This window comes from Pseudomonas sp. LS_2, from assembly GCF_042709235.1.
Classification (GTDB): domain Bacteria; phylum Pseudomonadota; class Gammaproteobacteria; order Pseudomonadales; family Pseudomonadaceae; genus Aquipseudomonas.
Map to the genome: position 1 here is coordinate 1 of NZ_JAVAYC010000005.1, position 111,777 is coordinate 111,777.

The 111,777-nt window shown below is 63.7% G+C and carries 110 protein-coding genes (1 of these 110 only partly in view); 55 read left to right on the plus strand and 55 right to left on the minus strand.

Going from position 1 to position 111,777, the window contains the following annotated elements:
- Positions 1-50 precede the first annotated feature (50 nt).
- A complete protein-coding gene (locus RAC97_RS05980) occupies positions 51-1,271 on the minus strand; it encodes a CaiB/BaiF CoA transferase family protein (protein ID WP_375098345.1) in 1,221 nt (406 codons plus the stop codon).
- Between the two features lie 17 nt (positions 1,272-1,288).
- Positions 1,289-2,470 carry an acyl-CoA dehydrogenase gene (locus tag RAC97_RS05985; RefSeq protein ID WP_375098346.1) on the minus strand — a complete coding sequence of 394 codons (1,182 nt, stop codon included), beginning with the start codon at positions 2,468-2,470 and terminating at the stop codon, positions 1,289-1,291.
- Positions 2,471-2,630: 160 nt separating this feature from the next.
- Between RAC97_RS05985 and RAC97_RS05990 the strand changes: the two genes are divergently transcribed.
- The 15 genes from RAC97_RS05990 to RAC97_RS06060 all read left to right on the plus strand — a co-directional run bounded on the left by RAC97_RS05990 (position 2,631) and on the right by RAC97_RS06060 (position 19,591).
- Entirely contained in the window at positions 2,631-3,530 is a 900-nt protein-coding gene (locus RAC97_RS05990) for a LysR family transcriptional regulator (RefSeq protein ID WP_375098347.1), read from the plus strand.
- A 418-nt stretch (positions 3,531-3,948) separates the two neighbouring features.
- Positions 3,949-5,070 (plus strand): Re/Si-specific NAD(P)(+) transhydrogenase subunit alpha, encoded by a 1,122-nt coding sequence (locus tag RAC97_RS05995; protein ID WP_375098348.1) that lies wholly within the window; start codon positions 3,949-3,951, stop codon positions 5,068-5,070.
- Between the two features lie 11 nt (positions 5,071-5,081).
- Complete coding sequence (locus RAC97_RS06000) at positions 5,082-5,396, plus strand: NAD(P) transhydrogenase subunit alpha (RefSeq protein WP_375098349.1); 315 nt, start codon at positions 5,082-5,084, stop codon at positions 5,394-5,396.
- Between the two features lie 2 nt (positions 5,397-5,398).
- On the plus strand, positions 5,399-6,835 hold the full coding sequence (locus RAC97_RS06005) for an NAD(P)(+) transhydrogenase (Re/Si-specific) subunit beta (RefSeq protein WP_375098350.1): 1,437 nt from the start codon (positions 5,399-5,401) through the stop codon (positions 6,833-6,835).
- A 193-nt stretch (positions 6,836-7,028) separates the two neighbouring features.
- Entirely contained in the window at positions 7,029-8,522 is a 1,494-nt protein-coding gene (locus tag RAC97_RS06010; protein ID WP_375098351.1) for an acetyl-CoA hydrolase/transferase family protein, read from the plus strand.
- 407 nt (positions 8,523-8,929) lie between these two features.
- Positions 8,930-9,142 carry a DUF1127 domain-containing protein gene (locus tag RAC97_RS06015; protein WP_375098352.1) on the plus strand — a complete coding sequence of 71 codons (213 nt, stop codon included), beginning with the start codon at positions 8,930-8,932 and terminating at the stop codon, positions 9,140-9,142.
- A 284-nt stretch (positions 9,143-9,426) separates the two neighbouring features.
- Positions 9,427-9,759, plus strand: coding sequence for a DUF2388 domain-containing protein (locus tag RAC97_RS06020; protein WP_375098353.1), 333 nt, complete (start codon positions 9,427-9,429; stop codon positions 9,757-9,759).
- Between the two features lie 78 nt (positions 9,760-9,837).
- A complete protein-coding gene (locus RAC97_RS06025; protein ID WP_375098354.1) occupies positions 9,838-10,134 on the plus strand; it encodes a DUF2388 domain-containing protein in 297 nt (98 codons plus the stop codon).
- A 36-nt stretch (positions 10,135-10,170) separates the two neighbouring features.
- A complete protein-coding gene (locus RAC97_RS06030; protein WP_375098355.1) occupies positions 10,171-10,491 on the plus strand; it encodes a DUF2388 domain-containing protein in 321 nt (106 codons plus the stop codon).
- A complete protein-coding gene (locus tag RAC97_RS06035; RefSeq protein WP_375098356.1) occupies positions 10,488-12,446 on the plus strand; it encodes a DUF4105 domain-containing protein in 1,959 nt (652 codons plus the stop codon). The genes RAC97_RS06030 and RAC97_RS06035 overlap by 4 nt, the downstream gene beginning before the upstream one ends.
- A 439-nt stretch (positions 12,447-12,885) precedes the next feature.
- A complete protein-coding gene (locus RAC97_RS06040) occupies positions 12,886-14,193 on the plus strand; it encodes a CitMHS family transporter (protein ID WP_375098357.1) in 1,308 nt (435 codons plus the stop codon).
- A gap of 69 nt (positions 14,194-14,262) precedes the next feature.
- Positions 14,263-15,033 (plus strand): TerC family protein, encoded by a 771-nt coding sequence (locus tag RAC97_RS06045; RefSeq protein WP_375098358.1) that lies wholly within the window; start codon positions 14,263-14,265, stop codon positions 15,031-15,033.
- A gap of 308 nt (positions 15,034-15,341) precedes the next feature.
- Complete coding sequence (locus RAC97_RS06050) at positions 15,342-17,000, plus strand: Na/Pi cotransporter family protein (RefSeq protein ID WP_375098359.1); 1,659 nt, start codon at positions 15,342-15,344, stop codon at positions 16,998-17,000.
- A gap of 38 nt (positions 17,001-17,038) precedes the next feature.
- Positions 17,039-18,445, plus strand: coding sequence for a M16 family metallopeptidase (locus RAC97_RS06055; RefSeq protein ID WP_375098360.1), 1,407 nt, complete (start codon positions 17,039-17,041; stop codon positions 18,443-18,445).
- Between the two features lie 123 nt (positions 18,446-18,568).
- Positions 18,569-19,591: a DUF5924 family protein gene (locus tag RAC97_RS06060; RefSeq protein WP_375098361.1), complete on the plus strand. Its 1,023-nt coding sequence runs from the start codon at positions 18,569-18,571 to the stop codon at positions 19,589-19,591.
- A 91-nt stretch (positions 19,592-19,682) separates the two neighbouring features.
- Here the strand turns inward: RAC97_RS06060 and RAC97_RS06065 are convergent, their stop codons facing one another.
- The 6 genes from RAC97_RS06065 to RAC97_RS06090 form a co-directional block, all read right to left on the minus strand.
- On the minus strand, positions 19,683-20,912 hold the full coding sequence (locus RAC97_RS06065; protein WP_375098362.1) for a nucleoside recognition domain-containing protein: 1,230 nt from the start codon (positions 20,910-20,912) through the stop codon (positions 19,683-19,685).
- A gap of 249 nt (positions 20,913-21,161) precedes the next feature.
- Positions 21,162-22,496, minus strand: a complete 1,335-nt coding sequence (gene gltP, locus RAC97_RS06070) for a glutamate/aspartate:proton symporter GltP (protein WP_375098363.1) — start codon at positions 22,494-22,496, stop codon at positions 21,162-21,164.
- 757 nt (positions 22,497-23,253) lie between these two features.
- A complete protein-coding gene (locus RAC97_RS06075; RefSeq protein ID WP_375098364.1) occupies positions 23,254-23,724 on the minus strand; it encodes an inhibitor of vertebrate lysozyme family protein in 471 nt (156 codons plus the stop codon).
- 2 nt (positions 23,725-23,726) lie between these two features.
- Positions 23,727-23,888, minus strand: coding sequence for a DUF1328 domain-containing protein (locus RAC97_RS06080; protein ID WP_003252966.1), 162 nt, complete (start codon positions 23,886-23,888; stop codon positions 23,727-23,729).
- 56 nt (positions 23,889-23,944) lie between these two features.
- Positions 23,945-24,235: a hypothetical protein gene (locus RAC97_RS06085; RefSeq protein WP_375098365.1), complete on the minus strand. Its 291-nt coding sequence runs from the start codon at positions 24,233-24,235 to the stop codon at positions 23,945-23,947.
- Positions 24,236-24,410: 175 nt separating this feature from the next.
- Complete coding sequence (locus RAC97_RS06090) at positions 24,411-25,232, minus strand: BON domain-containing protein (RefSeq protein WP_375098366.1); 822 nt, start codon at positions 25,230-25,232, stop codon at positions 24,411-24,413.
- A gap of 211 nt (positions 25,233-25,443) precedes the next feature.
- On the opposite strand from RAC97_RS06090, the gene algB reads away from it, so the two are divergent.
- Together algB and RAC97_RS06100 are read left to right on the plus strand one after the other, a co-directional pair.
- Positions 25,444-26,793: a sigma-54-dependent response regulator transcription factor AlgB gene (algB, locus tag RAC97_RS06095; protein ID WP_375098367.1), complete on the plus strand. Its 1,350-nt coding sequence runs from the start codon at positions 25,444-25,446 to the stop codon at positions 26,791-26,793.
- Between the two features lie 8 nt (positions 26,794-26,801).
- The gene (locus RAC97_RS06100; protein ID WP_375098368.1) at positions 26,802-28,568 is read left to right on the plus strand and encodes a KinB sensor domain-containing domain; all 1,767 of its coding nucleotides are present in this window, start codon (positions 26,802-26,804) and stop codon (positions 28,566-28,568) included.
- A gap of 22 nt (positions 28,569-28,590) precedes the next feature.
- Here RAC97_RS06100 and RAC97_RS06105 read toward each other — a convergent pair whose 3' ends face one another.
- From RAC97_RS06105 to RAC97_RS06140, 8 genes are all read right to left on the minus strand, one after another.
- The gene (locus RAC97_RS06105; protein ID WP_375098369.1) at positions 28,591-30,210 is read right to left on the minus strand and encodes an EAL domain-containing protein; all 1,620 of its coding nucleotides are present in this window, start codon (positions 30,208-30,210) and stop codon (positions 28,591-28,593) included.
- Between the two features lie 93 nt (positions 30,211-30,303).
- Positions 30,304-31,083: an N-acetylmuramoyl-L-alanine amidase gene (locus tag RAC97_RS06110; protein ID WP_375098370.1), complete on the minus strand. Its 780-nt coding sequence runs from the start codon at positions 31,081-31,083 to the stop codon at positions 30,304-30,306.
- Between the two features lie 77 nt (positions 31,084-31,160).
- Positions 31,161-31,556, minus strand: coding sequence for a hypothetical protein (locus RAC97_RS06115; protein ID WP_375098371.1), 396 nt, complete (start codon positions 31,554-31,556; stop codon positions 31,161-31,163).
- 88 nt (positions 31,557-31,644) lie between these two features.
- Positions 31,645-33,654: a diguanylate cyclase gene (locus tag RAC97_RS06120; protein ID WP_375098372.1), complete on the minus strand. Its 2,010-nt coding sequence runs from the start codon at positions 33,652-33,654 to the stop codon at positions 31,645-31,647.
- Positions 33,655-33,732: 78 nt separating this feature from the next.
- Complete coding sequence (locus RAC97_RS06125) at positions 33,733-34,587, minus strand: endonuclease/exonuclease/phosphatase family protein (protein WP_375098373.1); 855 nt, start codon at positions 34,585-34,587, stop codon at positions 33,733-33,735.
- A gap of 12 nt (positions 34,588-34,599) precedes the next feature.
- Complete coding sequence (gene dsbA, locus RAC97_RS06130) at positions 34,600-35,232, minus strand: thiol:disulfide interchange protein DsbA (RefSeq protein WP_375098374.1); 633 nt, start codon at positions 35,230-35,232, stop codon at positions 34,600-34,602.
- 162 nt (positions 35,233-35,394) lie between these two features.
- Positions 35,395-36,012, minus strand: a complete 618-nt coding sequence (locus RAC97_RS06135) for a c-type cytochrome (RefSeq protein ID WP_375098375.1) — start codon at positions 36,010-36,012, stop codon at positions 35,395-35,397.
- Between the two features lie 31 nt (positions 36,013-36,043).
- Complete coding sequence (locus RAC97_RS06140) at positions 36,044-36,319, minus strand: c-type cytochrome (RefSeq protein WP_375098573.1); 276 nt, start codon at positions 36,317-36,319, stop codon at positions 36,044-36,046.
- A 211-nt stretch (positions 36,320-36,530) separates the two neighbouring features.
- Here RAC97_RS06140 and yihA point away from each other — a divergent pair, with 211 nt between their 5' ends.
- Positions 36,531-37,160, plus strand: coding sequence for a ribosome biogenesis GTP-binding protein YihA/YsxC (yihA, locus tag RAC97_RS06145; RefSeq protein WP_375098376.1), 630 nt, complete (start codon positions 36,531-36,533; stop codon positions 37,158-37,160).
- 323 nt (positions 37,161-37,483) lie between these two features.
- On the opposite strand, the gene polA is transcribed toward yihA, so the two are convergent.
- A complete protein-coding gene (polA, locus tag RAC97_RS06150; protein ID WP_375098377.1) occupies positions 37,484-40,237 on the minus strand; it encodes a DNA polymerase I in 2,754 nt (917 codons plus the stop codon).
- 75 nt (positions 40,238-40,312) lie between these two features.
- Here polA and RAC97_RS06155 point away from each other — a divergent pair, with 75 nt between their 5' ends.
- Both RAC97_RS06155 and RAC97_RS06160 read left to right on the plus strand, forming a co-directional pair.
- Positions 40,313-40,600 (plus strand): DUF2782 domain-containing protein, encoded by a 288-nt coding sequence (locus RAC97_RS06155; RefSeq protein ID WP_275639527.1) that lies wholly within the window; start codon positions 40,313-40,315, stop codon positions 40,598-40,600.
- Between the two features lie 71 nt (positions 40,601-40,671).
- The gene (locus RAC97_RS06160) at positions 40,672-41,622 is read left to right on the plus strand and encodes a homoserine kinase (RefSeq protein ID WP_375098378.1); all 951 of its coding nucleotides are present in this window, start codon (positions 40,672-40,674) and stop codon (positions 41,620-41,622) included.
- A gap of 48 nt (positions 41,623-41,670) precedes the next feature.
- Here the strand turns inward: RAC97_RS06160 and znuA are convergent, their stop codons facing one another.
- The gene (gene znuA, locus RAC97_RS06165; RefSeq protein WP_375098379.1) at positions 41,671-42,654 is read right to left on the minus strand and encodes a zinc ABC transporter substrate-binding protein ZnuA; all 984 of its coding nucleotides are present in this window, start codon (positions 42,652-42,654) and stop codon (positions 41,671-41,673) included.
- A gap of 18 nt (positions 42,655-42,672) precedes the next feature.
- Here znuA and zur point away from each other — a divergent pair, with 18 nt between their 5' ends.
- The 4 genes from zur to RAC97_RS06185 all read left to right on the plus strand — a co-directional run bounded on the left by zur (position 42,673) and on the right by RAC97_RS06185 (position 45,543).
- Positions 42,673-43,158 carry a zinc uptake transcriptional repressor Zur gene (gene zur, locus RAC97_RS06170; protein ID WP_375098380.1) on the plus strand — a complete coding sequence of 162 codons (486 nt, stop codon included), beginning with the start codon at positions 42,673-42,675 and terminating at the stop codon, positions 43,156-43,158.
- The gene (znuC, locus tag RAC97_RS06175) at positions 43,155-43,928 is read left to right on the plus strand and encodes a zinc ABC transporter ATP-binding protein ZnuC (RefSeq protein ID WP_375098381.1); all 774 of its coding nucleotides are present in this window, start codon (positions 43,155-43,157) and stop codon (positions 43,926-43,928) included. The genes zur and znuC overlap by 4 nt, the downstream gene beginning before the upstream one ends.
- A complete protein-coding gene (gene znuB / locus RAC97_RS06180) occupies positions 43,921-44,703 on the plus strand; it encodes a zinc ABC transporter permease subunit ZnuB (RefSeq protein ID WP_375098382.1) in 783 nt (260 codons plus the stop codon). The genes znuC and znuB overlap by 8 nt, the downstream gene beginning before the upstream one ends.
- Positions 44,704-44,832: 129 nt before the next feature.
- Positions 44,833-45,543, plus strand: coding sequence for a PA5502 family lipoprotein (locus RAC97_RS06185; protein WP_375098383.1), 711 nt, complete (start codon positions 44,833-44,835; stop codon positions 45,541-45,543).
- A gap of 126 nt (positions 45,544-45,669) precedes the next feature.
- On the opposite strand, the gene katE is transcribed toward RAC97_RS06185, so the two are convergent.
- Positions 45,670-47,814, minus strand: coding sequence for a catalase HPII (gene katE, locus RAC97_RS06190; protein WP_375098384.1), 2,145 nt, complete (start codon positions 47,812-47,814; stop codon positions 45,670-45,672).
- Positions 47,815-48,035: 221 nt separating this feature from the next.
- Here katE and RAC97_RS06195 point away from each other — a divergent pair, with 221 nt between their 5' ends.
- From RAC97_RS06195 to RAC97_RS06205, 3 genes are read left to right on the plus strand one after another with little or no spacing between them, the layout of a single operon-like run.
- Positions 48,036-49,043 (plus strand): methionine ABC transporter ATP-binding protein, encoded by a 1,008-nt coding sequence (locus RAC97_RS06195; RefSeq protein ID WP_375098385.1) that lies wholly within the window; start codon positions 48,036-48,038, stop codon positions 49,041-49,043.
- Positions 49,043-49,714, plus strand: a complete 672-nt coding sequence (locus tag RAC97_RS06200; RefSeq protein WP_375098386.1) for a methionine ABC transporter permease — start codon at positions 49,043-49,045, stop codon at positions 49,712-49,714. The genes RAC97_RS06195 and RAC97_RS06200 overlap by 1 nt, the downstream gene beginning before the upstream one ends.
- A gap of 46 nt (positions 49,715-49,760) precedes the next feature.
- Entirely contained in the window at positions 49,761-50,531 is a 771-nt protein-coding gene (locus RAC97_RS06205; protein WP_375098387.1) for a MetQ/NlpA family ABC transporter substrate-binding protein, read from the plus strand.
- A 120-nt stretch (positions 50,532-50,651) separates the two neighbouring features.
- Here RAC97_RS06205 and RAC97_RS06210 read toward each other — a convergent pair whose 3' ends face one another.
- Genes RAC97_RS06210 through RAC97_RS06230 form a run of 5 tightly spaced genes read right to left on the minus strand, consistent with a single transcriptional unit; the run spans position 50,652 to position 54,538 of the window.
- On the minus strand, positions 50,652-51,284 hold the full coding sequence (locus tag RAC97_RS06210; protein ID WP_375098388.1) for an SCO family protein: 633 nt from the start codon (positions 51,282-51,284) through the stop codon (positions 50,652-50,654).
- Entirely contained in the window at positions 51,281-52,180 is a 900-nt protein-coding gene (gene cyoE, locus RAC97_RS06215; protein ID WP_375098389.1) for a heme o synthase, read from the minus strand. The genes RAC97_RS06210 and cyoE overlap by 4 nt, the downstream gene beginning before the upstream one ends.
- The gene (locus RAC97_RS06220) at positions 52,165-53,238 is read right to left on the minus strand and encodes a heme A synthase (protein ID WP_375098390.1); all 1,074 of its coding nucleotides are present in this window, start codon (positions 53,236-53,238) and stop codon (positions 52,165-52,167) included. The genes cyoE and RAC97_RS06220 overlap by 16 nt, the downstream gene beginning before the upstream one ends.
- Before the next feature lie 9 nt (positions 53,239-53,247).
- Positions 53,248-53,832 (minus strand): hypothetical protein, encoded by a 585-nt coding sequence (locus RAC97_RS06225; protein WP_375098391.1) that lies wholly within the window; start codon positions 53,830-53,832, stop codon positions 53,248-53,250.
- Positions 53,798-54,538: an SURF1 family protein gene (locus RAC97_RS06230; protein WP_375098392.1), complete on the minus strand. Its 741-nt coding sequence runs from the start codon at positions 54,536-54,538 to the stop codon at positions 53,798-53,800. The genes RAC97_RS06225 and RAC97_RS06230 overlap by 35 nt, the downstream gene beginning before the upstream one ends.
- Positions 54,539-54,602: 64 nt before the next feature.
- On the opposite strand from RAC97_RS06230, the gene RAC97_RS06235 reads away from it, so the two are divergent.
- Entirely contained in the window at positions 54,603-54,806 is a 204-nt protein-coding gene (locus RAC97_RS06235) for a twin transmembrane helix small protein (RefSeq protein WP_375098393.1), read from the plus strand.
- A 45-nt stretch (positions 54,807-54,851) separates the two neighbouring features.
- Here the strand turns inward: RAC97_RS06235 and RAC97_RS06240 are convergent, their stop codons facing one another.
- Genes RAC97_RS06240 through coxB form a run of 4 tightly spaced genes read right to left on the minus strand, consistent with a single transcriptional unit; the run spans position 54,852 to position 59,077 of the window.
- Positions 54,852-55,739 (minus strand): cytochrome c oxidase subunit 3, encoded by an 888-nt coding sequence (locus RAC97_RS06240; RefSeq protein ID WP_375098394.1) that lies wholly within the window; start codon positions 55,737-55,739, stop codon positions 54,852-54,854.
- A 16-nt stretch (positions 55,740-55,755) separates the two neighbouring features.
- Positions 55,756-56,322, minus strand: a complete 567-nt coding sequence (locus RAC97_RS06245; protein WP_375098395.1) for a cytochrome c oxidase assembly protein — start codon at positions 56,320-56,322, stop codon at positions 55,756-55,758.
- 12 nt (positions 56,323-56,334) lie between these two features.
- Positions 56,335-57,927 (minus strand): cytochrome c oxidase subunit I, encoded by a 1,593-nt coding sequence (gene ctaD / locus RAC97_RS06250; RefSeq protein WP_375098396.1) that lies wholly within the window; start codon positions 57,925-57,927, stop codon positions 56,335-56,337.
- Between the two features lie 22 nt (positions 57,928-57,949).
- The gene (gene coxB, locus RAC97_RS06255; protein WP_375098397.1) at positions 57,950-59,077 is read right to left on the minus strand and encodes a cytochrome c oxidase subunit II; all 1,128 of its coding nucleotides are present in this window, start codon (positions 59,075-59,077) and stop codon (positions 57,950-57,952) included.
- Positions 59,078-59,610: 533 nt separating this feature from the next.
- Between coxB and RAC97_RS06260 the strand changes: the two genes are divergently transcribed.
- The 4 genes from RAC97_RS06260 to RAC97_RS06275 all read left to right on the plus strand — a co-directional run bounded on the left by RAC97_RS06260 (position 59,611) and on the right by RAC97_RS06275 (position 63,695).
- On the plus strand, positions 59,611-60,252 hold the full coding sequence (locus RAC97_RS06260; RefSeq protein WP_375098398.1) for a hypothetical protein: 642 nt from the start codon (positions 59,611-59,613) through the stop codon (positions 60,250-60,252).
- 116 nt (positions 60,253-60,368) lie between these two features.
- The gene (locus RAC97_RS06265; RefSeq protein ID WP_375098399.1) at positions 60,369-61,703 is read left to right on the plus strand and encodes a CHASE2 domain-containing protein; all 1,335 of its coding nucleotides are present in this window, start codon (positions 60,369-60,371) and stop codon (positions 61,701-61,703) included.
- A 34-nt stretch (positions 61,704-61,737) separates the two neighbouring features.
- Positions 61,738-62,100 carry a hypothetical protein gene (locus RAC97_RS06270; RefSeq protein WP_375098400.1) on the plus strand — a complete coding sequence of 121 codons (363 nt, stop codon included), beginning with the start codon at positions 61,738-61,740 and terminating at the stop codon, positions 62,098-62,100.
- Between the two features lie 11 nt (positions 62,101-62,111).
- Positions 62,112-63,695 carry a M48 family metallopeptidase gene (locus RAC97_RS06275; protein WP_375098574.1) on the plus strand — a complete coding sequence of 528 codons (1,584 nt, stop codon included), beginning with the start codon at positions 62,112-62,114 and terminating at the stop codon, positions 63,693-63,695.
- 22 nt (positions 63,696-63,717) lie between these two features.
- On the opposite strand, the gene RAC97_RS06280 is transcribed toward RAC97_RS06275, so the two are convergent.
- The 5 genes from RAC97_RS06280 to prlC form a co-directional block, all read right to left on the minus strand.
- Positions 63,718-65,238, minus strand: a complete 1,521-nt coding sequence (locus RAC97_RS06280) for a SulP family inorganic anion transporter (protein WP_375098401.1) — start codon at positions 65,236-65,238, stop codon at positions 63,718-63,720.
- Between the two features lie 192 nt (positions 65,239-65,430).
- Entirely contained in the window at positions 65,431-66,150 is a 720-nt protein-coding gene (locus RAC97_RS06285; RefSeq protein WP_375098402.1) for a carbonic anhydrase, read from the minus strand.
- A gap of 372 nt (positions 66,151-66,522) precedes the next feature.
- Complete coding sequence (locus RAC97_RS06290; RefSeq protein ID WP_375098403.1) at positions 66,523-67,578, minus strand: PA0069 family radical SAM protein; 1,056 nt, start codon at positions 67,576-67,578, stop codon at positions 66,523-66,525.
- An 87-nt stretch (positions 67,579-67,665) separates the two neighbouring features.
- Positions 67,666-67,950 carry a YheV family putative zinc ribbon protein gene (locus tag RAC97_RS06295; RefSeq protein WP_375098404.1) on the minus strand — a complete coding sequence of 95 codons (285 nt, stop codon included), beginning with the start codon at positions 67,948-67,950 and terminating at the stop codon, positions 67,666-67,668.
- Complete coding sequence (gene prlC / locus RAC97_RS06300; protein WP_375098405.1) at positions 67,947-69,998, minus strand: oligopeptidase A; 2,052 nt, start codon at positions 69,996-69,998, stop codon at positions 67,947-67,949. The genes RAC97_RS06295 and prlC overlap by 4 nt, the downstream gene beginning before the upstream one ends.
- A gap of 103 nt (positions 69,999-70,101) precedes the next feature.
- Here prlC and RAC97_RS06305 point away from each other — a divergent pair, with 103 nt between their 5' ends.
- Together RAC97_RS06305 and RAC97_RS06310 are read left to right on the plus strand one after the other, a co-directional pair.
- Positions 70,102-70,647 carry a gamma carbonic anhydrase family protein gene (locus RAC97_RS06305; RefSeq protein WP_375098406.1) on the plus strand — a complete coding sequence of 182 codons (546 nt, stop codon included), beginning with the start codon at positions 70,102-70,104 and terminating at the stop codon, positions 70,645-70,647.
- A gap of 106 nt (positions 70,648-70,753) precedes the next feature.
- Positions 70,754-71,404 carry an HAD family hydrolase gene (locus RAC97_RS06310; protein WP_375098407.1) on the plus strand — a complete coding sequence of 217 codons (651 nt, stop codon included), beginning with the start codon at positions 70,754-70,756 and terminating at the stop codon, positions 71,402-71,404.
- Positions 71,405-71,431: 27 nt separating this feature from the next.
- Here the strand turns inward: RAC97_RS06310 and RAC97_RS06315 are convergent, their stop codons facing one another.
- Positions 71,432-72,511, minus strand: a complete 1,080-nt coding sequence (locus RAC97_RS06315) for an aminopeptidase (protein WP_375098408.1) — start codon at positions 72,509-72,511, stop codon at positions 71,432-71,434.
- A 66-nt stretch (positions 72,512-72,577) separates the two neighbouring features.
- On the opposite strand from RAC97_RS06315, the gene RAC97_RS06320 reads away from it, so the two are divergent.
- Positions 72,578-72,991, plus strand: a complete 414-nt coding sequence (locus RAC97_RS06320) for a hypothetical protein (protein ID WP_375098409.1) — start codon at positions 72,578-72,580, stop codon at positions 72,989-72,991.
- A 46-nt stretch (positions 72,992-73,037) separates the two neighbouring features.
- Positions 73,038-73,451: a hypothetical protein gene (locus RAC97_RS06325; RefSeq protein ID WP_375098410.1), complete on the plus strand. Its 414-nt coding sequence runs from the start codon at positions 73,038-73,040 to the stop codon at positions 73,449-73,451.
- 35 nt (positions 73,452-73,486) lie between these two features.
- Here RAC97_RS06325 and RAC97_RS06330 read toward each other — a convergent pair whose 3' ends face one another.
- Both RAC97_RS06330 and RAC97_RS06335 read right to left on the minus strand, forming a co-directional pair.
- Positions 73,487-73,720 carry a DUF1161 domain-containing protein gene (locus RAC97_RS06330; protein ID WP_375098411.1) on the minus strand — a complete coding sequence of 78 codons (234 nt, stop codon included), beginning with the start codon at positions 73,718-73,720 and terminating at the stop codon, positions 73,487-73,489.
- Between the two features lie 72 nt (positions 73,721-73,792).
- Positions 73,793-74,218 (minus strand): OsmC family protein, encoded by a 426-nt coding sequence (locus RAC97_RS06335; RefSeq protein WP_375098412.1) that lies wholly within the window; start codon positions 74,216-74,218, stop codon positions 73,793-73,795.
- Positions 74,219-74,373: 155 nt separating this feature from the next.
- Here RAC97_RS06335 and RAC97_RS06340 point away from each other — a divergent pair, with 155 nt between their 5' ends.
- Positions 74,374-75,378 (plus strand): LLM class flavin-dependent oxidoreductase, encoded by a 1,005-nt coding sequence (locus RAC97_RS06340; RefSeq protein WP_375098413.1) that lies wholly within the window; start codon positions 74,374-74,376, stop codon positions 75,376-75,378.
- Between the two features lie 113 nt (positions 75,379-75,491).
- On the opposite strand, the gene RAC97_RS06345 is transcribed toward RAC97_RS06340, so the two are convergent.
- Positions 75,492-75,713: a DUF1161 domain-containing protein gene (locus RAC97_RS06345; protein WP_375098414.1), complete on the minus strand. Its 222-nt coding sequence runs from the start codon at positions 75,711-75,713 to the stop codon at positions 75,492-75,494.
- 107 nt (positions 75,714-75,820) lie between these two features.
- The gene (locus RAC97_RS06350; protein WP_375098415.1) at positions 75,821-76,036 is read right to left on the minus strand and encodes a dodecin; all 216 of its coding nucleotides are present in this window, start codon (positions 76,034-76,036) and stop codon (positions 75,821-75,823) included.
- Positions 76,037-76,186: 150 nt separating this feature from the next.
- Between RAC97_RS06350 and RAC97_RS06355 the strand changes: the two genes are divergently transcribed.
- Complete coding sequence (locus RAC97_RS06355) at positions 76,187-76,510, plus strand: YqjD family protein (protein WP_375098416.1); 324 nt, start codon at positions 76,187-76,189, stop codon at positions 76,508-76,510.
- Here RAC97_RS06355 and RAC97_RS06360 read toward each other — a convergent pair.
- On the minus strand, positions 76,507-77,403 hold the full coding sequence (locus tag RAC97_RS06360; protein ID WP_375098417.1) for a LysR family transcriptional regulator: 897 nt from the start codon (positions 77,401-77,403) through the stop codon (positions 76,507-76,509). The genes RAC97_RS06355 and RAC97_RS06360 overlap by 4 nt on opposite strands.
- Before the next feature lie 173 nt (positions 77,404-77,576).
- Here RAC97_RS06360 and trpB point away from each other — a divergent pair, with 173 nt between their 5' ends.
- The 3 genes from trpB (at position 77,577) to RAC97_RS06375 (ending at position 80,005) form a co-directional block, all read left to right on the plus strand.
- Positions 77,577-78,794: a tryptophan synthase subunit beta gene (trpB, locus tag RAC97_RS06365; RefSeq protein WP_375098418.1), complete on the plus strand. Its 1,218-nt coding sequence runs from the start codon at positions 77,577-77,579 to the stop codon at positions 78,792-78,794.
- The gene (trpA, locus tag RAC97_RS06370; protein WP_375098419.1) at positions 78,791-79,600 is read left to right on the plus strand and encodes a tryptophan synthase subunit alpha; all 810 of its coding nucleotides are present in this window, start codon (positions 78,791-78,793) and stop codon (positions 79,598-79,600) included. Before trpB ends, trpA begins: the two co-directional genes overlap by 4 nt.
- Positions 79,601-79,696: 96 nt before the next feature.
- Positions 79,697-80,005: a hypothetical protein gene (locus RAC97_RS06375; RefSeq protein ID WP_375098420.1), complete on the plus strand. Its 309-nt coding sequence runs from the start codon at positions 79,697-79,699 to the stop codon at positions 80,003-80,005.
- 48 nt (positions 80,006-80,053) lie between these two features.
- On the opposite strand, the gene RAC97_RS06380 is transcribed toward RAC97_RS06375, so the two are convergent.
- On the minus strand, positions 80,054-80,389 hold the full coding sequence (locus RAC97_RS06380) for a DOPA 4,5-dioxygenase family protein (RefSeq protein ID WP_375098421.1): 336 nt from the start codon (positions 80,387-80,389) through the stop codon (positions 80,054-80,056).
- A gap of 209 nt (positions 80,390-80,598) precedes the next feature.
- The gene (locus RAC97_RS06385; RefSeq protein ID WP_375098422.1) at positions 80,599-81,498 is read right to left on the minus strand and encodes a choline sulfate utilization transcriptional regulator; all 900 of its coding nucleotides are present in this window, start codon (positions 81,496-81,498) and stop codon (positions 80,599-80,601) included.
- Positions 81,499-81,608: 110 nt separating this feature from the next.
- Between RAC97_RS06385 and betC the strand changes: the two genes are divergently transcribed.
- The 3 genes from betC (at position 81,609) to RAC97_RS06400 (ending at position 85,776) form a co-directional block, all read left to right on the plus strand.
- Positions 81,609-83,126, plus strand: a complete 1,518-nt coding sequence (gene betC / locus RAC97_RS06390; protein WP_375098423.1) for a choline-sulfatase — start codon at positions 81,609-81,611, stop codon at positions 83,124-83,126.
- 14 nt (positions 83,127-83,140) lie between these two features.
- Positions 83,141-84,070: a choline ABC transporter substrate-binding protein gene (gene choX, locus RAC97_RS06395; protein WP_375098424.1), complete on the plus strand. Its 930-nt coding sequence runs from the start codon at positions 83,141-83,143 to the stop codon at positions 84,068-84,070.
- 149 nt (positions 84,071-84,219) lie between these two features.
- A complete protein-coding gene (locus tag RAC97_RS06400) occupies positions 84,220-85,776 on the plus strand; it encodes a SulP family inorganic anion transporter (RefSeq protein ID WP_375098425.1) in 1,557 nt (518 codons plus the stop codon).
- 36 nt (positions 85,777-85,812) lie between these two features.
- Here the strand turns inward: RAC97_RS06400 and aroE are convergent, their stop codons facing one another.
- Together aroE and hemF are read right to left on the minus strand one after the other, a co-directional pair.
- Positions 85,813-86,637: a shikimate dehydrogenase gene (aroE, locus tag RAC97_RS06405; protein WP_375098426.1), complete on the minus strand. Its 825-nt coding sequence runs from the start codon at positions 86,635-86,637 to the stop codon at positions 85,813-85,815.
- 27 nt (positions 86,638-86,664) lie between these two features.
- Positions 86,665-87,576: an oxygen-dependent coproporphyrinogen oxidase gene (gene hemF, locus RAC97_RS06410; protein WP_375098427.1), complete on the minus strand. Its 912-nt coding sequence runs from the start codon at positions 87,574-87,576 to the stop codon at positions 86,665-86,667.
- 133 nt (positions 87,577-87,709) lie between these two features.
- Here hemF and RAC97_RS06415 point away from each other — a divergent pair, with 133 nt between their 5' ends.
- Positions 87,710-88,687: an NADPH:quinone reductase gene (locus RAC97_RS06415; protein ID WP_375098428.1), complete on the plus strand. Its 978-nt coding sequence runs from the start codon at positions 87,710-87,712 to the stop codon at positions 88,685-88,687.
- 130 nt (positions 88,688-88,817) lie between these two features.
- Here the strand turns inward: RAC97_RS06415 and RAC97_RS06420 are convergent, their stop codons facing one another.
- Together RAC97_RS06420 and dprA are read right to left on the minus strand one after the other, a co-directional pair.
- The gene (locus tag RAC97_RS06420; RefSeq protein ID WP_375098429.1) at positions 88,818-89,375 is read right to left on the minus strand and encodes an L-threonylcarbamoyladenylate synthase; all 558 of its coding nucleotides are present in this window, start codon (positions 89,373-89,375) and stop codon (positions 88,818-88,820) included.
- A 37-nt stretch (positions 89,376-89,412) separates the two neighbouring features.
- Positions 89,413-90,510 carry a DNA-processing protein DprA gene (dprA, locus tag RAC97_RS06425; protein WP_375098430.1) on the minus strand — a complete coding sequence of 366 codons (1,098 nt, stop codon included), beginning with the start codon at positions 90,508-90,510 and terminating at the stop codon, positions 89,413-89,415.
- Between the two features lie 208 nt (positions 90,511-90,718).
- On the opposite strand from dprA, the gene def reads away from it, so the two are divergent.
- Genes def through RAC97_RS06450 form a run of 5 tightly spaced genes read left to right on the plus strand, consistent with a single transcriptional unit; the run spans position 90,719 to position 95,248 of the window.
- Positions 90,719-91,225 (plus strand): peptide deformylase, encoded by a 507-nt coding sequence (def, locus tag RAC97_RS06430; RefSeq protein WP_375098431.1) that lies wholly within the window; start codon positions 90,719-90,721, stop codon positions 91,223-91,225.
- Between the two features lie 59 nt (positions 91,226-91,284).
- On the plus strand, positions 91,285-92,217 hold the full coding sequence (fmt, locus tag RAC97_RS06435) for a methionyl-tRNA formyltransferase (RefSeq protein WP_375098432.1): 933 nt from the start codon (positions 91,285-91,287) through the stop codon (positions 92,215-92,217).
- Positions 92,214-93,524, plus strand: a complete 1,311-nt coding sequence (gene rsmB, locus RAC97_RS06440; protein WP_375098433.1) for a 16S rRNA (cytosine(967)-C(5))-methyltransferase RsmB — start codon at positions 92,214-92,216, stop codon at positions 93,522-93,524. Before fmt ends, rsmB begins: the two co-directional genes overlap by 4 nt.
- 24 nt (positions 93,525-93,548) lie before the next feature.
- Complete coding sequence (gene trkA / locus RAC97_RS06445) at positions 93,549-94,922, plus strand: Trk system potassium transporter TrkA (RefSeq protein ID WP_375098434.1); 1,374 nt, start codon at positions 93,549-93,551, stop codon at positions 94,920-94,922.
- Between the two features lie 11 nt (positions 94,923-94,933).
- Positions 94,934-95,248: a tetratricopeptide repeat protein gene (locus RAC97_RS06450; RefSeq protein WP_375098435.1), complete on the plus strand. Its 315-nt coding sequence runs from the start codon at positions 94,934-94,936 to the stop codon at positions 95,246-95,248.
- A gap of 149 nt (positions 95,249-95,397) precedes the next feature.
- On the opposite strand, the gene RAC97_RS06455 is transcribed toward RAC97_RS06450, so the two are convergent.
- Both RAC97_RS06455 and RAC97_RS06460 read right to left on the minus strand, forming a co-directional pair.
- The gene (locus tag RAC97_RS06455) at positions 95,398-96,285 is read right to left on the minus strand and encodes a lysophospholipid acyltransferase (RefSeq protein WP_375098436.1); all 888 of its coding nucleotides are present in this window, start codon (positions 96,283-96,285) and stop codon (positions 95,398-95,400) included.
- A 40-nt stretch (positions 96,286-96,325) separates the two neighbouring features.
- A complete protein-coding gene (locus RAC97_RS06460) occupies positions 96,326-96,877 on the minus strand; it encodes a DNA-3-methyladenine glycosylase I (protein WP_375098437.1) in 552 nt (183 codons plus the stop codon).
- 83 nt (positions 96,878-96,960) lie between these two features.
- On the opposite strand from RAC97_RS06460, the gene glyQ reads away from it, so the two are divergent.
- Genes glyQ through RAC97_RS06480 form a run of 4 tightly spaced genes read left to right on the plus strand, consistent with a single transcriptional unit; the run spans position 96,961 to position 101,322 of the window.
- Entirely contained in the window at positions 96,961-97,908 is a 948-nt protein-coding gene (gene glyQ / locus RAC97_RS06465) for a glycine--tRNA ligase subunit alpha (RefSeq protein WP_003253126.1), read from the plus strand.
- Positions 97,905-99,959 (plus strand): glycine--tRNA ligase subunit beta, encoded by a 2,055-nt coding sequence (glyS, locus tag RAC97_RS06470; protein WP_375098438.1) that lies wholly within the window; start codon positions 97,905-97,907, stop codon positions 99,957-99,959. The genes glyQ and glyS overlap by 4 nt, the downstream gene beginning before the upstream one ends.
- 3 nt (positions 99,960-99,962) lie before the next feature.
- The gene (gene gmhB / locus RAC97_RS06475; protein ID WP_375098439.1) at positions 99,963-100,493 is read left to right on the plus strand and encodes a D-glycero-beta-D-manno-heptose 1,7-bisphosphate 7-phosphatase; all 531 of its coding nucleotides are present in this window, start codon (positions 99,963-99,965) and stop codon (positions 100,491-100,493) included.
- A 58-nt stretch (positions 100,494-100,551) separates the two neighbouring features.
- Positions 100,552-101,322: a lysophospholipid acyltransferase family protein gene (locus tag RAC97_RS06480; RefSeq protein ID WP_375098440.1), complete on the plus strand. Its 771-nt coding sequence runs from the start codon at positions 100,552-100,554 to the stop codon at positions 101,320-101,322.
- 292 nt (positions 101,323-101,614) lie between these two features.
- Here the strand turns inward: RAC97_RS06480 and RAC97_RS06485 are convergent, their stop codons facing one another.
- Positions 101,615-103,234 carry an MFS transporter gene (locus RAC97_RS06485; protein ID WP_375098441.1) on the minus strand — a complete coding sequence of 540 codons (1,620 nt, stop codon included), beginning with the start codon at positions 103,232-103,234 and terminating at the stop codon, positions 101,615-101,617.
- Between the two features lie 97 nt (positions 103,235-103,331).
- Positions 103,332-104,981 (minus strand): GMC family oxidoreductase, encoded by a 1,650-nt coding sequence (locus RAC97_RS06490; RefSeq protein WP_375098442.1) that lies wholly within the window; start codon positions 104,979-104,981, stop codon positions 103,332-103,334.
- A gap of 196 nt (positions 104,982-105,177) precedes the next feature.
- On the opposite strand from RAC97_RS06490, the gene RAC97_RS06495 reads away from it, so the two are divergent.
- Positions 105,178-106,065: a LysR family transcriptional regulator gene (locus tag RAC97_RS06495; RefSeq protein WP_375098443.1), complete on the plus strand. Its 888-nt coding sequence runs from the start codon at positions 105,178-105,180 to the stop codon at positions 106,063-106,065.
- On the opposite strand, the gene RAC97_RS06500 is transcribed toward RAC97_RS06495, so the two are convergent.
- From RAC97_RS06500 to gyrB, 6 genes are all read right to left on the minus strand, one after another.
- Positions 106,054-106,872 (minus strand): sulfite exporter TauE/SafE family protein, encoded by an 819-nt coding sequence (locus RAC97_RS06500; protein ID WP_375098444.1) that lies wholly within the window; start codon positions 106,870-106,872, stop codon positions 106,054-106,056. The genes RAC97_RS06495 and RAC97_RS06500 overlap by 12 nt on opposite strands.
- Positions 106,873-106,893: 21 nt before the next feature.
- Positions 106,894-107,778: an MBL fold metallo-hydrolase gene (locus RAC97_RS06505; protein WP_375098445.1), complete on the minus strand. Its 885-nt coding sequence runs from the start codon at positions 107,776-107,778 to the stop codon at positions 106,894-106,896.
- A 233-nt stretch (positions 107,779-108,011) separates the two neighbouring features.
- On the minus strand, positions 108,012-108,827 hold the full coding sequence (locus RAC97_RS06510; protein WP_375098446.1) for a hypothetical protein: 816 nt from the start codon (positions 108,825-108,827) through the stop codon (positions 108,012-108,014).
- A 30-nt stretch (positions 108,828-108,857) separates the two neighbouring features.
- Entirely contained in the window at positions 108,858-110,453 is a 1,596-nt protein-coding gene (locus tag RAC97_RS06515; protein ID WP_375098447.1) for an asparaginase domain-containing protein, read from the minus strand.
- 37 nt (positions 110,454-110,490) lie between these two features.
- Positions 110,491-111,375, minus strand: coding sequence for a hypothetical protein (locus RAC97_RS06520; protein WP_375098448.1), 885 nt, complete (start codon positions 111,373-111,375; stop codon positions 110,491-110,493).
- 373 nt (positions 111,376-111,748) lie between these two features.
- A protein-coding gene (gene gyrB, locus RAC97_RS06525; protein ID WP_375098449.1) for a DNA topoisomerase (ATP-hydrolyzing) subunit B crosses the window boundary here: on the minus strand, positions 111,749-111,777 show its 3' portion. It continues 2,392 nt past the right edge of the window; only the last 29 of its 2,421 coding nucleotides appear in the window; its start codon lies off the right edge, out of view; the stop codon is at positions 111,749-111,751.

Here is a 111,777-nt window from a genome sequence, read left to right on the forward strand (position 1 = left end):
AAAACAAAAGGGAGGCCTGCCGGCCTCCCGCTGCTCTATGAATAAAGAGCTCAGACCACCCCATCGGCCCGCAAGCGCCCGAGAGCCTCGGCACACAGGCCCAGCACATCGCCCAGCACAGCGTCCGTATGCTCACCCAGCAACGGTGGCGCACGGCGGTACTCCACCGGCGTTTGCGAAAGCCGGATCGGGCTGGCCACCTGCGGCACGCTGCCCGCCAATGGGTGCGCAATATTCACCGCCAGCCCTCGAGCCAGCACCTGCGGGTCCTGGAACATCTGCGCCAGGTCATTGATCGGCCCACAGGGCACGCCCGCCTGCTCAAGCTGGCTGACCCACTCGGCCGTGGTCTTGAACACCGTGGCCTGGCGAATCAACGGAATCAGCTCGCCCCGATTGGCCACCCGCTGCTTGTTGGTAGCGAAACGCGGGTCGTCCGCCCACTGTGGGTGCCCGGCCACCTCGGCGAATTTGCGGAATTGGCCATCGTTACCCACGGTAAGAATGAAATCGCCATCTGCCGTCGGGAAGTCCTGGTAAGGCACGATATTCGGGTGCGCGTTCCCCAGCCGCCGGGGCGCCACACCCGTGGTCAGGTAATTCATCGCCTGGTTGGCCAGGCAAGCCACCTGGACATCCAGCAACGCCATGTCTACATGCTGGCCGACACCGGACTGGTCACGATGGGCGAGGGCGGCCAGGATCGCCACGGTGGAGTACAGCCCGGTGAGGATATCGGTCAGCGCCACCCCAACCTTCATCGGCCCGGCACCCGCATCACCCTCCGGACGCCCGGTCAGGCTCATCAAGCCACCCAGCCCCTGGATCATGAAGTCGTAGCCCGCACGCTTGGCATAAGGTCCGGTCTGGCCGAAGCCGGTGATCGAGCAATAGATGAGCTTGGGGTTCACGGCCTTCAGGCTGGGATAGTCCAGGCCATAGGCCGCCAACCCACCCACCTTGAAATTCTCGATGACGATATCCGACTTCGCCGCCAGTTCACGCACCAGCCGCTGGCCCTCCGGCCGGGTGAAGTCGATGGTCACCGAACGCTTGTTGCGGTTGGCCGACAGATAGTAGGCCGCCTCGCTGGTGTTCTCGCCTTGTGCATCCTTGAGGAAGGGCGGCCCCCAGGCGCGAGTGTCATCCCCCGAGCCTGGCCGCTCGACCTTGATAACGTCGGCGCCAAGGTCGGCGAGGATCTGCCCGCTCCAAGGCCCGGCCAGCACGCGCGAAAGGTCCAGCACCCGCAAATGGGATAACGCCCCCATGGCCTGACTCCCTCTTATTAGAAGAACGCCTGAATACCGGTCTGGGCACGACCGAGGATCAGCGCGTGGATGTCGTGGGTCCCTTCATAGGTGTTGACCACCTCCAGGTTGACCAAGTGACGCGCCACGCCGAATTCGTCGGAGATGCCATTGCCGCCCAACATGTCACGGGCCAGGCGCGCGATCTCCAGGGCCTTGCCGCAGGAGTTGCGCTTCATGATCGAGGTGATTTCCACCGCCGCCGTGCCTTCGTCCTTCATCCGCCCAAGGCGCAGGCAGCCTTGCAGGCCCAGGGTGATCTCGGTCTGCATGTCGGCCAGCTTCTTCTGGATCAGCTGGTTGGCCGCCAACGGACGACCGAACTGCTTGCGGTCCAGGGTGTACTGGCGAGCGGTATGCCAGCAGGACTCCGCTGCCCCCAAGGCGCCCCAGGAGATGCCATAACGGGCTGAGTTCAGGCAGGTGAACGGGCCTTTCAGGCCGCGCACTTCAGGGAAGATGTTCTCCTCCGGCACGAACACGCTGTCCATGACGATTTCACCGGTGATGGAGGCGCGCAGACCAACCTTGCCGTGGATCGCCGGGGCGCTGAGGCCCTCCCAGCCTTTTTCCAGAATGAAACCGCGAATGTCGCCGGCATCGTCTTTGGCCCAGACCACGAAAACATCGGCGATCGGGCTGTTGGTGATCCACATCTTGCTGCCGCTCAGGCGATAGCCACCTTCGACCTTGCGTGCACGGGTAATCATCGCGCCCGGGTCGGAGCCGTGGTTTGGTTCGGTCAGGCCGAAGCAACCGATCCATTCGCCAGTGGCGAGCTTGGGCAGGTACTTCTGCTTCTGCGCCTCGCTGCCGAACTCGTTGATCGGCACCATCACCAGCGACGACTGCACGCTCATCATCGAGCGGTAGCCCGAATCGATGCGCTCCACTTCACGCGCGATCAGCCCGTAGCACACGTAGTTCAGGCCGCTGCCGCCGTACTCCACCGGAATGGTCGCGCCCAGCAGGCCGACTTCGCCCATTTCACGGAATATTGCCGTGTCGGTCTGCTCGTGGCGGAATGCCTCGATCACGCGCGGGGCCAACTTGTCCTGGGCGAACTGATAAGCGCTGTCACGCACCATGCGCTCTTCTTCAGTGAGCTGCTGGTCGAGCAGCAGCGGGTCGATCCAGTTGAAGCTTGCTTTACCGGCCATGAACGAAATCCTCGAAGTGGGTGGTCGTTGCTCGTGCATTGATCCTAGGCCTGATCGGGCGAAGGGACAAACGAGGATTGCGCACCGATTAGTGTTATTTTCTCACTCCGAAAAGCACCAAGATGCCTTTTAAAGCCACTCACGAGTGAGGTTGACGTACATGCGCCGCAAGATCCCCAGCACCACCGCCCTGGTCTGCTTCGAGGCCGCTGCGCGGCACGAGAGCTTTACCAAGGCTGCACAGGAACTTGCGCTTACCCAAGGCGCCGTCTGCCGGCAGATCGGCGGCCTGGAGGACTTTCTCAATGTCGAACTGTTCCGCCGCTCCCGCCGAGGCGTGAAACTGACCGAAGCCGGGCTTTCCTACAGCCGTCAGGTAGCCGCTCAACTGGACGCGGTGGAGCGCGACACCTTGTCGGTGATGCGCCAGCAGGGCGCCAACGTGATCGAGCTGGCAGTGGTTCCGACATTCGGCACCCAGTGGCTGCTGCCGCGGCTGAAGGATTTCCAGCAGCGCCACCCCGAGGTCACCGTCAACCTCACCAACCGCACGCGGCCATTCCTGTTCGCCGACACCGCCTTCGACGCCGCCATCTACTTTGGCGATGCCGATTGGTCCGGCACCCAGTCGCACAGGCTGATGGGCGAAAACCCGGTGCCGGTGTGCAGCCCGGCATTGCTGGACGGGCGGGACGACTTGCCGGCCCCGCGTATCGCCGAGCTGCCTCTGCTGCAGCAGACCACCCGGCCCTATGCCTGGCGGCAGTGGTTCGACAGCCTGGACATGAGTGTCGAGCACGACATGGCCGGACCACGCTACGAGCTGTTCTCCATGCTCGCCCAGGCAGCCATGCACGACATGGGCATCGCGCTGATTCCTCCGTTCCTGATCCAGCGCGAGTTGCAAGAGGGCAGGTTGGTGGTCGCCAACAGGCATGCGCTGGCCAGTGACAAGGCCTACTATCTGATGATTCCGGAGCGCAAGGTCGAGTCCGCCTCGCTGCGGGCGTTCCGCGACTGGCTGTTAGCTCAGGCCACGGACTACTTGTCGAAAAACTAGCGTAGGACAGCAAAAGCTGACTCCGTAGTTAATTATTCTAAACACCTACAGATGAATGTATTTGTCGCAAATAGGCAAACTGTTACGTCGCCCGCGAAAACCCTATCAACCCTAGTAAATACGCGGGTTTGCGGCTTGTTTTGCGACATCCAACACGCCACGCGCGAAATCAGTCAAAAAATTTTGATTTTTTCTCCTAAGCTGCCAATAGCCCGTGTTTGACGGCTCGAAAGCAGTTGCTTGCGACAAGTGGTCACAGGGTGACTTGTAGTTTTAAGTTCGTTTCGCTTCAGAACTGGTTGAAGCCCTCTGGGTTCGTCTGCAAAATGCCTCGCCCGTGCTGAACGGCCGCTCCAGTCGCACCATCCGAAGTGCGCTGGCTTAAACAAAGACAAAAGGTCACCGCAGGAGAAAAGTCGTGCACATTGGTGTTCCTCTCGAGACGCAGGCGGGTGAGACAAGGGTTGCCGCGACCCCGGAAACCATCAAGAAGTGGGTGGGCCAGGGCCATCAGGTCACGGTCGAGCGCGGGGCGGGCCTGGGGGCCAGCATTCCAGACAGTGCCTACGAGGCCGCCGGAGCCGCCTTGGGCGATGCAGGCGACGCCTTTGGCGCGCAACTGGTGCTCAAGGTGGTCGCACCCAACGACCAGGAGCTGACCCGCCTAAATGCCGGCAGCGTGCTGGCAGGCATGCTCAACCCCTTCAACAACGAACTGATCGCCAAGATGGCCGAGCGCGGCATCACCGCCTTCGCCCTCGAGGCCGCGCCCCGCACCTCGCGCGCCCAGAGCCTGGACGTGCTGTCGTCCCAGGCCAACATCGCCGGTTACAAGGCGGTGCTGCTGGCCGCTCACCACTACCCACGCTTCATGCCCATGCTGATGACTGCCGCAGGCACCGTGAAAGCCGCCCGCGTGCTCATTCTCGGGGCGGGCGTTGCCGGCCTTCAGGCCATTGCCACGGCCAAGCGCCTGGGTGCGGTGATCGAGGCGTCGGACGTACGCCCGGCGGTGAAGGAGCAGATCGAGTCGCTGGGTGCCAAGTTCCTCGACGTGCCCTACGAGACCGACGAAGAGCGCGAATGCGCCGAAGGCGTCGGCGGTTATGCCCGTCCCATGCCGGCCAGCTGGATGCAACGCCAGGCCCAGGCTGTGCATGAGCGCGCCAAGCAGGCCGATATCGTCATCACCACTGCGCTGATTCCCGGGCGCAAGGCGCCGACGCTGCTCAGCGCCGAAACCGTCGCGCAGATGAAACCCGGCTCGGTGGTCATCGACTTGGCGGCGGCACAAGGCGGCAACTGCCCACTGACCGTCGCCGACCAGGTGGTAGTCGCCCACGGCGTAACCCTGGTCGGGCCGACCAACCTGCCGGCCCAGGTCGCAGCAGATGCCTCGGCGCTGTACGCCCGCAACCTGCTGGACTTCACGAAGCTGCTGTTCGACAAGGACGGTGCACTGGTGATCAACCTCGAAGACGACATCGTCGCCGCGTGCCTGATGTGCCGCGACGGCCAGGTCGTGCGCAAGAACGGCTGAGGAGCACGACAATGGAAGACATGCTGATTTCCGATGGCATCTACAACCTGATCATCTTCGTGCTGGCCATCTATGTCGGCTACCACGTGGTGTGGAACGTCACTCCGGCACTGCACACGCCGCTGATGGCGGTCACCAACGCCATCTCGGCGATCGTCATCGTCGGCGCCATGCTGGCGGCGGCGTTGACTGTGACCCCGGCCGGCAAGCTGATGGGCACCCTGGCCGTGGCCCTGGCGGCGGTGAATGTGTTCGGTGGCTTCCTGGTCACCCGGCGCATGCTTGAAATGTTCAAGAAGAAAAACAAGAACGAGGCGCAGAAGTAAGCATGAGCATGAATCTGGTAACCCTTCTTTACCTGGTCGCCTCGGTCTGCTTCATCCAGGCGCTCAAGGGGCTGTCGCACCCGACCACCTCGCGGCGAGGCAACGTGTTCGGCATGCTTGGCATGGCCGTCGCCATGCTCACTACCCTCGGCCTCATCTATAAGCTAGGGGCGGAACTTGCCACCGCGGGCATTGGCTACGTGATCCTCGGCCTGTTGATTGGCGGCACCGCAGGTTCGATCATGGCCAAGCGTGTGGAAATGACCAAGATGCCTGAACTGGTCGCGTTCATGCACAGCATGATCGGCCTGGCCGCCGTGTTCATTGCCATCGCAGCTGTGCTGGAGCCGCAGTCGCTGGGCATCGTCGCCAGCATCAGCGACCCGATCCCCACCGGCAACCGCCTGGAGCTGTTCCTCGGCGCAGCGATTGGCGCCATTACCTTCTCCGGCTCGGTGATCGCCTTCGGCAAGTTGTCGGGCAAGTACAAGTTCCGCCTGTTCCAAGGTGCACCCGTACAGTTCGCCGGCCAGCACAAGCTGAACCTGATCCTGGGAATCACAACAATCGCCCTGGGCCTGCTGTTCACCTTTACCGGCCACTACAGCGCCTTCACTCTGATGCTGGCCCTGGCGTTCATCATGGGCGTGCTGATCATCATCCCGATTGGCGGCGCCGACATGCCCGTGGTGGTGTCGATGCTCAACAGCTACTCGGGCTGGGCAGCGGCGGGCATTGGTTTCTCGCTGAACAACTCGATGCTGATCATCGCCGGCTCCCTGGTGGGCTCCAGCGGCGCGATCCTCTCGTACATCATGTGCAAGGCGATGAACCGCTCGTTCTTCAACGTGATCCTCGGCGGCTTCGGCGGTGATACCGACGCAGGCGCCGCCACCGGCAGCAAGGAGCAGCGCCCGGTGAAATCCGGTTCGGCCGATGACGCGACCTTCCTGCTGAGCAACGCCGACAGTGTGATCATCGTCCCGGGCTACGGCCTGGCGGTAGCCCGCGCCCAGCATGCGCTCAAGGAGCTTACGGAAAAGCTGACCCACAATGGCGTGACCGTGAAGTATGCGATCCACCCGGTGGCCGGGCGCATGCCGGGGCATATGAACGTGCTCCTGGCTGAAGCCGAGGTGCCCTACGACCAGGTGTTCGAGATGGAGGACATCAACGCCGAGTTCGGCCAGGCCGACGTGGTGCTGGTGCTGGGTGCCAACGACGTGGTCAACCCGGCGGCAAAGAACGACCCCAAGTCGCCGATCGCCGGCATGCCGATTCTCGAGGCGTTCAAGGCCAAGACGATCATCGTCAACAAGCGCTCCATGGCCAGTGGTTATGCAGGGCTGGATAACGAACTGTTCTACCTGGACAAGACGATGATGGTGTTCGGGGATGCCAAGAAGGTGATCGAGGACATGGTGAAGGCGGTGGAGTGACCCCCGCTCTGGACACGTTCCTCTCTATATATAGAAGGCCCCGGGAAGATCTTTCCTGGGGCCTTCTCGCTTTCATGATCCAGATCAACGGCTCTACTTCCGGCCTTCCCCTACGACCATGGTCGCGGGACGGGGCGCCAGCGAAAACACTAGACTGCGCACCAGTCGCTTTTGTAGCCCGAGATAACACCCCATGTACCGTGATCGTATCCGCTTGTCCTCCCTGCACAGCAAGGTAATGAGTGCGGCTGATGCCGCTGGCCTGATCGAGGACGGCATGACCGTCGGCATGAGCGGCTTCACCCGCGCCGGCGAAGCCAAGGCCGTCCCGCATGCGCTGGCCGAGCGCGCCAAGCAGTCACCGCTGAAGATCAGCCTGATGACCGGCGCCAGCCTCGGAAACGACCTGGACAAGCAGCTCACCGAAGCGGGTGTGCTGGCCCGGCGCATGCCGTTCCAGGTGGACAGCACCCTGCGCAAGGCGATCAACGATGGCCAGGTGATGTTCATCGACCAGCACCTGTCGGAAACCGTCGAGCAGCTGCGGAACAAACAGCTGACCCTGCCGGACATCGCGGTCATCGAGGCGGTGGCGATCACCGAGCAAGGCCATATCGTGCCGACCACCTCGGTGGGCAACTCGGCCAGCTTCGCGATCTTCGCCAAGCAGGTCATCGTCGAGATCAACCTGTCGCACAATGCCAACCTCGAAGGCCTGCACGACATCTATATCCCTACCTACCGCCCAACGCGCACGCCGATCCCACTGGTAAAGGCGGATGACCGCATCGGTAGCAACGCGATCCCGATCGACCCGGCGAAAATCGTCGGCATCGTCATCAGCGACCAGCCGGACTCGCCGTCCACTGTGCTGCCCGCCGATGACGAAACCCAGGCCATCGCCGACCACCTCATCGACTTCTTCAGGAGCGAAGTGGCGGCCGGGCGCATGACCAATCAGCTCGGCCCGCTGCAGGCTGGCGTCGGCACCATCGCCAACGCCGTGCTCAGCGGCCTGATCGACTCGCCTTTCGAGAACCTGACCATGTACTCGGAAGTGCTGCAGGACTCGGCCTTCGATCTCATGGATGCCGGCAAGCTGAGCTTCGCCTCGGGCAGTTCGATCACCCTGTCGACCCGCCGCAACGCCGAGGTGTTCGGCAACCTGGAACGCTACAAGGACAAGCTGGTACTGCGCCCGCAGGAAATCTCCAACCACCCGGAGGTGGTGCGTCGCCTGGGCATCATCGGCATCAACACGGCGCTGGAGTTCGATCTGTACGGCAACGTCAACTCCACCCACGTATGCGGCACGCGAATGATGAACGGCATCGGCGGTTCCGGTGACTTTGCCCGCAACGCGCACTTGGCGGTATTCGTCACCAAGTCGATCGCCAAGGGTGGCGCCATTTCCAGCGTGGTGCCCATGGTCAGCCACGTGGACCACACCGAGCATGACGTGGACATCCTGGTGACCGAGCAAGGCCTGGCAGATTTGCGCGGCCTGGCGCCACGCGAGCGTGCCCGGGCGATCATCGACAACTGTGTGCACCCGGATTACCGCGCGGCACTGAACGACTACTTCGAGCGTGCCTGCCAGCGTGGGGGGCATACGCCGCATATTCTGCGTGAAGCCCTGAGCTGGCACGAGAACCTGGAAGAGAGTGGCCGCATGTTGGCGGGTTGATCTGGGTTTTGCAGCGACTGTACCGGCCTATTCGCGGGTAAACCCGCTCCCACAGGATTTTCACCGTGCTTGAGAGCGGCGGATTATTTGTGGGAGCGGGCGAATGCGTCAACACTGCATTGCGATCACCCCGAACACTTAACACGAGATTTATTAAAAAACTGTTCTACTGTACCGCTAAAAATCCAATCTCCCGCTTGTAAATCCCGCCACCCAGCCGGAAACGCACCAATTTAGTGCTGACCAGTACAGTTATGCCAATAACAGGTGCAACAGTGCCCTTAAACAGTTAACTGGCCTATCTCATTACTGCTGAACTGTATCTACTGTTATGGACAGCCGAGGAGGATCATGGGCACCAGTTAAACAACTCTCTAATCCCGCCATAAGCGGAAGGATGACACATCATGGAACGTACCCTCAGTTCCGGTCTGGTTTTCGAAAACAACGTTCAAACTAACGCCTCGCTGCCGCTGCGCGCGCTGTCGACCCTGCTGCTGTGGCAGCGTCGCCTCGCAAGCCGCCGCCAACTGGCTCGCCTGGATGGTCGCCTGCTGGCTGACGCCGGTATCAGCGAAGCCCAGCGTTACCAAGAGCTGAGCAAGCCTTTCTGGCGCTAAGCTCCGGCTTGCCGGCTACGGCCGGCACCGCGAATTCTCAAAACCCGCCGCAGGGAACTGCGGCGGGTTTTTTATTTCCAAAGCCGCGCGCTTGAGGGTTTCATCGCTATGACTGTACAGTTTTTGGTTTATAATTTTCGACCATAACAGTTTTTCGGGGCACTTACTTCACATGCGGAAACAAACCCACGTGATACGCTTGCCTCAATGACCTGTTAAAAACACAACGTGATGCACCGCGTAAGCGTGCGAGCCAACAGAGCCACCAGCAGGAGCCCTCCGACATGTCCCCCAAGTCCCGTAAACAACTGCCTCTGCTTGGCGCCGCCATGCTGCTGGCCCTGGCCGGCACCGCCCATGCCACCAGCTTCGTCGTGACCACCGATGCAGTCGTCGGCGCAGTCGCCGCCTCCACCGACGCCACCTCCGACGTGACGTCCTCGCTGCGCGACGACAAGATCGTCCAGGCCGCGCGCGACGACGCTGCCAGCTTCGTGGGCAGCCAAGGCGTGATTCGCGGGGCGAAGCTGGAAAGCGCGTTCCTGCATATCCGCCAGCAGCTGCCGACGCTGCAAGCCAGCGACACCCAACTGGCCCAGGCCATCCTGGCACTCTGAGCCAACCTACGTTGCCCGGGTGATCCCCTTTGAGCCCGCCCGGGCGAGCCTCAGCTGTCTGGAAAAAGCCTCGAACCCATGCGTTACCTGTTGCCATCGCTGTTCGCCGTCATCGTTGCCAGCGGCACTGCCCATGCCATGGATGTCACTACCCAGAGCCTCGTGGTCAGCGGCTATGTCACCAGCAAGGTGACCACCGCGCCGTTCGACCGCAAGGTGGTCTTGCGCGCGCGCAGCGACGCCGCTGCATTCGTCGCAAGCAAAGGGCAGATTCGCGGCGCGCGCCTGGAAGCCGCGCTGGAATCGCTGCGCCAGGCCAACCCTGCTCTGTCCGTCGGCGACCTTGAACTGGCAGAAGCAATTCTCGTCCAATGAACACACCTGACTCCCTGTATTCTTCGGAGATGCTCCATGCGTAAACCGCTGATCGCCGCTACCCTCGGCATGTTGCTGCTGGCCGACCTGGCCCAGGCACAAACCCTGGTGGCCACCAGCAATATCATCGTGCGTGCCTTTGGCCGCTCGATCGACTTCACGTCCGACACCACCACCTCCATCCGCGACTCCAAGGTCGTGCAGGAAGCCCGTGACGACGCCGCCAGTTTCGTCGCCAGCCGCGGCGACATCCGTGGTGCACAGCTGGAAGCTGCGTTCGACACCCTGCGCCAGCGTGTCCCAGAGGCTCGCGACGCCAGCGACCAGGTATTGGCCGAAGCCATCCTCGCCCTGTGAAGCGCGCGCGTGCCTGGCTGCTCGGCTGCGCCCTGACGCTGCTCGGCACGCCCGCCCTTGCCGACCTGCAGCTTGAGCTGCAGGCAGCTGGCCTCGACCCGCAACAACAGCAAGCCACCCAGGCATTGCTCGACGAGGCGATGGCCAAGCTCCCTCCTGCGTTCAAAACCCAGCTGGACCGCCGCGTGCGGGTCGCTTGGACCGACAACATGCCCGCCGATGCCTACGGCCAGGCCTCGCTGGTCTCGACCCTGGACCTCAACCGCCGCCTGTTGCCAGGCCTGGTCGATGGCAGCGCCGCCCGCGAACGCACCCAGCGTGCCCATGGCACGGTGCGCAACGAACTACTGGCCACCGTGCTGCATGAACTGACCCACATCTACGACCGCGCCCGCCTGTGGCCCGCGCCCGAGCGCAGCCTGATCGCCCGCTGCAAGCGCCACGAAGCCAGCCTGGGCGCCATCGGCCTGCCCGCGCAGTGCCGCGGCCAGGCCGAACGCCGCTTCACCCTCAGCGACGACCCACGCCTGCTCGACCTGGCCGGCTGGCCGCAATACGTCGGCCGCCGTGGCGAGCGCGAGCAACACAACGGCCAGCTGGTACGCAGCCCGGACAGCTACGAACTGAGCAGCCCCAAGGAATTCATCGCGGTCAACATGGAGTATTTCCTCCTCGACCCGAGCTACGCCTGTCGCCGCCCCGCACTGAACCAGTACCTGCGCGAGCACTTCGCCTGGGCGCCACCCCAGGACCCTTGCGCCAAAGGCCTGCCGTTCCTCAACGCCGGCAACGATTTCGCCCGCCAGCCGCTGGGCGAGATCGACCCGGAGCGGGTGTACCAGGTCGATTACCTGCTGGCCGAAGCCAACCAGAACTGGGTCAGCCGCTGGGGCCACAGCATGCTGCGCCTGGTGATCTGCGCACCCGGCCGTCCGCGCGGTCCGGATTGCCGCCTGGACCTTGACCAGCACCTGGTGCTGTCGTACCGCGCCTTCGTCAACGACGTGCAGCTGTCCAGCTGGGACGGCCTGACCGGCGCCTACCCGTCGCGGCTGTTCGTACTGCCACTGGGCCAGGTGATCGACGAATACACCAAGACCGAACTGCGCAGCCTGGCGTCGGTTCCGCTCAAGCTCGACCGCACGCAAATCGAGGACCTGGTCCGCCAGGCCGCCGAGATGCACTGGAGCTATGACGGCAACTACTACTTCCTGTCCAACAACTGCGCGGTGGAAACCCTCAAGCTGATGCGCAGCGGCACCGCCGACCGGCGCCTGGCCGACCTCGACGCGATCATGCCCAACGGCCTGCTGGAAGTGCTCAAGGGCCGTGGCCTTGCCGATACCAGCGTGCTCGACGACCGCCGTGAAGCACTGCGCCTGGGCTATCAGTTCGACTCCTACCGTGATCGCTACCAGGCGATGTTCGACGTGCTGAAGAAGCAGTTGCCGATCAAGGAAATCGCCGTGGAGGACTGGCTGGCACTGGATGCCGAGCAGCGCCGCCCGTGGTTCCCCAAGGCTGACCTGCGCACCAGCGCTGCCTTGCTGCTGCTCGAGCAGGCCAGCCTGCGCCGCCAGCTGTTGCTGGCCCAGGACGAAGTCAAGCAGCGCTACCTCAATGCCACAGCGCTGAAGGACGGAACGGTAGACAAGGCCAACGCGACCTTGCAGCAGATGCTGGCCAACAGCGGCTTCCTCAGCCGCCCGGCGGAACTGCTCGAAAGCACCGGCTACGGCCTGCCACAACCCCAGGAGCGAGTGCACCTGGAGCAGGTGAGCAAGGAGCGCCAGGCACAGTTGCTGCGCCTGAGCACTGACCTGGACAAGGAAGTGCGGGCCTTGCTGGAGCCCAAGCGGGCGCAGGAGATCACGGCGGTCGAGGGCAATGTGAAGCAGATCGGCGAGCACCTGCGGGCCTTGCACAAGGCGGCTGGGGGGTTGCAGCTGCCCTGATGCGGTTGTGGCGGCTCTGCGCGCCAAGGCCGCTCGAACAAGAGCCTGCAGGAGCGGGCTTGGCCGCGAAGAAGGCGCAGCGGTGGAGGGTACCGGCTACGCCGGTGTTCGCGGTCAAGCCCCCCTCATCCAGATCCAACCACGGCAGCCGCCCTCGTGCAGCTTCGTCATCGCCCCTACCTCCTGTCGCCCACGCTGGGTCGAAAGCTGGCTGAAAGCTTCTGCGCCTAGGATATCCCCACCACCGGCAACAGACCGGCCAGCCAGGGCACCCGGAAATTTCCGCGCCCGGCCCAATCAACAACAACAATGGTGATACCGATGTTTTCCTGTTCCCGCCTTCCTGCAGTGCCCCTCCGGCTACCCCACGCACAGCGCCTGACGCGCTGACACGCCCGAATCGCCCGCCCTTTCGTCGCGCCTCGCCTGGAGTACCGCCATGCTGACTTTCCTTGGCTTTGCCATGGTCATTTCCTTCATGTACCTGATCATGACCAAGCGCCTCTCGGCGTTGATCGCGTTGATCCTGGTACCGATCCTGTTCGCCCTGTTCGGCGGCTTCTACAGCGACATCGGCCCGATGATGCTGCAAGGCATCAGCAAGCTCGCGCCCACCGGCGTGATGTTGATGTTCGCTATTCTCTATTTCGCCCTGATGATCGACTCCGGCCTGTTCGACCCGGCCGTGCGCCAGATCCTCAAGCTGGTCAAGGGCGACCCGCTGAAGGTCTCGGTCGGCACCGCGGTGCTGGCCTTGGTGGTATCGCTCGACGGTGACGGCGCCACCACCTACATGATCTGCTGCGCCGCCATGCTGCCGCTGTACAGCCGCCTGGGCATGAGCCCAAGGATCATGGCAGGCCTGATCATCCTGGCCGGCGGAGTGATGAACATGACCCCCTGGGGCGGCCCGACCGCCCGCGCGGCCAGCGCGCTGCACGTCGACCCGTCGGACATCTTCGTGCCGATGATCCCGGCCATGGCCTTCGGCGTGCTGGCGATCCTCGCCATCGCCTACATGTACGGCAAGCGCGAGCGGGCCCGCCTGGGCGAGCTGCACCTGCCCACCGACGACATCGACCACAGCGAAATCAGCGTGTCGCAGTTCCCTGAAGCACGCCGCCCGAAGCTGATCTGGTTCAACGGCGCCCTCACCGCCGTGCTGATGGTGGCGCTGATCGCTGGCGTACTGCCGCTGCCGGTGCTGTTCATGATCGCTTTCAGCATCGCGATGATCGTCAACTACCCGTGCCTGCAACAGCAGAAGGACCGCGTCGCGGCCCACGCCGGTAGCGTATTGGCCGTCACCGGCCTGATCTTCGCTGCGGGCATCTTCACCGGCATCCTGTCGGGCACCGGCATGGTCGAGGCCATGTCCAAGAGCCTGCTGGCGGTGATTCCGGACGCGCTCGGCCCGTACCTGGCGGTCATTACCGCGATCGTCAGCATGCCGTTCACCTTCTTCATGTCCAACGACGCCTTCTACTACGGCGTGCTGCCGGTGCTGTCGGAAGCGGCCGCCCATTACGGCATCACCCCGGTGGAAATGGCCCGTGCGTCGATCGTCGGGCAGCCGGTACACCTGCTGAGCCCGCTGGTACCCTCCACCTATCTGTTGGTGGCGCTGGCAGGCATCGAGTTCGGCGACCACCAGCGCTTCACCCTCAAGTGGGCAGTGCTGGTGTGCCTGTGCATAATGTTCGCCGCGCTGCTGATGGGGATTTTCCCGCTGTTCAGCAGTCTGTAACAAAACAGCATCCCACCGCGATGCGCCCGCCGCCCGGGCGCGTCGCCATTATCGTTCGAAGGAATACACATGGAATGGCTGACCAGCCCGGAAATCTGGGTTGCCTTTTTCACCCTCACCGCACTTGAGATCGTGCTGGGGATCGACAACATCATCATGATCTCGATCCTGGTCAGCCGCATGCCCAAGCACCTGCAACCGCGCACGCGGATCTTCGGCCTGGCGCTGGCGATGGTTACACGCATCATGCTGCTGCTGTCGATCACCTGGGTGATGCGCCTGACCGCCGATTTGTTCGTGATCTTCGGCCAGGGTATTTCCGGCCGCGACCTGATCCTGTTCTTCGGTGGCCTGTTCCTGCTGTGGAAAAGCTCGCAGGAGATCTACCACGGCCTGGAAGGTGAGGAGGAGAACCCCGACCAGCCCAAGGGCGCGGGCGGCAAGTTCTTCTACACCATCATCCAGATCGCCATTATCGACATCGTGTTCTCGCTGGACTCGGTGATCACTGCAGTGGGAATGGTGTCCCACGTGCCGGTAATGGTCGCGGCGATCATCGTCGCGGTGCTGGTGATGATGCTGTGCGCCGGCACTATCAGCGACTTCATCGACAAGCACCCGTCGCTGAAGATGCTCGCCCTGTCGTTCCTGATCGTGGTCGGCACCGTGCTGATCGCCGAGGCTTTCGACGTGCATGTGCCGAAAGGTTATGTGTACTTCGCCATGGCCTTCTCGCTGGCGGTGGAGGCGATCAACATCCGCATGCGCACCGCCCGGGCGCGCAAGGAAAGCAAGGATCACGATCCGGTGAAACTGCGCAAGGACATCCCGGGTCAGTAACACAAGGCTCGTTGTAATTGGGGCTGCGATGCAGCCCTTCGCGGGTAAACCCGCTCCCACAGGTTTTGCGCTGTTTTAAGAGGCGGCGCGGTCCTTGTGGGAGCGGGTTTACCCGCGAAGGGTCGCACCGCGGCCCCATTTGTTCATGACAGAAATGTTTCAAATAAATGTCCGCCATGCCAAGCTGGCGGCAACTGCGCAAAGCAACTAAAGCTTCAGTGAGCACTGAAAATACCGCCCACCCCCGGGCCAGGCTCACCGCGATACCCATTGGCCCCGCCTGGGCCAGGCAAAAGGGGGCCTCGAACATGCTGACCTTGCTCAACCTGCTCTCCGCCGTGGCCCTGCTGGTATGGGGCACGCACATCGTGCGCACCGGCATCCTGCGGGTGTATGGCTCGAACCTGCGCCGGGTGCTCGGCCAGAACATGAACCGCCGACCACTGGCGTTCATCGCAGGCATCGTGGTCACCGCCATGGTGCAAAGCAGCAACGCCACCGCCATGCTGGTCACCTCGTTCGTCGGCCAGGGCCTGATGGCCATGACCCCGGCCCTGGCGATCATGCTCGGTGCCGATGTCGGTACCGCATTGATGGCGCGGGTGCTGACCTTCGACCTGTCGTGGCTGTCGCCGCTGCTGCTGTTCATCGGCGTGATCTTCTTCCTCTCGCGCAAGCAGACCCGCCTCGGCCAGCTGGGCCGGGTGGCCATCGGCCTGGGCCTGATCATTCTGGCCCTGGAGCTGATCGTGCAGGCTGCCGCGCCCATCACCCACGCCCAGGGCGTGAAGGTGCTGTTCGCCTCGCTCACCGGCGACATCCTACTCGACGCCCTGGTCGGCGCGCTGTTCGCCATGATCTCCTACTCGAGCCTGGCTGCCGTGCTGCTCACCGCCACCCTGGCCGGTGCCGAACTCATCAGCCTGCCGGTGGCGATCGGCCTGGTGGTCGGCGCCAACATCGGCAGCGGGCTGCTGGCGTTCATCAGCACCAGCATGCAGAACAGCGCTGGCCGCCGCGTGGCCTTGGGCAGCCTGCTGTACAAGTTGATCGGCCTGGTGCTGATCATCCCGGTGCTGCACCCGCTGGTGGACTGGATGGACTCGTTGAGCTTCAGCCCGCAGGAGCTGGTGATCGGCTTCCACCTGCTCTACAACACGCTGCGCTGCCTGGTGATGCTGCCGACGGTCAAACCCATGGGTCGTCTGTGCAGCACGTTGCTGCCGGAGCGGGACAACGGCAACGGCCAGGTCCGCCCGCGCCACCTCGACCCCTCCGCCCTCGGCACGCCCAGCCTGGCCCTGGCCAATGCCGCGCGCGAAACCCTGCGCCTGGGCGATATCGTTGATAGCCTGCTGGAGGCCATGCTCGGGGCCCTGCGCGGCACCCAGACCGCGTTGCCGCAACAGGTGCGGGCGCTGGGCGAGGATGCCGAGGCGCTGTACAGCGCCATCAAGCTGTACCTGGCGCAGATGACCCGCGAAGACCTCAGCGGCCCGGAAAACCGGCGCTGGGCCGAGATCATCGAGCTGGCGGTCAACCTCAAGCTGGCCAGCGACCTGATCGAGCGCATGCTGCGCAAGGTACAGCAGCAGAAAACCTCGCAGCGCCGCGAGTTCTCCCAGGTAGGCCTGGAAGAGCTGACCGGCCTGCAAGAACAACTGCTGGCCAACCTGCGCCTGGGCCTGTCGGTGTTTCTCAGCGCCGACCCGCAGAGCGCCCACCTGCTGCTGCGCGAGAAACGTCGCTTCCGCGCCCAGGAACGCCGCCTGGCGCACGCCCATGTAAGCCGCCTGCAACGTAAAGTGGTGCAGAGTATCGAAACCAGTTCACTACACTTGGAGCTGATCGCCGACATGAAGCGGTTGAACTCTTTGTTCTGCAGCAGTGCCTATGTGGTACTGGGCGGCTCCGACACCGGTGGCCTGCTGCTCGACAGCGTGCCGGACGAAGTCCGCCAGCCCTGACCAAGCCCTTTTCACACAAGCCTGAAGACACTGCGCCCATGCGTTGCCTGACGTTCATTTGCCTTGTGCTTTGCAGCCTCCCTTCCCTGGCCCTCGACCGGTCGCGGGTCGAGGGGTACCTGCTGCCCAATGGGTTGCAGGTCATCATGAAGTCCGGCTACGAGCGCGACCATGTATCGATCCGCCTGGTCGTGGGCGTGGGCCTGGACGACTTCGACTGCAACCAGCGCGAGTTGCCGCACCTGCTGGAACACCTGCTGTTCAGCGGTATCGACGAAACTGGCGAGGGCGGCCTGGAAGAACGCATGCAGGCCCTGGGCGGGGAGTGGAACGCCTTTACCAGCAGCGCCGACACCACCTTCGTGATCGAGGCCCCGGCGCGCAACCAGCGCAAGGTGCTCGACCTGCTGCTGGCAGCCATCCGCGACACCCGCATCGACGCCAAGGCCCTGGCCACCGCCAAGACCATCATCGAACGCGAGGACGGCGGCCATTATGGCCACCTGCAGCGCTGGCTCGACCGTCAGGACATCGGCAACCGCGCCAGCGACCAGCTGGCCGTGGAACTGGGCCTGAAATGCCCGGAACGCTCCGACCTCGACGACATGACCCTGGCCCAGGTCAAGGCCCTGCGCGAAAACTTCTACGCCGCCAACAACATGAGCCTGATCGTGGTCGGCGGCCTCGACCGCCTGCTGCCGGCCTACCTGGAGCGCACCTACGGCGAGCTGCCGGCCACCGAGCCGGGCGAGCGCCGCGACCTGGAAACCATCACCCAGCAGGCCGAACAGCGCCGCGACCTGACCCGTGGCTGGCTGGGCGACAACGTCAAGCTGCACTGGCTGTTCATCGAGCCGATGCTGGAGGAGGGCCACGACCAGACCATGGAGCTGCTCTCGCGCTACCTCGACTGGGCGCTGTACGACCAGCTGCGCCTGCGTAACGGCCTGTCCTATGGCCCATCGGCAGCACGCGAGAGCTTTGGCGACAGCGGCATGCTCAGCCTCAATGCCGACCTGGAGCGCCAGGACGTCGACGAAGCGGTGAACGTGCTGCAGCAGCTTTTCGAGCAGCTGAAGAAAAACGGGCTGGACCCGGACACCTTCGCTCGGCTGAAGGAAGCCGCCATCGCCCGCGAAAGCTGGACCACCCAAGGCAACAGCGCGCTGGCCGACTATTACTGGGGTGCGCTCAACGACTACCGGGATGGGGTGTTCAACGACCCGATCCGCAAGCTGCGCCAGGTCAGCCTCAAGCAGGCCAACGATGCGTTGCGCCAGTTGCTCAAGAGCCCTGGCTACCTGCGTATCGAGAAGCCGCTGCTGGGTTATGACGAACTTTATGGACTGGTGGCCGTGGTACTCGGGCTGGTGCTCGCTGCAGGGTTGATCCGGCGGCGGCGCAAACATGCCGATCGCCCCAGTGGCGCTACACGCGAGAGCTGATTCGGCGGTATCCTGTACCGGCCTCTTCGCGGGTAAACCCGCTCCCACAGCGCAATACCTGTGGGAGCGGGTTTACCCGCGAAGAGTCCGGTACAGTCACCCCACCTCTCGCTGTCGTATCCCATGCCCCCGATCCCCATCATCGTCCAACGCGTCATCGAGCTGCTCAAGCGCTACCCCGGCGTCATTGCCCTCTTCGGTTTCCTCTCCGGTATCGGCAGTTTCATCCTGGTCGACCGCCAAGCCGGCCTGGCCAGCTGGATCGCCATCCTGATGCTGGTGAGCTGGGTGTGGCTGATGTTCGAGAACGCCCTCACCGGCCTGTTCACCCGCACCTTCAAGCGCGAGATTCCCCAGCCGCTGCTGCGCTACGCGACGCAGATGATCCATCAGGAAAGCCTGTTCTTCGTCCTGCCGTTCTTCTTCATCACCACCACTTGGAACAGCGGCCAGCTGGTGTTCACCGGCCTGCTCGCGGCCGCCGGACTGGTCTCCATCGTCGATCCGCTGTACTACAAATGGCTGGCCCCGCGGCGCTGGCTGTTCCTGGCGATGCACACCCTGACGCTGTTCGCTGCGCTGCTCACGGCGTTGCCGGTCATTCTCCACCTGACCACCGCGCAGAGCTTCAAGCTGGCACTGATCGCAGCCATGGTGCTGTCGTTCCCCAGCCTTGCCAGCAGCTTCCCGGTCACTACCTGGCGTCGGGGCGTGGCCCTGGTACTGATGACCCTGGCGGTAGGCGGTGGTGGCTGGCTGCTGCGTTCCTGGGTGCCGCCGGCCACGCTTTGGATGACCGAAGTGGCGGTGAGCACCGAGGTGATCAACCGCCAGCCCGGCGAGTCGCTGGACGAAATCGCTGCCAGCCGCATCCGCAGCAGCGGCCTGTATGCCTACACCGCGATCAATGCCCCACGCGGCCTGAACGAGCGCATCTACCATGTGTGGCAACACAACGGCAAAGAGGTCGACCGCATTGCCCTGGACATCCACGGCGGACGCAAGGAAGGCTACCGGGCCTGGACCCACAAGCAGAACTTCCCGGCCAACCCGGTAGGCAAGTGGCAGGTGCGGGTGCTGACAGAAGATGGCCAAGTGATTGGCGTGTTGCGCTTCGAAGTGGTGGACGATGTGCCTGCCGGTTGAGTGAAAAGGGGCTGCCTTGCAGCCCCGAAAGCCTACAGGCAGCTCATTTTCAACCAACCGCCCAACCCCTCTGCCCCGGCTGGCGCGTGGCTCAGGCAAAGAACCAGTAGCTGACGCCGATCGCTGCGACCACCCCGGCCAGCTCCGCCAGCAAGGCACAGCCGACGGCGTGGCGCACACGCTGGATACCGACCGCGCCGAAATACACTGCCAGCACGTAGAAGGTGGTTTCGGTACTGCCCTGGATGGTCGCCGCCACCAGGGCCGCGAAGCTGTCCACGCCATGGGTCTGCATGGTTTCGATGAGCATGGCCCGCGCTGCGCTGCCGGAGAATGGCTTGACCAGCGCCGTGGGCAGGCCGTCGACGAAACGGGTGTCCATGCCTAGCCATTCGACACCGTGGCGAATGCCATCCAGCGCCAGCTCCAGCGCCCCCGAGGCACGCAGCACACCCACTGCACAGAGCATCGCCACCAGGTAGGGCAAAAGACCCTTGGCCACGTCGAAGCCCTCCTTGGCACCTTCGACGAAGGCTTCGTACACCTTTACCTTGCGCAGCGCACCAATCACCAGGAACAGGATGATCACGCCGAACAGGGAGAGGTTGCCAAGGATCGACGACAGGCTCGCCAGCGCTGCCGCCGACAAGGTGCCGAGAAAGGCCATGAAGCCGCCCAGCAGCAACGCGCCGGGAATCAGATAGGCGAGCACCACCGGGTCCCACAGGCGCAGGCGCTGCATCACCGCCACCGACAGCAGGCCGACCAGGGTCGAGGCGCTGGTGGCCAGCAGGATCGGCAGGAACACCAGCGTCGGGTCGGGGGCGCCTTGCTGGGCGCGGTACATGAACACAGTGACCGGCAGCAGGGTCAGCGACGAGGCGTTGAGCACCAGGAAGAGGATCTGCGCATTGCTCGCAGTGGTGCTGCTGGGGTTGAGCGTCTGCAAGGCACGCATGGCCTTCAGGCCGATGGGCGTGGCGGCGTTGTCCAACCCCAGGCCATTGGCGGCGAAGTTCATGGTGATCAGGCCCAGCGCTGGGTGACCCCGCGGCACTTCCGGCATCAGCCGGGCGAACAGCGGGCCCAGCACCTTGGCCAGCCATTCGACGATGCCCGCCTGCTCGGCGATCTTCAGGAAGCCCAACCACAGGGTGAGGGTGCCGAACAGCAACACCATGACCTCCACCGACAACTTGGCCATGGCGAAGATGCTTTCGACCATTGCGGCGAAGATGCCAGCGTTTCCGCCCACCAGCCATTGGCCGAAGGCGGAGATGGCTGCTATCAGGAAAAAGCCAAGCCACAGGCCGTTCAGCATCCGTGTAATCCCCGTGAAAAATGCCCCGGATGATAGCGCATCCCAAGACCGCGCACAGGAACCTGTAGCCGCGGGCTGGCCGGCGGGAAAGGCCCTGCGGTGTATGGCACCGGCTCTGCCGGTGCGCGCGGGCGAGCCCGCTCCTGCAGGTACAGCGCTGCCCGCGGAAACTGCACACCCCGCGACAGCATCCGCTCAGACAACAAAAAGCCCCGACGCGTCGGGGCTTTTCGGTTCAGCACAACAACCTTACTGCTTGGCAGCCTCGCCAACCACAACGGCCTGTGGCTTGCCCTTGGCCAGCACCAGCTCGTTGTAGTACGCCTCGCCCTTGGCGCTGTCGTACATGCCCTGCCACTTGGCGATGACCACGGCGGCCAGGGCGTTGCCCACCACGTTCAGTGCGGTACGGGCCATGTCCATGATGCGGTCGACACCGGCGATGAAGGCCAGGCCCTCCAGTGGAATGCCTACGCTGCCCAGGGTCGCCAGCAGCACCACGAACGAGACGCCCGGCACACCGGCAATACCTTTGGAGGTGACCATCAGGGTCAGCACCAGCAGCAGCTGCTGGCTCAGCGACAGGTCGATGCCGTACAGCTGGGCGATGAAGATCGCCGCGATGCTCTGGTACAGGGTCGAGCCGTCGAGGTTGAACGAGTAGCCGGTCGGCACCACGAACGAGCAGATGGACTTCGGCGCGCCGTACTTCTCCATCTTCTCGATCACGCGCGGCAGCACGGTTTCGGAGCTGGAGGTGGAATAGGCGAGGATCAACTCGTCTTTCATGATGCGCATGATCTTGATGATCGAGAAGCCAAACACGCGCGCTACCAGGCCCAGCACCATGAAGGCGAAGAAGGCGATGGCGAAGTACACCACCAGCACCAGCTTGGCCAGCGGCAGCAGGGATGCGAAGCCGAAGTTGGCGACGGTGGCGGCGATCAGAGCGAATACGCCGATCGGGGCGTAGGCCATGATCATGTGGGTGACCTTGAACATGGTCTCCGACACGCCCTGGAAGGTGCGCACCAGCGGGTCGCGCAGCTCGGCGTTGAGGCTCGACAGGCCCAGGCCGAACATTACCGAGAAGAAGATGATCGGCAGCATCTCGCCGCGCATCAGCGCCGCGAAGATGTTCGACGGAATCAGGTTGAGCAGGGTTTCGATGAACGCATGCTCATGCTGCACTTCGGCCGCGGTGGCCTGGTACTTGGAGATGTCGACGGTGCCCAAGGTGCTCATGTCGATGCCGGCGCCCGGGTGGAAGACGTTGGCGAACACCAGGCCGACGATGATGGCGATGGTGGTCACCACCTCGAAGTAGACGATCGTCTTCACACCGATGCTGCCGAGCTTCTTCGCATCGCCAACCCCGGCGATACCCACGATCAGCGAGGAAATCACGATCGGGACGACGATCATCTTGATCAGGCGAATGAAGATGTCGCCGGCGGGCTGGAGGACGTTGCTGATCCACCATGCCTTTTCTGCACTGAAATGATTCAGCAGCGCGCCGACTGCAACGCCCAGTACCAGACCGATGACGATCTGCCAGGCGAGGCTCAGTTTTGCCTTCTTCATGTCGTTACCTTTGTTTTAGTGGTCTTGGGTGGATCAGCCTGAAAGCCGCTTGCCAGAGCCGTTGGTAACGTCACTGTGAGCATGTTGGCTTGCGTTTGGCGACCCTGGCGACGGTCACCGCAGGCGAGCGAAAGAGCGCTCAGCCAGCGAAAAAAGGCCGCAACTATTGCGATGGGGAGGGGGGGAGTCTAATGCCGTAAACGACTAGCCCATGCACAATCGGCATAGCTAAAGCGCCTGTTTGTCACCGGAAAGCGGGCCTTGTTTTTCCATGTTCGGATTCCCGAACATGACCAAACCGCCAGTTTTCGGCAGAAAAGACTGTATTCGTTCGCGGGTTGGTTGGCGCGTTCGACAATCCGAATGGCAGAAATGACGTCTTCAGCTGACGCTGCAGAAGGGGAAAAAATTTCGATGTACGGTTGCGTCAAAATGTGTCTTACGACGCCGCGGGGGAAACGAGACGGGTGCTTTCATATATATAGCTGCTTTGCCTAGACGCTTCGGAAGCCAGGCCAGCCTCCTGCGGCTGTCATGCCGCGACTGGCCTGAAACTTCCGATGCCATCTTTCCTGACCCAGCCCTTGCGGAGGCACTCCCTGTACCCCTAGGCCGCTCCGGTCCTGTAACAACCAGAACAGCCCGGCTCCCTGGTCATGCGCCGCCCTTTCTCGGGGTTACGCAGCATAGAAGCGTGAACGATGGAAAGGTTCAGCTTCCAAAGCGTTACAACGTGATACCGACGGTATAAACCGGTTCAGTACCAATTCGGGTCACGCTTGAGTTGCTCTTGCAACAAGGCCTTCATGCCGTCGTCCGGCTTGCCCAGCCATCGGTAATCGGCATGGCGGGTGGGCGACTTGTCGGCGGGCAGGCCTTCGGGCACTTCCACGAGCATCCCGTAGGCTTCGTCCTTGTCCCAGCTGAAGGCAACCACCAAGCGCTTGTAGGTGCACTTGTCTTCCGCTTCGCAAAGCGGGCCGACCAGGTACTTGTCGCCATCCTCGGTCACCGCAGACATCTGCTGCGGCGCACTGCCGCTGAGGTTGAGCACCCACTCGGGCAGACGCTCCTCGCCCTTGACCGTGGACTGCCAGGTTTCCCGGTACTCGGGGTCGGTACCCAACAGCTGGTTGACGCGCACCTGGCCGTCATTGGCCGCCATCGCCGCCACGCCACTGCCCAGCATCAGGGCAGCGGCCAAGGCTTTGTGTAGCATCCGGGTCATCTTCAACCCCTACCGCGTCCGAAGAAGAAAGAAGCCACGAACAGCACCAGGAAGACAATGAAGAGGATCTTCGCGATACCGGTAGCGGCGCCGGCGATACCACCGAAGCCCAGAACGGCGGCGACAATGGCGATAATCAGGAAGGTAATAGCCCAACTCAGCATGGTGATTCTCCTTTCTCTTTTGTGACCGTTCAGCGAGGTAGGTGCCAACGCAGGGCCTAGAACACCCAGCGCTCCTGGACCACGACGTTCTCGACCGTGGCTGGCGAGGTCCGGGCCACCGGCAGCGTCTGCGGCTGCGCGGCCTTGACCAGGGTGGTGGCACGCTCCGCCTGGATCTGCGCCAACAGTGCAGTCTGCGCCGCGACCTGGTCGGCCAGGCGAGCGGTCTGCCAGCTGTAGTACGCCTGGCCAGCGGCCAGGGTCAGCAGCAGCGCCATGCCCAGGAAAAGAAACTGGCGAATGGGCAGTGCGGCGATCTGCGAGCGGTTGACGGATGGGCGGTTCATGCCGACTCCTCCTGCTGTATTTGTTTTCCAAACTTGAGGAGTTCATTGCAGCCTGCATGCCAGCCTTTGAAAATTAAAATAACCCTTATAAATCAATAGTTTATAAACATAGGAAATAAGTGGCCGGGACGTATCCTGCACGATGCCCGCTGACACCTCGTGCGTTTTGCACGACTCAGCCCTCGACTTTGGTGGCCACCCGCAGCAAGTCGGCGTCCACCCCACGTACCCCGACGATCTGCCGGGCGATGTCTTGGGCGATGGTTTTCTGCTCCTGGCTAACTACCTCGCCAGATAGACGTACCAGGCCTTCTTCGCTGGCGACCTTGATGTTCAGGCCATCCAGGTGGCGGCTATAGCGGTAGCTGGCCTGGATCTTGTCGATGACCCAGGCGTCGCTGGGCTGCTTGCCGCTGGGCGCGTCCAGTGGGGTTTCGCGGGCCTTGGCCAAGGCTGCGGAATCCAGGCCGATCAGGTTGTTGACCAAGTGAACGCCTTCGGTGCCAGCGGCCAGCACGCCGGCCAGTTCCTTGGCCTCGATACGGTCGACGCGGCCACGCAAGGTCACCACACCCTCGCGGCTTTCCACCTCGATGGGCGAGGCCTCGGTAACGCGGCTCCACAACAGCCGCGCCCGCACGATGGCCGTCAGGGTCGCGTCCTCCAGGCGCTGGGCGTAGGCGCGCAGTTCCAGAGGGCGGTCCACCAGATCGGCATTCACCTGCAACCGGTTGTCGACCTGCTCGATGCCCCGCGTGGCCAGCGCCACCCGTTCGGCCAGCTGGCGCTCGACCTCATTCTCCACCTCGCCACTGAGGCGAGCCTGGGCGCCATCGACCTCGACCTTGATACGGAACGGGTTGAGCACCTTGTTCAGCGACAGGGCCGTTTGCAAGGCGCCTTCCAGGCGGGCGTCCTGCACCGGCTCGGCAAAGGCAGGGCTCATCACGGCGAGCAGGCCGGCGGCCAGCATGGCGGCCTTGGGGATGGAAGGCATGGCACTTCTCCTTTCATGTCAGAACCAGGAATCGTCGCAACCCCCGTGCCAGTCGCCGGGGAACCTCAACAATTCGTTCAAATTCAACTTGTTAGCAAAGGACTGGCGCAGCGACTAGCATGCACAGGACGGAATCCTTCAGAATCGACCATGCAACTTGCCCGATTTTTCCGACACTAACTGAGATCAATCCCAACGGAGCGCAGGAAACATGGATTCAGCCCAGGACAAGCAAGGCCGCATTTTGCTGGTGGACGACGAGTCCGCCATCCTGCGCACCTTCCGTTACTGCCTCGAAGACGAGGGCTATAGCGTCGCCACTGCCAACAGCGCCAGCCAGGCTGAGACACTGTTGCAGCGCCAAGTGTTCGACCTGTGTTTCCTCGACCTGCGCCTGGGCGAGGACAACGGCCTGGACGTACTGGCGCAGATGCGCATCCAGGCGCCGTGGATGCGCGTGGTGATCGTCACCGCCCACTCGGCCATCGACACCGCCGTCGACGCCATCCAGGCCGGGGCCGCAGACTACCTGGTGAAGCCGTGCAGCCCCGACCAACTGCGCCTGGCCACCGCCAAGCAACTGGAAGTGCGCCAGTTGTCGGCACGCCTGGAAGCGCTGGAAGGTGAAGTGCGCAAGCCAAAGGACGGCCTGGATTCCCACAGCCCGGCCATGATGGCGGTACTGGAAACCGCCCGGCAGGTGGCTACCACCGATGCCAACATCCTCATCCTCGGCGAGTCGGGTACGGGTAAAGGCGAACTGGCCCGCGCCATCCATGGCTGGAGCAAGCGCGCGCGCAAGGCCTGTGTGACCATCAACTGCCCTTCGCTGAACGCCGAACTGATGGAAAGCGAGCTGTTCGGCCACACCCGCGGCGCCTTTACCGGGGCCAGCGAAAGTACCTTGGGGCGGGTCAGCCAAGCCGACGGCGGCACGCTTTTTCTCGACGAGATCGGCGATTTTCCTTTGACGTTGCAACCTAAGTTGCTGCGCTTCATCCAGGACAAGGAATACGAGCGGGTGGGCGACCCGGTTACCCGGCGCGCCGATGTGCGCATCCTTGCGGCCACCAACCTCAACCTCGAGGAAATGGTGCGCGAGGGCCGCTTCCGAGAGGACCTGCTGTACCGCCTCAACGTCATCACCCTGCACCTGCCGCCCCTGCGCGAGCGCAGCGAGGACGTGCTGACCCTGGCCGACCGCTTCCTGGCCCGCTTCGTCAAGGAATACTCCCGCCCGGCCCGAGCGTTCAGTGACGAAGCCCGCGCAGCCTTGCTCAACTACCGCTGGCCGGGAAACATCCGCGAACTGCGCAACGTGGTCGAGCGGGCCAGCATCATCTGTCCGCAGGAGCGCGTGGAAATCAGCCACCTGGGCATGGGCGAGCAACCTGCCGCCGGCAACGCTCCACGGGTGGGTGCCGCCTTGAGCCTGGATGAACTGGAACGCGCTCACATCGGCGCGGTGCTGGCCGCCAGCGACACCCTCGACCAGGCCGCCAAGACCCTCGGGATCGACGCCTCCACCCTGTATCGCAAGCGCAAGCAATACAACCTGTGAGGTGGCCGATGAAGCTGCGCACACGGTTGTTCTTCAGCATTTCGGCGCTGGTCACCGTGGCGCTGCTGGGGCTGCTGCTGGGGCTGTCCAGCGTCCTGCAGATGGCCTCGATGCAGCAACGGCTGGTGCGCGACACCACTCACAGCCTGGAGGTGGGCCTCAAGCTCAGGCAAAACCTGGGCGAGCAACTGAAACTGCTGCTCGACGAGGAAGCCGATGCGCGGCAGACCGCGTCGCTGCAGGACACTTTCCAGACCCTGCTTCAGCAAGGCCTTGAGCAAGATGACGAACGCGGTGGCTTCAGCAAGGCCAACGCGAACTACCAGAATTTCCTCAAGGCCTATCGGGAAAGCCCGGTGCCCGCCCGCGACATGGGGCCGGAAGACCCTCTGGGCATGGCCTTCAACCAAGTGCGCAATGACTTGATCGACTCGCACAGGGTGGCCCTGCAACACATCCTGCAAAGCGAGGAAGACTCCCGTGACCGTGCCCTGCTGGTCAGTGGCGCGCTGGGCGTCATGGGCCTGGCGGTGCTGGTGCTGGGCTTCATCAGCGCGCACAACATTTCCCGGCGCCTTGGCCAGCCCATCGAGGCCCTGGCCAAGGCCGCCGACGAGCTAGGCAAGGGCAATTTCGACGTCACCTTGCCAGTGACCCAGGCCAACGAGCTGAACCAGCTGACCCGGCGCTTTGGCTTGATGGCCGACGCCCTCCGCAAGCACCAGGCCACCAACGTCGACGAGCTGCTGGCTGGCCAGCAACGCTTGCAGGCGGTGCTCGACAGCATTGACGACGGCCTGCTGATCATCGACCGCCAGGGCCACCTGGAGCACCTCAACCCCGTGGCCCAGCGCCAGTTGGGTTGGGACTCCAGCCGCATCGGCAGAGGCCTTGCCGAAGCGCTGCAACGTCCGGAGCTGGACCACCAGCTGCGCCAGGTGTTGCGTGGCGGCAGCCTGGAGCGTCAGCCCGACGACCTGCACATCGACATCGACGACGAGACCCGCCTGCTGACCTACAGCCTCACCCCGGTCAGCCACCCGCAAGGGCCGATCCTGGGGGCGGTGATGGTGCTGCATGACGTTACCGAGCAACGCGCCTTCGAGCGCGTGCGCAGTGAGTTCGTGCTGCGCGCCTCTCACGAGCTGCGCACTCCCATCACCGGCATGCACATGGCCTTCGGCCTGCTGCGCGAGCGGGTCAAGTTCCCGCCCGAGGCGCGCGAGAACGACTTGGTCGAGACCATCGGCGAAGAGATGCAGCGCCTTACCCAACTGATCAACGACCTGCTCAATTTCTCGCGCTACCAGAGTGGCCAGCAAAAGCTCGAGCTGGCGCCATGCGCCATCGATGAGCTGCTGGAACGTGCACAGGCGCGCTTTGCCGAGCAGGCCGGGCAGAAGCAGATCGAACTGGTGAAGACACTGGAACTGCCATTGCCGCACATCCAGGCAGACCTGCCGCAGCTCGACCGCGTGCTGGACAACCTGTTGCACAACGCCATTCGCCATACCGCCAACGGCGGGCGTATCCGCCTGTCCGCCCGGCGGCATGCCGAGCGGGTGATCGTCAGCGTAGAGGATAATGGCGAGGGCATCGCCTATGGCCAGCAGGGGCGGATCTTCGAGCCGTTCGTGCAGGTGGGGCGCAAGAAAGGTGGGGCGGGGCTAGGGTTGGCGCTGTGCAAGGAGATCGTGCAGTTGCATGGCGGGCGCATGGGCGTGTTTTCCCGGCCGGGGCAGGGCACCCAGTTCTACATGGCCTTGCCGGTGTAGGCGACTGGGCTGGCACAGGCACTCATGGCTCATCATCGATACGCCGCGACGCGACCCGCCGTCCGCGGGTAATCAACTCGGCGAACTGCCGGGCATTCAACGGGTGAGCGAACAACCAGCCCTGGCCGTAGTTGACCCCTTCGCTGTTGAGCAGCACCGCCTGGTCTTCACATTCGATGCCCTCGGCGATCACTCGCAGGTGCAGGTCGTGGGCCATGCGGATGATGTGCGGGGCGACGCCGCTGCTGGCGGCGTCGTGGCCCAGGGCATCGATGAATGCCTTGTCGATCTTCAGGCAATCCACCGGCAGGGTTTGCAGGTAGGCCAGGCTGCAGTAGCCGGTGCCGAAATCATCGATCAGCACCTGGTGCCCGACATTGCGCAGGGCCTGGAGGTTGTCGCGGGCGACCACCACATCGACCAGCCCGCGTTCGGTCACCTCAAAGGCGATCTGGCTGGCCGCCACCCGGTGGTGAGCGAGCAGGCGCGCCGCTACCCGGCCGATACGCGGCACCATCACGTCGCAGGCTGCCAGGTTCACCGAGATGTACAAGTGGCGATTGGCTCGCAGCAGTTGGCCCAGTTGCTCGAGCACCCGTTGCAGGACGAAGTCGGTGATCTGGCGGATCTGCCCGGTGTTCTCGGCCAGCGGGATGAACAGCTCCGGGCTGGTCAGGGTGCCATCGGGCCGGCGCCAGCGCACCAGGGCCTCGGCCCCCACGCAGCGGCGGCTGTCCAGCTCGAAAATTGGCTGGTAGAGCACCTGCAATTCGCCGCGGCGCAGGGCATTCTGCAATTCCGAGCTCATCGAACGACGTTGCAGGATCAGCTGCAACACCAGCCAGCCGATGCAGCACGCAAGCACCACACTGCCGGGGAACAGCAGCCAGAGCATGCTGTTCATGCGCAGCGGCAGGCTTGCACGCGGCGCGATCAGCACCAGTTGGTAGTCCGGCGATTTGGTCGGCATGCGATAGACCAAGCGGTCGCTGAGTTCCAGCAAGGCCTTGTGCGAAGGCGGCGGCCAGCCTTCCGCGGGTGGCCAGGGTTGCGCTGGGCCAAGCACCGGTATCGCCCGCGCGCCGTGGTCGAGCACCACCAGCAGGCTGCCGCCGACGGGCAGGTCGACCACGTCGGTCAAGTGGCCGCGCGAAGTGGAAACCAAAAACTGGCCACGCCCGAGCATCAGCGCCGCCAGGTTTTCGTTCGGCTCGGTCGTGGTGTTGAGCCAGTAGCTGTAGGTCGGGCCCTGGATGTCCGGCGCCCGCAGGGGCTCCATGAGCCGAGCCCCCCCACGGGTGGAACAGGCCATCGGACCCTCCACGTAGATGGCCTCGTAGACGAAGCGGTAGCTCAGGCTGACCTGTTGCAAGGCCGCCAGCATCGCCGGGTCGCAGCCTCGCAGCGGCTGCGCCTGCAACTGGTCGACGCCCTCGCGCAACTGGCCGAACACCTGCTCCAGACGCTCCAGAAAACGCTCGCCACGGGCGTTCATCTGCGCACTTTCGCTTTGCTTCATCTGCTGCAGGGTCACGCCGAAGCTGCCGGCCAGCAACAAGGCCGCGCTGGCCAGGGCCACTAACGAGGCCAGCATCCAGGGGCGATAGAATATTTGGCGCACTGTGGCGATGAAGGGAGGCATGCGCGGCATCCAGTTGAATACCAAAGGTATAGCAACTGGATGCAGTCTCAGCCTGGCCGTTGGGCGGCGGCTGGCAAGCCCTGCGCAAACGTATCAGCGCTGGGTGTTGAGTACCTGCAGCATGGCGGCGGTCTGGCTGTCGGGCTGGCCGTCGAAACGTTGTGGGCGAAAGCGCATCTGGAAGGCGGCGATCACATGCCGCGTGGCCACGTCCAGCTCGCCGGTCTGCTCGATGCCATAGCCAAAACGCGCCAGTTGCTGCTGGTACCACAGGGCGCTGGGCGGGTTGGCCTCGAAGAACACCTGCTGGCGCACCACCGCATTGGCGTTCGGCCATACGCCCAGGCCGGCGTCGGCCAGGCGTTTCCAGGGAAACATCGGCCCGGGGTCGAGCTTGCGCAGCGGGGCGATGTCGCTATGGCCGATGATGTGCTGCGGGGAAATATTGTTGCGCTGCACGATGCCCTTGAGCAGGGCGATCAGCGCCTGTACCTGCGCTTCGCTGTAGGGATGCCAGACCCTGCCACCGGGCGTGTCGGTGTAGCCTGGGTTGACGATCTCGATACCGATGGAACTGGAGTTCAGCCACGTGCGCCCTTGCCATTGGCTTTCACCTGCATGCCAGGAGCGGCGGCTCTCGTCCACCAGCTGGTAGACCGTGGCGTCGCGATCATCGCCAATCAGGTAATGGCTGCTGACTTCGCCATGGGTGAGCAGCGCCAGCGAGCGTTCCAACGAGGCGTTGGTGTAGTGCAGGATGACGAACTGGATGCGGCTGTCCTGGTTGGCCGAGGTGTGGCTGCGGTCGATGCGCAGGCCACTGGAGCATCCGGCAAGGGTCAGCAGGAGCAGCGCTGTGAGGAGTTTTTTCATTGCGGGGAACACGTCAAGGGTAGGCGTCAAGACGCTACAGTATAACGTGCTCACCGCGTGATGTTAGCGTCCGATGATCAGCGAGTGCACAGGATCAGGAACTCCAGCGAGTTGTCACCGCTAGGTTTGTTCATGTCCACCAGTTGGGTGATGACCGTGGCCGTCTCAGCCGACGGCTTGCCGATAACCTTGGCCTGGCCATGCAAGGTGGCGGCTTCGGTGCTCTTGTCGATGGGGGACACCGTGCAGAAACCTGGGTCCATGTGCACGATGCGCTTGTTTAACGTCAGTTTGTATTCAGTCAGGTAGTTAGCCTGAGCCATGCGATCGACCTTTTCGATCCATGCGGGCGATTGCCGCAGCACCTCACCCTTGGCGGAAATGTGCGCCGTCAGTAGCGAATCCTGGGCCATGGCTCCGAACGAGAAAGCCAGGCCCAACAACACCGCCGCAAACCCTGCTGGCTTGTCCATCTACAACCTCCTGCAATCGCTGATCGCGCTGCGGCATGCAGCGCCAGGCTCGCAGTGTGGGTCGTCGAAGAGGTTGCCTGTGCGGTAACTATCTAGAGGGTTCCACTCGGTTGCGCCCTTGGTCCTTGGCCCGGTAAAGCGCTTCGTCGGCGCGCTTGAGCACCTGGTCGGCACGCTCACCGCTACGAAAGGTGCTGACGCCGATGGACGTGGTAATGACCACCCGCTCGCCCTTGAAGTGGAAGGGGCAGGCTTCGACTGCCGCACGCAAGGCCTCGGCAACCTGCAGGGCAGCGGCGGGAGAGGTCTGTGGCAACAGCAGGACGAACTCCTCGCCACCGAAGCGGGCCATGAAATCGCGCCCGCGCAGGCGCTTGCGCAGCTGGTCGGCAACGATCTTCAACACCTTGTCGCCCGCCAGATGACCGTAGCCATCGTTGATGCGCTTGAAGTGGTCGAGGTCGAGAATCGCCATCGCCAGGTGACCGCCGTTTTCCTGCCAGTCGAGTATTTCCTGATCCACTCGCTCCGCCCATGCCGCGCGATTGGGCAAGCCCGTCAAGGGGTCGATCATCGCCTTCTGCCGCTGCTCTTCGAGGTGCTCACGGTAGCCGAGCGCTTCCTGCTCCATGCTCGCCACCCGCGCGGCCAGCCCTTGCAGGCGCCCGGCCAGCTCTTGCTCGCGGCGGTTGCGCTCGTGCTGGTGCTCGTCCATGGTGCCCAGCAGGCCCTCGAGACGGTTCTCCAGGAGATGCTTGAGGCCGTCGAGGTCGTCAGCGCCTTGCACGCTGCTTTGCAGGCCATCGACCTGTTCGCGCAGTTGGCTGTCCAGGTCGCGTGCGGCACAGGTGTTGTCGGCGTGGCCGGCGCTGGCTTCCTGGAGGTGGCTCTGGAAGGTTTCGAGGCGCTCGTTGAGCTGCTGCAGGTACACCTCGAACTCGTGCTGACCGCTGTCGGTGATCGCCAGCATGAGCACGGCCAGGTCATCCAGCACCGGAATCAGCTCATACCAGTTCAAGCCGCGTGCCACCCGCTCGCGCATTTCCAGGGCCTGCGCCTTGTGGCGCTCGGGCAGGCTTAGGTCGTCGAGCAGGCTGATCAGGGTCTTCTCGATGTGCAAGGCCACTGCGCTGTAGGGCGGCTCGGTGGCGTCGGGCAGGGCATAGGGGCCGTCTTCGCCCTCCAAGTCAGGTAGAGGCTCGGCAAGGGCTTCTTCGACGGTGGGGGCTACGACTGTCGGCTTGTCGACTTCGGCCGGCTCACCCTCGGTTTCAGCGGGCGCCTCGTCGGCGCTGGGCTCGGCGACCGGTTCAGGCTGCTCGAAGACCACCACCAGCTCAGGTTCAGGCGCGCCAACGAGTGCTGGCTGTTCGAGCACGACAGGCTGCGGAGCGGGCAAGGGCTGCAACTCATCCACATCGGCACGTGCAGGGTTGGGCAGAACCTGTGCGACGGGCTCCGCGGGTGGTGGCGGCTCTACCGGCGCAGGCGCCTGGCGGGGCGGGGCCTGTGGCTCGGCAAGCGCCACCTCGGGCTCAGGTTGCAACGCCGGGCCGGCTTGGGGTGGCTCGGCCTCGCGCCCACCGAACAGGCGTTGCAGCAGGTTAGGTCGGGCTTCGTCCTCGGGCTGGCGAAGGGCAGACAGCGCACGCCCCTGCAGGCCACTGAGCTCACCCAGCAGTGGAGGCAGCTCGCGCGACTGGCTGACGCCGCCGTCGAGCTTCTTCGCCAGTTTCTTCAGCGGCCGCGACACATCACCTGGCAACGGCAGCCCCTGTAGCTGGCTGACCAGTGCGGTCAACGCCTCGCGGACCTGGTTCATGCGGGTTTCACGACGGTGCTCGGACTCCAGCACGGCCTTTTCCAGGCGCGGGATCAACCCGGCAAGGCCTGCGTCCATGCTGTCGCTGCGAATGACCTCGCGCATTTCCTTCATGCACTGGTCGACGGCCTTGTCGCTACCCTCGGCCGCCAGGCTGCTGCGCACCAGACCACGGCGCAGCAGGTCGAGCCGGGCCTCCCAGCGGCGCTCGAGCTTTTCCTGCTGTTCGATGCTTTTTAAGTATTTTTCTTTCCAGCGCTCGGCTTCGTCGGTCATGCCTGGATCCGCAGGTGAGGGCATCTGATGGGCTGTGATTACCGGGTTTCGGCGAGAAGCGCGAACTCTTGAGCAGGCTTATCGCAAGACCGGCAGCGTAGCCACAGTCAGGGCATCCGGCAATCGGATCTCGACGGCAACGGGAAGATGATCGGAGATGGGCTTGGCCAGCACCTCGACCCGCTCCAGGGTCAGGCTCGGGCTGAGCAGGATATGGTCCAGGCAGCGCTGCGGGCGCCAGCTGGGGAAGGTCGCTTCGACCTGAGGCGCGATCAGGCCGAGGTCGCGCAGGGGGGAGTTTTCCAACAGGTCGGTGGCATGGGTATTCATGTCACCCATGAGTATCTGGTGGCGATAGCCGCCGATCAGCTCGCGGATGTAGGCCAGTTGCAGGGCGCGGGTCTTGGCGCCGAGCGCCAGGTGCATCATCACCACGATCAGCGCGTCATCGCCTTCGCCGAACCGCACCAGGATCGCCCCGCGACCAGCCGGGCCGGGCAGGGGGTGGTCTTCGAGGTGCTGGGGCTTGAGACGGCTGAGCACGCCGTTGCTGTGCTGGGCGAAGCGCCCGAGGTTGCGGTTGAGCTGCTGGTACCAGTAGGGGAAGGCACCGAGCTGAGCCAGGAGCTCGACCTGGTTGATGTAGCCCGAGCGCAGGCTGCCGCCATCGGCCTCTTGCAGGGCCACCAGGTCGAAGTCGCCAAGCAGCTGACCGATCTTCTTCAGGTTGCTGGCCCGGCCATCGTGCGGCAGCAGGTGCTGCCAACTACGCGTCAGGTAATGGTGGTAACGCTCGGTGCTGATGCCGACCTGAATATTGAAGCTGAGCAGCCGCAGGCGACCATCCTCCGGCAGGCCAGGAGCCTGCAGATGATGCTCGTTGACCTGCGGCTGGTGCAGGCCAACGCCACGTGCGGGTCGCATGCGGCGCATGGTATTCGCCGCTTACTTAGCGGCACGCTCCTTGGCGATCAGCTGGTCGGCAACGTTCAGCACGCCTTCCGGCCCACCGGCGCTGCCCAGGTCGAAGCGGTACTTGCCGTTCACGACCATGCTAGGCACGCCGGTGATCTCGTACTTCTTCGCCAGTTCCTTGGCCTGGTTGACCTGGCCCTTGATGGCGAAGGAGTTGAAGGTGGCCAGGAACTTGTCCTTGTCCACGCCTTGGGTGGCAAGGAAGTCAGCCATGTCTTGCGGGTCGGTCAGGCGCTTGCGCTGGTTCTGGATGGCGTCGAAGACGGCGGCATGGACCTTGTGCTCGACGCCCATGGCTTCGAGGGTCAGGAACATCTGGCCGTGGGCATCCCAGGGGCCGCCGAACATCGCGGGCACTCGCTTGAAGTTGACATCGCCCGGCAGCTTGTCGACCCACGGGTTCAGAGTGGGCTCGAAGTGGTAGCAGTGCGGGCAGCCGTACCAGAACAGCTCGACGACTTCGACCTTGCCGGGCACGGACACCGGTACCGGGTTGCTCAGCTCGATATATTCCTTGCCGGCGACAGGCTCCGCGGCCTGTACGGTGGCCACACCGAATACGCTGGCGGCGACCAGCGCAGCGCTGAGAATCAGTTTACGCATGCTTTACTCCTGGGCATTCATGGGTCGCCACGACGCGACCTGAATTGGGACAGGACGGGAAGGGCTTGAGTTCTGTAGTGTAACGACTATGGACAAAAAAAAGGGCAGCGCGGGCTGCCCGTTTTTTCATCAATACCCCAATTGCATTAACCGAGTGTTAACTCAGTGCAAGCCTTGGATATAACTGGCCAACGCTTCGATATCCTTGTTGCTCAGCTTGCCAGCAATGGTGCGCATGGTCATGGCATCGCCGTCGTTGGTGCGGTTGCCTTCGCGGAAGTCGGTGAGCTGCTTGCTCACGTACTGGGCGTGCTGGCCACTCAGGTGGGGGAAACCGGCCAGGGCCAGGCCCGCGCCGTTCGGTGAATGGCAACCCGTGCAGGCCGGCATGCCTTTTTCCAGATCACCGCCGTTGAACAGCGCCTTGCCACGCTCGACCAGTTTCGGGTCGGCGGCACCCACGCTGCCTTTCTGGCTGGCGAAATAGGCAGCGATGTCCGCCATGTCCTGGTCATTGAAGTTGGCCAGCATGCCCGTCATTTCGAGCACCGTGCGCTTGCCGGACTTGATGTCGTGCAATTGCTTCTCGAGGTAACGCTGGCCCTGGCCGGCCAGCTTGGGGAAGTTCGGCGCCAGGCTGTTACCGTCAGGGTTGTGGCAGGCCCCACAGACTGCGGTCTTGGCCTGGCCGGCAGCAGCATCGCCTTTGATAGGGTCCGCAGCACTGGCCGCACCTGCAACCCCCATGGTCAACAGCAGACTCACGAATAGTTTGTTCATCAGCTAATCCAACACGGCTAAGGGTGAAATGTTATGTATCGGGACTGCCGCTCATCCAGAGGATGACCGACCGGTAGTCCTCGGTACTGCAGTCCATGCACAATCCACGCGGCGGCATAGCCTTGAAACCCCGGGTAACATGCGCCACCAATACATCCACACCTTGCGCCAGCCGTGGCTCCCACGCCGCCGTGTCGCCCTTTCTGGGGGCCTGCGGCAGTTGCCCGGCGTGACAGGCCGCACAGCTGCGGTTGTACAACGCCTCGGGATCCTGTGTAGCCTGAGCGCTGAAAAACGGTAGGAACATACCGACAGCAAGCAGCCATTTCGCCTTGCGGAACGACCTTTCAGGGTTGGGTGCCGCGCTGCGTTCTAATGCGCGAGCTAGTGTTCGACACCCCATGCGTCTTCCCCTTCGCTGGGAGAATTCGCACACAAAAACTGGGGCATTATATACTTCCGCCCTCCAAACGGAAACGCTGGTGCCTGGACTAGGCAACACCCACATCGGATATCCCATGCAAGTCAAGAACCCCATCCTCGGCCTCTGCCAGAAAGCCAAATTCGCCCTCAGCGCCGCCAAGGTCGAACAATGCCCGGAAGACCAGGGCTACGAGGTGGCTTTCGCCGGCCGTTCCAACGCCGGCAAGTCCAGTGCCCTCAACACCCTGACCCACGCCAGCCTGGCACGTACCTCCAAGACCCCCGGTCGCACCCAGCTGTTGAATTTCTTCAGTCTGGACGATGAACGGCGTTTGGTCGACCTGCCCGGCTACGGATATGCAAAAGTCCCGATTCCGCTCAAGCAGCACTGGCAACGCCACCTGGAAGCCTACTTGGGCAGCCGCGAATGCCTGCGAGGGGTGATTCTGATGATGGACGTGCGCCACCCCATGACCGATTTCGACAAGATGATGCTCGACTGGGCGAACGCCGCCAGCATGCCGATGCACATCCTGCTGACCAAGGCCGACAAACTGACCCACGGCGCGGGCAAGAACACCTTGCTCAAGGTGCAATCGGAAATTCGCAAGGGTTGGGGCGAGGGCGTGACCATCCAGCTGTTCTCGGCGCCCAAGCGCCTTGGGCTGGAGGAGGCCTATCGGGTGCTGGCCGATTGGATGGAGCTGGAAGACAAAGTCATCTGACGGCTCGCGCGCTCCTGCCGGGGGCGCGACACCCTGAATTGCGGGCAAAAAAAACCCCGGACTTCATATGGGGAGGGGGAAGTTCGGGGTCCAAGTCCGGGCCGCTAGGGCGGGGCCCAGGTATCTGCCAACACTTAACACAACATAGGAGCATCGAAAGGCTTCACCAGCCATTCAGTTACTCTGAGTTCCGCTTCACCGTTTTAGTTCCGAAGCGCTGAAAACTATTTGCGATAGTTTCATGAAACTTCGGAACTAATGGCATAAAGCCGTTACCGACCCGCGTCACTCAAACCCGATCCTACGCGACTTTCTCGGCGCGTTTAGTGAGCTTCGTCCCAATTCGAACCGACGCCTGCCTCGACCAGCAGCGGTACATCCAGTTGCGCGGCGTTGCTCATGTGCAGGCGAATTTCATCTTTTACCTGCTCGACCAAGTCCTCCCGCACCTCCAGCACCAGTTCGTCGTGCACCTGCAGGATCACTCGCGCATCGAGGCCGCTATCGGTGAGCCAGTTGTCCACCGCCACCATGGCGCGCTTGATGATGTCGGCAGCGGTGCCTTGCATCGGTGCGTTGATTGCAGTGCGCTCGGCACCTTTGCGCAGGGCCGGGTTCTTGGCGTTGATATCCGGCAGGTACAGGCGTCGGCCGAACAAGGTTTCGACGAAGCCCTGCTCCGCAGCCTGGGCGCGGGTGCGCTCCATGTAGGCCAGCACGCCCGGGTAGCGGGCGAAATAGCGATCGATATAGTCCTGCGATTGCTTGCGGTCGACGCCGATCTGCTTGGCCAGGCCAAAGGCGCTCATGCCGTAGATCAGCCCGAAGTTGATGGCCTTGGCGCTGCGGCGCTGGTCGCCGGTGACCGCTGCCAGGTCAACGTTGAACACCTCGGCAGCGGTGGCGCGGTGCACGTCGAGATCGTTACGGAAGGCATGCAGCAGGCCTTCGTCCTTGGCCAGGTGCGCCATGATGCGCAGCTCGATCTGCGAGTAGTCCGCCGCCAGCAACTTGTAGCCGGGGCTGGCGACGAAGGCCTGGCGGATGCGTCGGCCTTCGGCGGTGCGGATCGGGATGTTCTGCAGGTTCGGGTCGCTGGACGACAGTCGGCCAGTGGCCGCCACGGCCTGCTGGTAGGACGTGTGGATGCGCCCGGTGCGCGGGTTGATCTGGTCGGGCAGCTTGTCGGTGTAGGTGCTCTTGAGCTTGCTCAAGCTGCGGTATTCCATCAGCACCGTGGGCAGTGGGTAGCCTTCGGCGGCCAGGTCGGCGAGCACCGCCTCGGCGGTCGAGGCCTGGCCCTTGGCGGTCTTGCTCAGTACCGGCATGCCCAGCTTGTCGTACAGGATCACTCCCAGCTGCTTCGGCGAGCCAAGGTTGAATTCCTCGCCGGCCAGCTCGAAGGCCTTGCGCTCCAGCTCGGCCATCTTTACCCCCAGCTCGCCGCTCTGCACGCGCAGCAGGTCGGCATCGACCAGCGCGCCCTGGCGCTCGATCTTCGCCAGTACCGGCACCAGCGGCATCTCGATGTCCATGAGCACTGGCTGAACGCTTGGGGTCTTGGCCAGGCGTTCCTGGAGCGCATGGTGCAGGCGCAGGGTGATATCGGCGTCCTCGGCGGCGTAGGGGCCGGCCTTGTCCAGGTGGATCTGGTTGAAGGTCAGTTGCTTGGCGCCCTTGCCGGCGATGTCTTCGAAGACGATTGTGCTGTGGTCAAGGTATTTCTGCGCCAGGCTGTCCATGTCATGGCGGGTGGCGGTGGAATCCAGCACGTAGGATTCGAGCATCGTGTCATAGGCCACGCCGCGCATCAGTATGGGTTGTGGGCAGTTGGCGAGGATATTGATGTCGTACTTGGCGTTCTGCCCGACCTTGGCCTTGGCCGGGTCTTCGAGCAGCGGCTTGAGCGCCAGCAGCACGGCGTCGCGGTCCAGTTGCTGCGGGGCGCCTTCGTAGTCATGAGCCAGCGGAACGTAGGCCGCTTCGAATGGCTCGACGGCGAACGACAAACCGACCAACTGCGCCCGCTGCGCATCGAGGCCGGTGGTTTCGGTGTCGAAGGCGAACAGTGGGGCCTTGCGCAGTTTCTCCACCCAGGCGTCGAAGCTTGCCTGGTCGAGAATGGTTTCGTACCTGGCTTCCTCCTGGGCTTTCTGCTGCGCCTCGGTAGCAGGTGCGACGTCCTCGCCAGCCTGGGCGGCATCGCGCTGCACCTCGGCGATCCAGCTCTTGAACTCCATCTCGGTGTACAGCGCCAGCAACGCTTCGCGGTCCGGCTCGCCGCATACCAGGGCATCGACGGTGATATCCAGTTCGACATCGACCTTGATGGTCGCCAGCTCATAGGACATGAACGCGGCGTCGCGATGTTCCTCGAGCTTGGCCGGCAGGGTCTTGGCGCCACGGATGGCCAGGCCCGGAACCTTGTCCAGGTTCTCGTAAAGGTCGCGCAGGCCGCCGCCGATACCGGTCAGCAGGCCCACCGCAGTCTTCTCGCCGACCCCCGGAACACCCGGAATGTTGTCGACCTTGTCGCCCATCAGGGCAAGGAAATCGATGATGTGCTCGGGGCCTACACCGAACTTTTCATGCACGCCAGCTACGTCCAGCACGCTGCCGGTCATGGTGTTGACCAGCGTGACGTGGCCATCCACCAGTTGGGCCATGTCCTTGTCGCCCGTCGAGATGATTACGGGGCGGCCAGCGGTAGCGCTGCTGCGCGCCAAGGTGCCGATCACATCGTCCGCCTCCACCCCCTCCACGCACAGCAGCGGGTAGCCCAGGGCCTTGACGCTGGCATGCAGCGGCTCGACCTGCACGCGCAGGTCGTCGGGCATGCTTGGGCGGTTGGCCTTGTACTCGGCGAACATCGCATCGCGGAACGTACCGCCCTTGGCGTCGAAGACCACCGCGAAGAGGCTGTCCGGGTATTGCTTGCGCAGGCTCTTGAGCATGCTCAACACGCCCTTGACCGCGCCGGTGGGCATGCCTTTGGATGTGGTAAGCGGCGGCAGCGCATGGAAGGCGCGGTAGAGATAGGACGAACCGTCCACCAGGACGAGGGGCGCTTGGCTCATGAGCAGAATCAACCTTTTCGGCGGGTCCGGCGCTAGAATAGCCAGACTCATTGACGACAAAGGGACAAGGTTATCATGCGTACACCCATTCGCCTGTTACTGCTGGGCCTGTTGGCAACCATGCCGGTCGTCACTCTGGCGGCGGACGACGCGCCCTCGGCCGATCCCGAGGTAACCATTCGCACGGAAGGCGACAGAACCATCCAGGAGTACCGTCAAAACGGTTTCCTGTATGCGATCAAGATAACGCCGAAAAACGGCAAGCCTTATTTCCTGGTACGCGCCGATGGCTCCGATGGCAATTTCATTCGTTCCGACCAGCCGGACATGCTGATTCCGTCCTGGAAGATCTTCGAATGGTAAGCTTGTAACGCGTATCGTTCTTATCAACTGGCACTTCCCGGCGGAAGTGCCCGCATGGGCAACTTTTCAACATGTCAGTTTTCACCCCTGTGTCCCGCCCTGAACTGGAAGCCTTCCTGGCGCCCTACGAGCTGGGCCGTCTGCTCGACTTCCAAGGCATCGCCGCCGGTACCGAGAACAGCAATTTCTTCGTCAGCCTCGAGAAAGGTGAGTTCGTGCTGACCCTGATCGAGCGCGGCCCCGCCGAAGACATGCCGTTCTTCATCGAGCTTCTCGATGTGCTGCACGAGGCCGACATGCCCGTGCCTTATGCGGTGCGCGACCGCGAAGGCCGTGGCCTGCGCGAGCTGTGCGGCAAGCCGGCGCTGTTGCAGCCGCGCCTGTCGGGCAAGCACATCAAGGCGCCGAACAACCAGCACTGCGCCCAGGTGGGCGAGCTGCTGGCGCACATTCACCTGGCCACCCGCGAGCGCATCATCGAGCGCCGCACCGACCGGGGCCTGGATTGGATGCTGGAATCGGGTGCCGAATTGCTGCCAGCGCTGGATGCCGCGCAGGTGCAGCTGCTGCAACCGGCGCTGGATGAAATCGCCGCGCACAAGGCGCAGATCCTCGCGTTGCCACGGGCCAACCTGCATGCCGACCTGTTCCGCGACAACGTGATGTTCGAAGGCACCCACCTGGCCGGCCTGATCGACTTCTACAACGCCTGTTCCGGGCCGATGCTCTATGACATCGCCATCACCGTGAACGACTGGTGCCTGAACGAGGCGGGAGGTATCGACCTGCCGCGCGCTCAGGCGCTGCTGGGCGCCTATGCGGCGCTGCGGCCGTTCACTGCGGCGGAAGCCGAGCTGTGGCAGGTGATGCTACGGGTCGGTTGCGTGCGGTTCTGGCTGTCGCGGCTGATCGCCGCGCGGGCGTTCGCCGGGATGGATGTCATGATCCATGACCCGAGCGAGTTCGAAGTGAGGTTGGCGCAGCGCCAGCAGGTGGCGCTGAAGTTGCCGTTCGCGCTGTAACGCGGCGGCCCTCTCGCGGGCTTCCCCGCGAGAGGGCCGGTGCAGGCGCTAGATCTGCTCCAGACACCCCGCCAGGTCATTGCCCAGCTTCTCCAGCAGGCGCTCGTAACCCTTGCCGTCCACGGGGTCGCTACCGCCCAGGCCATCCAGTTCCGCCAGCTTCACCGGCAGGCCTGCGGTCAATGTCTCGGCCAGGCGTGGGCGCAGTGGCGGCTCGCTGAACACACAGGTCGGCCCGGCCTCTTGCAAGCGCTTGCGCATCGCCGCCACATGCTGCGCCCCCGGCTGCACTTCTGCCGCCACGCTGAACACACCCGCATGCCGCAGCCCGTATTCGGCCTCGAAGTAGTCGAACGCCTCGTGGAACACGAAGTATGGCTTGCTGGCAATGCCCGCCACGCGCGCCTTGATCCGCGCATCCAGGCTGTCCAGGCGCTCGACGAAGCCTTTCAGGTTGCCCTGGTAGCGCGCAGCGTTGGCCGGGTCGACCGAAGCCAGGTCCGCCGCCATCTTCGCCGCGATCACCCGCGCGTTCACCGACGACAGCCACAGGTGTGCATCCAGCGAGCCGGGACGATGGTCGTGGTCGTGGTCGTCATGGCCGTGGTCGTCATGGCCATGGTCGTCATGCCCGTCTTCGTGGCCATGGCTGTCCTCGCCGAAATGCCGCAGCTTCATACCTGCCAGCGACTGCACCGCCACCGTCGGCTTGCTGCGGCTGCCGAGCACGCGCGGCAGGAAGCTCTCCATGTCCGGACCGATCCAGTACAGCAGGTCGGCACCCGCCACCCGCCGTACGTCGGAAGGACGCAACGCATAGTTATGCGGCGAAGCGCCTGGCGGCAGCAGCACGTCAGGGCTACCGACGCCGTCCTGCACGGCGGCGGCGATCTGCTGCAACGGCTTGATGCTGGTAAGCACCCGTACCTCGGCCTGGGCCGAGAAAGCGATAAAAGCGACAAAAACCACAAGGAAACGGGACACGGTGGATACTCGACTAGCCATAACCGGGTAACATAATAACGTCTCCATTCAAAACCGTCGCCGCCCATGTCCATCACGCCGCTGGCTCACCGTCCCCACGATCATTCCCATTGTGTCCACAGCGCCCTGGCCGAAGCCGACGCCCTGTGCGCGCGCCAAGGCCTGCGCCTGACCGCCCTGCGCCGCCGGGTGCTGGAGCTGGTGTGGCAAAGCCACAAGCCACTGGGCGCCTACGACATCCTCGCGGTGCTCAGCGAGCAGGACGGCCGCCGCGCCGCGCCGCCGACCGTGTACCGCGCCCTGGACTTCCTCCTCGAGAACGGCCTGGTGCACCGCATCGCCTCGCTCAACGCCTTCATCGGTTGCAGCCACCCCGAGCACAAGCATCAGGGCCAGTTCCTGATCTGCCGCCATTGCCACGTGGCCATCGAGCTGGAACAGGACAGCATCAGCAGCGCCATCGTCAGCAGCGCCAAGGCGGTGGGCTTCACCGTCGAGACCCAGACCGTCGAAGTGGTCGGTCTGTGCGCCAATTGCCGGAGCGCTGCATGAGCGATGCGCTGATCCGCCTGGAGCAGGTCGGCGTCACCTTTGCCGGCGAAGCGGTGCTGGACAACATCGCCCTGTCGGTGGCACCTCGCCAGATCGTCACCCTGATCGGCCCCAACGGCGCCGGCAAGACCACCCTGGTACGCGCCGTTCTCGGTCTGCTCAAGCCGCACCGCGGCACGGTTTGGCGCAAGCCGCGCCTGCGCATTGGCTACATGCCGCAGAAAATCCAGGTCGACGCGACCCTGCCGCTGTCGGTGCTGCGCTTTCTGCGCCTGGTGCCAGGGGTCGACCGCGCCGCCGCGTTGTCGGCGTTGCAGGAGGTGGGCGCCGAGCAGGTGATCGACAGCCCCATCCAGACCATCTCCGGGGGCGAGATGCAGCGCGTACTGCTGGCCCGGGCGCTGCTGCGCGAACCTGAGCTGCTGGTGCTGGACGAGCCGGTGCAGGGCGTCGACGTGGCCGGCCAGGCCGAACTGTACGGGCTGATTACCCGTCTTCGCGACCGCCACGGCTGCGGCGTGCTGATGGTCTCCCACGACTTGCACCTGGTGATGAGCACCACCGACCAAGTGGTCTGCCTGAACCGCCATGTGTGCTGTTCGGGCCACCCGGAGCAGGTCAGCGGCGACCCGGCGTTCGTCGAGCTGTTCGGCCAGAATGCGCCGAGCCTGGCCATCTACCACCATCACCACGATCACAGCCACGACCTGCACGGCTCTGTGGTCGCACCCGGCACGCATGTCCATGGAGAGCACTGCAAGCATGGCTGATTTTCTTCTCTATGCCCTGCTCGCGGGTCTCTCCTTGGCCATTGTGGCTGGCCCCCTCGGCTCTTTCGTGGTGTGGCGGCGCATGGCCTATTTCGGCGATACGCTGTCCCACGCCGCGTTGCTCGGTGTCGCCTTGGGCTTCGTGCTGGATATCAGCCCCACGATCGCCGTGACGGTGGGCTGCCTGCTGCTGGCGATCCTGCTGGTGACGCTGCAACAGCGCCAGCCGCTGGCCTCCGACACCCTGCTCGGCATCCTTGCACCCAGCACGCTGTCCCTGGGCCTGGTGGCCCTGAGCTTCATGCACGATGTGCGCATCGACCTGATGGCCTACCTGTTCGGCGACCTGCTGGCCATCAGCCCCAGCGACCTTGCCTGGATTCTCGGCGGCAGCGTGCTGGTACTGCTGTTGCTCGCCGTGTTGTGGCGCCCGCTGCTGGCGGTGACCGTGCACGAGGAGCTGGCCACTGTCGAAGGCCTGCCCGTAGCGGGCCTGCGCCTGGCGTTGATGCTGTTGATCGCGGTGGTCATTGCCGTGGCCATGAAGATCGTCGGGGTACTGCTGATCACCTCGTTGCTGATCATTCCGGCGGCCACCGCGCAACGCCACGCCCGCTCACCCGAGCAGATGGCCCTGGGCGCCAGCGTGCTGGGCGTGCTCGCGGTATGTGGTGGCCTGGCCATGTCTTGGTTCAAGGACACGCCCGCCGGGCCATCGATCGTGGTCTGCGCGGCGGTGCTATTCTTGCTGAGCCTGGCGTTGCCCAAGCGCTGATATAGCGGGGTGCATGCCTAGGCACCCTGCAACCTTTTCGCCCGTAAAGGGTCTGTAAGACTTGTTTTCGAGCCTGTGCACCTGGGTGTAGACTTGCTCGCTTTTTTGCGCAAATAGAGAGTCGCAGGAATGAAGCCGTTCGCCTCCCGTTATCTGCTTGTTGCCGTGTTTTCCCTGTTCCTGGCCGCGTGCTCCAGTGCCCCGGTCGAGCAGCCGGTCGCGCCTGCCCAGCCCGATGCCTGGCAGCAGTTGCAGCAGAGCATCGCCAGCAACGAACTGGCCACCGCCGAAGACCAGCTGGCCAGCCTGCAAGCGCAGTCGCCCAGCGATGCACGCCTGGAGCAGTACCAGCGGCAACTGGCCGAGGCCTACTTGCAACGTAGCCAGGTCACTTTGCAGAAAGGTGATGTCAACGCTGCCGCCACGGCCCTGGCGCGGGCTCGCGCGCTGATGCCCCAGGCGCCGGCGCTGGTCGGCGGCGATGCGGTGGCCCAGGCACGCCGCCGTGCAGAACTGGAAAAAGCCGAAGCCGCGCTCAAGGCAGCCGAAGCCAAGCCGGTTGCCCGGGTGATCGACCCGACCGCCCCGAGCACCGTGGTGGCCTTGAAGACTACCGACAGTCGCGCGCTGCGCCGCCAACTGGATGACATCGCCGCCGATGTGGTGGCGTACCAGTGCGAGGTGGTGTTCCAGGTGCCGCGCACGGACGATGCGCCATGGCTCAAGACGCTGCTGCAAAAGCGCGTGCACAAGCTCGATAGCGGCTTCGAGTTGAAACAAAAGCACGAGATCCAGCGCAAGCTGCCGGCACAGGTGGTGCTGGTGCCGCATCAGCACTGACAACTCTCCGGGTTCACGATGCCCCTGTAGGAGCGGGCTTGCCCGCGAAGCAAGCACCGCGGTGATGGCACCCGCTCCGCCGGTGTTCGCGGGCAAGCCCGCGCCTACAGAGGTTTGCGCGGCCCGTTATGCCGGAATCGCTTCGGCCGCCGCCTCCCGCTCCCACACCCGATGCTGTTCCAGCACCTTCACGAAGGCATCGACGGCTTTCTGGTCATCCCCCAGCAACACCCCCTTGTCCTCCTTGATACCCAGCGCATCCAGCAGCGCCTTGCCGTCCTTGGCCAAGCCCATGGGCTTGAGGTGCTTATAGGCCTCGAGCAGGTAATGCTTGGCCACGCCGCTGGCGCCCAGAGCATCCAGCGCCTGCTTGCCGGCCGGCAGCCACAACCCATCGATCATCACCGACGGCATGCCCTCCATCGAAGCGTCCACCGCCAGCGAAGCACCCTCGGCAGTCTTCACCGGCGCACTGCTCGGCCCCAGCAGCAACACCCGCGCCGCTTGCGCCTCGAAAGCCTTCACCAGGCGGTCGACACTGGCGCCCTCCACACCATCGGCCACCAGCAGCGCGACCTTGCGCCCCTTGATGCCGACACTGCCAGGCAGGTTCATCTGGCTCAGTGCCGCAGACTTCGCAGGCTTGGAGTCCTTGACCTTCACCGTTCCGGCCTTCGGCGCCGGCAGCCCGAGGTTCTGCGCCACCGCGGCTGCCAGCTTCAGGTCGATGTTGGCGAGGATTTCGTTCACTTCGCGGGCGCGGATATGCTCGCGGTCCACCTTGCCCAGCTCGAAGCTGTAGGCCTTGATGATGTGCTGCTGCTCATTCGGGCTCATGCTCTGGAAGAACAGCCGCGCCTGGGAGAAGTGGTCGCCGAACGACTCGCTGCGTTCACGGATCTTGTGCGCATCGATACGCTCCTGGTAACTCTCGAAGCCACCCTCCTCAGGCGCTGCCGGGGCTTCCTTGGGCCAGCCACCGTCGATGGAGTTGGGCTCGTAGGACGCCCGTCCCTTGTGAATGGTGTGGCGGTGCAGGGCATCGCGCTGGTTGTTGTGGTTTGGGGCTATCGGGCGGTTGATCGGGATCTCGTGGAAGTTCGGGCCGCCCAGGCGGCTGATCTGGGTGTCGGTGTAGGAGAACAGCCGCCCTTGTAGCAATGGGTCGTTGCTGAAATCGATGCCCGGCACGATGTGCCCTGGGCAGAAGGCGATCTGCTCGACCTCGGCGAAGAAGTTGTCCGGGTTGCGGTTCAGCACCATCTTGCCCAGCGGCGTCACCGGCACCAGCTCTTCGGGGATGATCTTGGTAGGGTCGAGCAGGTCGAAATCGAATTTGTGCTCATCGGCCTCGGGCACGATCTGCACACCGAGCTCCCATTCCGGGTAGTCACCGGTCTCGATGGCTTCCCACAGGTCGCGGCGGTGGTAGTCGGTATCCTTGCCCGCAAGCTTCTGCGCTTCGTCCCACAACACCGAATGCACCCCCTGGCGCGGCTTCCAGTGAAACTTGACGAAGCTGGCCACGCCCTGGGCATTGATCAGGCGGAAGGTGTGCACGCCGAAGCCTTCCATCATGCGCAGGCTGCGTGGAATGGCGCGGTCGGACATGGCCCACATGACCATGTGCGCCGATTCCGGCACCAGCGAAACGAAGTCCCAGAAGGTGTCATGGGCCGAGCCGCCGGTGGGGATCTCGTTATGCGGCTCGGGCTTCACCGCATGGACGAAGTCGGGAAACTTGATCGCATCCTGGATGAAGAACACCGGCATGTTGTTGCCCACCAGGTCGAAGTTGCCTTCATCGGTGTAGAACTTCACCGCGAAGCCGCGCACGTCACGCACGGTGTCACCCGAGCCACGGGGGCCTTGCACGGTGGAAAAGCGCACGAATACCGGGGTGATCTTTTCCGGGTCGCGCAGAAAGCCCGCCTTGGTCAGCTCGGCATGGTCGCCGTAGCTCTGGAAGTAGCCGTGGGCACCGGTGCCCCGGGCATGCACGATACGCTCAGGGATGCGCTCATGGTCGAAGTGGGTGATCTTCTCGCGCATGATGAAGTCTTCGAGCAGCGAAGGCCCGCGCGCCCCGGCCTTCAGGGTGTTCTGGTTGTCGGCGATCTTCACACCCTGGTTGGTACGCAAGGCCTGGCCGGTGGCATCGCTGCGCACATCCTCCAGGCTCTGCACCTTGGCGTTGGTGTTCGCCCGGTCGGGCGTATCGGTGCCGGCGAGTTGGCTCTGTCTGGGCGAATCCGGTGTCTTGCTGGGCATTTCGGCTCTCCTCATCAGTCTTCAGGCTGCCCTCGTGGGCTTGTCCCATTAGTGACTGGAGAGCGGTTGGCCGCGTTCAATCGGGTTTACCGGTTGTCGTGTTATGCCTGAAGCTGCGGTTCATCGCGAAATAAATGCTAAGAACAACTATGGGAAAAGGCTAAAATGCGCGCCCGGCTAACCGCTGACCCAAATTCCATGCGCCCCACAAGGTTCGCTCAGTGATCGAGTTCCAAGATGTCCACAAGACCTACCGCGTCGCCGGTAGGGATATTCCGGCCCTCAACCCGACCCGCCTGACCATCGAAAATGGCCAGGTGTTCGGCCTGATCGGCCATTCCGGTGCAGGCAAGAGCACCTTGCTGCGCCTGATCAACCGCCTGGAGGCTCCAAGCGGCGGCAAGATCATCGTCGACGGCGAAGACGTCACCGCCTTCGATGCCAACCAGCTACGGCGCTTCCGCCAGCAGGTCGGGATGATCTTCCAGCACTTCAACCTGCTGGCCTCCAAGACCGTCGCCGACAACGTGGCCCTGCCGCTGACCCTGGCCGGCGAGCTGTCGCGCAGCGAAATCGACAAGCGCGTGGCCGAGTTGCTGGCGCGTGTCGGCCTGTCGGACCACGCGAAAAAATACCCGGCGCAGCTCTCCGGCGGGCAGAAGCAGCGCGTGGGCATCGCCCGGGCGTTGTCTACCCGGCCAAAGATCCTGCTGTGCGACGAGGCCACCAGCGCCCTCGACCCGCAAACCACTGCCTCGGTGCTGCAACTGCTGGCCGAGATCAACCGCGAGCTGAAGCTCACCATCGTGCTGATCACCCACGAGATGGACGTGATCCGCCGGGTCTGCGACCGCGTGGCGGTGATGGACGCCGGGTCGATCGTCGAGCAAGGCCCTGTGGCGGATGTGTTCCTGCACCCGCAACACCCCACCACCAAGCGCTTCGTCCAGGAAGACGAGCAGGTCGACGAGAACGAGCAGCGCGACGACTTCGCCCACGTGCCGGGCCGCATCGTGCGCCTGACCTTCCAGGGCGATGCCACCTACGCGCCGCTGCTGGGCACCGTCGCCCGCGAAACCGGCGTGGACTACAGCATCCTTGCCGGACGCATCGACCGCATCAAGGACGTGCCCTATGGGCAACTGACCCTGGCCGTCACCGGCGGTAACATCGAGGCGGCATTCGACCGCTTCAACGCAGCGGATGTGCATATGGAGGTATTGCGTTGATGGACGCCCTGAACTACTTCGCCAACGTCGACTGGGCGGAAATCTGGCTGGCCACCGGCGACACCCTGATCATGCTGTTCGGCTCGCTGTTCTTCACCGTATTGCTGGGCCTGCCGCTGGGCGTGCTGCTGTTCCTCTGCGGACCGCGGCAGATGTTCGAACAGAAAGGCGTGTACGCGCTGCTGTCGCTGGTGGTGAACGTACTGCGCTCGCTGCCGTTCATCATCCTGCTGATCGTGATGATCCCCATCACGGTATTGATCACCGGCACCTCGCTGGGCGTCGCCGGGGCCATCCCGCCGCTGGTGGTGGGCGCTACGCCATTCTTCGCGCGGCTGGTGGAAACCGCCCTGCGCGAAGTGGACCGCGGCATCATCGAGGCTACCCAGTCGATGGGCGCCAGCACTCGCCAGATCATCGTCAATGCCTTGCTGCCGGAAGCCCGGCCAGGCATCTTCGCTGCCATCACGGTCACCGCCATCACCATGGTGTCGTACACCGCCATGGCCGGGGTAGTCGGCGCGGGCGGCCTGGGCGACCTGGCCATCCGCTTCGGCTACCAGCGTTTCCAGACCGACGTGATGATCGTCACGGTGATCCTGCTGTTGGTGCTGGTGCAGATTCTGCAAAGTGTCGGCGACCGGCTGGTCGTGCATTTTTCCCGTAAATAAGCCCACCTGGGCACGGGGGCTGCCTGGCCCTCACAAGGAGTGATCGATGAAGAAACTGCTCGCTGTCGCCGCCGCAATCGCGGCCTTTTCGGCCAACGCCGAGACCCTGACCGTCGCCGCCACCCCGGTGCCGCACGCCGAGATCCTCGAGTTCGTGAAGCCGCAGCTGGCCAAGCAGGGCGTGGAACTGAAGGTCAAGGTGTTTACCGACTACATCCAGCCGAACGTGCAAGTCGCCGAGAAGCGCCTGGACGCCAACTTCTTCCAGCACCAGCCATACCTGGACGAGTTCAACAAGTCCAAGGGCACCCAACTGGTCAGCGTGGCCGGTGTGCATGTGGAGCCGCTGGGCATCTACTCGAGCAAGTTCAAGAAGCTCGACGAGCTGAGCTCCGGCGCCACCGTGGTGATTCCCAACGACGCCACCAATGGCGGCCGCGCCCTGCTGCTGCTGGACAAGGCCGGTGTGATCAAGCTCAAGGACAACAAGAACATCCTGGCCACGGTCAAGGACGTTGCCGAGAACCCGAAGGGCGTGAAGTTCCGTGAGCTGGAAGCGGCCACCATCCCGCGTGTGCTGACCCAGGTCGATGCCGCCCTGATCAACACCAACTACGCCCTGGAAGCCAAGCTGAACCCCGAGAAGGACGCCCTGGCCATCGAAGGCAGCGACTCGCCTTATGTGAACATCCTGGTGGCGCGTCCGGACAACAAGGACTCGGAAGATATGAAGAAGCTGGCAGCAGCGCTGCACTCGCCCGAGGTGAAGCAGTTCATTACCGAGAAATACAAAGGTGCGGTGGTGCCGGCGTTCTAAGCCTTCATATCGCGTTGGATTCTTCGCGGGTAAACCCGCTCCCACAGGTACCCCACCGCCATTGAATACGGTGGGGTACCTGTGGGAGCGGGTTTACCCGCGAAGCTTTTTAGGAACCACTCAATCTCGCTGAACCAACCCCGGCAACTGCGCCAGCAGCTTCTGGTTGTTGAACGGTGCCCGAATGAACCCGCGCTGACGCCCATCCGGCCCGAGCAGGGCCAGGTTGCCGCTGTGGTCCACGGTGTAGCCTGGCTTGCTGGTATCGGCCGGAATGAACGGAATGCTCAGGGCATTGGCCAGCTTCTGGGTGTCCTCGATCGACCCCGCCACCCCTACGAAGTCCTTGTCGAAGTAGCCCAGGTACTGCTTGAGCTGGGCCGGCGTGTCGCGGTTCGGGTCCACGCTCACCAGCACGACCTGAAGATGCGCCAGCGCTTCCTTGGGCAACTCACTCTTGACCTGGCGCAGTTGGGCGAGGGTGGTCGGGCAGATGTCCGGGCAGTAGGTATAACCGAAGAACAGCAGCGACCACTTGCCCTTGAGCTGGTCCAGCGCTACCGGCTGGCCGTCCTGGTTGGTCATGGTCAACTCCGGCACCGTGCGACTCTGCGGCAACAGGATGATGCCCGCATCGATCAGCTCCGCCGGGTTGGCCTGGCCACGGTTGTTGAGCACTTTGTTGACGGTAAGGCCCAGGATCAACGCGACCAGGGCGACAAGGATGAAGACGGTTTTCTGGGTTCGGGTCATAGGTTCAGCAACAAGTAGTGGTCAACGAGCAGCGCGATGAACAGCAGGAACAAGTAGGCGATAGAGTACTTGAAGGTGCCGATCGCAGCGTGCGGCCGAGTGCCACGGTACAACACCGAGGACCAATGCAGGAAGCGCAGCCCCAGGCCCAAGGCGCAGGCCAGGTACAGCGGGCCGCTCATGTGGATGACGAACGGCAGTAGGCTCACCGCCAGCAGCACCAGGGTGTACAGCAGGATATGCAGCTTGGTGTAGCGCTCGCCGTGGGTCACCGGCAGCATCGGGATATCGGCCTTGGCGTATTCCTCCTTGCGGTGGATGGCCAGGGCCCAGAAGTGCGGTGGGGTCCAGGCGAAGATGATCAGCACCAGCAGCAAGGGCTCGGCGCTCACATGCCCGGTCACCGCCACCCAACCCAGCAGCGGCGGCGCGGCGCCGGCCAGGCCGCCGATCACGATGTTCTGCGGCGTGGCGCGCTTGAGAAAGCCGGTGTAGAGCACCGCGTAGCCGAGCAGGGACGCCAGCGTCAGCCAGGCGGTAAGGGCATTGGTGAACACCAGCAGCAGGGCCATGCCCGCCAGCGACAGGGCCAGGGCGAACAGCAGTGCCGGTACAGGCCCGACCCGCCCTTCGGCGAGCGGGCGCTTGTGGGTGCGGGCCATCAGCGCGTCGATGCGCCGGTCGAGCACATGGTTGACGGCCGCCGCGCCTCCGGCACACAGCGCGATGCCAAGGTTGCCGAACAGCAGCACGCTCCAGGCCACCCCCGCGCGGGTGGCGAGGAACATGCCCACCAGCGAGGTGATCAGCATCAGCACCACCACCTTGGGCTTGGTCAGCTCCAGGTAGTCCCGCCAGCCGGCCCGTTGCCGGCGTGTGCTCAGAAGCGCCGCCACGAGTCATTCCTCATGGGATGGGAAATACCCACGCCGACCACCGGTCGCAGGCGCTGGCCGGCGCGAACGCGCACCTCGTCCACCACACGGATGCGATAGTTCACCAGCACCATGGTCAGCAGCAGCATCGCGCCACCTGCGTTGTGTGCCACGGCCACGCCTAGCGGCAGGTGGAACAGCACATTGCTGATCCCCAGGCACAGCTGCACGCCCAGCACCAGCAGCACCAGTCGGGCCAGGCCGGAAAGGCCATGGCGGCGCAGCTTCCAGCTGAGCATCAGCAGCACGGCGGTGACCATCAGCGCGCCCAGTCGATGGCTCATGTGGATGGCCGTGCGCGCATCGCTGTCCAACTGCCCGCCCAGGTAATTGGGGCCGACGTGCTGGGTGAGATGGAAGCCGTTGCTGAAATCGGCTGCGGGCCACCACTGGCCATGACAGGTGGGCAAGTCGACGCAGGCCACCGCTGCGTAGTTGGCACTGACCCAACCGCCCAGGGCGATCTGCCCGACCACCACCAGCAAGGCCAGCGCAGCCACCCGACGCAGGCTCAAAGGTACTTTCGGCAACGGCGCAAAGGCCCGGGATAGACGCAGGGATAACAGGAAAAGCAGGCTCAACGTCGTGAACCCGCCCAGCAGGTGGGCGGTGACCACCTGCGGCCACAGCTTGAGCGTGACGGTCCACATGCCGAACGCCGCCTGGGCCAGCACCACGCACAGCACGAACACGGGCAGCCGGTAGGGCGAGCCGTCGCGAGCATGTCGGCGCACGGCCTGGATCGCCAGCCAGGCGATCAGCAACGCCAAGGCACCGGCAAAGTAACGGTGGACCATTTCTGCCCAGCCCTTGGCCGCTTCCACCGGATGTTCGGGGAAATGCAGCTCGGCATGGGCCAACTGCGCATCGCTCTTGGGCACGCTGATAAAGCCATAGCAACCCGGCCAGTCGGGGCACCCGAGGCCAGCGTGGGTCAAGCGGGTATAGGCGCCCAGCAGCACGACCAACAGTGCCAGCAGGGTGGCGAACACGGCGAGGCGGTATCCGGGTCTGGCCATGATGGGCTCCTAGCCGATGTTGGACAGCTTGAGCAGGTGGCGCAGGTCGTCGAGCACCTGCTTGCCCTTGGCCTTGGCGTCGTAGCGCAGCACCAGGTTGCCGTGGGGGTCGACCAGCCACAGCTGCGGGCCGGGCTCGGCCACCTTGCTGGCATAGCGCTTGGCATCAAGCGGGTAGCGCTGCAACTGCGGGTATTCACGTTCGAGGGTGGCCTGGTAATCGCCAGGCAACGGATGCGCGGCGGCCAGGGCGTGGCTGGCGCGGCTGGCGTCACGGCCAAGGCCGACCTGGATCTGCCGCGCCAGATACACCAGTTGCTGGCACTCGGCGGTGCAGGCCTGCGGCGCGCTGACCAGCAATTGCCAGCCGTCCGACTGGGCATCGACGCCAATGTCGGCGCGGGTTTCGCCGTTACCGATCATCGCTCCGTGATAGCTGCGGCCTTCCGGCACCCAGAACCGGTACTTGTACATGCTGGTGGCAAGGACCATCGGCCCCAGCGCCACCAGCAGGATCAGGATCAGCTGCAAGCGCCCGCGCGCGCGGGACTTGCCGCGCTCAGGCACGCCCAGTGGACTCGTGACGGCGCCCATGGTGGTTCTCCTTGTTGTTGTGCCAACCGAAATAAAGGAAGAGCAGCACCAGCGCCGTGGCCAATGCGAACCACTGCACCGCGTAGCCCAGGTGTTTTTCCGGCCCCATGGCGACCACCGGCCAGTCCAGCCGGTAGCTTGCCGGCCCAGGCTCCAGGCGCAGTTCGTGGGCCAGGCCATCACGGCCCAGCTGTTGCCACAGGTGCGTGGGTTCGACAGCGGTAAGCAGGTGCGGCCACTGGCCGCCGACAGGGTCGGGGTGCAGTTGGAAGGTGCTGCCCGGTGCCACGTAAACCGAGGCGTCGACGCTCAGGGGCTGCTGCGGGGTATCGAAGCGCACCGGCACGCGCCGGTCGGGCCACGGCAACCAGCCGCGGTTGACCAGCAGCCACTGGCCGCTGGCCTGGTCGTGGAAGGGTTGCAGCAGCTCGACACCGACCTGGCCGTCGCGCAAGCGGTTGTCCAGCAGCAGGCTGTGCTCGGCGTCGAAGCGCCCGCGCAGCTGTACGCGCTGAAAGGCGGGGTCGGGCAGTTGCTGGAGTTGCGCGACCGATACCGGCGCCTGGATACGGCGTTCGGTGTAGGTGTCCAGCAACTGGCGTTTCTCATCGGCGCGGCGCAATTGCCAGCAGCCGAGCGCGATCAGACCCGGCAGCAGTGCTAGCACCACCAGGGTTGGCGCAACGCCGGGGCGAAACGGCTTCACCGGGGCCTCGCAAGGTCGAGCGCTATACTCAAAGGCATCACTGCATCCCCCCTGGAGTCTCGCCATGCTCAAGGCCGCGATCGTCCTGATGCTGCTGGCTACCATCGCTAGCCTGTTCAGCGGGCTGGTGTTCCTGGTCAAGGACGACGATCAGTCGACCCGGCTGCTCAAGGCCCTTACCGTGCGTGTCACCCTGGCGGCCCTGACAGTCGGGCTGGTGGCCTGGGGCTTTCTCAGTGGGCAGTTGGTTTCGCACGCACCGTTTTGAAAGTTGCCACCGAACCCTGTGGGAGCGGGTTCGGTGTTGTTGCTCCTAAAGCACGTACACGAAAATGAACAACCCCACCCACACCACGTCCACGAAGTGCCAGTACCAACTGGCGGCCTCGAAACCGAAGTGCTTGTCGGGCTCGAAATGCCCGCGCAAAACCCGCACGAACATCACGATCAGAATCAACGTACCCAGCGTCACATGCGCACCATGGAAGCCGGTGAGCATGAAGAAGGTCGCGCCGTAGATCCCCGAGCCCAGAGTCAGACCCAGGTGCACGTAGGCCTCGTAGTACTCGTAGGCCTGCAACGCCAGGAACGCCAGGCCTAGCAGGATGGTCAGCCCCAGCCACAGCTTCAACTGGCCGCGGTGGCCCTTGCGCAGCCCATGGTGGGCAATGGTGATGGTCACGCTGGAACTCACCAGCAGGATGGTGTTGATCAGCGGCAGGTGCCACGGGTTGATGATGTCCTTCGGCGGCGGGAACAGTTTCGGGTCGGGGGTGTGCAGCAGCGGCCAGACATACTCGAAGTTCGGCCACAGCATGTTGCTCACGCCCTTGTCGCCCTCCCCGCCCAGCCACGGCCCGGCCAGCACCCGCACATAGAACAGCGCCCCGAAGAAGGCCATGAAGAACATCACCTCGGAAAAGATGAACCAGCTCATGCCCCAGCGGAACGAGCGGTCCATCTGCGCGCTGTACAGCCCCGCGTGGCTTTCCTTGACCACCGCCCCGAACCAGCCGAACAGCATGTAGGCCAGGAACAGCCCGCCGACGAAGAAGATCAGCGGCCCGTGCGATTCCGGGTGGCCAGCCTTGAGGTCGTTGAACCAGGTGCCCAGGCCATACACCGTGACGAACAGGCCGATGGTGGCGATGATCGGCCACTTGCTTTGCGCCGGTACGTAGTAGTGCTCGTGACTTGCCATTGCTGTTCTCCTTCCCTTAGCGGGCGCCCTGGACGTCCTGGCCCGCGAGGTGCGCGACCGGTGGATGGCGAGCGGTGATGTCGAACAAGGTGTAGGCCAGTGTCAGGTGCTTCACGCCCGCCGGCAGGTCGCGGTCGACGATGAAGCGCACCGGCATTTCGATGCGCTCGCCCGGTTGCAGCACCTGCTGGGTAAAGCAGAAACACTCGGTCTTGTGAAAGTACGCCGCAGCCTCCGCCGGGGTGATACTGGGCACCGCCTGGGCGCTCATGGGCCGGTTGGTCGGGTTGTGGGCGATGAACACCATCTGGTTCACCGCGCCAGGGTTCACTTCCAACTGATCGGCGGTGGAGTAGAAGTCCCAGACCATGTCGCTGGCATTGGTCGACATGAACTGCACCCGCACCGAGCGCGAGGGGTCCATCACCTGGCTACCCTCGTACTGCCCGCCGGTCTTGCCGTTGATGCCGAAGGCCCGGCACATCACGTCGTAGATTGGCACCAGGGCGAAGCCAAAGGCGAACATCACCACCGTGAGCATCAGCAGGCGCAACACCAGGCGCTTGAGCGGCAGGCTTTGCATGGCACCGGCCTCCTACTTCACTTCCGGCGGCGTCTGGAAGGTGTGGTAAGGCGCCGGCGAAGGCACCGACCACTCCAGCCCGTCGGCGCCATCCCAAGGCTTGGCCGGGGCAGGCGCGCCACCACGGATGCACTTGATGACGATGAACAGGAACAGGATCTGCGTCGCACCGAAGGTGAACGCGCCGATCGACGAGACCATGTTGAAGTCGGCGAACTGCAGGTTGTAGTCCGGAATCCGCCGCGGCATGCCCGCCAGCCCTACGAAGTGCATGGGGAAGAAGGCCAGGTTCATGCCCACGAACGACAGCCAGAAATGCAGCTTGCCCAGGGTTTCGTCGTACATGTGCCCCGTCCATTTCGGCAGCCAGTAGTAGGCCGAGGCAAAGATGCCGAAGATCGCCCCCGGCACCAGCACGTAGTGGAAATGGGCAACCACGAAATAGGTGTCGTGGTACTGGAAGTCCGCCGGGGCGATGGCCAGCATCAACCCGGAGAAGCCGCCGATGGTAAACAGGATGACGAAGGCGATGGCGAACAGCATCGGCGCCTCGAACGTCATCGCGCCCTGCCACATGGTGCTGACCCAGTTGAACACCTTCACCCCCGTGGGCACGGCGATCAGCATGGTGGCGTACATGAAGAACAACTCGCCCACCACCGGGATGCCGACCACGAACATGTGGTGGGCCCAGACGATGAACGACAGGAAGGCGATGGCGCCGGTGGCGTACACCATCGAGGTGTAGCCGAACAATGGCTTGCGCGAGAACGCCGGAATGATCGAGCTGACCGCGCCGAAGGCCGGCAGGATCATGATGTACACCTCGGGGTGGCCGAAGAACCAGAACACATGCTGGAACAGCACCGGGTCGCCACCGCCGGCGGCGCTGAAGAAGCTGGTGCCGAAGTGGATGTCCATCAGCATCATGGTCACCACGCCCGCCAGCACCGGCATCACGGCAATCAGCAGGAAGGCGGTGATCAGCCAGGTCCAGACGAACAACGGCATCTTCATCAGGGTCATGCCGGGGGCGCGCAAATTGAGGATGGTGGCGATCACGTTGATCGCGCCCATGATCGAGCTGATACCCATCAGGTGGATGGCGAAGATGAAGAAGGTCACGCTGGCCGGGGCGTAGGTGGTCGAGAGCGGGGCATAGAAGGTCCAGCCGAAGTTCGGCCCGCCGCCGGGGCTGAAGAGCGTCGAGACCAGCAGCAGGAAGGCGGCCGGCAACAGCCAGAAGCTGAAGTTGTTCATGCGCGGCAGGGCCATGTCTGGGGCGCCGATCATCAGCGGGATCATCCAGTTGGCCAGGCCGACGAAGGCCGGCATCACTGCGCCGAACACCATGATCAGGCCGTGCATGGTGGTCATCTGGTTGAAGAATTCCGGCTCGACGATCTGCAGGCCGGGCTGGAACAGCTCGGCGCGGATCACCATGGCGAACGAGCCGCCAAGCAGGAACATCGCGAAGCTGAACCACAGGTACATCGTGCCGATGTCCTTGTGGTTGGTGGTCAGCACCCAGCGCATCAGGCCTTTGGCCGGGCCGTGGGCGTGGTCATGGCCGGCATGACCGTGGTCGTCGATCACTGCACTCATGTCCTGTCTCCTGATGTCCGGGTCATTGGCCTTCGGCCTGCTTGAGCGCCAGTACGTCCTTCGGCGTGACCATGTCGCCCTTGTTGTTGCCCCAGGCGTTGCGCTCGTAGGTCACCACCGCGGCGATATCGACTTCCGAAAGTTGCTTGCCGAACGCCGCCATCGAGGTGCCTGGCTTGCCATGGAAGACGATGCCCAGGTGCGCCTCTATCGGCCCGGTGGCGATCTTCGAGCCTTTGAGCGCAGGGAACATCGGCGGCAGGCCCTGGCCTTCGGCCTGGTGACAGGCCACGCAGGTGGTGTGGTAGACCTTGTCGCCACGCTCGACCAGCTCTTCGAGGGTCCACTCCTTGCTGGTCAGCTCCTTGAGCTTGGCGGCCTCGGCCTTGCGCTCGGCGAGCCAGGTGTCGTAGTCGGCCTTGGACTTTACCTCCACCACCACGGGCATGAAGCCGTGGTCCTTGCCGCATAGCTCGGTGCACTGGCCACGGTAGATGCCGGGCTTCTCGACCCGCGTCCAGGCCTCGTTGACGAAGCCTGGGATGGCATCACGCTTGACCGCGAAGGCCGGCACCCACCAGGAGTGAATGACGTCGGCAGCCGTGACCAGGAATCGCACCTTGGCGCCGACCGGCAGCACCAGCGGCTGGTCGACCTCGAGCAGGTAGTGTTCGTCTTTGGGCGCCTGGTTGCGCACCTGCGCGGCGGGCGTGGCCAGGTTGCTGAAGAACTCCACGTCCTGGCCCAGGTACTTGTAGTGCCACTTCCACTGGTAGCCGGTGACCTGGATGTCGATGTCCGACTCGCTGGCATCGTAGATGTCGATCAGCGTCTTGGTCGCGGGGATAGCCATGACCACGAGGATCAGGAAAGGGACCACCGTCCAGAGGATTTCCACCCAGGTGTGCTCGTGGAAATGCGCAGGCTCCTGGCCTGCGGCGCGCCGATGGATGACCATCGACCAGAACATCGCGCCGAACACCACGACGCCGATGACCACGCAGATCCAGAAGATGGTCATGTGCAGGTCGAACACGGCATGGGAGACTTCCGTCGCCCCTGGTGACATGTTGACGGTCCAAGCAGCGTTTGCCTGTCCAACCATCGACCACAGCAGGAGGCCCATCCAGACATGTGGATGTCGCATCATTGCGGGTTCCCCTTATCGTTCTTGTTGTCCCGGAGGCGTGGACGACCTTACGACATGTGGCCTGTACGGCGGATTCGCGTACTCAAATTCGAGTGCCAGGGCTTGTCAGGCAAGGCGCCATGACGAGTCGTAGCCAGCTACGGCGAGGAGTGGCAACGCAGCCTGCCAAGTCCTGGCGCCGAAGTTGAGTGCGCGAGCCACACAGGCCACCCAGGGAGGGAACGGCGGCCAAGACTGCCTGGCTTCGACGACCGAGCCCCCTGCACAGGCAGTCGGGCCTCATCAACGAATCACGTTTCAACCGGAGTATAGACACCGACTAATGGCGCGCAACGACGTCCATGAAATGAACTTCACCAAATTCCGCAAGCGGCTGAAAGGTTTGAGCTTGAGCGGTCGGGGCACAACGATGGCACATTGATATAACTCTTCGAAGTAAGTGCCTTCGGGTTATAACAAATGCGTCTTAGGCACTTCGGGAAGCGAGCTAACTTAGTGTCTTCCGTTTGTAACGCCTTGTCCCTGGAGTTGTCATGAACATCGCTGCTGTACGCGAGCAGATTGCCCAAGCCCACCAACACGAAAAAACGACCGGTCAACTAAAGACCCGCCTCGAACAACAATTGCCTCACCTGCACCCAACGATCCAACTCCCCCAGCAGGACGCCCAGGGAACCTTGACGCGCTTCGTCAGCGCCTACATCGATGAAGTGCCGGAGCTGCTCGAGGCCGCCCACGCGGTCGCCCGCGAAGCTGGCATCGAGTCGCAGATCAAACCGGTGCTGAAGATCGCCGAGGCCTACTTCCTGCAGCCGCCCGAGCTCATGCAAGGTCATGTCGGCCTGGACTGCCTGCTGGATGAAGCCTATCTCGCGCATCGCCTGGTAGAGGAGGTCAACGACCTGTACATCCGGCATTTCCAGCAACCGTTGATCCCCGTGGACACCACCGTGGCCAACCTGATCGCCCACCAGTTGATCGGCGAAACCTTCGCCAACCAGTTGGATGAAGTGGTGCACCACTCGGTGGATGAGATGCTCGACGACGAGAGCTTTGCCGTGGAGTCGGTGGAAGCCTACCGCGAGACCCTGAGCAGCCCTGCGACCGGCGAAGCCTGGAAGCGTTGGCCGTGCCTGTCGCGTCAATTGGGCGTTGAGCTGGGCCGCTCGGCCTGATGCACATGCGTGAAGCAGGGGCTGCCACAGCGCCCCTGCCGATTTCGCACGCTCGGTGCTTTCTTATCTCCGGAAGATGATGTCAAAATGCCTCTAGTCATACGCCTGAGGCAAGGATGCTCAAGTTCTCGCGTTTTTCACCACGCCAACTGCTGTTCACAATCGTCGTCGCAGGCATTGCGCTGCTGGACCCGTTCGGCATTTCCAGCTCCACCGACGAAGCCTCGGCCACCTGGCTCAACCGCCTGCTTGCCGGCAACTATTCCGATGCTGGCCAGCAGCAAGTGGTGGTGATCCTCCTCGACGACGCCTACCTGCTGCGCAACCAGACCTACTGGCCAATGCCCTACAACGAGCAGGCAAAACTGTTCAAGCGCCTGCTGGCCTACAAGCCGCAAGCCGTGTTCGCCGACCTCCTGTATACCCACGACCATTCCCGCAACCTTCCAGGGCAGACGCCGGGCACGCAAAGCCAGCTGCTGGCCAACGTCTTCGAACGCTACCAGCGCCAAGGCATCCCGCTGTTCCTGGCCAACAACGGCCATGCCGCCGGCGATGGTTCGGTCAACACCCTGGCGCGCTTCGCGCAGGTCAGTACACCAGCGCTGGTGAGTTGGAGCGGCCACGGCAGCCAGTACCCCTTGGCCACGCAGACCGGCCTGGGGCTGATGGAGACTCCGGCCTTGAGGCTGTACCGCGAATATTGCCGCACGCGGGCGTGTACGCCATTGCCGCCTGACGCCGCCGCAGCAGCGCAGGAGCCAGACATTGCCGTGCAATGGGGCCTGCACCCCCACCCCTTGCAGCCCCAAGCCTCGGACATCGTCTGCAAGCTGCCGGGCCTGGGCAGGCAATTGATGCAGGCGGTGTTCTGGAAGTTCGACAAGGACGATGGCCCATCGAACTGCACCTACACCCTGACCATTCCCGCCAGCGCCCTGGAAGTCACCGAAAGCGAAGACCGGCAGCTGCTACGCCAGATGCTGGAGGGCAAGCTGGTGCTGGTCGGCGCGAAGATCACCGGGACCGGCGATATCACCTTGTCGCCCCTGTACGGCAATGTGCCCGGCGTCTATCTGCATGCCATGGCGCTGGATAACCTGGTCACCTGGGGCATGGACTACTACCGCTCCATGCCGACCCTGGGCGAGGTCGGCTTCGTCGGCAAGATCGACCTGCTGGACTGCTTCGAGCTGGCCCTGCTGGCGCTTATCGCCCACCTCAAAGGCACGCTCGACGCCCCCCTGTTCACCCGTTCGCTGATGAAACAGCAGCGCCGGCCGCGCAGCGCACCGCTGGCGTCCTGGGTGCTGGTGACAGGCCTGCTGGCTTTACTCAGTGCCGGGCTATGGCTGTTCAACTACACGCCGGCCAACGTGTTCGGCCTGCTGCTGCTTTCCCTCACCCTGTTCAGCACCCGCTTGCAGGCCCTATTCACCCCCAGGGCCTGAACCTCTCGGAATTTTCGACTCAAGGAGCTTAGAGATGCGCACGATTTCCCTTTTCCTGCTGTCGGCACTGTTCAGCCACAGCCTGCTGGCGGCCCCCATGGTCGAAGCCTTCCTCGCCGACCCGCTGGAAGTGCTGGATGAACACGGCAAGCTGCAACGCGATGTGGCCCGCGCCAGCCTGCCCCAGCAACCAATACCGGTGCTGGACTACAACAAAGAGCAAGACCTGGTGCAGCTCGAGCTGGCCGGTCAGAAAGTCTGGGTCGACACCCTGCAGGTACGGGTGAACCCGCCGCTCAACGTGGTGAAGCTGCCTTGCCAGAAACTGCCGAACAACCTGTCGGACGATCACAAGAACAACGCCACCATCGGCTTCGGCTCCGGGTGCAAGAAGTGAGCGGCGGCACCGTGAAAGGCCTGGTCGTGGCCCTGGCGATCGCTTCAGCGGCCCTGCTCAGCGGCTGCCAGACCGTCAGCGGCGCCAATGACGCCCTGATGAACCTGGTCGGTCCTTCCACTCAGTCGCGCCTGGATGGCCGCTACTTCGAGCATGCCGATGTGCGCCAGTACTACCGTCTCGACGCGCAGCGCATCGGCCAGCAACGTCTGAGCTTCGATGGCCGCACGCTGCCGGCCAACGAGATCCGCCAGGAGAACCTGGTGCGCATTCCCCAGCTGGAAAGCTACCTGCAAGGCATCGTCACGCGCCTGGCCAAAGGTTGGCCCGGCGAGCTGCCGACGTTGCAGGTCCGTATCGTCGACACCTACGCCTTCGGCCCGTCGGCCGACCCCTACGGCAACCTGTTCGTGCCGCTGGGGATGATCGACAACGTCGAAAGCGAAGACGAGATCGCCGCCATGCTCGGCCACGAGATGAGCCACGTGCTGCTGAGGCACCACGACCGCCTCGCGGCATTCCAGCAACAGAAGGCTTTGATGGGCAACGTGGCTACCACGCTGGTGGTGGCGGCGGTGGTTCGCGGCACGCAGGTGGAGCGCAGCGCAGATACCCTGAAATTCATCAGCAAGGACCCGCTCGGCACCCAGAAAACCATTGGCGACACGCTGCTCTACACCTCGCTGGCCAACAGTTTTTCGGACAACATCTGGAGCACCGCCTGGGGGCGCTCGCAGGAAGACCAGGCCGACCTGCTCGGCACTGACCTGATGATCCGCGCAGGCTATGCCCCACGGGCCTCCAGCGTCAGCCTGCAGCGCCTGAACGACTTCCAGGGGCAACAAAAGCCGTTGCTGGCGAGTTTCCTCAAGGAACGCCAGAGCGCCATGCAGGCCTCGCTGCAACAGTTCAACGTCAAGCAGTTCAACCAGGAGCTGAACACCCTGCTCAACCAAGGGGTGAACACCGCAATCGCTTCCACCAGCGAGTACTTCAAGCGCTCGCACATGTCGCCGCTGCAACGCGACGAAGACCTGCGCCAGTACCTGCAACGCGAATACCGCGAACAGAGCCGTGCGCGGGTAGACCGCCGGAGCTGGCCGCAGGTACGCGACGCGGTAGCCGTGCGCCAGGCGCTGCAAGGCTACAAGGACGCCTACGCAGCCTTGGCGGCACTGGAACAGAAGCAGCACCGCGAAGCCGCCGAGTTCATCAAACGCGCGCTGGCCTCACCGGTGGCCAACCAGCCCGGCGTGCGCCGCGCCGCCATCAACCTCCACCTCGCCCGGGGTGACGGCCGCGCCGCAGCGGCGGAGCTTGCAGCCATCCAGGACTGGTCGCTGGCAGGGCCATCGGTCTACGACCTGATGATCGGCTACCACCTCAAGCAGCGCGATCCGAAAGCGGCGCTGGCGATGATCGAGCAGGCCGAGCGCAACCTGGGCTCAGAGGAGCTGTTCATCGCCGAGAAGCTGCTGGCCAACCAACAGCTCGAAGCCGACGCCCAGGTGGAGCAGGTCATGCGCAAGTGCCAGCAGTACCCCAACCGCAAGGAACAATGCCGCAAGCTGGCACCCAAGCTGGCCAAGGCCTGAGTACCCAGCCCGGGCGCTGCGCTCAGACCTGCACCGCTCGGCGCAACCGGCCCTCGATCCGGCGTTTGAGACCGCGCTGCTCGACCAACAGGCGCGAGCCATTGGCCCGGCTTGCGCGGCCCCAGTCTTCGAGCAACTCCAGCACCGAGTGATCGATATAGCTCAGGTTGCTCAACGGCACATGCAAGGTGGTGCCGGTCGGCACGCTGTCCAACGCCTGGGTCAGAGCCGGCACCTTGAGAAAGGTGGCCGCGCCGCTCAGGCGCAGTTCCATGTGTCCGGGCTTGTCCAGGTCCACCAGGTTGATCTTCAGCCGTGCGGCCTTGAACGCCAGTTTCAGCAAAGTCAGGGCGAAGCCCAGCAGCACACCGGTAAGCAGGTCGGTGAAGATGATCGCCAGCGCGGTGGCTGCGTAGGTGAACACCGGCATGCGCCCATAACGGCCGAGGCTGCGCAGGGCCTTGAAGTCGACCAGCTTCACCCCGGTGAACACCAGCACGCCAGCCAGGCTCGCCACCGGGATCTGCTGCAACACACTGCTCAGCGCAACCACGAACGCCAGCAGCCACAGGCCATGGAGAATCGCCGAGCAGCGGGTTTGTGCCCCGGCCTGGACGTTGGCCGAGCTGCGCACGATCACCCCGGTCATCGGCAGCGCGCCGAGTATGCCGCAGAGCATGTTGCCGACACCCTGGGCGGACAATTCACGGTCGAAGTCCGAACGCTGGCCATTGTGCATGCGGTCTACCGCCGCAGCTGAAAGCAGCGTCTCGGCGCTGGCGATGAAGGCCAGGGCGAGGGCGGCGACCAGCAGGGTGGGGTCGGCGAGCGCAAGCAAGTCGTCCGGGCGCAGCCAGTCGATGGCCTCGGAAAGGTCAGCCGGCACCTGCACGCGGTTCACCGGCAACGCCAACCAGATGCTCAAGGCCGTCATCGCCGCGACACCCAGTAACGCACCCGGCACGAAGCGCAGCCGCTGCGGCTTGAAGCGCTCCCAGCCCCACATCAACGCGATGGTGCCAAGGCCCAGGGCGCCGGCCTGCCAGGCCTGGCTTTGCTGGGGCAGTGCCGAGGCCAGGGTGGCCGGGAAGGCCAGTAGGTTATCCATACCCGATGGCTGGGGCGCCGTGTCGAACATCACGTGCACTTGCGACAGCACGATCAACACGCCGATACCGGCCAGCATGCCGTACACCACCGCAGGCGCGGTGACGCGGAACCAGCAGCCCAGGCGAAAACGCCCCGCCAAAAGTTGCAACAGGCCCGCCAGCAGCAGAATCGGCCCGAGCATGGCCATGCCGTGCTGGCGCACCAGCTCGAACACCAGCACCGCCAGGCCCGCCGCAGGTCCGCTGACTTGTAGCGGCGAGCCCGCCAGAAAGCCCACCACGATACCGCCGATGATCCCAGTGATAAGCCCCTTGGCCGGGGGCATGCCGGAGGCGATCGCAATGCCCATGCACAACGGCAAGGCCACCAGGAAGACCACCACCGATGCCAGTAACTCTCGCGGCAAAGCCGCTCTGATCTGTGTCGTATTCACCGTAACACTCCTTTTCTATCGCTCGGCCATTCCTCTGGCCGAGGGCACGGGGGTTCCCTGAATCGCGCGCAGGCGCGGGCCGCCAGCGGGTTTGCCGGCAGGGCAGACAGGGAAATTCAAGGCAGCCGAAGACCGCGCCGCGCCTCTAGGGGCGCAGCCGGCTATTCAAGTTCTTTCGGGTGCTAGGGTCGCTTAGTAGCGGCCTCTCGGAGTAGCGCTGGGCACCGGCTCACCGGCAGTCAGCGGCAGGAAGCGGTCGGTGGCGGCATCGTAGGCTTCGATGCGGCTGGTCTCGATGTCGTACAGCCAGCCGTGGATGTACAGCTGGCCAGCTGCCAGGCGCGAGGCCACCGAAGGGTGGGTGCGCAGGTGATGCAGCTGGGCGATGACGTTTTCCTTGGTCAGCACCTGCATGCTCTCGTGCTCGGTGTCGCAGGAGCAGTTGTTCTCGACCACGGTACGCGCCACTTCGGCGTGGCGCAGCCAGGCAGAAACGGTCGGCATCTTGGTCAGGGACTGTGGGTTGAGCACCGCACGCATCGCACCACAATCGGAGTGGCCGCACACGATGATGTGGTGCACGCCCAAGGCCAGCACGGCGTACTCGATGGCACTGGAAACACCGCCGTTCATCTGGCCGTAGGGCGGTACCACGTTGCCGACGTTACGGGTCACGAACAGATCGCCCGGCGAACTTTGGGTAATCAGCTCGGGGACGATGCGCGAGTCGGCGCAAGTGATGAACATGGCGCGCGGCTTCTGCGCGGTAGCGAGCTTCTTGAACAGCTCTTGCTGCTCGGGGAAGACGTCATGGTGAAACTTCAGGAAGCCGTCGACGATGTGCTTCAGGGCGACATCGGCGCTCTCGGCAGGAACGTCCGGAGCGGGCTTGGATGGGTCCTTGACGGGCATGATTCATCCTCTTGACGGTTTGTAGGTAGGGTCCATATTACCGGGGAAAGATTCTGGCTATGCGGAGAATTAGATGACACGCACAGGCCATTAATCACAGTCGCTGCTGACTGATTTCCTACGCTACGGGAGAAAACTTAACTGAAACTGAATTCGAAGGCTCTAGAACGGGCGTTCCAGGAAATTCAGGTGGGTGCTCGATAATAGCAAAAAAGCATCAATCGCCAATACCCCAGAATGAAATTATTGGCTTGTATGAGCGACGTTTGGGGTATGGCATCGCTTTCAGGGACGACGCAATTTCGTGTAGGAGCGGGCTGGCCCGCTCCTACAGCGGCCGATCGACCAGCCTGCAAGGCGCAACCGCTTCTGTCAGAACAACCCCATCTGCCGCCCCGGCGGGCAAAACGCCGTACAGTCCAGCGCCAGCGACTCGCGCCCCTCGAAGCCCAAACGTCGCATGGCCTTGGCGAAACGCTGGGCCAGCAGTTCGGCGAACACGCCTTCGCCGCGCATGCGGGCGCCGAAGCGACTGTCGTACAGCTCGCCACTGCGGCTCTGGCGGATCAGGCTCAGCACATGGGTGGCGCGCTGCGGGTGGTGGTCGTGCAGCCATTGCTCGAACAATGGCGCCACTTCCAGCGGCAGGCGCAGCAGCATGTACGCCGCGCTCTGCGCGCCGGCCGCTTTCGCCGCTTCCAGCAGGCGCTCAAGTTCGTTGTCGTTGACCATCGGGATCATCGGCGAACACAGCACCCCCACGGGTACACCGGCCTCGCGCAACACACGGATGGCGCGCAAACGCGCCTTGGGCGCCGCTGCGCGGGGTTCGAGGGTGCGCTTGAGCTCGTCGTCCAAGGTGGTGAGGCTGATCATCACCCGCACCAAGCGCTGGCTCGCCAGCTCCGCCAGCAGGTCGAGGTCGCGCAGCACCAGCGAACCCTTGGTGACGATGGTGACCGGGTGACGGTAGCGCAGCAGCACTTCGAGCAGGCGCCGGGTCAGGCGCTGCTCGCGTTCGATGGGCTGGTAGGGGTCGGTGTTGGAGCCCAGGTTGATCGGCGCGCACGTGTAGCCCGGTTTGCTCAACTGCTGCTCGAGCACTTCGGCGGCGTTGGTCTTGGCGATCAGCTTGGTTTCGAAGTCCAGGCCGGGGGAGAGGTCCCAGTAGGCGTGGCTGGGGCGCGCGTAGCAGTAAATGCAGCCGTGCTCGCAGCCGCGGTAGGGGTTGATGGCGCGGTCGAAGGGCAGGTCAGGGGAGGTGTTGCGGCTGATGATGGTCTTGGCCAGCTCTACCCGCACTTCGGTGCCTTGGGTGGGCGGGACTTCCTGGTACCAGCCGTCGTCCTCCACCACCGAGCGGCTTGGGGCGAAGCGGTTGTGCGGGTTGGTGGCGGTGCCACGGCCGCGCAGGGAGGTTGGCGTCATGATGAGAAAACCCGAATTACTGTATGCGCATACAGTAATTCGGGTTTCTCGTTTCGACCAGTGCCGGTGGGCGGAATTACCCCGCCGTCACTCAGGCTTTTTCAGCTTGGGGTTGGGGAAGAACTGCACCGCCTGCACCTTGACCGGCGTCGCCGCCGCCTTCGGCGCCAGCTGGTTGACCCGCGTGCCCAGTTCCTTGGGCACCGACAGCCCCTGCTCGTTGAGCGTGTCGGTGAAACCGCAGGCCACGCACTCACGGTGCGGCACGTCGTCTTCGCTCCACATCATCAGTTTGTCGGGCTCGCTGCATGCCGGGCATACCGCCCCGGCGATGAAGCGCTTCTTGGTCTTGTTCACAACCACCTCGCTCATGCTGCCGCGTCCTCGCTCAACCCACTATGGCGCAGCAACGCGTCGATGGACGGCTCGCGGCCACGGAAGTCGACGAACAGCACCATCGGCTCGCGGGAACCGCCCCGGGCCAGGACCGCTTCACGGAACGCGCGACCGGTCTCGGGGTTGAGCACGCCTTCTTCCTCGAAGCGCGAAAAGGCATCGGCCGACAGCACTTCCGCCCATTTGTAGCTGTAGTAACCGGCCGCATAACCGCCAGCGAAGATGTGCGCGAAGCTGTTGGGGAAGCGGTTGTACGCGGGCGGACGCATCACCGACACCTCGTCGCGTACCCCTTCGAGCACCTGCAGCACGCTGCGGCCATCGCCATGGGTGGCGTGCAGCTCGAAGTCGAACAGCGAGAACTCCAGCTGACGCACCATCATCATGCCGGACTGGAAGTTCTTCGCCGCCAGCATCTTGTCGAGCAGGTCCTGGGGCAGTGGCTCGCCGGTCTCGTAGTGGCCGGAGATCAGCGCCAGGCCTTCGGGCTCCCAGCACCAGTTCTCCATGAACTGGCTCGGCAGCTCCACCGCGTCCCAGGCCACGCCGTTGATGCCGGAAACGCCGGCATGGTCGATGCGGGTCAGCAGGTGGTGCAGGCCGTGGCCGAACTCGTGGAACAGGGTGGTCACTTCGTCATGGGTCAGCAGCGCAGGCTTGCCGGGGGCTGCCGGAGTGAAGTTGCACACCAGGTTGGCCACCGGGCTTTGCAGGCTGCCAGAGGCAGTGCGGCGACGATCGCGGGCGCCGTCCATCCAGGCGCCGCCACGTTTGTTGGCGCGGGCGTAGAGGTCGAAGAAGAAGCGCCCCACATGCTGGCCGTTTTCCTTGATCTCGAACAGGCGCACGTCAGGGTGCCAGGCGTCGAAGCCCTTGAGCTCGGCGATTTCGATGCCGTACAGGCGCTGCACGATGGTGAACAGGCCGGACAGCACCTTGTCGACCGGGAAGTACGCGCGCAGGGTTTCCTGAGACACACTGTAGCGCTGCTCGCGCAGCTTCTCGCCGAAGTAGCCGGCGTCCCAGCTGGCCAGCTCAGGGGTGCCCTGCTCGGCAGCATAGGCCTTGAGCTGCTCCAGGTCCTGAGCGGCGAACGGCTTGGAACGCTTGGCCAGGTCACGCAGGAAGCTCAGTACCTGGTCGCTGGACTCGGCCATCTTGGTGGCCAGGCTCAGCTCGGCGAAGTTCGCGTAGCCCAGCAGTTTGGCCAGCTCCTGGCGCAGGTCGAGGATTTCCGCCATGACCGGGCCGTTGTCGAACTGGCCGGCGTGGGCACCCTGGTCGGAGGCGCGAGTGCAGTAGGCGGCGTAGAGCTCTTCACGCAGGGCGCGGTCGGTGGCGTAGGTCATCACCGCGTAGTAGCTGGGGAATTCCAGGGTAATCAGCCAGCCCTCGAGGCCCTTGGCCTGCGCGGCGGCGGCCATTTGCGCCTTGGCCGAGTCGGTCAGGCCGGCCAGAGCCGCTTCGTCGGTGATGTGCTTGGTCCAGGCCTGGGTGGCGTCGAGCAATTGGTTGGAGAAGCGGCTGCCCAGCTCGCTCAGGCGGCTCTGCACTTCGGCATAGCGCTGCTGCTGGTCGGCTGGCAGGTCGATACCCGACAAACGGAAGTCTCGCAGGGCGTGGTCGAGAATGGTTTTCTGCGCCACGTCGAAACTGGCGGCTTCCGGGCCGTTGGCCAGGGCCTGGTAGGCCTCGAACAGCGCACGGTTCTGCCCCAGCTCGGTGGAATAGGCGCTCAGCGCCGGCAGGCACGACTCGTAGGCCTCGCGCAGCTCCTTGCTGTTGCACACCGCATTGAGGTGGCTGACCGGGCTCCAGGCGGCGCCCAGGCGGTCGTTGAGTTCGTCCATGGCCAGCACCAGGCCAGCCCAGGTGGGGTTCCTGCCCTGCTGCTCGAGGATATCGGCGATGGCCTTGCGGTTGTCGGCCAGGATCTGCTCGATGGCCGGCAGTACGTGTTCGGCACGGATCGCCGAGAAGGGCGGCAGATCGTAAGACTGCAGAAGTGGATTGTTCGCACTCACGGTTTGGATACCTTGGCAGGAGGAAACACTCGCCCATCTTAATTACAATCGACGCCGACCGCAGCAGGCAGCCTGCCTATCGGCATTCAAGAGGGGCGCTATCATGGCCATCCGAACCTTCCAGCAACACACGCCAAGCCTTGGGCCGCGGGCCTTCGTCGACCGTTCGGCGGTGGTCCTGGGCGACGTGCAGATCGGCGAGGACAGCTCGGTCTGGCCGTTGACCGTGATCCGCGGCGACATGCACCGCATCCGCATCGGCGCACGCACCAGCGTGCAGGACGCCTGCGTGCTGCACATCACCCACGCCGGGCCTTTCAACCCGGACGGCTTCCCGCTGATCATCGGCGACGAGGTGACCATCGGCCACAAAGTGATGCTGCACGGCTGCACCCTGGGCAACCGCATCCTGGTCGGCATGGGCAGCACCATCATGGACGGCGCCATCGTCGAGGACGAGGTGATCATCGGCGCCGGCAGCCTGGTGCCGCCGGGCAAACGCCTGGAGAGCGGCTACCTGTACGTCGGCAGCCCGGTGAAGCAGGCCCGGCAGCTGACCGACAAGGAGCGCGCGTTCTTCCCCTACAGCGCGGCGAACTACGTGAAGCTCAAGGACCAGCACCTGGCCGAAGGCTACGACCAACCTTGATGGCCCATTCGCGGGCAAGCCCGTTCCTGCAGCGTCCGCACTGATCTCTGTAGGAGCGGGCTCGCCCGCGAAGAGGTCCCCGAAATACTCGAGTGGGCTCCATACCATGCACCATCAGAACATCCTCTTCGACCTCGACGGCACCCTGACCGACCCGCGTCTGGGCATCACCCGTTCGATCCAGTACGCCCTGGCCAAGCTGGGCATCGACGAGCCGGACCTTGCGCGCCTGGAGCACTTCATCGGCCCGCCGCTGTTGCAGCAGTTCATGCACGCCTATGGGTTCGACGAGGCCAGGGCCTGGGAGGCGGTGAACTTCTATCGCGAGCGCTTCCGGGTCACCGGCCTATACGAGAACCTGGTATTCGAAGGCGTGCCGCAACTGTTGGAAACCCTCAGCGGCCAGGGCCGCACACTGTACGTAGCCACCTCCAAGCCCTGGGAATTCGCCCGCGAGATCGCCCGGCATTTCGCTTTCGACCACCACTTCAAGGTGATCTATGGCAGCGAGCTGGATGGCACCCGTACCAACAAGGTCGAGTTGATTCGCCACCTGCTGGACGAAGAAGGGCTGGACCCGGCGCAGACGCTGATGATCGGCGACCGCAAGCACGACCTGATCGGCGCGCGCAGCAATGGCTTGCAGGCGGTGGCGGTGGGGTATGGATTCGGCAGCCGCGAAGAGCTCGCGGCCGAGGCGCCGGCGTTTCATTTCGAAACCGTCGCCGAGTTGCAAGCGGCGTTCGCCAGGGGCTAGCGATGGGCAAGGGGCTGCGTTGCAGCCCTATAGGTGCGTTGCCCACTTCAGCATCTGGGCCTTGCGCTGCTGCGCAGGCAATCGTCCCAGCGCCTCGACTCGCTCATAGAACCGCGCCCAATCCCCATCGACCGCTCGGAACAACCCCACGAACGCCGGCACCCACTGGTCATAAAGCCCGAACGGCAGCAGCTTGGCATTGCTCATCGGCCCATATACCCAGGCATCGAAACGCCGGTCACCAGCCCAGGCGCCATCGCGCAGCACCCGGTACTCCTGGCGCATGCGCTCGAACTGCGCCTGCTTGGCCGCCCGCTTGCCTGCGTCATCCAACGGCCCGGCATAGATCGCCTGCAACCGCTGGCGGGTATCCAGCACCAGCTGGGTGAACTGCTCGCGCTGCTGCGTACGTTCCTGTGCAAGCGGGGGCAGCCCGCGCGCCATGCGCCATTGGCGTGTGCCCTCCTGCTCGACGAAGGTGGCAAAGGACTCGTTGAATTCGGTGTCGTCCTGTACATAGAACCGCTGGTGGGCCAGCTCGTGGAAGATCAGCGAGGCCAGGCGCTCGTCCCCCCAGCCGACCATCGAAGACAGGATCGGGTCGTCGAACCAGCCCAGGGTCGAGTAGGCCTCGACGCCGCCCACGTACACCTCCAGCCCTTGCTCACGCAGCAAGGCTGCCGCCCCACGCGCGGCGCCCTGGCGGTAATAGCCGCGGTAGGCGACACATCCGGCGACGGGAAAACAATGGGTCACAGGGTCCAGCGAAAGCTCGGGCGTGGCGAACACGTTCCACACCACGTACGGACGACCCAGGTCGGCGTAGACCCGGTAGCTGCCGTTATCCGGCAGTTTCAGCTGCTCGCTGGCGAAAGTCCGGGCCTGTTCGGCATGGGCAAGACGCTCACGCAGCCTGGGCTCGGTGGTGGGGTCTTGCAGCAAATGCGCGACCGGCTGACGCGCCCGCAACAGCTGCCATTGCCCTTCAGCCAACTGGCCGTAGTAGCCAATGCCGGAGCAACCGCTCAGCAGAAGCGCGGCCAACACGGGAACCAAGCGCCCCCGAACGTGGTCGAGAGCCCCACGGAAAAGAAAAAGTCGAAGCATCGCAGGCTGTCTGTCTCGCTCATGGCCGGTGCGTTCCAAGACTACTTGCCAAGGGGAAGTTTCGCCATGCGTACACTGTTTGCCATCGCCATGCTTGGACTGCTGTCCGGTTGCGCAAGCCTGCCGGACCCCGACCCCAACCAGGCCTGGGTCGACCTGGCGCCCCACGGCGACACCTCGCTGCACGCCATGCAGGTGGACGAGCGCGACTGGATCGACAACCGCTATTTCGAAGTGCAGCCCGGCAGCCACGAGCTGACCGTGCGCTACCAGTTCGCCGTGGCGCCAGGCAACATCGGCCCTGGCCAGGAACCGCTGTGGCGCGACTGCCAGCTGAACCTGACCTTCAAGGGCTTCAACGCCGGCCAGCGCTATCGGCTGCAAGCCGGCAGCATCGGCTTCCACCCTTGGCTGAAACTGTATGACGACCAGCAAAAACTGGTAGGTCGCGGTGAGCCAGCAGGCTGCCATCACAGCTGATCAGCGCTATGCTTATCCCTTAGTGAACCGCAAGCGGAGCTCCACCATGCGCCAGCCCATGATGCTGATCGCCCTCAGTGCGTTAGGGGCCTGCGCCAGCCCCTTGCCGCCCAAAGACCCGGAAAAGGCCTGGGTCGACCTGTACACCACCACCCCCGGCCGTACGATCATGGCCGACCGCCTTGACGGCAAGCGCCTGGAAGATGGCCGCTATTTCCAGATCACGCCAGGGCAACATGAACTGGTGGCGCGCTTCGACTACGAAGTCCAGGCCGGCGGCTTCAATGCCGACCCCACCGAACGAATCTGCTACCTGACCGTGCGCTACGACCACTTCAAGGCCGGCGAGCGCTATCGCCTGGAAGCGCGGGCACCGGCCATGCAACCGCAAGTATTGCTCTACGACGGCAACCGCAAGGTGGTGGTGAACGAGCCGAGCAGGGTGTTCTGCGTTCCTTGAAACGCTGACGGCCCCACGCGGGGGCCGTCATGCCTCTAACGGTCGTTCTTCTGGTAGATGATTTTCCGGGTGCCGGCATCGCAGCTGCCGACCACCATGTTGGGGTCCTTCACCTCGGCGTTCGGCACAATCTCCAGGGTATAGGACGGCACACCCGCGGCCTGGATTTTCGCCTCGATCTCGGCCTTGAGTTCCTCGCACGGCTTGACTGCGGCCCACGAAGAAGAAGCCAGCAGGCAAGCCACCACAGCAGTCGCTACACGGATCATGGGAAGGCTCCTGGTAAGGCAGACGCGCTGCCGATGCCCGTTAGACTACAGCAAACCCGCCCCGTTACCGCTTCAGCCCAGCAATGTCGCATCCAGGCTGATCTGCGCGTTCAGCACCTTGGACACCGGGCAACCGGCCTTGGCCTTGTTGGCGATCTCCAGGAACTGCGCCTCGCTGGCACCGGGCACCTTGGCCTTGAGGGTCAAGTGTACTGCCGTGATGGCAAAGCCATCGGCCTGCTTGTCGAGGGTGACCTCGGCGATGGTGTCGATACGCTCCGGGGTCAGCCCCTCCTCTCCCAGCATCATCGACAGTGCCATGGAAAAGCACCCTGCGTGGGCGGCGCCGATCAGCTCCTCGGGGTTGGTGCCGGGCGAGCCTTCGAAGCGGGTGTTGAAGCCATAGGGGTTCTGCTTGAGCGCGCCACTTTCGGTGGACAGCAGGCCCTTGCCGTCCTTCAGGCCACCTTGCCAGATCGCCGATGCTGTCTTTTTCATGATTGCCTCCTGGTCGTTGAGTTTGCGTACCTAAGGGTCAGAGGGCCGCTTCGTACAGCAAGTTCAGAACAATCTGGACCAAGCCATTGAATCTGCCGAATGCGCCCATACAGAGATCAAGAGGCCTATGGCCAACCCATTTTGCGGAGGCTCCCATGACGCTGCTGCGTGACCTGAAGATTTCCACCCTCGACCTGGTGCCAGTGCGCGCCGACAGCGGCCCTGCGCAAGCGCTGCGCAACTCGCTGGACCTCGCGCAGCATGTCGAGCGCTTGGGCTACCACCGCTTCTGGGTCGCCGAGCACCACAACATGGATGGTATCGCCAGCTCTGCCACTGCCGTGTTGATCGGCCATCTGGCCGGTGGCACCTCGACGATTCGCGTGGGCTCCGGCGGCGTAATGCTGCCCAACCACGCGCCGCTGGTAATTGCCGAGCAGTTCGGCACCCTGGCCAGCCTCTACCCTGGCCGCATCGACCTGGGCCTGGGGCGCGCGCCGGGCTCCGACCAGATGACCGCTCGCGCTCTGCGCCGGGAACGCTCCGGCAGCGCCGACGACTTTCCCGACGATGTGGAGGAGCTGTCGCGCTACCTCGGCCCGCGTACACCCGACCAGCAGGTCATTGCCGTGCCTGGCCACGACACCGAGGTGCCGCTGTGGCTGCTCGGCTCCAGCCTGTTCAGCGCCCAACTGGCCGGCATGCGCGGCCTACCGTACGCGTTCGCCTCGCACTTCGCGCCGCGCTACATGCACGAGGCGATCCGCATCTACCGAGACCACTTCAAGCCATCCACCGTGCTGGACAAACCTTATGTGATGCTGGGTGTGCCGATGGTGGTGGCGGAGACCGACGACAAGGCCGAGTTCCTGGCCACGTCGGTATACCAGCGCATCCTCGCGTTGATTCGCGGCCAGAGCCTGATGCAGCGCAAGCCGGTGCCAAGCATGGACGGCCTGTGGCTGCCCCACGAGCGTGATGCGGTGGGCAGCTTCCTGGGCCTGGCGATGATAGGCAGCCCGCAAAAGGTGCGGGGCAAGGTGGAGGTATTGCTGGAGCAGACAGGGGCGGACGAGCTGATCTTTACCTGCGACCTGTACGAGCATGCGGACCGGTTGCGCGCTTATGAGCTGTTGGCGCAGGCGCTGAAGGCCGAGTAAGGCTTCGGTCTTTCAGCGGATTCCTCGCGGGCAAGCCCGCTCCTGCAGGTACCGTGCAGCCTGGAGAACGCCCTGCACCTGTAGGAGCGGGCTGCCCGCGAAGAACACACCGCTCAGCCACGCCGGTAGACGATTTCCTTGGTCCCGGCTTCGCAACTGCCAACGACCTTTCCGGCAGGCTCACCCTTGGCGACGATTTCCAGGCTGTAACCGGAAACCCCTTTGGCATCGAGCTTCTCGGTAATCTCGGCCTTCAGCTCCTCGCATGGCTTACCCGCCGCCATGGCGCTACCTGCCAGCACCATCAAGCCCACTGCTACAAACACTGTTTTCATCGATCGCTTTCCTTGTTCAGAGAAAAAACAGCAAAAAGGTGCCAATTCCCATTGGCACCTCGGATCTATTACCCCATCAAGCGACCACAGGCTATCCCAGCACTGTTTCAGCTATTTGCGATGCGGAAACCGACTTTCAGGGTCACCTGGAAATGCGCGGCCTTGTTGTCGCGAATGTGCCCTCGGGTCTCGATAACCTCGAACCACTCGAGGTGCTTGATGCTCTTGCCGGCCTCGGCCAGGGCGTTGTTGATCGCTTCCTCGATGCTGGTGGGCGACGACCCGACCAGTTCGATCTTCTTGTAGGTGTGGTGATCGGACATGAGAGCTCTCCTTGGATGTAGGGCTGGTTTGAGCCTAGCAGTGCAGGCCAGGTTTACCTGCGAGCCATCGCCGCCCCCGAAAGTTCGATCGCACTTTCAGCGCAGCGGGCAGTCGCAATTCGTACACCTACTCAGCGAAGGAGAGTCCACATGGCCCGCAATGCGTTGCGCAAAACCTCACTGGAAAGCATGGAAGCCGAGATCGAGAGCCTGCTCAAGACCTTGGAAGACCTCAAGCACGATGCTTCGGAAGAGTCGCACAAAACCATGAAGGCGCTGCGCGGCAACGCCCAGAATGCCCTGAAACATTCGCGCAGCCTGCTGGCAGATACCTACGAGGAAGTGAAGACCCGCACCCGCGAAACCGGCATCGCCACCCGCGACTACGCCCAGGAACACCCCTGGACTACCGCGGGCGTAGCCGTTGGCGCCGTCGGCCTGCTGGCCGCCTGGCTGCTGTACCGACGCAACTAATCGGCTTGGCTGTCCAATTCCTGGCGCAACCACTGCGCCAGCTGCTCGGCGCGCCCATCGGCGGCGCGCCGCGGCACCCACAGCGCCAGCGCCGCCGGGGTGGGCGAAAAGCCCCATGGCGCAGCGAGGCGACCCGCTCGCAGGTCGTCCGCTACCAGCGGCTGCGGGGCGATGGCCACGCCCAACCCTGCCACCGCTGCTTCCAGCAGGTAATACAGATGCTCGAACGCCTGGCCGAACGTCAGTTCGCCAGGTGTCAGCGCATGTTGCTCGGCCCAGGTCGGCCAGGCCTGCGGGCGTGAGGTGGTATGCAGCAGCGCCTCGCCCGCCAACGCATTGGCCGGTGCGTCTCGCAACCGCGCGAAACCTGGGCAATGCGGGCTTAACACCGGCCCGATACGCTCCTCGGCCAGCACATGCACCTGCATGTCAGCAGGCCATGGCGGCTCGGCGTACACCAATAGCGCGTCGAGCCCCGGGCGGCGTGGGTCCAGGTCGCCTTCCCCGGCAGAAAGGTGCAGGCGCAATTGCGGAAGGTCGGCATTCAAGCGCCCAAGGCGCGGAATGAACCAGCGCGCCAGCAGGCTGCCGGAGCAGCCCAGGACGAAGGGCGCCTCTTGGACATCACGGCTGAGTTCGGCGCACACCCCACGCAGACGGTCGAACGCCTCGAAGCTGGCGTCGCGCAGACGGATGCCGGCATCTGTGAGTTTGATGCCACGGCCATCCTTGACGAACAGCGCCACGCCCAGGTGCTCTTCCAGCACCTTTATTTGCCGGCTAACCGCGCCATGGGTCACGTGCAGCTGTCCCGCAGCCTGGCTGACACTGTTCAGCCGGGCGGTGGCCTCGAAAGCTCGCAGGGCGTTGAGGGGAGGGAGATCCTGGCGCATTGTATTGGTGAGTTTTCCTGACAGGTTCGCGCAATCTTATCGGTTTTCAGCAGGCGATGCGCTGGGTAGAGTAGGCCCATCGATCAACGGTGTTCTCTTCGCGGGCTTGCCCGCGAAAGAACCGCCCCGGACTCAAGCCCAACCACCCAATTTCAACGCCCCTGGAGCGCCCCATGACCCAGTCCCAATACCGCCCCGGCCCCGATGCCAACGGCCTGTTCGGCTCGTTCGGCGGCCGCTACGTGGCCGAGACCCTTATGCCCCTGGTCCTGGACCTGGCACGCGAATACGAAGCGGCCAAGGCCGACCCCAAGTTCCTCGAAGAACTGGCCTACTTCCAGCGCGACTACATCGGCCGCCCCAACCCGCTGTATTTCGCCGAGCGCCTCACCGAGCATTGCGGCGGCGCGAAGATCTTCTTCAAGCGCGAAGAACTCAACCACACCGGCGCGCACAAGGTGAACAACTGCATCGGCCAGGTGCTGCTGGCCAAGCGCATGGGCAAGAAACGCCTGATCGCTGAAACCGGCGCCGGCATGCACGGCGTGGCCACCGCCACCGTCGCTGCGCGCTTCGGCCTGCCCTGCGTGATCTACATGGGCGCCACCGACATCGAGCGTCAGCAGGCCAACGTGTTCCGCATGAAGCTGCTGGGCGCCGAGATCGTTCCGGTCACTGCCGGCACCGGCACCTTGAAGGACGCCATGAACGAGGCCCTGCGCGACTGGGTCACCAACGTCGAAGACACCTTCTACCTGATCGGCACCGTGGCCGGCCCGCACCCTTACCCAGCCATGGTCCGCGACTTCCAGTCGATCATCGGCAAGGAAACCCGCGCCCAGCTGCACGAGAAGGAAGGCCGCCTGCCGGACAGCCTGATCGCCTGCGTCGGCGGCGGCTCCAATGCCATGGGCCTGTTCCATAACTTCCTCGAGGACGAAAGCGTGCAGATCGTCGGCGTCGAAGCCGGCGGCCATGGCGTGCACACCGACAAGCATGCCGCCAGCCTGAACGGTGGAGTACCGGGTGTGCTGCACGGCAACCGTACCTACCTGCTGCAGGACAACGACGGCCAGATCACCGACGCCCATTCGATTTCCGCCGGCCTGGACTACCCCGGCATCGGCCCGGAGCACGCCTACCTGCACGAAGTGAAGCGCGTTGAATACGTCAGCATCACCGACGACGAAGCGCTCGACGCCTTCCACGCCACCTGCCGCCTCGAGGGCATCATCCCGGCGCTGGAAAGCTCCCACGCCTTGGCCGAGGCCATCAAGCGCGCACCGACCCTGCCCAAGGACCATCTGATGGTGGTGTGCTTGTCTGGCCGTGGCGACAAGGACATGCAAACCGTGATGAACCACATGGCTGCCCAGGAGAACCAGGCATGAGCCGTCTTGAACAACGTTTCGCCGAGCTGAAGGCCGAAGGCCGCTCGGCGCTGGTCACCTTTGTCACTGCGGGCGACCCTGGCTACGACGCCTCCCTGGCGATCCTCAAGGGCCTGCCTGCTGCGGGCGCCGACGTGATCGAACTGGGCATGCCGTTCACCGACCCGATGGCCGACGGCGTAGCGATCCAGCTCGCCACCCTGCGCGCCCTGGAAGCCGGCCAGACCCTGGCGAAAACCCTGCAGATGGTCCGCGAGTTCCGCGTTGGCGACCAGACCACGCCGATCGTACTGATGGGCTACTACAACCCGATTCACCGCTTTGGCGTAGAGCAGTTCGTCGCCGAGACCAAGGAGGCGGGGGTCGATGGCCTGATCATCGTCGACCTGCCACCCGAACACGATGCCGAACTCGCCACCCCGGCCCAGGCCGCAGGCATCGACTTCATCCGCCTGACCACGCCGACCACCGACGACGCCCGCCTGCCGCGCGTGCTCGAGCGCAGCTCGGGGTTCGTCTACTACGTGTCGGTAGCGGGTGTGACCGGTGCAGGTTCGGCCACCACCGAGCATGTGACCGAAGCCATCGCCCGCCTGCGCCGCCATACCGATTTGCCGATCAGCGTCGGTTTCGGGATCCGCACGCCAGAGCAGGCGGCGGCCATCGCCAAGTTGGCGGATGGCGTGGTGGTGGGTTCGGCACTGGTCGACAAGGTCGCCCAGGCCAAGGATGCCGACCAGGCCGTGGGCGACGTGCTGAGCCTGTGCTCGGCGCTGGCTGAAGGTGTACGCGGCGCTCGTCGCTGAAAGCTTGCGCCCGTCACCTGGCATTTTTGCCAGTAGCGCAGGAAAAACCTGAAATCGCATGATGAGCTTTCCAACTTTGCTGAAGGAATAGCTGTCATGCGATTGATCGGAACTGCTCTAGTGGCGCTGTTGATGATGGGTAATGCCGTTGCGGCAACTTGCCCAGCTTCAAAAGATATCAAAGAGGCCAGCGCACCTAGCTCTGAGGACGGTTTTGAGGGTTACGCGTATACCGCCGAGAACGGAAAGTGGCGTGGCTTTGCACCTAACCCCGACGATGATGGGACCAAGGAAGTCGAGCTGGAAACCCTGAAGCTCGATAGCGCCAATAACCCCGATAACCCGACTGTTTGTCGGTATACGGACGGGAAAGGCGGCGGTTTGAGCCTGTCCATCAAGAAGTGATCGGTATGTGGGCAACGGGCTTAATGCTCGTTGCCCATGGCTCAAGGTTCAGGCCTTAGAGAAGATCGACAAGTCCAGCGGCCTGATCGCCCCCATCCAGATGGCATGGTCGCGGTGGTCTGCCAGTTCATCGCCAGTCAGCGGGTGCAGGAACACCACCAACCCCTTGCGGTTCAACGCCAGCCACGGCAACACCATCCCCATCACCTCCGGCCCGAAGGCCAATTGGCAACTCCAGTCTGGGTGCGGGCCGACCGGTTTCTGGTGCATACGGCCCATGGTCACGGGGAATAGCTTGGCGGCCGCCTCGCACAGTTCGCGGGCCTGATCCAGGGTCGATGCATCGTAGTAGACGTGGGCGTGGTAGCCCTTGATTCCGTGCACGCTGGCTCCGGGGTCGCTGGGAAACAGGGTAAGACTATACGCCGCTGGCCCTGCAGGCTCCCGTTTTAAAGAACAAAACAATCCCTGTGGGAGCGGGTTCACCCGCGAATACCGGCGAAGCCGGTGCCCCCTGCACTGCGGTGTCCTTTTCGTGGGTAAACCCGCTCCCACACGAACAGTGCGAACCTTGTGCTTCTGGGTTAAGGCCCTCAAACCCCCCGCTCGTGCTCCAGCCAGTCAACGAACCGCTGGATCAACGCCCCACGTCGCTTGCGCGGCGGCAGCACCACGTAATATCCCCGCTGCGACCGCAAACTCCCCTCCAACGGCCGGCACAGCAAGCCTTGCTCCACCAACCCATCGACCAAATGCCCCCAGCCGATCGCCACGCCCTGGCCCGCAATCGCCGCCTGGATCAACAACGTGTAGTTGTCGAAGCGCAACTGGCCCGCTGGCGGCGGGCTGCTAACGCCAAGCCCCTTGAACACCCCCGCCCAGTCGAACCAGCGGCTCGCCTGTTCACCTCGCAGATGCAGCAACGGCAAACGCTGCAACGCTTCGGCCGATAACGCCTGGGCGGCTGCCAAGCGCGGGCTGCACACCGGGAACACTTCCTCATCGAACAGCCAGCGGCTCTCGCCCTGGGGAAAACGCCCGTCGCCAAAGAACACCGCCACGTCGATGTCTGGGCGCAACATGCCCTGGCTGCGTTCGCCGGTCACCAGGCTCACATCGACCTGTGGATAAGCCTGGTGAAAGCGCTGCAACCGGGGCATCAGCCAGAACGAGGCGAAGGCGAAGTCGGTGGCCACCTGCAATACCTCGCGCTGGCCACGCCCGCAGGCCTGGGCGATGCCATCGTCCATGGCCTGCAAGCCTTGGTGCACCTGCTCGAACAGCAACTGGCCGGCCTCGGTCAGCTCGATACCCCGGTAGATGCGGTCGAACAACCGTGTGCCCAACTGCGCCTCCAACCGCTTCACCTGCTGGCTCACCGCCGGTTGGGTAGTGCCCAGCTCCAGCGCCGCCGCCGTGAACCCACGCAGGCGCGCGGCGGCCTCGAACACGCGCAGGGTATCCAAAGACAACTCGGCAATGTGCTCAAACATAAGCGCGGCTAATCCCAGTCATTGCCCGGCATGGGCTTTACCCATGTTATCCGCAGCAGCATCCTCGTTCGCAAGCGGTTACCCATAATCTTCGACGATGGAAGGCAGACATGAAGCGCCCCAACATCCTGTTCATCATGGCCGACCAGATGGCCGCACCCTTGCTGCCGATCTACGGCCCATCGCCGATCAAGATGCCGCACCTGGCCAAGCTCGCCGAGCAGGCCGTGGTGTTCGACGCCGCCTACTGCAACAGTCCCTTGTGCGCGCCGTCGCGCTTCACCCTGGTCAGCGGCCAGCTGCCCAGCCGCATCGGCGCCTACGACAACGCCGCCGACTTTCCCGCCGACGTGCCCACCTACGCCCACTACCTGCGCCGCCTCGGCTACCGCACCGCGCTTTCGGGCAAGATGCACTTCTGCGGCCCCGACCAGTTGCACGGCTACGAGGAACGCCTGACCAGCGACATCTACCCCGCCGACTACGGCTGGGCCGTGAACTGGGACGCCCCCGACGAGCGCCCTAGCTGGTACCACAACATGTCGTCAGTGCTACAGGCAGGGCCCTGCGTACGCACCAACCAGCTGGACTTCGACGAGGAAGTGGTGTTCAAGGCGCGCCAGTACCTCTACGACCACGTGCGCGAGAACGATGGCAGGCCGTTCTGCCTGACCGTGTCCATGACCCACCCCCACGACCCCTACACCATTCCCAAGCGCTACTGGGATCGCTACGAGGGTGTGGATATCCCTTTGCCGCGCGACACCTTCGCCCAGCACGAGCAAGACCCCCATTCCCAGCGTCTGCTCAAGGTCTACGACTTGTGGGACAAGCCGCTGCCTGTGGACAAGATCCGCGACGCCCGCCGCGCCTACTTCGGCGCCTGCAGCTACATCGACGACAACATCGGCCAGCTGCTGCAAACCCTGGAGGAATGCGACCTGGCCGACGACACGCTGATCGTGTTCTCGGGCGACCATGGCGACATGCTTGGCGAGCGCGGGCTCTGGTACAAGATGCACTGGTTCGAGATGTCGGCGAGGGTACCGCTGCTGGTGCACGCGCCCAAGCGCTTCGCCCCGGCGCGGGTGGCGGCCAGCGTCTCGACCTGCGACCTGCTGCCAACGCTGGTGGAAGTGGCCGGTGGCAGCGTAGAACCCAGCCTGCACCTGGACGGCCGCTCGCTGCTCGGGCATCTGCAAGGGCAGGGCGGCCATGACGAGGTGATCGGCGAATACATGGCCGAAGGCACCGTCGGCCCGCTGATGATGATTCGCCGTGGCCCCTACAAGTTCGTGTACAGCGAAGAGGACCCATGCCTACTCTATGACCTGAGCCGCGACCCGCACGAGCGGGAGAACCTCACCAGCAGCCCGGACCACCAGGCGCTGCTGCAGGCATTCGTCGATGAAGCCCGGCAACGCTGGGATATCCCCACCCTGCGCAAGCAGGTGCTGGCCAGCCAGCGGCGCCGCCGCCTGGTGGCCCAGGCGCTGTCCATCGGCAAGCTGAAAAGCTGGGACCACCAACCCCTGGTGGACGCCAGCCAACAGTACATGCGCAACCATATCGATCTCGACGACCTCGAGCGCAAGGCACGTTACCCACAGCCCGCATCCATGGATTGAGTAGAGAGGCCGCAATGAAGAAGTTCTCCACAGCCCTGATCGCCCTGGCCCTGAGCCTGGGCGGCACGGCGGCCCGCGCCGCCGACAGCGACGCGCAATGCAGCACCGTGAAGATGGCCGACCCCGGCTGGAGCGATATCGCTTCCACCAACGCCATCGCCAAGCTTTTGCTGGAAAGCCTGGGGTACCAGGTGAAGATCGACAGCCTGGCCGTCCCGATCATCTATGGCGGCCTCAAGGATGGGCGCATCGACGCGTTCCTCGGCAACTGGATGCCCGCCCAGCAGGGCTTCCACGACAAGTTCATCGCCAATGGTGACGTCAAGCAGCTGGCCCGCAACCTCGAGGGCACCGAGTTCACCCTGGCAGTACCCGACTATGTGTGGAATGCCGGCGTGAAGGATTTCGCCGACCTGCAGAAGCACGCCGACAAGTTCGACAAGAAGCTCTATGGCATTGGCTCGGGCGCACCGGCCAACCTGTCGCTCAAGGAAATCATCGAAAAGAACGAGTTCGACCTGGGCCAGTGGAAGCTGGTGGAATCCAGCGAGCAGGCGATGCTTGCCCAGGTGCAGCGCGCGGTGCAGAAGCAGCAGTTCATCACCTTCCTCGGCTGGACCCCGCACCCAATGAACGTGAAGCTGAAGATGCACTACCTCACCGGCGGCGAGAAGTGGTTCGGCAGCAAGGGCGACGTCTACACCCTGGTGCGCAATGGTTATCCACAGGCTTGCCCGAATGCTGCGAAATTGCTCGGTAATCTGAAATTCTCGCTGGAGATGGAGAATGCGATCATGGCCGAGGTCGTGGATAAGAAGGTGAGCTTCGATGACGCGGCGAAGGGCTGGGTCAAAGCCAACCCCCAGTTGCTGGAAGGCTGGCTGGCGGGGGTGACCACCAAAACCGGCGGCGACGCCCAAGAGGCCGTCAAAGCTAGACTCTGATTTTCCAAACGACACATCACCCTGTGGGAGCGGGTTTATCGGGGCGCCGAACCGCCGCGAACACCGGCGAAGCCGGTGTCATACACCGCGCTGCTTTCTTCGCGGGTAAACCCGCTCCTACAGGGGGCCAGTAACCTCAAGGAAATTCCATGACCCACCTGCTCCCGTTCCTGGCCTGGCTCCCCCGGCAATCGCGCCGCAGCCTGGGCCAGGACCTGTTGGTGGGCCTGAGCGGCGCGGTTCTCGCGCTGCCCCAATCCATCGCCTACGCCCTGATCGCCGGCCTGCCCGCCGAATACGGCCTGTACGCGGCCATCGTGCCGGTGCTGGTGGCCTGCCTGTGGGGTTCGTCCTGGCACTTGATCTGCGGCCCGACGGCAGCCATTTCCATCGTCCTCTATGCCAGCGTCAGCCCGCTGGCCATGACCGGCAGCCAGGACTACATCACCCTGGTGCTGCTGCTGACCTTCCTCGCCGGGGCCTTCCAACTGCTGTTGGGGCTGCTGCGCTTCGGCGCACTGGTCAACTTCGTCTCCCATTCGGTGGTGCTGGGCTTCACCCTCGGTGCAGCGGTGGTGATCGCCCTGGGCCAGCTACCCAACCTGCTGGGCATGGACCTGCCCAGCCAGGCCACCGCCTTGAAAACCGCCCAGGAGCTATTCAACCACGCGGGTGAAGTGGACCTGCCGTCGCTGGTCCTGGGCACAGCGACTCTGGCCATCGGTATCGCCATCAAGCTGCTGCGCCCGCGTTGGCCCGCCCTGTTGATAAGTCTGCTGCTGGTATCGCTGACCGCGTGGCTGCTGCCCAGCTATTTTGCCCACGTTGCGCGCGTACCTGGGTTCACAGGCCAGTTGCCGCCGCTAAGCCCGCTGCCGTTGTTCGACCTGGAGCTGATCCTGCGCCTGTTGCCCAGTGCTGTGGCGGTGGGCATGCTCGGGCTGGTCACCAGCCTGTCGATCGCTCGTTCGCTGTCGGCGCGCTCCGAGCAACTGATCGACGCCGACCAGGAAATTCGCGGCCAGGGCCTGTCCAACCTGATCGGCGCGTGGTTCTCCGGTTACCTGTCGGCGGGCTCGTTCACCCGCTCTGGCCTGAGCCTGGATGCTGGGGCTCGCTCGCCCATGGCCGGGGTGTTCTCGGCGCTGTGGGTGGCGGCGTTCGCGGTGGCGAGTGCGGGGTTGATCGCGCATCTGCCGATTCCGGCGATGGCCGGCAGCATCCTGTTGATCTGCTGGGGGCTGGTGGACCATCGTGGCATCCGCGCGTTATTCCGGGTGAGCCGCTCAGAATTCCTGGTCATGGCCCTCACTGCCGCCGCCACGCTGCTGCTGGAGTTGCAGACGGCAATCTACGCCGGAGTGCTGGCATCGCTGTTCTTCTACCTCAAGCGCACCTCACGGCCCCGGGTGCAGCACAGCCGGGAAGGGCAGGTGGATGTGCTGCGAGTCGGCGGTTCGATCTTTTTCGGCGCAGCGCATTACCTGCAAGTGCGCTTGCAGCGCTGCCAGGGGCCGGATGTGGTGATCGACGCAAGGCAGGTGAATTTCATCGATTATTCTGGCGTGGACATGCTGCACCGCGAGGCGCGGCGGTTGTTACGGGCAGGGGGGAGCTTGACCTTGCAGCGGGCGCGGCCGCAGGTGGTGGAGGAATTGCAGAAGCTGGAGGGCGCCGAGTTGTGCCCTATTCGTTTCGAGGAATAGTCATTGGGGCCGCCTTGCGGCCCCAGAATCTCTAGTTCAACCGCGCGCCAACTGCCTACGCAGCTCATCCAGCACCGGCCCGGTGTCTGGCCGAACCCCACGCCACACGAAGAACGCCTCGGCCGCCTGCTCGGCCAACATGCCCAGCCCATCCAGCACCTTCGCCGCACCCAGCTTGCTGGCCCACTGGCAGAACGGCGTGGGCTCCTTGCCGTACATCATGTCGTAGCACACCGTGCGCCCGGCCTCGACCAGGCTTTCGGCAATCGGCGGCAACTCACCGGAAAGGCTCGCCGAGGTGGCATTGATGATGACGTCCACCGGCTCGCGCAACCAGGCGAAACCGCTGGCCACCACCGGGCCCAGCTCGTCGAATTCATGGGCCAGTTGCTCGGCCTTTTCCACCGTGCGGTTGGCCACCACCAGCGACTGTGGGCGGTGCGCGAGGATCGGCTCCAGCACGCCGCGCACCGCCCCCCCGGCGCCCAGAATGAGAATACGCTTGCCCGCCAGCTCCACCCCGGCATTCACCGTGAGGTCGCGTACCAGGCCAGCGCCATCGGTGTTATCGCCCAGCAGCGTGCCGTCGGCCTGCTTCACCAGGGTATTCACCGCGCCCGCGCGCTGGGCGCGTGGGGTGAGGTGGTCGCACAGGCGGAACGCTTCCTCCTTGAACGGCACGGTCACGTTGGCGCCGCTGCCTTGCTTGAAGAAGCCACGGGCGCAATCGCTGAACTCGTCCAACGGCGCCAGCAGCGTGTTGTAGTCCAGGGCCTGGCCGGTCTGGTCGGCAAACAGGCGGTGGATCAACGGCGACTTGCTGTGGCCAATGGGGTTACCGAAAACGACGTATTGGTCCATGGGGTGTGCTCGGTTATCCACTGGGGTTTACTGGGCAAGCCAGTCGCGGTCGGTGAGGAAATATTCGGTCAGGCGCGCTTCTTCGCTGCCGGGCGCTGCCTTCCAGTCGTAGCCCCAGCGTACCTGGGGTGGCAGCGACATGAGGATCGACTCGGTACGCCCGCCCGATTGCAGGCCGAACAGCGTGCCCCGGTCGTACACCAGGTTGAACTCCACGTAGCGGCCGCGACGGTATTCCTGGAACTCGCGCTGCTGCGCGGTGTAAGGGGTGTTCTTGCGGCGCTGGATGATCGGCAGATAAGCCTCGACATAGGCATCGCCAATCGCGCGGATGAAAGCGAAGCAGGTATCGAAATCCCACTCGTTGAGGTCGTCGAAGAACAACCCGCCGATGCCACGTGGCTCGCCGCGGTGCTTGAGGTGGAAATAGCGGTCGCACCAAGCCTTGTAGCGCGGATAGACGTCCGCACCGAACGGCGCGCAGGCCCGCTCGGCGACGCGGTGCCAATGGATGCAGTCTTCTTCATTGCCGTAGTACGGGGTCAGGTCGAAGCCGCCGCCGAACCACCACACAGCCTCTTCACCTTCTTTCTCGGCGATAAAGAAGCGCACGTTGGCATGGGATGTGGGCACATGCGGGTTGTGTGGGTGAATCACCAACGAAACCCCCAATGCCTCGAAGCCACGGCCCGCGAGCTCAGGGCGGTGGGCACTGGCCGAAGGCGGCAGGCCGGCACCGAACACGTGGGAGAAATTGACCCCGCCTTTTTCCACTACCTGGCCTTCGCTGATGACCCGCGTACGGCCCCCGCCACCGGCTTCGCGCACCCAGGCGTCCTCGACGAAGCGCGCGCCGCCGTCTTCGTTCTCGATGGCAGTGCAGATGCGGTCTTGCAGGTCGAGCAGGTAGGCCTTCACGGCCTCGGTACGGCTGGTCATCGGGTCACCTGGCAGGGCAGTGAAGAATTTCGCCGCGTAGCATACCACCGGCAAGTGGCCCCCCGCAGTTGACGCCGATCAGGCAAAGGCGTCCGATAGAGGGCCTTTGAGATCGCGACGACAGGAGTGTGTGATGGCCAAACGAATTCAGTTCAGCCAGCATGGCGGCCCGGAAGTCCTGCAACTGGTCGAGTTCGACCCGGCACCGCCCGGCCCACAGCAGGTGCGCGTACGTAACCACGCCATCGGCCTGAACTTCATCGACACTTATTTCCGCAACGGGCTCTACGCACCGCCTGCGCTGCCCTCAGGCCTTGGCACTGAAGGCGCCGGGGTGGTCGAGGCCGTGGGCGAGGGTGTCAGCCGGTTCAAGGTCGGCGAGCGCGTGGCCTACGCGGGTGGGCCGCTGGGGGCATACAGCGAGGTGCATACACTGCCGGCGGCCAACCTGGTGAAGCTGCCCGAGAGCGTCAGTTTCGAACAGGCCGCGGCAGTGATGCTCAAGGGCCTGACCGTGCAGTACCTGTTCAAGCAAACCTATGCCGTGCAGCCTGGTGAGGTGATTCTGTTCCATGCCGCCGCCGGTGGCGTCGGCTCGCTGGCCTGCCAATGGGCCAAGGCCTTGGACGCCAAGCTGATCGGTACCGTCGGCAGCGCCGAGAAGGCCGAACGGGCCAAGGCGCTGGGTGCATGGGCGACTATCGACTATAGCCACGAAGACGTGGCCCAACGTGTGCTGGAGCTGACCGACGGGCAGAAGTGCGCGGTGGTGTACGACGGCGTGGGCGCCGAAACCTGGCTGACCTCGCTGGACTGCCTGAAGCTGCGGGGGCTGATGGTGAGCTTCGGCAACGCCTCGGGCGCGGTGAGCGGGGTTAACCTTGGGATTCTGGCGCAGAAGGGCTCGCTGTATGTCACCCGGCCTACCTTGGCCAGCTATGCCAACAATGCCGAGAACACCCAGGCGATGGCCGATGACCTGTTCGCCATGATTGCCAGTGGCAAGTTGGTTGTGGATATCCAGCAGCGTTATCCGCTAACTGAGGCGGCGAAGGCGCAGACCGAGTTGTCGGCGCGACGCACCGTAGGCTCGACTGTGCTGTTGCCCTGATTCGCACGCTCCCTGTAGGAGCGGGCTTGCCCGCGAACACGGGCTACGCCCGTGCCATTCCACCGCGGTGCTTCATTCGCGGGCCAGCCCGCTCCTGCAGGGTCTGCACTGCCATCACGATTCGGTATATTCAGCCGGGCCGAACCACTTCTCCAGTCGCCAGGTTACGAATAACGCTAGGGTTCTTGCGCCCACCCAAGGCGCCCCCCAGCACCAGGTCGAGGTCACCCCGGAAATACTGCTCCACCCGCAACCGAGTCTTGGCCGCAGGGCGCCCGCCTGGGTTGCAAGAGGTGGAAATCAGCGGCCCCACCAGGGCGCACAACTCACGCACCAGCGGGTGATCACTGACCCGCAGCGCCACGGTGTCGTGCTGGCCAGTCACCCACTCGGGCAGCAGGTCCTGGTGCGGCACCAGCCAGGTGTTCGGGCCCGGCCAGGTAGCGCCCATGCGGTCGATCCAGTCCTGGGGGAAGTCTTCGAACAGGAAGTCGAACTGGCGGATGTTGTCGGCGATCAGGATCAAGCCCTTGTCCACAGGCCGCGACTTGAGCGCCAGCAGGCGATACACCGCGTCCTCGTTCCAAGGGTCGCAGCCCAGGCCCCAGACCGCCTCCGTGGGGTATGCGATCACCGCGCCCGCCCGAACCTCACGTGCGGCTTGCTGCACACGCCAACTGCTCACCATTGTTGTCTCTCCGCGTAAAGGCTGAGGCGCAGTTTACTTAGCCGGGCCGGGCAAACCAACGCCCGGCTTCACTGCTGACCCTTCCGGCAAGCTCAAGTTCGCTGAGGCTGGCCAGCACCTGCGGCACTGGCTGGCCGGTATGGCGGGCGAGCCCTTCGGTGGTCTGCGGTGCGGCGATGAGCAATGCCAACAGCGGGTGGATGGGTTCGTCGGCAGGGGCGGGGGGCAGGTTCTGCCAGCCGCGCAGGCTTTCGAGTATCTGCTCGACGCTTTCCACCAACAGCGCACCATCGCGGATCAACTGATGGCAACCCTTGGCGCCGGGGTGGTGGATCGACCCTGGAATGGCGTACACCTCGCGCCCCTGTTCGGCCGCCAGGCGCGCGGTAATCAACGAGCCACTGGCGGGGCTCGCCTCTACCACCAGCACGCCGAGCGACAGCCCGCTGATGATGCGGTTGCGCCGGGGGAAGTTGGCCGGTTGCGGGTCGGCATCCAACGGGAACTCCGAAACCAGGGCGCCGCCACGCTCGACCATCGCGTCGGCCAAGCGACGGTGGCGCTGTGGATAAAGTTTTTCCAGGCCCGTGCCAAGCACGCCAATGGTGCTGCCGCCAGCCTCCAGTGCCGCGCGATGAGCGGCACCGTCGATGCCGACCGCAAGGCCGCTGGTGATGCTGAAACCGGCCCGGCACAGACAGCGCGCAAACGCGCCCGCCGTGTCCAGCGCCGGGGGCGTGGCACGGCGGCTGCCGACAATCGCCAGCTGCGGGCGCTCCAGCAAAAGCGGGTCGCCCGCCACGAACAACAGCGGCGGCGCATCGTCGATTTCACCGAGCAAAGCAGGGTAGCCAGGGCTGTCCCACATCAGTAAATGCTGGCCCGAACGCTCTAACCAGGCCATCGAGGCGCTAGCGCCATCGCGCACTTCAGGGTGCCGGCGGGCCTCGGCACTGGCCTGCGGTATGCCCAGGCTACGCCAGGCGCTGGCGGGTGCGGCAAGTGCGGAACTTGCGCTGCCGAACGCTTCGACGAGGGTACGAAAGCGGCGCAGGCCTACCTCGGGAAGGCGATGCAGGCGCAATCGGGCTTCCAGTTCAGCAGGCGAACAAGAGGGAGAAAACGAGGTGCTCATGGCGGATCTTCCTTGACCAGCGAGAGGCCATCCACGTGGCGCATCCTGTGGATAAATTTGTTGATAATACTTTGACAAGCTGTCGATGAGAGAGGGCATCGTGCCCTCCAACAAACCTTAGCCGAGCAATCCCAGGTGCCGAATCCGCCAATACCCTTTATTATGTGTGCTCAGTTTTCAACCAACACACAGTGACTGCCTGACCCCTATGGCCATTCTGAACATTCTCGAATTCCCTGACCCGCGCCTGCGCACCCTCGCCAAACCGGTGACCGAGTTCGACGACGCCTTGCGCCAGCTGATCGACGACATGTTCGAAACCATGTACGAAGCGCCTGGCATCGGCCTGGCCGCCACCCAGGTGAACGTGCACAAGCAGGTCGTGGTGATGGACCTGAGCGAAGACCGCAGCGAACCACGGGTCTTCATCAACCCCACGGTCGAAGAGCTGACCAACGACATGGGCCAGTACCAGGAAGGCTGCCTGTCGGTACCTGGCTTCTACGAGAACGTCGACCGTCCCCTGCGCGTGCGGGTCAAAGCCCAGGACCGCGACGGCAAGCCTTATGAGCTCGAAGCAGAAGGCCTGCTGGCGGTGTGCGTGCAGCACGAGTTCGACCACCTCAACGGCAAGCTGTTCGTCGACTACCTGTCCCAACTCAAACGCGACCGGATCAAGAAGAAGCTGGAAAAGCAGCACCGCCAGCAAGCCTGATCCCCACCTTCCAAAGGCTTGCTCCGGCAAGCCTTTTTCTTTTCGCAAGCGAGAACTCCATGCGTATCGTCTTCGCAGGCACTCCAGAGTTTGCCGCCGAACACCTCAAGGCCCTGCTCGACAGCCCCTACGAGATCGTGGCTGTCTACACCCAGCCCGACCGCCCGGCCGGCCGTGGCCAGAAGCTCATGCCCAGCGCAGTCAAGGCACTGGCAGTGGCACACGATATCCCGGTGTTCCAGCCGCCAACCTTGCGCAATGCCGAGGCCCAGGCTGAACTGGCCGCGCTCAAGCCCGACCTGATGGTGGTGGTGGCCTATGGCCTGATCCTGCCGCAAGCCGTGCTCGATATCCCGCGCCTGGGCTGCATCAACAGCCACGCCTCGTTGCTGCCACGCTGGCGTGGCGCGGCGCCGATCCAGCGCGCCGTCGAAGCGGGCGATGCTGAAAGCGGCGTGACCGTGATGCGCATGGAGGCGGGCCTGGACACCGGTCCCATGCTGCTCAAGGTCACCACCCCAATCAGCGCCGAAGACACTGGCGGCACCTTGCACGACCGCCTCGCCCAGATGGGCCCGCCTGCCGTGGTCCAGGCCATTGCCGGCCTGGCCGACGGCTCGCTGCAAGGCGAAGTGCAGGATGATGCCCTGGCCACCTACGCGCACAAGCTGAACAAGGATGAAGCCCGCCTGGACTGGAGCCGCCCGGCTATAGAGCTGGAACGCCTGGTTCGTGCCTTCAACCCCTGGCCGGTGTGCCACAGCACCCTCGACGGCGAAACCGTGAAGGTGCTGGCGGCAACGTTATCCACAGGAACGGGCGCGCCCGGCGAGATCCTCGGCGCCAACAAGGACGGCCTGGTGATCGCCTGCGGTGACCAAGCGCTGAGCCTCACCCGCCTGCAACTGCCAGGTGGCAAGGCGCTGGCCTTCAGCGACCTGTTCAACAGCCGCCGCGAGAAGTTCGCCAGCGGCAAGGTGCTCGGCCAATGAACCCACGCCTGGCCGCCGCTCGGGCCCTCGCCGCCGTGCTCAGCGGCAAGGCCTCGCTGAACAGCGCTCTACCCGCGCAACTGGACAAGGTCGAGGAACGCGACCGTGGTTTGGTCCAGGACCTGGCCTTCGGCACCGCCCGCTGGCAGCCTCGCCTGGAACTGCTGGCCGCACAGCTGTTGCAGAAGCCCTTCAAGGCCGCCGACGCCGACGTGCAGGCACTCCTGCTGGTGGGCCTGTACCAGCTGTTCTATACGCGCATCCCGGCCCACGCCGCCCTCGGCGAAACGGTCGGCTGTGCCGACAAGCTCAAGAAGCCTTGGGCCAAGGGCCTGCTCAATGCCGTGCTGCGCCGTGCCCAGCGCGAAGGCGAGGCGCTGCTGGCCGACATGCAGCGCGACCCAGTGGTGCGCACCGCACACCCCCGCTGGTTGCAGAAAGCCCTTAAGGCCTTCTGGCCCGAGCAGTGGGAAGCCATTTGCGCCGCGAACAACGCACACCCGCCAATGATCCTGCGGGTCAACCGCCGCCACCCTGGCCGCGACGCCTACCTGGCGCTGCTGGCCGAGGCGGGTATCGCCGCCACTCCTTGCCAATACAGCCGTGATGGCGTCGTCCTGGATGAAGCCTGCGACGTACGCGGCTTGCCGGGCTTCGCCGACGGCTGGGTAAGCGTGCAGGACGAAGCCGCGCAGCTGTCCGCCGACCTGCTGGAACTGGCGCCCGGCCAACGCGTGCTGGATGCCTGCTGCGCCCCAGGTGGCAAGACCTGCCACCTGCTCGAGGCTGAACCTGGCTTGGCCCAGATGGTCGCCATCGACCTGGAAGCCAAGCGCCTGGCGCGAGTGCGGGAAAACCTCGACCGTCTCAAGCTCGACGCCGAGCTGATCGCCTGCGATGCCCGCGACACTGCCAGTTGGTGGGACGGCAAGCCGTTCCAGCGCATCCTGCTCGACGCGCCGTGCTCGGCCACCGGCGTGATCCGCCGTCACCCGGACATCAAGCTGACCCGCCAGGCCGACGACATCCCCGCCCTGGCTGCGCTGCAAGGCGAGCTGCTCGACGCCCTGTGGCCGACCCTGGAAGTGGGCGGCATGCTGCTGTACGCCACCTGCTCCAGCCTGCCCACGGAAAACACCGACGTGATCGACGCCTTCCTCGCCCGCACCCCCGGTGCCCGCGAGCTGGACCTGGCCACCGAGGCCGGCCTGCGCCAGCCTCATGGACGCCAATTGCTGGCCCAGGAAGGCGGCCACGACGGTTTCTACTATGCCAAGTTGATCAAGATCGCCGCCTCGCGCGCGTAAGAACAAGAATGTAGGGAGTAACGGATGAAGATCATCATCCTCGGCGCAGGGCAGGTAGGCGGCACGCTGGCAGAACACCTGGCCAGCGAAGCGAACGACATCACCGTGGTCGACACCGATGGCGACCGCCTGCGCGACCTCGGCGACCGCCTCGACATCCGCACCGTGCAGGGCCGTGGCTCGCTGCCCACGGTGCTGCGCCAGGCCGGCGCCGACGACGCCGACATGCTGGTGGCGGTGACCAACAGCGACGAGACCAACATGGTGGCCTGCCAGGTGGCCTATTCGTTGTTCCACACCCCGACCAAGATCGCGCGGGTGCGCGAGTCGGCCTACCTCACCCGCGAGGAGCTGTTCGACAACGACCATATCCCGGTCGACGTGCTGATCAGCCCCGAGCAGGTGGTGACCAACTACATCAAGCGCCTGATCGAGCACCCCGGTGCCTTGCAGGTGATCGACTTCGCCGAGGGCAAGGCCCAGCTGGTGGCGGTGAAGGCGTACTACGGCGGTCCGCTGGTGGGCCAGCAACTGCGCCAGATCCGCGCGCACATGCCCAACGTCGACACCCGCGTGGCGGCGATCTTCCGCCGTGACCGGCCGATCAAGCCCCATGGCGACACGGTGATCGAGGCCGACGACGAGGTGTTCTTCATCGCCGCGAAGAAGGACATCCGCGCAGTGATGGGCGAATTGCGCCGCATCGATGAAACCAACAAGCGTGTGGTGATCGCCGGTGGCGGTCAGATCGGCGAGCGCCTGGCCGAGGCCATCGAGAGCCGCTACCAGGTGAAGATCATCGAGATGAACCCGGCACGCTGCCGCTACCTTTCCGACACCCTGGAAAGCACCGTGGTGCTGCAAGGCAGCGCTTCGGACAAGGACCTGATGCTGGAGGAAAACATCGCCGAGGCGGATATCTTCCTGGCGCTGACCAACGACGACGAGGCCAACATCATGTCGTCGCTGCTGGCCAAGCGCCTGGGCGCGCGCAAGGTGATGACGCTGATCAACAACCCGGCCTATGTCGACCTGGTGCAAGGCGGCGACATCGACATCGCCATCAGCCCGCAGCTGGCGACCATCGGCACCTTGCTGGCCCACGTGCGCCGAGGCGACATCGTCAGCGTGCACTCGCTGCGCCGCGGCGCGGCCGAGGCCATCGAGGCGGTGGCCCATGGCGACTCGAAGTCGAGCAAGGTGATCGGCAAGGCCATCGAGCACATCGCCTTGCCGCCGGGCACTACCATCGGCGCGATCATCCGCGACGAAGAAGTGCTGATCGCCCACGACGACACGGTGATCGAGCTGGGCGACCATGTGATTCTGTTCGTTGTGGATAAAAAGCACATTCGCGACGTGGAGAAGCTGTTCCACGTGGGCTTGAGCTTCTTCTAGGGAGAGAGACGATGCGCGAATCGCTGGAGAAGATGCTGGCCAAGGGTGTGGATAACGCCCTGTTGCGCTTTGGCCTGGGCAAGGCCTGGCTGGACGAGGGCAACGGCGCAGAGGCGGCCGCGCACCTGGCGCGCTGCGTGGAGCACGACCCTAAGTATTCAGCGGCGTGGAAGCTGCTGGGCAAGGCGTATCAGTTGCAAGGGAATAAAGAGGCGGCGCGCAAGGCTTGGGAAGACGGCATCGTCGCGGCCCAGGCCCATGGCGACAAGCAGGCCGAGAAAGAGATGGCGGTGTTTCTGAAAAAACTCAACAAAACCCACAGCTGACGCCGCTCCTACAAGTTTACCCACATCCCTCAGGCACGCCGTAATACCTGTGGGAGCGGGTTTACCCGCGAACCGGGGCAAAGCCCCGGCCACTCACTGCGGTGCCTGCTTCGCGGGTAAACCCGCTCCCACAGGGTCCGGTGAAAACCTCAGTACCAGCGCGCCTCGCCCGCAGGCCGTTTCTTGAAGCGCTTCATGCTCCACATGTACTGGCTCGGGTACTCACGCACATAACGCTCGACCACCCGGCTCATGGCCGCCGCCGACACGTTCACGTCGGTGCTGTACATCTCTTCCGGCGCCGCTTCCAGGAAGACCTTGAACCCCGACCCATCCGGCAGCCGCAGGGCATGCAGGAACACCCCCACCGCCTTGCCACCGGCCAGCATGTTCGGCACGAACTTGCTGGTCAGCGCCTGGGTGCCGAGGAACGGCACGAACACCCCGGCGGACTCTGCCGGCTCCGGGTCGGCGGGAATGCCCACCTGGCCACCCCGGCGCACTTCCTTGATCACGCTGAGAATGCCTTCCTTGGTGGACGGCGCCACGCGGTTGCCCATCTGCACCCGCTGCTCGCGCAACAGGTCGTCCACCGCCTTCAACTTGGGCGGGCGGTAGAAGATGATCGGCTTGCACTGGTTGCAATAGAAGTGGTTCAACACCTCCCAGTTACCCAGGTGGCTGGTGATGCCGACCACGCCCTTGCCCGAGGCCAGGGCCTGTTCCAGCACTTCCAGGCCGTGCACTTCCTTGACCAGCTCCAGCGAGCGCTGCGGCGGCCAGATCCATGCGCAGGCGCTTTCCACGAACGACTTGCCGATGTCTTTCAGGGCACGGCCCACCAGTTGCTCACGCTCGCCCGGGTCCATCTCCGGGAAGCACTTGGCCAGGTTGATGCGCACCACGTTGCGCGAGCCGTTGGGCACTTTCCACATCAGCCAGCCAATGCCGGCACCCACACGCTGCACCGCGCCCCAGGGCAGCTTGGCGAACATGCGCAGCACCCCGACCATCACGGCGCCCTTGAACTTTTCCACGGGCAATTCCTTATTTCTGCAAGGCGCGCATTGTAACGCTTCAGCGCGCCAGCGCGGCGTAGCGATCGCAATCGGTGGTGTGGTCCATGACCATGCCGGTGGCCTGCATGAAGGCGTAGCAGATGGTCGGGCCGACGAAGGTGAAGCCCTTCTTCTGCAACGCCTTGCTCATGGCCTTGGCCTCGTCGGTAACTGCCTGCATCTCTGCGCGGCCCTTGAAATGGTTGATCTTCGGCGTGCCGCCGACGAACGACCACAGCCACTCGGCCGGGTTTTCCAGGGCCAGCCAGGCCCGCGCGTTGCGCCGCGCGGCATTGACCTTCAGGCGGTTGCGGATGATGCCAGGGTCGAGCAGCAGTTCCTCGATGCGCTCGTCGCTCATCTGCGCCAGTTGGTGCGGATCGAAGCCGAACATCACCTTGCGGTAGTGCTCGCGTTTGCGCAGCACGGTGATCCACGAGAGGCCGGCCTGGAACCCTTCGAGCAAAAGCATCTCGAAGAGCAACGCCGGGTCACGCTGGGGCGTTCCCCATTCCTGGTCATGGTAGGCCTGGTACAACGGATCGTCGGTACACCAAAAGCAGCGTGGCATAAGGCTCCAATGAGTAGAGGGCGAGGCGAATCGGGTTATACTCCCGCTCTTTACATCCGCATCCCCAGATACAGGTGAATTTCGTGAGCCAGCCTACGCCAGCCGTGCGTACCTTCCAAGACCTGATCCTCGCCCTGCAGAACTACTGGGCAGCTCAAGGTTGTGTGGTACTTCAGCCCTACGATATGGAAGTAGGCGCCGGCACTTTCCATACCGCGACCTTCCTGCGCGCCGTCGGCCCCGAGACCTGGAACGCCGCCTACGTGCAGCCCAGCCGTCGCCCCGCCGACGGGCGGTATGGCGAAAACCCCAACCGCCTGCAGCACTACTACCAGTTCCAGGTTGTGCTCAAGCCGAACCCGGCCAACTTCCAGGAGCTGTACCTGGGCTCGCTGAAAGCCATCGGCCTGGACCCGCTGGTGCACGACATTCGCTTCGTCGAAGACAACTGGGAATCGCCGACCCTGGGCGCCTGGGGCCTGGGCTGGGAAATCTGGCTGAACGGCATGGAAGTGACCCAGTTCACCTACTTCCAGCAGGTCGGCGGCATCGAGTGCTACCCGGTCACCGGTGAAATCACCTATGGCCTGGAGCGGCTGGCCATGTACATCCAGGGTGTCGACTCGGTGTACGACCTGGTGTGGGCCGACGGCCCGTTCGGCAAGGTCACCTATGGCGATGTGTTCCACCAGAACGAAGTGGAGCAGTCTACCTACAACTTCGAGCACGCCAACGTCGACAAGCTGTTCGAGCTGTTCGACTTCTACGAAAGCGAAGCGAACCGCCTGATCAAGCTTGAACTGCCGCTGCCGACCTACGAAATGGTGTTGAAGGCCTCCCACACCTTCAACCTGCTGGACGCCCGCCGCGCCATCTCGGTGACCGAGCGCCAGCGCTATATCCTGCGTGTCCGTACCCTGGCCCGGGACGTGGCGCAAAGCTACCTGCAAGCCCGTGCACGCCTGGGCTTCCCGATGGCTACCCCTGAACTGCGTGACGAAGTGTTGGCGAAGCTGGAGGCTGCACAATGAGTGCTCAAGATTTCCTGGTTGAACTGGGCACCGAAGAGCTGCCACCCAAGGCTCTCGCCACCCTCGGCGACGCCTTCCTGGCAGGCATCGAGAAAGGCCTGCAGGCCGCTGGCCTGAACTACACCGGCAAGTCCGTGTACGCCGCGCCGCGCCGCCTGGCCGTGTTGATCCGTCAGCTCGACGTGCAGCAGCCCGACCGCAGCATCAATATCGACGGCCCGCCCCTGCAAGCGGCGTTCAATGCCGAAGGCCAACCGACCCAGGCGGCCCTGGGTTTTGCCAAGAAGTGCGGCGTAGAGCTGTCGGAAATCGACCAGAGCGGCGCCAAGCTGCGCTTCTCCCAGCACATTCCAGGCAAGGCCACCGCCAGCCTGCTGCCGACCATCGTCGAAGACTCGCTCAACGACCTGCCGATTCCCAAGCGCATGCGCTGGGCCGCCAGCCGTGAAGAGTTCGTGCGTCCGACCCAGTGGCTGGTAATGCTGCTGGGCGAGCAGGTGGTCGATTGCACCCTCCTTTCGCAGAAAGCCGGACGCCAATCCCGTGGCCACCGCTTCCACGCACCGCAGAACATCACTATTTCCGCCCCGGCCAATTACGTCGAAGACCTGCGCAAAGCCTACGTGCTGGCCGACTTCGCCGAGCGCCGCGAGCTGATCGCCAAGCGTACCGCTGAACTGGCCATGCAGCAGGAAGGCACCGCCATCGTGCCGCCTGCGCTGCTGGATGAAGTGACCGCGCTGGTCGAATGGCCAGTGCCGCTGGTGTGCTCTTTCGAGGAACGTTTCCTCGAAGTGCCGCAGGAAGCGCTGATCACCACCATGCAGGACAACCAGAAGTACTTCTGTCTGCTGGACAGCGAAGGCAAGCTGCTGCCGCGCTTCATCACCGTGGCCAACGTCGAGAGCCGCGACCCGCAGCAGATCGTGCAGGGCAACGAAAAGGTCGTGCGCCCGCGCCTGACCGACGCCGAGTTCTTCTTCAAGCAAGACAAGAAGCAACCGCTGGAAAGCTTCAACGAGCGCCTGAAGAACGTGGTATTCCAGGCTCAGCTGGGCACGGTGTTCGACAAGGCCGAGCGCGTTTCCAAGCTGGCTGCCTTCATTGCCCCACGCATTGGCGGGAACGCCGAGCGCGCCGCCCGCGCAGGCCTGCTGTCCAAATGCGACCTGGCCACCGAGATGGTCGGCGAATTCCCTGAAATGCAAGGCATCGCCGGTTACTACTACGCCCTCAACGACGGCGAGCCGCAGGACGTCGCCCTGGCCCTGAACGAGCAGTACATGCCGCGCGGTGCCGGTGCCGAATTGCCAGAAACCCTGACCGGTGCCGCGGTGGCAGTGGCCGACAAGCTCGACACCCTGGTGGGTATTTTCGGCATCGGCATGCTGCCCACCGGCAGCAAGGACCCTTACGCCTTGCGCCGTGCGGCCCTGGGCGTGCTGCGTATCCTGATCGAGAAGCAGCTGGACCTGGACCTGAACGAGGCCGTCGATTTCGCAGTCAAGCAGTACGGCGCAAAGGTCAAGACCGCAGGCCTTGCCGAGCAGGTGCTGGAGTTCGTCTTCGACCGCCTGCGTGCACGTTATGAAGATGAAGGCGTGGACGTAGCCACTTACCTGTCGGTACGTGCGCTCAAGCCGGGTTCGGCACTGGACTTCGACCAGCGCGTGCAGGCCGTGCAGGCCTTCCGCAAGCTGCCGGAAGCCGAGGCCCTGGCCGCAGTGAACAAGCGCGTGTCGAACCTGCTGAGCAAGGCCGAGGGCGCTATCTCGGAGCAGGTGGAGCCGAAGTACTTCGACAATGCCAACGAGTTCTCCCTGTACTCGGCGATCCAGCAGGCCGACCAGGCCGTGCAGCCAATGGCTGCCGCACGCCAGTACAGTGAGTCGCTGGCCCGCCTGGCCGCACTGCGCGACCCCGTCGACGCCTTCTTCGAGGCCGTGATGGTCAACGCCGAGGACGCCAAGGTGCGCGCCAACCGTTATGCCCTGCTCAGCCGCCTGCGCGGCCTGTTCCTGGGCGTGGCCGATATCTCTTTGCTGGGGTAAGCCTTGAAACTGCTGATTCTCGATCGAGACGGGGTGATCAACCAGGACTCCGACGCCTACATCAAGTCGCTGGAGGAATGGCTGCCCATTCCTGGCTCGATCGAGGCCATCGCGCAGTTGAGCAAGGCGGGCTGGACGGTGGCAGTGGCCACCAACCAGTCCGGCATCGCCCGTGGCTATTATTCGTTGGAAACCCTTGAGGCCATGCACGCGCGGCTGCGCGCGCTGGTGGCCGAGCAGGGCGGCGAGGTCGGCCACATCGTGTATTGCCCGCATGGCCCGGATGACGGCTGCGATTGCCGCAAGCCCAAGCCCGGCATGCTGCAAGCAATCGCCGAGCATTACCAGGCCGATCTGGCAGGTGTATGGTTTGTCGGCGACAGTAAAGGTGACCTCGAGGCTGCCCTGGCCGTCGATGCACAACCCGTGTTGGTGAAAACCGGCAAGGGCGAGAGAACGCTGAGCAAAGGCGTTCCAGAAAATGTATTGATATTCGATGATTTGGCGGGTATCGCCAGAGAACTTACTCATTAGTGCGCCGACCGGCGCACTTTTCCCAAGGCGGGCACGTCCCGCAACGGTACATGCCACTATGTCGATCCTGCAGGCGATCAGAGTTTTTCTTTTTTACCTGCTGTTGGGTACCAGTTCGTTGCTGTGGTGCTCGCTGAGCTTTTTCGTTGCACCATTCCTGCCATTCGCCAAGCGCTACCGGTTCATCAACGTGTACTGGTGCCGCTTCGCGGTGCTGTTGGCGGAGGTAATCCTGGGCATCCGCTACAAGATCACCGGCGCCGAGAACGTGCCGCAGACGCCCTGCGTGATCCTCTCCAACCACCAGAGCACCTGGGAGACGTTCTTCCTGTCGGCGTATTTCTCGCCCCTGAGCCAGGTGCTCAAGCGTGAACTGCTGTACGTGCCGTTCTTCGGCTGGGCGATGGCCATGCTGCGGCCTATCGCCATTGACCGCAGCACCCCCAAGGAAGCCCTGCGCCACGTGGCGAGCAAAGGCGACGAGCTGCTCAAGCAAGGCGTGTGGGTGCTGATTTTCCCGGAAGGCACGCGCGTGCCGCACGGCCAGGTGGGCAAGTTTTCCCGCGGCGGTACCGCATTGGCAGTGAACGCCGGGCTGCCGATACTGCCGGTGGCGCACAATGCCGGCAAGTTCTGGCCCAAGTCGGGCTGGGGCAAGCGTTCGGGCACCATCGAGGTGGTAATCGGCGAGCCGATGTACGCAGAGGGCACTGGACCACGGGCAATCGCTGAGCTGAACGATCGCGCCCAGGCGTGGAACGAGGCGGCTCAGCGGGCAATGGGTTCGCTGCCACCGACACCGGAAAACGCACCCCAGCCGGTTATCTGACGATCTGTGGATAACGTGTTAGCAGTTTTGGGATTACCCGTTGCTAAAGTTCGTTAACTGATTGATTTGCATATTTATTTCTTGCATAAGCAGTTTTTCGAAAATCGTGCATAAGTTTTTTCGAGCTATAAAAAAACCGGCTTTTACGCCGGTTTTTTCTTGGGTTCGCGGTGGGTTCTTCGCGGGTAAACCCGCTCCCACAGGTTCAGCTGCGGCCTTGAGGGCGGTGCAGTACCTGTGGGAGTGGGTTTACCCGCGAATAGGCCGGTAGATTCAGCCCAAAACCCCGCTGTCAGACTTTGTCGATATCCACATCGCGGGTCTCTTTCAGGCAGAACATCCCTACTACGAGGCTCACCCCGGTAATCAGCACCGGGTACCACAGCCCATAGAAGATATCCCCGGTGTACACCACCAGCGCGAACGAAACGGTCGGCAGGAAGCCACCGAACCAGCCGTTGCCGATGTGATAGGGCAGGGACATCGAGGTGTAGCGAATGCGCGTCGGGAACAGCTCTACCATCACCGCTGCCAGTGGGCCGTAGGTCATGGTCGCGATCAGGATCATCGCCACGATCAGCACCACCACCATCACCTCGTTCACCTGCGAGGCATCGGCCTTGGCTGGATAGCCGGCTTCGGCGATCGCTGCACGCATGGCGGCTTCGTCGAAGCCATTGATGGTCTTGTCGCCGATGCTCACCGAAACATCGCTGCCACTGGTACTCGCGGAGCTATACGGCAGGCCCTGCTTGACCAGGAAGGTCTTGACCTTGTCGCATGGGCTGTCGAAGCGCGCCTTGCCTACCGGGTCGAACTGGAAGGTGCAACCCTGCGGGTCGGCATGGACCACGATCGGCGCCTGGCGGCTGGCACTATCGATCTGCGGGTTGGCGTAGTGGCTCAGGGCCTTGAACATCGGGAAGTAGCACACCGTGGCCAGCAACAGGCCAAGCATCAGGATCGGCTTGCGCCCCACGCGGTCGGACAGCCAGCCGAAGAACACGAAGAACGGCGCACCGATGATCACGCTGATGATCAGCAAGGTGTTCGCCTGGGCCGGGTCCATCTTGAGCATCTGCGTCATGAAGAACAGCACGTAGAACTGCGCCGTGTAGAAGGTCACGGCCTGGCCTGCGTTGATGCTGAACAGGGCAGTGAGCACCACCTTGAGGTTCGGCCAGGAGGTGAACGACTCACGAATCGGCGACTTGCTCACCTTGCCCTGGGCCTTCATTTTCACGAAGGCCGGCGACTCGTGCATGCTCATGCGGATCCACGTGGAGATCGCCAGCAGCACGATCGACAGCAGGAACGGCAAGCGCCAGCCCCAGGTTTCGAACTGATCGCCACTGATGTAACGGCTGGCCAGCACCACCACCAACGAAAGCAGCAGGCCCAAGGTAGCGGTGGACTGGATGAACCCGGTGTGGAAGCCACGCTTGCCAGGCGGTGCGTGCTCGGCCACATAGGTGGCCGCGCCGCCGTACTCACCGCCAAGGGCCAGGCCCTGGAGCATGCGCAGAATCACCAGGATGATCGGCGCGGCAATGCCGATACTGGCGTAGGTCGGCAACAGGCCGACGGCGAAGGTGGAGACCCCCATCAGCACGATGGTCACCAGGAAGGTGTACTTGCGCCCGATCATATCCCCCAGGCGGCCGAACACCAACGCACCGAAGGGCCGTACCAGGAAGCCCGCAGCGAAGGCCATCAGCGCGAAGATGAACGCCGTGGTGTCGTTGACCCCGGCGAAGAACTGCTTGCTGATGACGGCGGCCAGTGCGCCATAGAGAAAAAAGTCATACCACTCGAACACCGTCCCGAGGGATGACGCGAAAATGATCTTGCGTTCCTCACGTCGGCTGGTGCTGGGCGCAGCCGCGCTTTGCTCTTGGATGTAATCCGACATCGTTGCTGTCCTCGGCCCGCAGGCCACAGTGATTATTCTTTTTGTTCCACTGTCGACGGCTTTCGACCGCAAGCCGCCGGTGTTGCACGCACCCGGGTCAGGGCGTCGGTATTGCGCTGGTTTCGCTGAAGTTGGTCTGCGTGGGAGCCCCCTTGAGGATCAATTGCGCCGCCTTCTCGGCGATCATCAATGTAGGTGAACAGGTATTGCCGGAGACGATCTGCGGCATGATCGAAGCGTCGGCCACCCGCAAGCCGGGTACACCGTGGACGCGCAGCTGGCTGTCGACGACGTCCAGCGGCCCGTTGCCCATGCGGCAGGTGCCGACGGGGTGGAAGATGGTGGTGCCGATTTTCCCGGCGGCCTCGTGCAGTTCCTCCTCGGTATGCAACGTGGGGCCTGGCAGGTACTCACGCGGGGCGAAGGCGGCGAGGGCAGGGGCCTGGACGATACGCCGGGTGATGCGAATGGCATCGGCGGCAACGCGAAGATCCTGCGGGTCGCTGAGGTAGTTGGGGTCGATCAGCGGTGCCGCCGCTGGGTCGGCCGAGCGAATGTCGATGCGGCCACGGCTGGTCGGGCGCAGGTTGCAGACCGAGGCGGTAAACGCCGGGAAACGGTGCAGCGGCTCGCCAAAACGCTCCAGCGATAACGGCTGCACGTGATATTGCAGGTTGGCGCTGGGCTGGTCGGGGCTGGAGCGCACGAACGCGCCCAGTTGGCTTGGCGCCATGGCCAACGGACCGCTGCGGGCATACAGGTAGTGCAGGCCCATGCCTAGCTTGCCCCACAGGTTATTGGCCATCTGGTTAAGGGTACGGGTGTTCTGAACCTGGTAGATCAGCCGCAGTTGCAGGTGGTCCTGCAAGTTGCCCCCAACACCGGGCAACTCGTGGCGCACACCAATGCCGAGGCCTTCGAGCAGTTTGCGTGGGCCAATGCCTGAGCGCTGAAGAATACCGGGCGAGCCGACCGAACCTGCGCAGAGAATGATTTCGCGGCGTGCCGCGAACTCCCGCCACGCACCTTGGTGGCGGGCTTTCACTGCCGTGGCACGGGTGTTGTCCAGCAGCACCCTGTCGACCTGTACGTCGGTCAGCACGGTCAGGTTGGGCCGATGCCGTATGGGCCGCAGGAAGGCCTTGGAGGCATTCCAACGCACGCCACTGCGCTGGTTGACTTGGAAATATCCACAGCCTTGGTTGTCACCGGTATTGAAGTCGTCGACCTTGGCGATGCCGGTCTGCTCGGCAGCGTCGCGGAAGGCGTCGAGAATCGGCCAGCTGTAGCGCTGGCGTTCGACCCGCCATTCGCCATCGCCGCCATGGCTTTCGCTGGCACCACCAAAGTGGCTTTCGCTGGCCTTGAATAGCGGCAAAACGTCCTTCCAGGCCCATCCTTCATTGCCTTGCTCGGCCCAGCGGTCGTAGTCGCCGGCTTGGCCACGCATGTAGATCATGCCGTTGATGGAAGAGCTGCCGCCCAGCACCCGGCCACGCGGGTAGCTCAGGCTCCGACCCTCAAGGCCAGGTTGCGCTTCGGTCTTGAAGCACCAGTCGGTGCGTGGGTTATTGATGCAGTAGAGGTAACCGACGGGGATGTGGATCCACGGGTAATTGTCGCGACCACCTGCTTCCAGCAACAGGACGCGGCAGGAAGGGTCGGCGGAAAGACGATTGGCCAGCAGGCAGCCGGCAGGTCCAGCGCCTACGACCACATAGTCGAAGACAGAATCGGCTGATGGCATATGCAACCTCGCGCCTGATTATTGTTCTTGTCCCGATCCATCTTATTGATTAATTTCGTGGACGAAACACGAGATTTTGCGCAGCCGTTGTGCGTTTTAGCACAGCGCTGGCCACGGTCCCGCTCCCGCGGGCCCTGCTCGATGTGCACAGCCATGAGCCGAGAAAGGCCCGCATGAACAACAAAAGAGGGAGCCCATGTTCGATTGGAACGACCTGCGGTTTTTCCTGGAGTTGCAGCGCAGCGGCCGCCTGCTGACTGCGGCCAAACGTCTCAACACTACCCACAGCACCGTGGCCCGGCATATCGAGAACATCGAGCAGAGCCTGGGCACACCACTTTTCGTGCAGCATGCCCAAGGCTACGAATTGACGCCCTCCGGCCATGCCCTGCTCAAGCATGCCGAGGCAATGGAGAACGTCGCGCTGCTGGCCCAGGAAGAAATCACCCAGGCCATTGCCCCGCTGGGCAAGATTCGCCTGGGAGTGACCGAGGGCATCGGTATCGCTTTCTTTACCCCACGCCTGAACGCGTTGTTCGAACGCTACCCCGGCCTTGAGGTGGAACTGGTGGCCGTGCCGCGCTTCGTCAGCATCCTCAACCGCGAAGCAGAAATCAGCGTGCACCTGGAGCGGCCCAACGCCGACCTGCTGATCACCCGCAAGCTCACCGACTACCGCCTGGCGCTGTATGCCAGCCAAGCCTACCTGGACCGCGCGCCGCCCTTGCGCCACCGCGAGGACCTGGCCAAACACAGCTGGATCGGCTACGTCGACGACCTGCTGTTCAGCCAGGAACTGCTGTTCCTCAACAGCTTCTGCCGGGCGCCCAACGTGGTCTTCCGCAGCACCAGCGTGATCGCCCAGCAGCGGGCCGCGCAGGCAGGGCTGGGCATCGCCGTGCTGCCCAACTTCATGGCTCGCCACGACCCGACGCTGGTGCGCGTGCTGCCCAGCGAGACCATCCAGCGCAGCTACTGGATCAGCACCCGGCGCGAGCTGCACAAGTCGGTGCGCCTGCGCGTGGTATGGGACTACCTGTTGGCACTGTGCGCCGCCCAGCAGGACGAGCTACTAGCCGAGTAGTGCCTTGCCCGCCAGCAACAGTGCAGCGCTGAAGCCCGCCACGGCGAACAGCTGCTGCAAACGCGGGCCGGCCAGCTTCGCCGCCAGCGGGCGTGCCAGCAACAGGCCAAGTACGGCGCCCAGGGCAAAGGGCGCACCCACCCACCAGTGCATCACCCCCGTCAGGCTGGCGGTGACCACACTGCCTGTGGACACCAGGGCGATCACCGCCAGCGAGGTGGCGACGATACTCTTCATGTTCAGGTTGGTATAGCGGCCCAAGGCAGGCACGATCACGAAGCCGCCGCCCACGCCCAGCAAGCCGGAGAGCAGTCCCGAAAGCATCCCAGTGAACGCCAGCGCCTTGGCACAGGGCAGGGTCCAGCGCAGGCGCCCCTGCAGTGGGTTGAGCACGCACGGCATGATCTGGCGGTCGCCACAGGGTGACTCGCCGCGCAACTCGCGGGCCGCCTTGCGCCAGATACGCAGGCAGGCATGAACCAGCACCCCGGAGAACACCAGAGCGAGCGGCGTGTTAGGCAAACGGTGTGCGAGCATCAAGCCGAACGGCGTGCAGGCGATACCGATCGAGGCAATGAACAGTGCTGCGCGATAACGCACCAGGCCTTGGCGCAACCCAAGCCCCGCGCCGACGGCGGCCGCCATCCCCACGGCCAGCAGGCCGACAGGCGCCGCCTCGACCATGGAAAAGCCCAGGCCGAAGACCAGCAGCGGCACCGCGAGAATGCCTCCACCCGCACCGGTAAGCGCCAGCACCGCACCGATCAAAGCCCCCAGACCAGCGCCGAGAAACTGCTGTTCGATCACTGAATACCCCTGCGACCGGCCCTACAACACATTCAGGGGCACCTTGAGGTAGCGCACGCCGTTTTCCTCAGGCTCAGGCAATTGCCCACTGCGCATGTTCACCTGCACCGATGGCAACATCAGCACCGGCATGTCCAGCGTGGCATCGCGGGCTTCACGCATGGCCACGAAGGCGTCTTCGCTGACGCTGTCGTTGATATGCACATTGTCGGCACGCTGCTCGGCCACTGTGGTCATGTAACGCAGCTCGCGCCCGCCGGGCAGGTAGTCGTGGCACATGAACAGGCGAGTCGAGGCGGGGAAGGCCAACAGGCGCCGGATCGAACGATACAGCGTGCGCGCATCAGCGCCAGGGAAATCGCAGCGCGCGGTGCCGTAGTCGGGCATGAACAAGGTGTCGCCGACGAATATTGCGGTTTCGCCGGCATCCTCGATCGCATAGCTCATGCACGCCGGAGTATGGCCAGGCGTATGCAGGGCGCGCGCGCGCAGGTTGCCGATCAGGAATGCTTCTTCATCCTGGAGCAGCACGTCGAACTGGCTGCCGTCGCGGGCGAAACCCGGCTCGGCGTTGAATAGTACGCCGAATACCTTTTGCACTTGGGTGATGTGCGCACCAATCGCTATCTGGCCGCCGAGCCGCCCCTTGAGGTAGGCCGCCGCCGACAGGTGATCGGCATGCACATGGGTCTCGAGAATCCACTCTACCTCGGCGCCCAGTGCCTCTACCCGAGCGACCAGCTTGTCGGCGCTGGCATAGCCGGTGCGGCCGGATTTCGGGTCGTAGTCCAGTACGCTGTCGACCAAGGCACATCGCCGTGTCTCACGGTCCATGAGCAGGTAGCTGATGGTCGAGGTCACCTCGTCGAACAAGGCTTCCACGTGCAGGTTGTTGCCGATGTTCATCGCATTCTCCAAATTTTCCACCGCACCTTTATAGAGGTGTAGGCAGTAAACAGGTTTGACTCAGATGCATGAAACAGCATCAACGTAAGAAGCACCGCGAATTATGGACGCTGCTGCGGGTGCGCTCAATGGCGTGGAAGGGGCGGCGAGGAGGGGCGTCACGAGGTTGATCGAATGTTCCACGTGGAACAGGCAGCCTGGACACCGATTACAGTGCCCAGGCCGCTGTGCCCTTAGATGATATTCACGCCTGTATCAGGGACGAACATGAAGCAGTAGAACTCGTAGCTGGCCACCAGTTCGTTGGTATTGGTGTTCGAGATAGGTCCCTGGTTGACCGTCCAGTTTGCTGTGGCCGGGTTGGTGATCGGATTGCCAGCGAAGTCAAAGTTGGTGACCTGGTCATTACCATCCTTCTGCGACCAGGAGTCACAGCCGCCTGCCGAGTTGTCGCAACGCGCCCAGTGGTAATCGCCGGGCCAGTTGGCGTCGCCGGCAGGGGAAACCATCAACGCCACGAAATGCCCGCCCAGGGCGCCGACGCCAACACCCACGCCACCGGGGTTGGTGCCTTGCTTGCTCGACTTGAACTTCATCAATTCAGCCATGTTCATGCCCGCCATCACCAAGCCGTCTTTTACGGCATAGCTGCTGACGACATCGCCGAGGCCTGCGACGGACTTGCTGAAGTCAGCCGAGGTCAGCAGGTAGCCGCTTTGACGACCGGGCTGTGGGAATGTGTTGGGGGTGATGTTGCAGCCATAGGCATAGCAGTTGTTATTGGGCTGAAACTTGTAAGACATGAAGTTGCCTTGGCAATCCTCCGCCGGGTTGTATCCCCCAGCCGACCCACCCACCACGGTTGGCGCGTATTTCTGCACGCCAATGGTCTGCGCTTGCGGATAGACGATGTTCACGTTAACCACCGTCGGGGCGATGTAGTGCTCATCGGGCGCAGCCAACAGCGCCGCATCGGTGATGATCTGATGGAACTGGTCCTGGGGGGCTACCCTGCCACTGAGCTTGAATTGCCGCGCAAGTAGAGACATCGCTCGATCCTCTCGTAAGGTGTGATTGCGTCATACAGCCGGGTACAGCGTTGCGGCGATGGTGTTCGCCGAGTAGTTCAACACGTGCAACTTCAAGGTACTGGCCGCCGGCGTGGCGGCCACATAGCGACCGGTCAGCGTCAGCCGTGAGGAGGCACCGGCCGGGTTGCCGGTATTGGTAGCCCACAAGGCCTGGTTGTCGCGTCCGTAGAACACCAGGTTGCCGTCGTCCTGCATCACCAGTCGACCGGGCATTGCGTTAGCGCTGGGAGCGGAGGGCAGTTGCCACAACGGGCTAGCGGCGCCCGCCCCCGTCAGTACGGGGCCAAGCTCAGGGTCGTTGAGCAACTGCGCGCTGCCATCAAGGGCCGTGATCGACTGGCCTGGCAGCAAGGTGGTATTGCGTCGGCTGTCGAGCTGGTTGACGCTGAGCATCTCGCCGGCAAGGTCGGTCTGGAACAGGTCCTGTACCTGGCTGCGGGTCCAGCCGTTGTAGCTGGCCGAGGCCGTGAGAATCATCAGTTTGGCCAGCGCGGACATCGGCGTCATGTCCGCAGGCGCCAGGGCGCCCACCTGAGGCAACCACGCACCGGCGGCGTAGGCACTGCTATTCACCATGGCAGACAGCACCTGAGTGCAGTCGACAATGTTCACCCCTTGTTCGTTGGCCAAATCCAGTGCCTGGTAGATCGCCCCCTGACTTGGGTTGTCCGGGTTTCCAGACGGGAAGTTACCTTCGCCGTAGGACGCCAGAATGATTCCCGTAGCACCTGCCGCGACCACCGCATCGATCAAGCCGGCCATGAACGACTTGGCCGGGCTCTGGCTGTAGTACGCCGGAAAAGCATTGAGCTGCATGACCGGGAAATTATTGATGGAAGCAGTGACCGCCGCCAGCGTCGCCTGCTGCGCCGCCAGTACCGTCGCGTCATCCAGGCTGACACTGCTGTGCACCGGCCCCGGCAACCAGTTGGCATTGTTCAACGTCAGCGCCACCCCATATTCGGCCAGGACGGGGTAATTGGGCGAGCTGAATGCATTGAATTCGCTGGCGTTGGTCTTCACCGCGCGATTGCCGCGGTACAGGTGGTTCTGGAAATACACACCGACTTCCGCAATGCCGCTTTGCGCCATGGCTACCGCGCCGCAGACATTCTGGAAGGCGTCGGTGTTGAAATTCAAAGTAAGCGGGGAACTGCTGTTGGCCTGGTAGTACAGCGGCACCTGCGACCCTGTGATGATCACCGGCTTGCTCAGCACAGCCGTACCGACGCCGCGGCTATCGAAGCTGTTGAGCAGGAACGACAGCGCCGTGCCGCTGAAGTCCATGCTGTCGGTACCATGCAGCACGACGAAACCATCGTAGGCTGCATAGTTGTCGAGGATTCCCTTGGCCATGATGCACCAGTCGGTCGGCTGCAGGTTGGTGCTGTCGAGGGTCTTTGTGCTGGACTCAGGGAAGGTGACCGACGTCAGGTAATCTACCTGCAGGTCAGTGAATTGCTGTTGCAGGATAGGGTCGATGAGTTGCTGGCTGGCGCTGGCGAACTGCTCGGCGGACATGGGCGCCAGCGGGTTACCCACGCAACTGATGGTACCGCCGGTGTTGATGACTGCAATTTTCATGAGCGTGCATCCTCTGCTCGGCTTCGATGGGCTCGGCTCAGTGACTCAGCAAGATCTTGCGCAAGCGCGCGAAGGACGGCGGCGTGGTTTTGCGCAGGTGCAATTCGCTGAGGCTTACCACCGGGGCCATGGCAATGGCGAACGCCGCGCCCAGCTTGAGCTGATCGGAGAACCAGGGCGCCTCGTAGGCGGGGGTGGTCGACCAGTTCTGGCGGATCTCATCGCTTTCCAGGTTGACGATGTTGGTGAACGCCGTAGAGGGGTCGCTAGGCGTCTTGCGGAACTGGATGGCGATCGAGGCCAGTTCAACCAATTCCTGGTGGGTGAAGGGCAGGGCGGCATCGCGAATCTGCCGAGGCGGTTGCTCCTGGCGACGCATGATGCAGTAAACGGTCTGACCGCCGCAGGTTGGGTCGCGTTGGAACAGTTGCAAGGTATAGGGCTGGTTGGTCGCCAACGCCTTGCCGGCACCGTCGAAACTCAGGCCGAACATGCCGCGGTTCTGCTGGTTGGGGTCGCCCTGCAGCAGCGACAGCTTGGCCTCGCTGACTTTGCTACCCAATTGGTCGATGCAGGCGTGCAATTGCTCGGCGTTCTCTTTCGAGGTGCTGTTGTCTGGCGGGTTCGCGCCCTGGGCATAGATCCGGTAGTTGTCGGCCAACTGAGCCGCCACGATGGTGAAGAACGCGCTGATGCAGCTTGGGCTGTCCAGGTGCGCGATGGTCGCCGTGGTTCGGTCGCCATGGCTGGCCACCACCACGGTGATGATGCAGGAGGTGGCGCTGTCGGAGTAGCACGTGAATGGACGGCCAGATGCCAGCTCGAAGGTCTGGTAATTGCCTTGGTCGACGTACACGAAGCCCAAGGCGGGCGGATTTACCGGTGCGTGGTTGTTCAATTCGAAAGAGACGTCGACTTTCATGGCTTGGCTCCCTGGATGCGCAGCGGGTTGTTCGCGAACTCGCCGTTTAGCCGGTACTGGCACATCAGCTCGTCGCGACTGGCGGAGTGAGACAACAAGTGCGAGCCTCGGCTTTGCAATTACCGAAGGCGTAGACGAATAGCGAGTTCACACGAGAAGGAAGTTGCGCAGGCGAAAATCGCCCTAGAGGGAGGTTGCGCAGCCCTGCGCGAATACTGGCAAAATGATGACTTCCGTTTCGGTTTGCTCAGCATAGATCGCTTTCTGACGGGCGCCAGGGCCAGTTGTGAATAAATCAAAGAGCGATGGGAAATAAAAAAGCCAAGGTCATGAGACCTTGGCTTTCCTGGTTCAGCTGCGTGTAGCGGGTGTATCAGAAGTCCAGATTAGACACCGACAAGG

Excerpts from the sequence above, each read along its gene's own strand:
- def (WP_375098431.1), top strand. The coding sequence starts at position 90,719 with ATGGCCATTCTGAACATTCTCGAATTCCCTGACCCGCGCCTGCGCACC.
- RAC97_RS06005 (WP_375098350.1), top strand. The coding sequence starts at position 5,399 with ATGAGCATGAATCTGGTAACCCTTCTTTACCTGGTCGCCTCGGTCTGC.
- gltP (WP_375098363.1), bottom strand. The coding sequence starts at position 22,496 with ATGAAGAAGGCAAAACTGAGCCTCGCCTGGCAGATCGTCATCGGTCTG.
- dprA (WP_375098430.1), bottom strand. The coding sequence starts at position 90,510 with ATGAGCACCTCGTTTTCTCCCTCTTGTTCGCCTGCTGAACTGGAAGCC.
- RAC97_RS06375 (WP_375098420.1), top strand. The coding sequence starts at position 79,697 with ATGCGATTGATCGGAACTGCTCTAGTGGCGCTGTTGATGATGGGTAAT.
- RAC97_RS06325 (WP_375098410.1), top strand. The coding sequence starts at position 73,038 with ATGCGCCAGCCCATGATGCTGATCGCCCTCAGTGCGTTAGGGGCCTGC.
- RAC97_RS06125 (WP_375098373.1), bottom strand. The coding sequence starts at position 34,587 with ATGCGCCGCATGCGACCCGCACGTGGCGTTGGCCTGCACCAGCCGCAG.
- RAC97_RS06015 (WP_375098352.1), top strand. The coding sequence starts at position 8,930 with ATGGAACGTACCCTCAGTTCCGGTCTGGTTTTCGAAAACAACGTTCAA.
- RAC97_RS06120 (WP_375098372.1), bottom strand. The coding sequence starts at position 33,654 with ATGACCGACGAAGCCGAGCGCTGGAAAGAAAAATACTTAAAAAGCATC.
- glyS (WP_375098438.1), top strand. The coding sequence starts at position 97,905 with ATGAGTGCTCAAGATTTCCTGGTTGAACTGGGCACCGAAGAGCTGCCA.
- RAC97_RS06025 (WP_375098354.1), top strand. The coding sequence starts at position 9,838 with ATGCGTTACCTGTTGCCATCGCTGTTCGCCGTCATCGTTGCCAGCGGC.
- trpB (WP_375098418.1), top strand. The coding sequence starts at position 77,577 with ATGACCCAGTCCCAATACCGCCCCGGCCCCGATGCCAACGGCCTGTTC.
- RAC97_RS06050 (WP_375098359.1), top strand. The coding sequence starts at position 15,342 with ATGCTGACCTTGCTCAACCTGCTCTCCGCCGTGGCCCTGCTGGTATGG.
- RAC97_RS05980 (WP_375098345.1), bottom strand. The coding sequence starts at position 1,271 with ATGGGGGCGTTATCCCATTTGCGGGTGCTGGACCTTTCGCGCGTGCTG.
- RAC97_RS06485 (WP_375098441.1), bottom strand. The coding sequence starts at position 103,234 with ATGTCGGATTACATCCAAGAGCAAAGCGCGGCTGCGCCCAGCACCAGC.
- yihA (WP_375098376.1), top strand. The coding sequence starts at position 36,531 with ATGCAAGTCAAGAACCCCATCCTCGGCCTCTGCCAGAAAGCCAAATTC.
- RAC97_RS06450 (WP_375098435.1), top strand. The coding sequence starts at position 94,934 with ATGCGCGAATCGCTGGAGAAGATGCTGGCCAAGGGTGTGGATAACGCC.
- dsbA (WP_375098374.1), bottom strand. The coding sequence starts at position 35,232 with ATGCGTAAACTGATTCTCAGCGCTGCGCTGGTCGCCGCCAGCGTATTC.
- RAC97_RS06080 (WP_003252966.1), bottom strand. The coding sequence starts at position 23,888 with ATGCTGAGTTGGGCTATTACCTTCCTGATTATCGCCATTGTCGCCGCC.
- RAC97_RS06240 (WP_375098394.1), bottom strand. The coding sequence starts at position 55,739 with ATGGCAAGTCACGAGCACTACTACGTACCGGCGCAAAGCAAGTGGCCG.
- RAC97_RS06510 (WP_375098446.1), bottom strand. The coding sequence starts at position 108,827 with ATGTCTCTACTTGCGCGGCAATTCAAGCTCAGTGGCAGGGTAGCCCCC.
- RAC97_RS05985 (WP_375098346.1), bottom strand. The coding sequence starts at position 2,470 with ATGGCCGGTAAAGCAAGCTTCAACTGGATCGACCCGCTGCTGCTCGAC.
- RAC97_RS06200 (WP_375098386.1), top strand. The coding sequence starts at position 49,043 with ATGGACGCCCTGAACTACTTCGCCAACGTCGACTGGGCGGAAATCTGG.
- rsmB (WP_375098433.1), top strand. The coding sequence starts at position 92,214 with ATGAACCCACGCCTGGCCGCCGCTCGGGCCCTCGCCGCCGTGCTCAGC.
- RAC97_RS06100 (WP_375098368.1), top strand. The coding sequence starts at position 26,802 with ATGAAGCTGCGCACACGGTTGTTCTTCAGCATTTCGGCGCTGGTCACC.
- RAC97_RS06520 (WP_375098448.1), bottom strand. The coding sequence starts at position 111,375 with ATGAAAGTCGACGTCTCTTTCGAATTGAACAACCACGCACCGGTAAAT.
- znuB (WP_375098382.1), top strand. The coding sequence starts at position 43,921 with ATGGCTGATTTTCTTCTCTATGCCCTGCTCGCGGGTCTCTCCTTGGCC.
- trpA (WP_375098419.1), top strand. The coding sequence starts at position 78,791 with ATGAGCCGTCTTGAACAACGTTTCGCCGAGCTGAAGGCCGAAGGCCGC.
- RAC97_RS06350 (WP_375098415.1), bottom strand. The coding sequence starts at position 76,036 with ATGTCCGATCACCACACCTACAAGAAGATCGAACTGGTCGGGTCGTCG.
- RAC97_RS06060 (WP_375098361.1), top strand. The coding sequence starts at position 18,569 with ATGCCCCCGATCCCCATCATCGTCCAACGCGTCATCGAGCTGCTCAAG.
- RAC97_RS06110 (WP_375098370.1), bottom strand. The coding sequence starts at position 31,083 with ATGAAAAAACTCCTCACAGCGCTGCTCCTGCTGACCCTTGCCGGATGC.
- RAC97_RS06285 (WP_375098402.1), bottom strand. The coding sequence starts at position 66,150 with ATGCCCGTCAAGGACCCATCCAAGCCCGCTCCGGACGTTCCTGCCGAG.
- RAC97_RS06460 (WP_375098437.1), bottom strand. The coding sequence starts at position 96,877 with ATGCCACGCTGCTTTTGGTGTACCGACGATCCGTTGTACCAGGCCTAC.
- RAC97_RS06045 (WP_375098358.1), top strand. The coding sequence starts at position 14,263 with ATGGAATGGCTGACCAGCCCGGAAATCTGGGTTGCCTTTTTCACCCTC.
- RAC97_RS06090 (WP_375098366.1), bottom strand. The coding sequence starts at position 25,232 with ATGCCTTCCATCCCCAAGGCCGCCATGCTGGCCGCCGGCCTGCTCGCC.
- algB (WP_375098367.1), top strand. The coding sequence starts at position 25,444 with ATGGATTCAGCCCAGGACAAGCAAGGCCGCATTTTGCTGGTGGACGAC.
- RAC97_RS06355 (WP_375098416.1), top strand. The coding sequence starts at position 76,187 with ATGGCCCGCAATGCGTTGCGCAAAACCTCACTGGAAAGCATGGAAGCC.
- znuA (WP_375098379.1), bottom strand. The coding sequence starts at position 42,654 with ATGGAGACGTTATTATGTTACCCGGTTATGGCTAGTCGAGTATCCACC.
- RAC97_RS06245 (WP_375098395.1), bottom strand. The coding sequence starts at position 56,322 with ATGCAAAGCCTGCCGCTCAAGCGCCTGGTGTTGCGCCTGCTGATGCTC.
- RAC97_RS06105 (WP_375098369.1), bottom strand. The coding sequence starts at position 30,210 with ATGCCTCCCTTCATCGCCACAGTGCGCCAAATATTCTATCGCCCCTGG.
- RAC97_RS06315 (WP_375098408.1), bottom strand. The coding sequence starts at position 72,511 with ATGCTTCGACTTTTTCTTTTCCGTGGGGCTCTCGACCACGTTCGGGGG.
- RAC97_RS06305 (WP_375098406.1), top strand. The coding sequence starts at position 70,102 with ATGGCCATCCGAACCTTCCAGCAACACACGCCAAGCCTTGGGCCGCGG.
- RAC97_RS06515 (WP_375098447.1), bottom strand. The coding sequence starts at position 110,453 with ATGAAAATTGCAGTCATCAACACCGGCGGTACCATCAGTTGCGTGGGT.
- RAC97_RS06055 (WP_375098360.1), top strand. The coding sequence starts at position 17,039 with ATGCGTTGCCTGACGTTCATTTGCCTTGTGCTTTGCAGCCTCCCTTCC.
- RAC97_RS06400 (WP_375098425.1), top strand. The coding sequence starts at position 84,220 with ATGACCCACCTGCTCCCGTTCCTGGCCTGGCTCCCCCGGCAATCGCGC.
- RAC97_RS06360 (WP_375098417.1), bottom strand. The coding sequence starts at position 77,403 with ATGCGCCAGGATCTCCCTCCCCTCAACGCCCTGCGAGCTTTCGAGGCC.
- RAC97_RS06075 (WP_375098364.1), bottom strand. The coding sequence starts at position 23,724 with ATGACCCGGATGCTACACAAAGCCTTGGCCGCTGCCCTGATGCTGGGC.
- trkA (WP_375098434.1), top strand. The coding sequence starts at position 93,549 with ATGAAGATCATCATCCTCGGCGCAGGGCAGGTAGGCGGCACGCTGGCA.
- RAC97_RS06235 (WP_375098393.1), top strand. The coding sequence starts at position 54,603 with ATGCTCAAGGCCGCGATCGTCCTGATGCTGCTGGCTACCATCGCTAGC.
- RAC97_RS06260 (WP_375098398.1), top strand. The coding sequence starts at position 59,611 with ATGAACATCGCTGCTGTACGCGAGCAGATTGCCCAAGCCCACCAACAC.
- RAC97_RS06065 (WP_375098362.1), bottom strand. The coding sequence starts at position 20,912 with ATGCTGAACGGCCTGTGGCTTGGCTTTTTCCTGATAGCAGCCATCTCC.
- RAC97_RS06415 (WP_375098428.1), top strand. The coding sequence starts at position 87,710 with ATGGCCAAACGAATTCAGTTCAGCCAGCATGGCGGCCCGGAAGTCCTG.
- RAC97_RS05990 (WP_375098347.1), top strand. The coding sequence starts at position 2,631 with ATGCGCCGCAAGATCCCCAGCACCACCGCCCTGGTCTGCTTCGAGGCC.
- katE (WP_375098384.1), bottom strand. The coding sequence starts at position 47,814 with ATGCCCAGCAAGACACCGGATTCGCCCAGACAGAGCCAACTCGCCGGC.
- RAC97_RS06205 (WP_375098387.1), top strand. The coding sequence starts at position 49,761 with ATGAAGAAACTGCTCGCTGTCGCCGCCGCAATCGCGGCCTTTTCGGCC.
- RAC97_RS06135 (WP_375098375.1), bottom strand. The coding sequence starts at position 36,012 with ATGAACAAACTATTCGTGAGTCTGCTGTTGACCATGGGGGTTGCAGGT.
- RAC97_RS06340 (WP_375098413.1), top strand. The coding sequence starts at position 74,374 with ATGACGCTGCTGCGTGACCTGAAGATTTCCACCCTCGACCTGGTGCCA.
- aroE (WP_375098426.1), bottom strand. The coding sequence starts at position 86,637 with ATGGACCAATACGTCGTTTTCGGTAACCCCATTGGCCACAGCAAGTCG.
- fmt (WP_375098432.1), top strand. The coding sequence starts at position 91,285 with ATGCGTATCGTCTTCGCAGGCACTCCAGAGTTTGCCGCCGAACACCTC.
- RAC97_RS06220 (WP_375098390.1), bottom strand. The coding sequence starts at position 53,238 with ATGGCCAGACCCGGATACCGCCTCGCCGTGTTCGCCACCCTGCTGGCA.
- RAC97_RS06270 (WP_375098400.1), top strand. The coding sequence starts at position 61,738 with ATGCGCACGATTTCCCTTTTCCTGCTGTCGGCACTGTTCAGCCACAGC.
- RAC97_RS06495 (WP_375098443.1), top strand. The coding sequence starts at position 105,178 with ATGTTCGATTGGAACGACCTGCGGTTTTTCCTGGAGTTGCAGCGCAGC.
- RAC97_RS06225 (WP_375098391.1), bottom strand. The coding sequence starts at position 53,832 with ATGGGCGCCGTCACGAGTCCACTGGGCGTGCCTGAGCGCGGCAAGTCC.
- hemF (WP_375098427.1), bottom strand. The coding sequence starts at position 87,576 with ATGACCAGCCGTACCGAGGCCGTGAAGGCCTACCTGCTCGACCTGCAA.
- RAC97_RS06210 (WP_375098388.1), bottom strand. The coding sequence starts at position 51,284 with ATGACCCGAACCCAGAAAACCGTCTTCATCCTTGTCGCCCTGGTCGCG.
- RAC97_RS06505 (WP_375098445.1), bottom strand. The coding sequence starts at position 107,778 with ATGAACATCGGCAACAACCTGCACGTGGAAGCCTTGTTCGACGAGGTG.
- RAC97_RS06295 (WP_375098404.1), bottom strand. The coding sequence starts at position 67,950 with ATGAGCGAGGTGGTTGTGAACAAGACCAAGAAGCGCTTCATCGCCGGG.
- ctaD (WP_375098396.1), bottom strand. The coding sequence starts at position 57,927 with ATGAGTGCAGTGATCGACGACCACGGTCATGCCGGCCATGACCACGCC.
- RAC97_RS06030 (WP_375098355.1), top strand. The coding sequence starts at position 10,171 with ATGCGTAAACCGCTGATCGCCGCTACCCTCGGCATGTTGCTGCTGGCC.
- RAC97_RS06040 (WP_375098357.1), top strand. The coding sequence starts at position 12,886 with ATGCTGACTTTCCTTGGCTTTGCCATGGTCATTTCCTTCATGTACCTG.
- RAC97_RS06490 (WP_375098442.1), bottom strand. The coding sequence starts at position 104,981 with ATGCCATCAGCCGATTCTGTCTTCGACTATGTGGTCGTAGGCGCTGGA.
- RAC97_RS06160 (WP_375098378.1), top strand. The coding sequence starts at position 40,672 with ATGTCAGTTTTCACCCCTGTGTCCCGCCCTGAACTGGAAGCCTTCCTG.
- RAC97_RS06185 (WP_375098383.1), top strand. The coding sequence starts at position 44,833 with ATGAAGCCGTTCGCCTCCCGTTATCTGCTTGTTGCCGTGTTTTCCCTG.
- RAC97_RS06420 (WP_375098429.1), bottom strand. The coding sequence starts at position 89,375 with ATGGTGAGCAGTTGGCGTGTGCAGCAAGCCGCACGTGAGGTTCGGGCG.
- RAC97_RS06345 (WP_375098414.1), bottom strand. The coding sequence starts at position 75,713 with ATGAAAACAGTGTTTGTAGCAGTGGGCTTGATGGTGCTGGCAGGTAGC.
- RAC97_RS06000 (WP_375098349.1), top strand. The coding sequence starts at position 5,082 with ATGGAAGACATGCTGATTTCCGATGGCATCTACAACCTGATCATCTTC.
- coxB (WP_375098397.1), bottom strand. The coding sequence starts at position 59,077 with ATGATGCGACATCCACATGTCTGGATGGGCCTCCTGCTGTGGTCGATG.
- RAC97_RS06330 (WP_375098411.1), bottom strand. The coding sequence starts at position 73,720 with ATGATCCGTGTAGCGACTGCTGTGGTGGCTTGCCTGCTGGCTTCTTCT.
- RAC97_RS06265 (WP_375098399.1), top strand. The coding sequence starts at position 60,369 with ATGCTCAAGTTCTCGCGTTTTTCACCACGCCAACTGCTGTTCACAATC.
- RAC97_RS06155 (WP_275639527.1), top strand. The coding sequence starts at position 40,313 with ATGCGTACACCCATTCGCCTGTTACTGCTGGGCCTGTTGGCAACCATG.
- RAC97_RS06385 (WP_375098422.1), bottom strand. The coding sequence starts at position 81,498 with ATGTTTGAGCACATTGCCGAGTTGTCTTTGGATACCCTGCGCGTGTTC.
- RAC97_RS06115 (WP_375098371.1), bottom strand. The coding sequence starts at position 31,556 with ATGGACAAGCCAGCAGGGTTTGCGGCGGTGTTGTTGGGCCTGGCTTTC.
- zur (WP_375098380.1), top strand. The coding sequence starts at position 42,673 with ATGTCCATCACGCCGCTGGCTCACCGTCCCCACGATCATTCCCATTGT.
- RAC97_RS06320 (WP_375098409.1), top strand. The coding sequence starts at position 72,578 with ATGCGTACACTGTTTGCCATCGCCATGCTTGGACTGCTGTCCGGTTGC.
- polA (WP_375098377.1), bottom strand. The coding sequence starts at position 40,237 with ATGAGCCAAGCGCCCCTCGTCCTGGTGGACGGTTCGTCCTATCTCTAC.
- RAC97_RS06085 (WP_375098365.1), bottom strand. The coding sequence starts at position 24,235 with ATGAACCGCCCATCCGTCAACCGCTCGCAGATCGCCGCACTGCCCATT.
- RAC97_RS06480 (WP_375098440.1), top strand. The coding sequence starts at position 100,552 with ATGTCGATCCTGCAGGCGATCAGAGTTTTTCTTTTTTACCTGCTGTTG.
- RAC97_RS06335 (WP_375098412.1), bottom strand. The coding sequence starts at position 74,218 with ATGAAAAAGACAGCATCGGCGATCTGGCAAGGTGGCCTGAAGGACGGC.
- RAC97_RS06020 (WP_375098353.1), top strand. The coding sequence starts at position 9,427 with ATGTCCCCCAAGTCCCGTAAACAACTGCCTCTGCTTGGCGCCGCCATG.
- znuC (WP_375098381.1), top strand. The coding sequence starts at position 43,155 with ATGAGCGATGCGCTGATCCGCCTGGAGCAGGTCGGCGTCACCTTTGCC.
- RAC97_RS06310 (WP_375098407.1), top strand. The coding sequence starts at position 70,754 with ATGCACCATCAGAACATCCTCTTCGACCTCGACGGCACCCTGACCGAC.
- RAC97_RS06140 (WP_375098573.1), bottom strand. The coding sequence starts at position 36,319 with ATGTTCCTACCGTTTTTCAGCGCTCAGGCTACACAGGATCCCGAGGCG.
- betC (WP_375098423.1), top strand. The coding sequence starts at position 81,609 with ATGAAGCGCCCCAACATCCTGTTCATCATGGCCGACCAGATGGCCGCA.
- choX (WP_375098424.1), top strand. The coding sequence starts at position 83,141 with ATGAAGAAGTTCTCCACAGCCCTGATCGCCCTGGCCCTGAGCCTGGGC.
- RAC97_RS06290 (WP_375098403.1), bottom strand. The coding sequence starts at position 67,578 with ATGACGCCAACCTCCCTGCGCGGCCGTGGCACCGCCACCAACCCGCAC.
- RAC97_RS06010 (WP_375098351.1), top strand. The coding sequence starts at position 7,029 with ATGTACCGTGATCGTATCCGCTTGTCCTCCCTGCACAGCAAGGTAATG.